At 67.8% G+C, this 112,459-nt stretch carries 100 protein-coding genes and 1 pseudogene (2 of these 101 cut by a window edge); 57 read left to right on the top strand and 44 right to left on the bottom strand.

From position 1 onward, the window contains the following. The 9 genes from B0W80_RS01870 to B0W80_RS01830 all read left to right on the top strand — a co-directional run. Positions 1–90, top strand: partial view of an amino acid ABC transporter permease gene (locus tag B0W80_RS01870; RefSeq protein WP_076997389.1) — the 3' portion only. 567 nt of this gene lie to the left of the window's left edge; 90 of the gene's 657 nt are visible here — the last part of the coding sequence; its start codon lies off the left edge, out of view; the stop codon is at positions 88–90. 14 nt (positions 91–104) lie between these two features. Further along, positions 105–758, top strand: a complete 654-nt coding sequence (locus B0W80_RS01865) for an amino acid ABC transporter permease (RefSeq protein WP_076997388.1) — start codon at positions 105–107, stop codon at positions 756–758. After that, positions 742–1,533, top strand: a complete 792-nt coding sequence (locus B0W80_RS01860; RefSeq protein ID WP_076997387.1) for an amino acid ABC transporter ATP-binding protein — start codon at positions 742–744, stop codon at positions 1,531–1,533. The genes B0W80_RS01865 and B0W80_RS01860 overlap by 17 nt, the downstream gene beginning before the upstream one ends. Before the next feature lie 87 nt (positions 1,534–1,620). After that, positions 1,621–2,160 carry a DUF1439 domain-containing protein gene (locus tag B0W80_RS01855; protein WP_256856443.1) on the top strand — a complete coding sequence of 180 codons (540 nt, stop codon included), beginning with the start codon at positions 1,621–1,623 and terminating at the stop codon, positions 2,158–2,160. Positions 2,161–2,165: 5 nt separating this feature from the next. After that, positions 2,166–3,176 (top strand): glycerophosphodiester phosphodiesterase, encoded by a 1,011-nt coding sequence (locus tag B0W80_RS01850; protein ID WP_076997436.1) that lies wholly within the window; start codon positions 2,166–2,168, stop codon positions 3,174–3,176. Positions 3,177–3,262: 86 nt separating this feature from the next. After that, on the top strand, positions 3,263–4,297 hold the full coding sequence (locus tag B0W80_RS01845; protein ID WP_076997385.1) for a P1 family peptidase: 1,035 nt from the start codon (positions 3,263–3,265) through the stop codon (positions 4,295–4,297). A gap of 210 nt (positions 4,298–4,507) precedes the next feature. Beyond that, the gene (locus B0W80_RS01840; RefSeq protein WP_076997384.1) at positions 4,508–4,969 is read left to right on the top strand and encodes a hypothetical protein; all 462 of its coding nucleotides are present in this window, start codon (positions 4,508–4,510) and stop codon (positions 4,967–4,969) included. Between the two features lie 14 nt (positions 4,970–4,983). Further along, positions 4,984–7,941 (top strand): hypothetical protein, encoded by a 2,958-nt coding sequence (locus tag B0W80_RS01835; RefSeq protein WP_143684435.1) that lies wholly within the window; start codon positions 4,984–4,986, stop codon positions 7,939–7,941. A gap of 134 nt (positions 7,942–8,075) precedes the next feature. Then, positions 8,076–9,419 (top strand): TAXI family TRAP transporter solute-binding subunit, encoded by a 1,344-nt coding sequence (locus B0W80_RS01830; protein ID WP_076997382.1) that lies wholly within the window; start codon positions 8,076–8,078, stop codon positions 9,417–9,419. A gap of 10 nt (positions 9,420–9,429) precedes the next feature. Here the strand turns inward: B0W80_RS01830 and B0W80_RS01825 are convergent, their stop codons facing one another. The 4 genes from B0W80_RS01825 to B0W80_RS35325 all read right to left on the bottom strand — a co-directional run bounded on the left by B0W80_RS01825 (position 9,430) and on the right by B0W80_RS35325 (position 13,198). Then, entirely contained in the window at positions 9,430–10,755 is a 1,326-nt protein-coding gene (locus B0W80_RS01825; RefSeq protein ID WP_256856442.1) for a PQQ-dependent sugar dehydrogenase, read from the bottom strand. 124 nt (positions 10,756–10,879) lie between these two features. Next, the gene (gene ettA / locus B0W80_RS01820; protein ID WP_076997381.1) at positions 10,880–12,541 is read right to left on the bottom strand and encodes an energy-dependent translational throttle protein EttA; all 1,662 of its coding nucleotides are present in this window, start codon (positions 12,539–12,541) and stop codon (positions 10,880–10,882) included. A 2-nt stretch (positions 12,542–12,543) separates the two neighbouring features. After that, on the bottom strand, positions 12,544–12,975 hold the full coding sequence (locus B0W80_RS01815) for a type II toxin-antitoxin system VapC family toxin (RefSeq protein ID WP_218668865.1): 432 nt from the start codon (positions 12,973–12,975) through the stop codon (positions 12,544–12,546). Next, entirely contained in the window at positions 12,962–13,198 is a 237-nt protein-coding gene (locus B0W80_RS35325) for an AbrB/MazE/SpoVT family DNA-binding domain-containing protein (RefSeq protein ID WP_076997380.1), read from the bottom strand. Before B0W80_RS35325 ends, B0W80_RS01815 begins: the two co-directional genes overlap by 14 nt. A gap of 188 nt (positions 13,199–13,386) precedes the next feature. Here B0W80_RS35325 and B0W80_RS01805 point away from each other — a divergent pair, with 188 nt between their 5' ends. The 3 genes from B0W80_RS01805 (at position 13,387) to B0W80_RS01795 (ending at position 18,584) form a co-directional block, all read left to right on the top strand. Next, positions 13,387–14,607 carry a tetratricopeptide repeat protein gene (locus B0W80_RS01805; protein ID WP_076997379.1) on the top strand — a complete coding sequence of 407 codons (1,221 nt, stop codon included), beginning with the start codon at positions 13,387–13,389 and terminating at the stop codon, positions 14,605–14,607. Positions 14,608–14,833: 226 nt separating this feature from the next. Then, complete coding sequence (locus tag B0W80_RS01800) at positions 14,834–16,609, top strand: DEAD/DEAH box helicase (protein WP_076997378.1); 1,776 nt, start codon at positions 14,834–14,836, stop codon at positions 16,607–16,609. Positions 16,610–16,739: 130 nt separating this feature from the next. Continuing rightward, complete coding sequence (locus B0W80_RS01795; RefSeq protein ID WP_076997377.1) at positions 16,740–18,584, top strand: bifunctional UDP-sugar hydrolase/5'-nucleotidase; 1,845 nt, start codon at positions 16,740–16,742, stop codon at positions 18,582–18,584. 21 nt (positions 18,585–18,605) lie between these two features. Here B0W80_RS01795 and B0W80_RS01790 read toward each other — a convergent pair whose 3' ends face one another. The 7 genes from B0W80_RS01790 to B0W80_RS01760 all read right to left on the bottom strand — a co-directional run bounded on the left by B0W80_RS01790 (position 18,606) and on the right by B0W80_RS01760 (position 25,612). Continuing rightward, positions 18,606–19,676 carry an ABC transporter ATP-binding protein gene (locus B0W80_RS01790; protein ID WP_076997376.1) on the bottom strand — a complete coding sequence of 357 codons (1,071 nt, stop codon included), beginning with the start codon at positions 19,674–19,676 and terminating at the stop codon, positions 18,606–18,608. Between the two features lie 11 nt (positions 19,677–19,687). Beyond that, entirely contained in the window at positions 19,688–20,530 is an 843-nt protein-coding gene (locus tag B0W80_RS01785; RefSeq protein WP_256856441.1) for a carbohydrate ABC transporter permease, read from the bottom strand. Positions 20,531–20,538: 8 nt separating this feature from the next. Next, positions 20,539–21,417 carry a carbohydrate ABC transporter permease gene (locus tag B0W80_RS01780; protein ID WP_076997374.1) on the bottom strand — a complete coding sequence of 293 codons (879 nt, stop codon included), beginning with the start codon at positions 21,415–21,417 and terminating at the stop codon, positions 20,539–20,541. Positions 21,418–21,439: 22 nt separating this feature from the next. Beyond that, positions 21,440–22,816 carry an ABC transporter substrate-binding protein gene (locus tag B0W80_RS01775; RefSeq protein WP_076997373.1) on the bottom strand — a complete coding sequence of 459 codons (1,377 nt, stop codon included), beginning with the start codon at positions 22,814–22,816 and terminating at the stop codon, positions 21,440–21,442. A gap of 77 nt (positions 22,817–22,893) precedes the next feature. Continuing rightward, positions 22,894–23,640: a FadR/GntR family transcriptional regulator gene (locus B0W80_RS01770; RefSeq protein ID WP_076997372.1), complete on the bottom strand. Its 747-nt coding sequence runs from the start codon at positions 23,638–23,640 to the stop codon at positions 22,894–22,896. Between the two features lie 15 nt (positions 23,641–23,655). Then, a complete protein-coding gene (locus B0W80_RS01765) occupies positions 23,656–24,606 on the bottom strand; it encodes a 2-hydroxyacid dehydrogenase (protein ID WP_076997371.1) in 951 nt (316 codons plus the stop codon). 31 nt (positions 24,607–24,637) lie between these two features. Next, on the bottom strand, positions 24,638–25,612 hold the full coding sequence (locus B0W80_RS01760; protein ID WP_076997370.1) for a tripartite tricarboxylate transporter substrate binding protein: 975 nt from the start codon (positions 25,610–25,612) through the stop codon (positions 24,638–24,640). A gap of 210 nt (positions 25,613–25,822) precedes the next feature. On the opposite strand from B0W80_RS01760, the gene B0W80_RS01755 reads away from it, so the two are divergent. The 5 genes from B0W80_RS01755 to B0W80_RS01735 all read left to right on the top strand — a co-directional run bounded on the left by B0W80_RS01755 (position 25,823) and on the right by B0W80_RS01735 (position 31,674). Further along, positions 25,823–27,559 (top strand): IlvD/Edd family dehydratase, encoded by a 1,737-nt coding sequence (locus B0W80_RS01755; protein WP_076997369.1) that lies wholly within the window; start codon positions 25,823–25,825, stop codon positions 27,557–27,559. A 34-nt stretch (positions 27,560–27,593) separates the two neighbouring features. Further along, positions 27,594–28,490: a 2-dehydro-3-deoxygalactonokinase gene (locus tag B0W80_RS01750; protein WP_076997368.1), complete on the top strand. Its 897-nt coding sequence runs from the start codon at positions 27,594–27,596 to the stop codon at positions 28,488–28,490. Then, positions 28,487–29,128 (top strand): 2-dehydro-3-deoxy-6-phosphogalactonate aldolase, encoded by a 642-nt coding sequence (locus tag B0W80_RS01745; protein WP_076997367.1) that lies wholly within the window; start codon positions 28,487–28,489, stop codon positions 29,126–29,128. Before B0W80_RS01750 ends, B0W80_RS01745 begins: the two co-directional genes overlap by 4 nt. A 12-nt stretch (positions 29,129–29,140) precedes the next feature. After that, positions 29,141–29,905, top strand: a complete 765-nt coding sequence (locus B0W80_RS01740; RefSeq protein ID WP_076997366.1) for an aldolase — start codon at positions 29,141–29,143, stop codon at positions 29,903–29,905. A gap of 209 nt (positions 29,906–30,114) precedes the next feature. Beyond that, positions 30,115–31,674: an NEL-type E3 ubiquitin ligase domain-containing protein gene (locus B0W80_RS01735; RefSeq protein WP_179106806.1), complete on the top strand. Its 1,560-nt coding sequence runs from the start codon at positions 30,115–30,117 to the stop codon at positions 31,672–31,674. A gap of 61 nt (positions 31,675–31,735) precedes the next feature. Here the strand turns inward: B0W80_RS01735 and B0W80_RS01730 are convergent, their stop codons facing one another. Genes B0W80_RS01730 through B0W80_RS01715 form a run of 4 tightly spaced genes read right to left on the bottom strand, consistent with a single transcriptional unit; the run spans position 31,736 to position 35,602 of the window. Then, positions 31,736–32,437 (bottom strand): SDR family oxidoreductase, encoded by a 702-nt coding sequence (locus tag B0W80_RS01730; RefSeq protein ID WP_076997364.1) that lies wholly within the window; start codon positions 32,435–32,437, stop codon positions 31,736–31,738. A gap of 31 nt (positions 32,438–32,468) precedes the next feature. Further along, complete coding sequence (locus B0W80_RS01725; protein WP_076997363.1) at positions 32,469–33,872, bottom strand: MATE family efflux transporter; 1,404 nt, start codon at positions 33,870–33,872, stop codon at positions 32,469–32,471. Between the two features lie 7 nt (positions 33,873–33,879). Then, entirely contained in the window at positions 33,880–35,145 is a 1,266-nt protein-coding gene (locus tag B0W80_RS01720; protein ID WP_076997362.1) for an MFS transporter, read from the bottom strand. Further along, positions 35,138–35,602 carry a MarR family winged helix-turn-helix transcriptional regulator gene (locus B0W80_RS01715; RefSeq protein ID WP_076997361.1) on the bottom strand — a complete coding sequence of 155 codons (465 nt, stop codon included), beginning with the start codon at positions 35,600–35,602 and terminating at the stop codon, positions 35,138–35,140. Before B0W80_RS01715 ends, B0W80_RS01720 begins: the two co-directional genes overlap by 8 nt. Before the next feature lie 75 nt (positions 35,603–35,677). On the opposite strand from B0W80_RS01715, the gene B0W80_RS01710 reads away from it, so the two are divergent. Continuing rightward, the gene (locus B0W80_RS01710; protein ID WP_076997360.1) at positions 35,678–36,220 is read left to right on the top strand and encodes a PaaI family thioesterase; all 543 of its coding nucleotides are present in this window, start codon (positions 35,678–35,680) and stop codon (positions 36,218–36,220) included. Between the two features lie 24 nt (positions 36,221–36,244). On the opposite strand, the gene B0W80_RS34615 is transcribed toward B0W80_RS01710, so the two are convergent. Beyond that, positions 36,245–37,477: a metallopeptidase TldD-related protein gene (locus B0W80_RS34615; protein ID WP_143684434.1), complete on the bottom strand. Its 1,233-nt coding sequence runs from the start codon at positions 37,475–37,477 to the stop codon at positions 36,245–36,247. Between the two features lie 178 nt (positions 37,478–37,655). Then, positions 37,656–38,858, bottom strand: a complete 1,203-nt coding sequence (locus B0W80_RS01700; protein WP_076997358.1) for an iron-containing alcohol dehydrogenase — start codon at positions 38,856–38,858, stop codon at positions 37,656–37,658. Positions 38,859–39,029: 171 nt separating this feature from the next. Here B0W80_RS01700 and B0W80_RS01695 point away from each other — a divergent pair, with 171 nt between their 5' ends. Next, positions 39,030–39,845, top strand: coding sequence for an IclR family transcriptional regulator (locus B0W80_RS01695; protein WP_076997357.1), 816 nt, complete (start codon positions 39,030–39,032; stop codon positions 39,843–39,845). Positions 39,846–39,881: 36 nt separating this feature from the next. Here the strand turns inward: B0W80_RS01695 and B0W80_RS01690 are convergent, their stop codons facing one another. The 5 genes from B0W80_RS01690 to B0W80_RS01670 all read right to left on the bottom strand — a co-directional run bounded on the left by B0W80_RS01690 (position 39,882) and on the right by B0W80_RS01670 (position 44,967). Continuing rightward, positions 39,882–40,865 (bottom strand): tripartite tricarboxylate transporter substrate binding protein, encoded by a 984-nt coding sequence (locus tag B0W80_RS01690; RefSeq protein ID WP_076997356.1) that lies wholly within the window; start codon positions 40,863–40,865, stop codon positions 39,882–39,884. Between the two features lie 39 nt (positions 40,866–40,904). Then, positions 40,905–41,885, bottom strand: a complete 981-nt coding sequence (locus B0W80_RS01685; RefSeq protein ID WP_076997355.1) for a tripartite tricarboxylate transporter substrate binding protein — start codon at positions 41,883–41,885, stop codon at positions 40,905–40,907. 28 nt (positions 41,886–41,913) lie between these two features. Then, complete coding sequence (locus tag B0W80_RS01680) at positions 41,914–42,531, bottom strand: 2-hydroxychromene-2-carboxylate isomerase (protein WP_076997354.1); 618 nt, start codon at positions 42,529–42,531, stop codon at positions 41,914–41,916. Between the two features lie 17 nt (positions 42,532–42,548). After that, positions 42,549–43,277 carry an SDR family oxidoreductase gene (locus B0W80_RS01675; RefSeq protein WP_076997353.1) on the bottom strand — a complete coding sequence of 243 codons (729 nt, stop codon included), beginning with the start codon at positions 43,275–43,277 and terminating at the stop codon, positions 42,549–42,551. Between the two features lie 118 nt (positions 43,278–43,395). Then, entirely contained in the window at positions 43,396–44,967 is a 1,572-nt protein-coding gene (locus B0W80_RS01670) for a class I adenylate-forming enzyme family protein (RefSeq protein ID WP_076997352.1), read from the bottom strand. Between the two features lie 256 nt (positions 44,968–45,223). Between B0W80_RS01670 and B0W80_RS01665 the strand changes: the two genes are divergently transcribed. From B0W80_RS01665 to gloA, 5 genes are all read left to right on the top strand, one after another. Then, positions 45,224–46,267 carry a Fe(3+) ABC transporter substrate-binding protein gene (locus B0W80_RS01665; RefSeq protein WP_083745124.1) on the top strand — a complete coding sequence of 348 codons (1,044 nt, stop codon included), beginning with the start codon at positions 45,224–45,226 and terminating at the stop codon, positions 46,265–46,267. 3 nt (positions 46,268–46,270) lie between these two features. Further along, positions 46,271–47,923: an iron ABC transporter permease gene (locus tag B0W80_RS01660; protein ID WP_256856440.1), complete on the top strand. Its 1,653-nt coding sequence runs from the start codon at positions 46,271–46,273 to the stop codon at positions 47,921–47,923. Then, positions 47,920–48,594: an ABC transporter ATP-binding protein gene (locus B0W80_RS01655; RefSeq protein ID WP_076997350.1), complete on the top strand. Its 675-nt coding sequence runs from the start codon at positions 47,920–47,922 to the stop codon at positions 48,592–48,594. The genes B0W80_RS01660 and B0W80_RS01655 overlap by 4 nt, the downstream gene beginning before the upstream one ends. Before the next feature lie 100 nt (positions 48,595–48,694). Beyond that, the gene (locus tag B0W80_RS01650) at positions 48,695–49,381 is read left to right on the top strand and encodes a glutathione S-transferase family protein (RefSeq protein WP_076997349.1); all 687 of its coding nucleotides are present in this window, start codon (positions 48,695–48,697) and stop codon (positions 49,379–49,381) included. A 43-nt stretch (positions 49,382–49,424) separates the two neighbouring features. Continuing rightward, positions 49,425–49,817, top strand: a complete 393-nt coding sequence (gene gloA / locus B0W80_RS01645) for a lactoylglutathione lyase (RefSeq protein ID WP_076997348.1) — start codon at positions 49,425–49,427, stop codon at positions 49,815–49,817. Positions 49,818–49,874: 57 nt separating this feature from the next. Here the strand turns inward: gloA and B0W80_RS01640 are convergent, their stop codons facing one another. Both B0W80_RS01640 and B0W80_RS01635 read right to left on the bottom strand, forming a co-directional pair. Then, positions 49,875–51,065: an FAD-dependent monooxygenase gene (locus B0W80_RS01640; protein WP_076997347.1), complete on the bottom strand. Its 1,191-nt coding sequence runs from the start codon at positions 51,063–51,065 to the stop codon at positions 49,875–49,877. Positions 51,066–51,198: 133 nt separating this feature from the next. Then, positions 51,199–52,146 (bottom strand): tripartite tricarboxylate transporter substrate binding protein, encoded by a 948-nt coding sequence (locus tag B0W80_RS01635; RefSeq protein WP_179106805.1) that lies wholly within the window; start codon positions 52,144–52,146, stop codon positions 51,199–51,201. 197 nt (positions 52,147–52,343) lie between these two features. Here B0W80_RS01635 and B0W80_RS01630 point away from each other — a divergent pair, with 197 nt between their 5' ends. Beyond that, a complete protein-coding gene (locus B0W80_RS01630; protein WP_076997345.1) occupies positions 52,344–53,246 on the top strand; it encodes a LysR family transcriptional regulator in 903 nt (300 codons plus the stop codon). Between the two features lie 21 nt (positions 53,247–53,267). On the opposite strand, the gene B0W80_RS01625 is transcribed toward B0W80_RS01630, so the two are convergent. After that, entirely contained in the window at positions 53,268–53,912 is a 645-nt protein-coding gene (locus B0W80_RS01625; RefSeq protein ID WP_076997433.1) for an IclR family transcriptional regulator, read from the bottom strand. A 104-nt stretch (positions 53,913–54,016) separates the two neighbouring features. Between B0W80_RS01625 and B0W80_RS01620 the strand changes: the two genes are divergently transcribed. Beyond that, the gene (locus tag B0W80_RS01620) at positions 54,017–56,065 is read left to right on the top strand and encodes a hydantoinase/oxoprolinase family protein (RefSeq protein ID WP_076997344.1); all 2,049 of its coding nucleotides are present in this window, start codon (positions 54,017–54,019) and stop codon (positions 56,063–56,065) included. Further along, positions 56,062–58,050, top strand: a complete 1,989-nt coding sequence (locus B0W80_RS01615; RefSeq protein WP_076997343.1) for a hydantoinase B/oxoprolinase family protein — start codon at positions 56,062–56,064, stop codon at positions 58,048–58,050. Before B0W80_RS01620 ends, B0W80_RS01615 begins: the two co-directional genes overlap by 4 nt. 74 nt (positions 58,051–58,124) lie before the next feature. On the opposite strand, the gene B0W80_RS01610 is transcribed toward B0W80_RS01615, so the two are convergent. The 4 genes from B0W80_RS01610 to B0W80_RS01595 all read right to left on the bottom strand — a co-directional run bounded on the left by B0W80_RS01610 (position 58,125) and on the right by B0W80_RS01595 (position 61,955). Continuing rightward, positions 58,125–58,847: a haloacid dehalogenase type II gene (locus B0W80_RS01610; protein ID WP_076997342.1), complete on the bottom strand. Its 723-nt coding sequence runs from the start codon at positions 58,845–58,847 to the stop codon at positions 58,125–58,127. Continuing rightward, positions 58,844–59,488, bottom strand: a complete 645-nt coding sequence (gene eda, locus B0W80_RS01605) for a bifunctional 4-hydroxy-2-oxoglutarate aldolase/2-dehydro-3-deoxy-phosphogluconate aldolase (protein ID WP_076997341.1) — start codon at positions 59,486–59,488, stop codon at positions 58,844–58,846. Before eda ends, B0W80_RS01610 begins: the two co-directional genes overlap by 4 nt. After that, entirely contained in the window at positions 59,479–61,317 is a 1,839-nt protein-coding gene (gene edd, locus B0W80_RS01600) for a phosphogluconate dehydratase (RefSeq protein ID WP_076997340.1), read from the bottom strand. The genes eda and edd overlap by 10 nt, the downstream gene beginning before the upstream one ends. 101 nt (positions 61,318–61,418) lie before the next feature. Next, positions 61,419–61,955 (bottom strand): OmpA family protein, encoded by a 537-nt coding sequence (locus B0W80_RS01595; protein ID WP_083745130.1) that lies wholly within the window; start codon positions 61,953–61,955, stop codon positions 61,419–61,421. A gap of 129 nt (positions 61,956–62,084) precedes the next feature. Between B0W80_RS01595 and B0W80_RS01590 the strand changes: the two genes are divergently transcribed. Together B0W80_RS01590 and B0W80_RS01585 are read left to right on the top strand one after the other, a co-directional pair. After that, positions 62,085–62,750 carry a gamma-glutamylcyclotransferase gene (locus B0W80_RS01590; RefSeq protein WP_076997338.1) on the top strand — a complete coding sequence of 222 codons (666 nt, stop codon included), beginning with the start codon at positions 62,085–62,087 and terminating at the stop codon, positions 62,748–62,750. Positions 62,751–62,752: 2 nt separating this feature from the next. Then, a complete protein-coding gene (locus B0W80_RS01585) occupies positions 62,753–63,292 on the top strand; it encodes a superoxide dismutase family protein (protein ID WP_076997337.1) in 540 nt (179 codons plus the stop codon). On the opposite strand, the gene B0W80_RS01580 is transcribed toward B0W80_RS01585, so the two are convergent. Next, a complete protein-coding gene (locus B0W80_RS01580; RefSeq protein ID WP_083745122.1) occupies positions 63,293–63,895 on the bottom strand; it encodes an NTP transferase domain-containing protein in 603 nt (200 codons plus the stop codon). It lies immediately after the preceding gene. 32 nt (positions 63,896–63,927) lie between these two features. On the opposite strand from B0W80_RS01580, the gene pdxH reads away from it, so the two are divergent. The 3 genes from pdxH to B0W80_RS01565 all read left to right on the top strand — a co-directional run bounded on the left by pdxH (position 63,928) and on the right by B0W80_RS01565 (position 65,403). Continuing rightward, on the top strand, positions 63,928–64,587 hold the full coding sequence (pdxH, locus tag B0W80_RS01575; protein ID WP_373038091.1) for a pyridoxamine 5'-phosphate oxidase: 660 nt from the start codon (positions 63,928–63,930) through the stop codon (positions 64,585–64,587). Positions 64,588–64,728: 141 nt separating this feature from the next. Continuing rightward, complete coding sequence (locus tag B0W80_RS01570; RefSeq protein ID WP_076997336.1) at positions 64,729–64,986, top strand: type II toxin-antitoxin system Phd/YefM family antitoxin; 258 nt, start codon at positions 64,729–64,731, stop codon at positions 64,984–64,986. Positions 64,987–64,989: 3 nt separating this feature from the next. Continuing rightward, on the top strand, positions 64,990–65,403 hold the full coding sequence (locus B0W80_RS01565) for a type II toxin-antitoxin system VapC family toxin (protein ID WP_076997335.1): 414 nt from the start codon (positions 64,990–64,992) through the stop codon (positions 65,401–65,403). Here the strand turns inward: B0W80_RS01565 and B0W80_RS01560 are convergent. Next, the gene (locus B0W80_RS01560; RefSeq protein ID WP_076997430.1) at positions 65,400–66,347 is read right to left on the bottom strand and encodes an AEC family transporter; all 948 of its coding nucleotides are present in this window, start codon (positions 66,345–66,347) and stop codon (positions 65,400–65,402) included. The two genes, B0W80_RS01565 and B0W80_RS01560, sit on opposite strands and share 4 nt — an antisense overlap. A gap of 149 nt (positions 66,348–66,496) precedes the next feature. On the opposite strand from B0W80_RS01560, the gene B0W80_RS01555 reads away from it, so the two are divergent. Continuing rightward, positions 66,497–67,507, top strand: a complete 1,011-nt coding sequence (locus B0W80_RS01555; RefSeq protein ID WP_076997334.1) for an aldo/keto reductase — start codon at positions 66,497–66,499, stop codon at positions 67,505–67,507. A 3-nt stretch (positions 67,508–67,510) separates the two neighbouring features. On the opposite strand, the gene B0W80_RS01550 is transcribed toward B0W80_RS01555, so the two are convergent. The 3 genes from B0W80_RS01550 to msrA form a co-directional block, all read right to left on the bottom strand. Beyond that, positions 67,511–69,613: a TonB-dependent receptor gene (locus B0W80_RS01550; protein ID WP_076997333.1), complete on the bottom strand. Its 2,103-nt coding sequence runs from the start codon at positions 69,611–69,613 to the stop codon at positions 67,511–67,513. A gap of 79 nt (positions 69,614–69,692) precedes the next feature. Further along, on the bottom strand, positions 69,693–70,082 hold the full coding sequence (locus tag B0W80_RS01545; RefSeq protein ID WP_076997332.1) for a hypothetical protein: 390 nt from the start codon (positions 70,080–70,082) through the stop codon (positions 69,693–69,695). Between the two features lie 33 nt (positions 70,083–70,115). Next, positions 70,116–70,661, bottom strand: a complete 546-nt coding sequence (gene msrA, locus B0W80_RS01540) for a peptide-methionine (S)-S-oxide reductase MsrA (RefSeq protein WP_076997331.1) — start codon at positions 70,659–70,661, stop codon at positions 70,116–70,118. Between the two features lie 101 nt (positions 70,662–70,762). Here msrA and B0W80_RS01535 point away from each other — a divergent pair, with 101 nt between their 5' ends. From B0W80_RS01535 to B0W80_RS01510, 6 genes are all read left to right on the top strand, one after another. Then, complete coding sequence (locus B0W80_RS01535; protein ID WP_076997330.1) at positions 70,763–71,440, top strand: TetR/AcrR family transcriptional regulator; 678 nt, start codon at positions 70,763–70,765, stop codon at positions 71,438–71,440. Next, positions 71,437–72,594: an efflux RND transporter periplasmic adaptor subunit gene (locus tag B0W80_RS01530; protein WP_306171826.1), complete on the top strand. Its 1,158-nt coding sequence runs from the start codon at positions 71,437–71,439 to the stop codon at positions 72,592–72,594. Before B0W80_RS01535 ends, B0W80_RS01530 begins: the two co-directional genes overlap by 4 nt. A gap of 13 nt (positions 72,595–72,607) precedes the next feature. Further along, positions 72,608–75,841, top strand: coding sequence for an efflux RND transporter permease subunit (locus tag B0W80_RS01525; RefSeq protein WP_076997329.1), 3,234 nt, complete (start codon positions 72,608–72,610; stop codon positions 75,839–75,841). A gap of 47 nt (positions 75,842–75,888) precedes the next feature. After that, positions 75,889–76,572, top strand: a complete 684-nt coding sequence (locus tag B0W80_RS01520) for a protein-L-isoaspartate O-methyltransferase (RefSeq protein ID WP_076997328.1) — start codon at positions 75,889–75,891, stop codon at positions 76,570–76,572. A gap of 10 nt (positions 76,573–76,582) precedes the next feature. Continuing rightward, a complete protein-coding gene (locus tag B0W80_RS01515) occupies positions 76,583–76,921 on the top strand; it encodes a rhodanese-like domain-containing protein (protein WP_076997327.1) in 339 nt (112 codons plus the stop codon). A gap of 80 nt (positions 76,922–77,001) precedes the next feature. Continuing rightward, positions 77,002–78,543: a TolC family outer membrane protein gene (locus B0W80_RS01510; protein WP_076997326.1), complete on the top strand. Its 1,542-nt coding sequence runs from the start codon at positions 77,002–77,004 to the stop codon at positions 78,541–78,543. 31 nt (positions 78,544–78,574) lie between these two features. On the opposite strand, the gene B0W80_RS01505 is transcribed toward B0W80_RS01510, so the two are convergent. Then, positions 78,575–79,945, bottom strand: a complete 1,371-nt coding sequence (locus B0W80_RS01505; protein WP_076997428.1) for a 3-deoxy-D-manno-octulosonic acid transferase — start codon at positions 79,943–79,945, stop codon at positions 78,575–78,577. Between the two features lie 20 nt (positions 79,946–79,965). Further along, positions 79,966–81,348 (bottom strand): phosphomannomutase/phosphoglucomutase, encoded by a 1,383-nt coding sequence (locus tag B0W80_RS01500; RefSeq protein ID WP_076997325.1) that lies wholly within the window; start codon positions 81,346–81,348, stop codon positions 79,966–79,968. 135 nt (positions 81,349–81,483) lie between these two features. On the opposite strand from B0W80_RS01500, the gene B0W80_RS01495 reads away from it, so the two are divergent. The 5 genes from B0W80_RS01495 to B0W80_RS01475 all read left to right on the top strand — a co-directional run bounded on the left by B0W80_RS01495 (position 81,484) and on the right by B0W80_RS01475 (position 88,296). Further along, positions 81,484–83,037, top strand: coding sequence for an AlkA N-terminal domain-containing protein (locus tag B0W80_RS01495; protein ID WP_076997427.1), 1,554 nt, complete (start codon positions 81,484–81,486; stop codon positions 83,035–83,037). Positions 83,038–83,047: 10 nt separating this feature from the next. Continuing rightward, positions 83,048–83,584 carry a methylated-DNA--[protein]-cysteine S-methyltransferase gene (locus B0W80_RS01490; RefSeq protein ID WP_076997324.1) on the top strand — a complete coding sequence of 179 codons (537 nt, stop codon included), beginning with the start codon at positions 83,048–83,050 and terminating at the stop codon, positions 83,582–83,584. Beyond that, positions 83,581–84,552, top strand: coding sequence for a DMT family transporter (locus tag B0W80_RS01485; RefSeq protein ID WP_076997323.1), 972 nt, complete (start codon positions 83,581–83,583; stop codon positions 84,550–84,552). Before B0W80_RS01490 ends, B0W80_RS01485 begins: the two co-directional genes overlap by 4 nt. Before the next feature lie 100 nt (positions 84,553–84,652). After that, the gene (locus tag B0W80_RS01480; RefSeq protein ID WP_076997322.1) at positions 84,653–87,676 is read left to right on the top strand and encodes a winged helix-turn-helix domain-containing protein; all 3,024 of its coding nucleotides are present in this window, start codon (positions 84,653–84,655) and stop codon (positions 87,674–87,676) included. Positions 87,677–87,708: 32 nt separating this feature from the next. Then, positions 87,709–88,296, top strand: coding sequence for a nitroreductase family protein (locus B0W80_RS01475; RefSeq protein WP_143684433.1), 588 nt, complete (start codon positions 87,709–87,711; stop codon positions 88,294–88,296). A gap of 136 nt (positions 88,297–88,432) precedes the next feature. Here B0W80_RS01475 and B0W80_RS01470 read toward each other — a convergent pair. Both B0W80_RS01470 and B0W80_RS35905 read right to left on the bottom strand, forming a co-directional pair. Next, positions 88,433–88,621, bottom strand: a pseudogene (locus B0W80_RS01470) (porin); the annotation flags it as partial. A 582-nt stretch (positions 88,622–89,203) separates the two neighbouring features. Beyond that, on the bottom strand, positions 89,204–89,470 hold the full coding sequence (locus B0W80_RS35905; RefSeq protein WP_143684432.1) for a hypothetical protein: 267 nt from the start codon (positions 89,468–89,470) through the stop codon (positions 89,204–89,206). On the opposite strand from B0W80_RS35905, the gene B0W80_RS01465 reads away from it, so the two are divergent. Next, on the top strand, positions 89,469–91,925 hold the full coding sequence (locus B0W80_RS01465) for a hypothetical protein (protein WP_143684431.1): 2,457 nt from the start codon (positions 89,469–89,471) through the stop codon (positions 91,923–91,925). The two genes, B0W80_RS35905 and B0W80_RS01465, sit on opposite strands and share 2 nt — an antisense overlap. Before the next feature lie 67 nt (positions 91,926–91,992). Here B0W80_RS01465 and B0W80_RS01460 read toward each other — a convergent pair whose 3' ends face one another. Next, the gene (locus B0W80_RS01460; protein ID WP_076997319.1) at positions 91,993–92,910 is read right to left on the bottom strand and encodes a DUF3616 domain-containing protein; all 918 of its coding nucleotides are present in this window, start codon (positions 92,908–92,910) and stop codon (positions 91,993–91,995) included. Positions 92,911–93,286: 376 nt separating this feature from the next. On the opposite strand from B0W80_RS01460, the gene B0W80_RS01450 reads away from it, so the two are divergent. From B0W80_RS01450 to B0W80_RS01440, 3 genes are all read left to right on the top strand, one after another. Further along, positions 93,287–95,005 (top strand): Na/Pi cotransporter family protein, encoded by a 1,719-nt coding sequence (locus tag B0W80_RS01450; protein WP_076997317.1) that lies wholly within the window; start codon positions 93,287–93,289, stop codon positions 95,003–95,005. Between the two features lie 10 nt (positions 95,006–95,015). Continuing rightward, entirely contained in the window at positions 95,016–96,122 is a 1,107-nt protein-coding gene (pstS, locus tag B0W80_RS01445; RefSeq protein WP_076997316.1) for a phosphate ABC transporter substrate-binding protein PstS, read from the top strand. Between the two features lie 197 nt (positions 96,123–96,319). After that, positions 96,320–96,676 (top strand): hypothetical protein, encoded by a 357-nt coding sequence (locus B0W80_RS01440; protein ID WP_076997315.1) that lies wholly within the window; start codon positions 96,320–96,322, stop codon positions 96,674–96,676. Here the strand turns inward: B0W80_RS01440 and B0W80_RS01435 are convergent. Then, positions 96,651–97,298 carry a DUF1345 domain-containing protein gene (locus tag B0W80_RS01435; RefSeq protein WP_076997314.1) on the bottom strand — a complete coding sequence of 216 codons (648 nt, stop codon included), beginning with the start codon at positions 97,296–97,298 and terminating at the stop codon, positions 96,651–96,653. The two genes, B0W80_RS01440 and B0W80_RS01435, sit on opposite strands and share 26 nt — an antisense overlap. A gap of 39 nt (positions 97,299–97,337) precedes the next feature. Between B0W80_RS01435 and B0W80_RS01430 the strand changes: the two genes are divergently transcribed. From B0W80_RS01430 to cueR, 4 genes are read left to right on the top strand one after another with little or no spacing between them, the layout of a single operon-like run. Further along, positions 97,338–98,060: a c-type cytochrome gene (locus tag B0W80_RS01430; protein WP_076997313.1), complete on the top strand. Its 723-nt coding sequence runs from the start codon at positions 97,338–97,340 to the stop codon at positions 98,058–98,060. A 5-nt stretch (positions 98,061–98,065) separates the two neighbouring features. Continuing rightward, the gene (locus B0W80_RS01425; protein WP_076997312.1) at positions 98,066–99,340 is read left to right on the top strand and encodes a cytochrome c; all 1,275 of its coding nucleotides are present in this window, start codon (positions 98,066–98,068) and stop codon (positions 99,338–99,340) included. Between the two features lie 48 nt (positions 99,341–99,388). After that, the gene (locus B0W80_RS01420) at positions 99,389–101,671 is read left to right on the top strand and encodes a heavy metal translocating P-type ATPase (RefSeq protein ID WP_083745121.1); all 2,283 of its coding nucleotides are present in this window, start codon (positions 99,389–99,391) and stop codon (positions 101,669–101,671) included. Further along, a complete protein-coding gene (gene cueR, locus B0W80_RS01415; protein ID WP_076997311.1) occupies positions 101,668–102,072 on the top strand; it encodes a Cu(I)-responsive transcriptional regulator in 405 nt (134 codons plus the stop codon). The genes B0W80_RS01420 and cueR overlap by 4 nt, the downstream gene beginning before the upstream one ends. A gap of 6 nt (positions 102,073–102,078) precedes the next feature. Here cueR and prpF read toward each other — a convergent pair whose 3' ends face one another. Together prpF and B0W80_RS01405 are read right to left on the bottom strand one after the other, a co-directional pair. Beyond that, positions 102,079–103,269, bottom strand: coding sequence for a 2-methylaconitate cis-trans isomerase PrpF (prpF, locus tag B0W80_RS01410; RefSeq protein WP_076997310.1), 1,191 nt, complete (start codon positions 103,267–103,269; stop codon positions 102,079–102,081). Next, positions 103,266–104,426 carry a lactonase family protein gene (locus tag B0W80_RS01405; protein ID WP_179106803.1) on the bottom strand — a complete coding sequence of 387 codons (1,161 nt, stop codon included), beginning with the start codon at positions 104,424–104,426 and terminating at the stop codon, positions 103,266–103,268. The genes prpF and B0W80_RS01405 overlap by 4 nt, the downstream gene beginning before the upstream one ends. 32 nt (positions 104,427–104,458) lie before the next feature. Here B0W80_RS01405 and B0W80_RS01400 point away from each other — a divergent pair, with 32 nt between their 5' ends. The 4 genes from B0W80_RS01400 to acnA all read left to right on the top strand — a co-directional run bounded on the left by B0W80_RS01400 (position 104,459) and on the right by acnA (position 110,386). After that, complete coding sequence (locus B0W80_RS01400) at positions 104,459–105,445, top strand: tripartite tricarboxylate transporter substrate binding protein (protein ID WP_083745119.1); 987 nt, start codon at positions 104,459–104,461, stop codon at positions 105,443–105,445. Between the two features lie 39 nt (positions 105,446–105,484). After that, positions 105,485–106,408, top strand: a complete 924-nt coding sequence (locus B0W80_RS01395) for a GntR family transcriptional regulator (protein WP_076997307.1) — start codon at positions 105,485–105,487, stop codon at positions 106,406–106,408. A gap of 214 nt (positions 106,409–106,622) precedes the next feature. Beyond that, positions 106,623–107,585: a tripartite tricarboxylate transporter substrate binding protein gene (locus B0W80_RS01390; protein WP_076997306.1), complete on the top strand. Its 963-nt coding sequence runs from the start codon at positions 106,623–106,625 to the stop codon at positions 107,583–107,585. A gap of 23 nt (positions 107,586–107,608) precedes the next feature. Further along, positions 107,609–110,386, top strand: a complete 2,778-nt coding sequence (gene acnA / locus B0W80_RS01385; protein ID WP_083745118.1) for an aconitate hydratase AcnA — start codon at positions 107,609–107,611, stop codon at positions 110,384–110,386. 15 nt (positions 110,387–110,401) lie between these two features. Here acnA and B0W80_RS34345 read toward each other — a convergent pair whose 3' ends face one another. Both B0W80_RS34345 and B0W80_RS01375 read right to left on the bottom strand, forming a co-directional pair. Beyond that, entirely contained in the window at positions 110,402–111,199 is a 798-nt protein-coding gene (locus B0W80_RS34345) for a CHAP domain-containing protein (protein WP_083745117.1), read from the bottom strand. A gap of 116 nt (positions 111,200–111,315) precedes the next feature. Beyond that, complete coding sequence (locus tag B0W80_RS01375) at positions 111,316–112,089, bottom strand: IclR family transcriptional regulator (RefSeq protein WP_083745116.1); 774 nt, start codon at positions 112,087–112,089, stop codon at positions 111,316–111,318. Positions 112,090–112,225: 136 nt separating this feature from the next. Between B0W80_RS01375 and B0W80_RS01370 the strand changes: the two genes are divergently transcribed. After that, positions 112,226–112,459 carry the 5' end (the start) of a tripartite tricarboxylate transporter substrate binding protein gene (locus B0W80_RS01370; protein WP_076997304.1) on the top strand. 777 nt of this gene lie beyond the right edge of the window, so only the first 234 of its 1,011 coding nucleotides appear in the window; its start codon is at positions 112,226–112,228; its stop codon lies beyond the right edge, outside the window.

Raw genomic sequence — 112,459 nt, 5'->3', positions numbered from 1 at the left:
ATCATCGCGACCGTCATCTACCTGGCGCTTTCGGTGGCTGCGCGGCGGCTGCTCAACTGGGCCGGGCCGAAGTTCTTCTTCGGCAAGTAGATCGAGGCGCCCTCATGGTCGAGTTCTCTCTCTGGGACATCCTGCGCAACCTTCTGCTGGCGCTGCGCTGGACCGTCGTGCTGTCGTTGATCGCCTTCGTCGGCGGCGGGCTCGTCGGCGGGCTTCTGCTCTTCCTGCGCCTGTCGGGCGGCGAGGTAGCTGAACGGCTCATCGGGCTCTACGTGCAGCTGTTCCAGGGCACGCCGCTGCTGATGCAGCTGTTCCTGGCCTACTTCGGCATCGCGCTGTTCGGCATCGAGGTCTCGGCATGGACCGCGGCCTCGTTGGCGTTGACGCTCTACACCAGCGCCTTCCTCACCGAGATCTGGCGCGGCTGCGTGGCCTCCATCCCCAAGGGCCAGTGGGAGGCCTCGGGCAGCCTCGCCCTGAACTTCGGCGAGCAGATGCGCCACGTGATCCTGCCCCAGGCGCTGCGCATCGCGGTGGCGCCGACGGTGGGCTTCCTGGTGCAGGTCATCAAGGGCACCGCGCTGGCGTCCGTCATCGGCTTCATCGAGCTGACCAAGGCCGGCAGCATGATCTCGAACGCCACCTTCAAACCCTTCGTGGTCTTCAGCTGCGTGGCCCTGCTCTATTTCGCGCTGTGCTTCCCCGTGAGCCTGTACGCCAAGACCCTCGAAAGGAAAATGCATGGCGCTCGTCGTTGAAGCCCCGGCCCCACGCCCCGCGCGCGTCTCGGAAGCCGCCGCGCCCATCGTGCGCATCACGGCGCTGCGCAAGTCCTACGGCACGAACGAAGTGCTCAAGGGCATCGACCTGGACGTACGGCGCGGCGAGGTGATCGCCATCATCGGCAAGAGCGGCTCGGGCAAGAGCACGCTGCTTCGCTGCATCAACGGGCTGGAGGTGTTCCAGGAAGGCTCGCTCACGGTCGACGGCAAGCCGCTGCTGCACGAGAGCGCCATGGCCATGCGCGAGCTGCGGCAGCACGTGGGCATGATCTTCCAGAGCTTCAACCTGTTCCCGCACCTGACGGTGGGCAAGAACGTGATGCTGGCGCCCACGCTGGTCAAGAAGCGCAGCGGTCTCGAAGCCGCCTCCCAGGCGCGCAAGCTGCTCGAGCGCGTGGGGCTGGAGCAGAAGTTCGACGCCATGCCCGACCAGCTGTCGGGCGGCCAGCAGCAGCGCGTGGCCATCGCCCGCGCGCTGGCCATGGAGCCGGCGGTGCTGCTGTGCGACGAGATCACCTCGGCGCTCGACCCCGAACTGGTCGGCGAGGTGCTGCGCGTGGTCGAATCGCTGGCCGAGGAAGGCATGACGCTCCTGATGGTGACGCACGAGATGAGCTTCGCGCGCAAGGTCAGCGACCGGGTGATCTTCATGCACCAGGGGCGCGTGCACGAGATGGGGCCGCCGGACCAGCTGTTCGGCAGCCCGCAGACGCCCGAGCTGAAACAGTTTCTTTCGTCGCTGCACGACTGAAGCGCCCCAAAAGAGGAACCCCGCGGGCTGTGGCAAGCTCGCAGCGGTATGCGACACCGCTTTTCTTCGCCACTCCCTCGCCGGCTCGTGCTGCGCAGCCTGCTGGGCGCGGCCGCGTCCACGCCCCTGGCCGCCCTGGCCGGCTTCAATTTCTTCACCAGCGAATACACCGCCAGCCGCGAAGAGCTGCAGGCCCAGATCGCCAAGCGCTTCCCGGTGCAGCAGCGCTATGCCGAACTCTTCACCGTGGGGCTGCGCGACCCGCAACTGGGCCTGGACGCCGCAAACAACCGTGCCGCCATCACGGCCGTGCTCAGCATCGCGAGCCCGCTGCTGCAGCCCGGCACCGTCGAGGGCGTGGTCGCCGTCAGCAGCGCGCTGCGGTACGACGCGCCGGCGCGTGCGTTGCGCCTCGACCAGCCGCGTGCCGAACGGCTGGAACTGCAGGGCGTGACGGGCCGCGATGCCGAGCGCCTGCAGCGCATCGGCGCGACGATCGCGCAGGAACTGCTGCGCGACCAGCCGCTGCGCACCTTTACCGCCGAAGAGCTGACGGTCGGGCGCAAGACCTACGAGATCGGTGACATCACGGTGCAACAAGGCGGCATCAAGGTCGAGCTGAAATGAAAAGCATGCCCAGATTCGCGCCCTTCGCGCCCTTCACGACCGTCACCGCCATTTGCGCGCTCGCCGCCACGCTCCTGGTCGCCGCCTGCTCGGCGGTCGCACCGGCTTCACCCAAAGGCTTCGACCTGCAGGCCCACCGCGGCGGCCGCGCGCTCGCACCCGAGAACACGCTGGCCGCCTTCGACCACGCGATGGACATGGGCGTGACCACGCTCGAACTCGACATCGGCCTCACCGCCGACGGCGTGGTGGTGATCTCGCACGACACCGTGCTGAACCCCGACCACACGCGCGATGCGTCGGGCGGATTCCTTCGCGCCAAAGGGCCGGCGATTCGCACGCTGACGCTCGCGGAGCTGCAGCGCTACGACGTCGGCCGCATCGACCCCGCCACCAGCTACGGCCGGCAGTTCGCGCGGCAGCAGGCGCGCGACGGCGAGCGCATTCCCACGCTGGCGGCGCTCTTCGACCGTGTTCGAGCGCGCGGCGCGACGCAGGTGCGCTTCAACATCGAGACCAAGCTGGACCCGGCCCTGCCCGGTGAAACCGCGTCGCCCGAAATCATGGTGCGGGCGTTGCTCGCCGAGATCGACAAATCCGGCATGGCCGATCGCGTGACGGTGCAGAGCTTCGACTGGCGCACCCTCGCGCTGGTCGGCCAGTGGGCACCGCAGCTTCAGCGCGCCTACCTGACGAGCAGCCGCACGCTGAAAGACCCGCGGTGGACCGCCGGCCTGCGCCTGGAAGACTTCGGCTCCGCACCCCAGCTGGTTCGCGCCGCAGCGGGCCCGACTCGACGGCCGGTGATCTGGTCGCCGGCGTTCAACGACCTCACGGCGGCGCAGGTCCGCGAAGCGCAGACGCTAGGCCTGCCCGTCCTCCCCTGGACCGTGAACCAGCGCGCCGACATGGCCCGGCTGATGGACTGGAAGGTGGACGGCATCATCACCGACGACCCCGTGCTGCTGCGCGAGCTGATGCGCGAGCGCGGCATGGCGCTGCCTGCCGGCCGCTGATCCGGCGCGCTGCGCAGGCGCACATGCGCGCCGGGCCTGAGCTGCAGCCGCAGCGACGGCCGCACGCGGTTTCATAATCGCCGGCAATGTCCCGACAAAGCCCCACTTCCGCCGCCCCGCACGCGGGCGCCATCACCGACGTCGCCGGCATCGAGGTCGGCCATTTCAGCGACCCGCGCCGGCCCACCGGCTGCACCGTGATCCTGGCGCGCGAAGGCGCGGTGGCGGGCGTGGACGTGCGCGGCGCCGCACCCGGCACGCGCGAGACCGACCTGCTCGCGCCGGGCAACCTCGTGCAGCAGGTCCACGCCGTGATGCTGGCCGGCGGCAGTGCGTGGGGCCTGGCCGCCGCCGAGGGCGCGATGCGCTGGCTCGAGGAACGCGACGTCGGCCTCGACGTGCGCTTCGGCACCTTGCCGATCGTGCCGGCAGCGGTGCTCTTCGACCTGCCGCTGGGCGACGCGCGCATCCGGCCCGATGCGGCTGCAGGCTATGCGGCATGCGACGCCGCATCGGCGGCTGCGCCACAAGAAGGCAACGTCGGTGCCGGCAGCGGTGCGCTGGTCGGCAAGCTGTTCGGCCTGCATCGCGCGATGAAGGGCGGCATCGGCACCGCATCGGTGACGGTCAAGGGCGTGACGGTCGGCGCGCTGATCGCCTGCAACGCGCTTGGCGATGTGATCGACCCCGACACCGGCCGCGTCGTCGCCGGGGCGCGCACCGAAGACGGCCTCGCGCTGCTCGACACCCGGCGCGCGCTGCTGCGCGGCGACCTGCCGCTGCCGCTGCTCGCCGGCACCAACACCACCATCGGCGTGATCGCGACCGATGCGCGGCTCACCAAGGTACAGGCCAACCGGCTTGCCGTCGTGGCGCATGACGGACTGGCTCGCGCCATCAACCCGGTCCACACGATGAGCGATGGCGACACGCTGTTCGCCTTGGCCACGGGCCGCGTGCCGTTGGAAGGCGACGCACCGGGCATGACGGTGCTGAGCACCATGGCCGCCGAAGTGGTGGCACGTGCGACGCTGCGTGCGGTGCTCGCCGCACGCACGGTGGACGTGGGCGAAAGCCGGTATCCGGACTCGACCACCCTGCGTCACGACACTCGAGACTGAAGAAGAACGCCCAGCCGGAAGATTTTGGAACCTTCCGCGCAGACGCTGCGACTAAGCCCGCAGTCAGCATCGCTGCGCAACGTCAACACCCTCCAGCAGGCCGCGCCTCCGCCGCCTGGCATTGGGCAAGCCGAGTCGCACGGCGATGTTCAATCAAGTGCCGTTCCCCGTTCCCCCGCGGGGGGCAGCGTCATACGAGCACACGCCTGGATGACGACGGACAACGACGACGAGCTGCACAACATCTTTCGCGAAGCCGTGGAAGACTATTGCCGGTACGAAGGCATCGATGACATCGACGCAGTTCTGGCCGGCGCCATCATCGTCCGAGACTCGCACTTCCTTCGCTTCGAGCTGCTGCACGAGTCGGCCCTGTGCCGAATCCTCATCACCATGCCGCGCCCGCCCGACGAGGTGGCGGCCGAGGCCTCGGCATGGATGCTGCGCGCCAACTTCGACGAGGCCAGCGACTACCTCCTCATGTTCAGCCTGCACCCGGACACCGGCGACCCCGTGTTGATGCTGCACGTGCCACCGCACAGGCTGATGGAAGCCGATTCGATCGGTGAAGCGGTCGACGCTGCACTCGAAGAGATCGATCGGTGGGAAGCACTGATCCAGAAGATGCGGCAGCAAACGTCTGCCGATCCGCACTTGTTTTTGTCACCCTGAGAACATGAGGCCCCATGACGTCTTCCAATGTGTCCCGCACGAACTTCCATGCTGGTCCGGATGCCCGAACACAGCGCGCGCAGCATCTCAAGAACGAAAAGAAGGCCCCCCCGACCGATGCCCAACGGAAACTCGAGATCGGCGGAAGCGACAAGCTTGCCAGGCAAGCCCTGAGCATCCTGGAGCCAAGCAACCGTACATGCGGAACGTGGACCGAAGACGGGGAACGACCCGAATCACTGGTCGACCCGGACGAGTCCGGACGATCTTGCGAGACGGACGACGAAAGCGGTATGTCGACGGCCTTCAGCAGCGAACCCTGTGAGTGGAACCACCATTCCCTGCAGACCGCCGAAGCCATTCACTGCGACAGCAAGACATACGAAGACACGCTCCGCCTGTTCGACAGGCTGTGGTCGAAGGAGTTGGCGTCAGGAAACCCCCGGCTCGAAGTCGTTCCCGGCAGCGGGCATCCAGAGCGTATTCCCCAGCTGCAAAAAAGACCGGAGTCTGAACTGCCCACGAGGTTCACGGCGCGGGCCAAGGCATTCACCGACGGTGCGAGCCGCAGTCTCAAGCGCGCCTACACCGCCGGCGTCACGAGCTTCAGGAACAACACGCACAAAAGACGCACCTCAGGGGCGCAGTTTGCACCCAAGCCCTTCGCGAACATCGTGTCCCCCGTGAGTCTCGATGTGCAAGCGCCCAGCAATGCAGTGTGGGCAGCCGCCTTCGGAACGCGCGGCGGCGGCGACGGCGTCTGCGTCGACGCCGGCATGGCCGCCGCCGCCGGCCCGATGGTGGTCGACATCGTTGCCACCATCCAAGGATCGATCGACTACCAAGAAAAAAAGTACCTGGCCAAACTCGTCTTTCTGGCAAACGCACACGGATGGCTGCAGTTCGTACACGGCAACCAGACGCCTGAGACTGCCCGGCAATACCTCGCTTGCGAGAATGCCAAGCAGTGGATTCCCGACGTCAGCAACAAGGTGGCCCGACAGCTCGAATTGCGCAATGACTATGCGACGGCACGCGACGCAGGCATGCAGCCGCTGGCTGTGGCCGTCAACACCGCGCATATCGCCGGCGGCGCAGTTCCGCTGGTGGGCAACGTGATCGGGCTGGTCAACGGCCCCATCGACGTGCGGCACGGGCAAGTGGAATTCGACGGCCAGCAAGCCCGCAAGAAGACACTCTCGAAGCGCCGTGAGGTCGCGGAGAAGCTCACCGAGCGTTGGCAGACGAGCGCGCCGGAGAGAGGCGAACGTGCCGTGATCTTGCGAGGCTACCAAAGAGCGCTGGAGAAAGGCATCAAGAAGACGCAATGGGAAAAGGGATTCGGGGCCATCAGAACGATCAAGGGAACGCTGAACACCGCCAACAACGCGGTTGCCCTGGGTGTCGGGATCGCAGCATTGGCAGGCGTTGCCGCCTTGGGACCGGCGGCCCTGGTCTTCCTCGGCATCGCTGCAGCGGTCGGGGGTATCTACTACGGCAGCGCGGCCGCCAAAATGAAGTTCCGCTCCGTTCAAGCCCACGCCATGAAGCGCGCCCAGCGCGACTTCAACGTCATTGCAGTGACGCACAAGCTCGATGGTCTCAAAGCGCTGATGAATGAGGCCGTCGACGAAGGCGCCGGGATTCACCCCGTCCACGTTCAGCGAGGCGAAGGCGACTTCAAGGCATCCGACCGAAAGGCCTTCGGCGGCACGCATCGCGGCAAGGTCGACCTGTTGCGCAGCCCCCAGGCTGCCGTCCATCTGATGGCCGCTCACCTCGACGGCTTTCTCGACAGTGATCTGGATTGGGACCAGCTCCAAAAGGACGAGCATGTTCAGTTCCTTCTGGAAATCGGCATGGAACCCTTGACCTTCAAGGCGATGATGATCGACGCGGCCAGCAAGAGCGACGTGCGGGAGCGAATGGCCGTGCTCAAGACCAGCATCGCCACGGCGATGCAGACAGAAGTCACCATCCGGGACGGCGTCGAACCCTGGCCGCATGTGTCGGTGTTCATGGCAAAGGTTCTCGACTGCGCACAGTTGGTTGGCGAATCGATCCTTGATTGGCGAGACGGCACCGACGAGGGGCCTCTTTCGGCTGAAATGAACGAAGCCGCAGGTGCACTCGAGGCACCCCTCGATGACCTGAAGCGAATAGCCGAGGATTTGCAGAGCGGCAAGTTCACATCCAAAGCGCAGCGACACGAAGCGCAGAGAGCATTCCTCAAAACGGCAGGCGACTACTTGGCGCGCCTGGAGACCGCCATCACCGTCGCGAAAGGCGCCGATGGCACGGTGTACGGCGAGGTCGCATTCATGGTCCGGAGCCAAACCGACGAAGCGCTGTTCATCACGGGCTTCAAGGAGACGATGAAGGAGCTGGTCGACTTCATCAAACCCGACTACGACCAGAACGTCGATCCGGTCACGCGCTTCTGCATCGGGCTGTACCGGGAGTTCGAAGACCCGGACGTCGGGCCAGGGCTGGGTGTGCTCGACGAGTCGAGCGCGCCGTCGGTAGACCTGACCGATGGGCCTGCCGTGATGCCCCCGCTTCCGTCCACGCCGATGCCCATGCCGATGTTGCCGCAGCTGCCACAGGCGATGCCGTCGCTTCCTCAGATGCCGCTTCCTCGGGTACCTCTCACGATGCCGACGCCGCCGCAGCAGCCACAGGCGATGCCATCGCTGTCGTTGATACCGCCAGTGCTCGTTCCGCCGCAGCGGCAGCTTCCCGCATTGCCGCCGCTGCCACTGCAAGTCCGGAACGATGGCGCCGCCCAGGCACGAAGGATGCCTGCGCTCGCGCTCAACGCCGTTGCTGCCGGCGCGCCGCAGGAGCGGACCGGCGCGCAGCAGCCACGCACGGCAGACACGCCCAGGCCTGGCGCAAGCATGCCCGAGCGCGGCGGTCGCACGATGCCGCGCAAAAGCCGCGACGTGCTGCCACCTCCCATTCGGCCATGACCACCGGCGCAGACCCGCGTCGAGCGCTACACCGTTCGTGCGCTTTGTAACGAAGCGACGGCCCGATGCCCAGCACAATGCGGCGCTCCAGCGCGACCGAGACAAGGCCTCGCGCTTCATCCCGCTTGTTCCGCATGCCCCGCACCATCCGCCTCATCCTCCTGTCCATCCGCGACCTGATTGCGTCCGCCGGCCCCATCGTCTTCATCGTCATCGGCCTACTGATCGCTGCCTACTGGTGGCTCGACCCGCAGCCGCCCCGCCGCGTGACGCTCGCGACCGGGCCCGCAGGCAGCGCGTATGCCGAGTTCGGCAAGCGCTACGCGGCGGCCTTGAAGGCCAACGGCATCGAGGTCGAGCTCAAGGCCACCGACGGCTCGCAAGACAACCTGCAGCTGCTGCGCAGCGGCGGCGCCGACGTGGGCTTCGTGCGCGGCGGCAGCGCCGACCCGGTGGCCGATGAAGAGGCCGGGCTGACGTCGCTGGGCAGCCTGTTCTACGAGCCGCTGTGGGTGTTCTACCGCGCCGACGCGGGCCGCGCGGTCGACCGCAAGACCGGGCGCCCGAGCTCGGTCGCGCAGTTCAAGGACCTGCGCGTCAACGTCGACAAACCCGGCAGCGGCGTACCCGAGATAATGGACCGGGTGTTCCGTGCCCACCACATGGAGCCGCAGACGCTGCAGTTGTCGAACCTCGAACAGACGCCCGCCACCGAAGCGCTCCAGGCCGGCCTGCTCGACGTGATCGTGCTGGCGTCGGCACCGCAGTCGCCGCTAGTGCAGCGGCTGCTGCGCGCGCCCGACATCCGGCTCATGGATTTCGACCAGGCCGACGCTTATTCACGGCGCTTCGCCTTTCTTCAGCCGGTGACATTGCCGCGCGGCGTGGTCGATCTCGCCATCGACCTGCCACCCGGCGACAAGACCATGCTGGCCGCCACGACCTCGCTGCTCGCGCGCGAGAAGACCCATCCCGCACTGCGCCAGCTGTTCGCGCAGAGCGCGCAGACTTTGCACAGCAGCGCCGGCTGGTTCAATCGTGCGCGGGACTTTCCGAACACGCGCACCAGCGAACTGCCGGTGAGCCCCGAAGGCGACCGCGCCATCAACGGCACGCCGCCCTTCTGGCAGCGCTACCTGCCCTTCTGGGCCAGCAACCTCGTCGAGCGCATGTGGCTGGTGCTGGGCGGCTTGCTGGTGCTGATGCTGCCGCTGTCGCGCGTGGTGCCGCCGCTCTACCAGTTTCGCGTGCGCCGCCGCGTGTTCCGCTGGTATGCCCGGCTGCGCGAGGTCGAGGCCAAGGTCGACGCGCGCGAGGGCGACCGCGACGAGTTGGTGAAGGAGCTCGACGACCTGGACCGCCGCGTCAACAAGGTGGCGGTGCCGCTGTCCTATGCGGAAGAGCTGTATGCGCTGCGGAACAACATCTATGCGGTGCGTAAGCGGTTGATGGCGACGTGGCCCCAGGCGGTGAAGTGAGGCGCAGCCATCACTGCTGCACCCGCAACAGCTTCCCGTTGGCACTGTCGGTCAACAGATAGAGCCATCCATCCGGCCCCTGCCGCACGTCGCGTATGCGCTCGCCTCGATCGGCCAGCAGGCGCTCGCGCGCGACCACCGTGTTGCCGTTGAGCGTGAGCCGCCACAGCGCGGTGCCAGCCAGCGCGCCGACGAACAGGCTGCCCTTCCAGTCAGGCAGCGCGTCGCCCGTGTAGAAGGCCATTCCGCTGGGTGCGATGGACGATTTCTGCGTGCCAGGCGTCCAGGCCGAGCCGTCACTTTTTTCCCAGTAGGTCAGCGGCTGTTCCATGCCGGCTTTGGCCGTGCCTTCGCCGATTTGCGTGAGCGTGCCGTATTCCTGGCCGTAGCTGATGACGGGCCAGCCGTAGTTCCGGCCGGGCAGCGCCAGGTTGACCTCGTCGCCGCCCTGCGGGCCGTGCTCGTCGACCCACAAATCGCCGGTCGTCGGATGCAGCGCTGCGCCCTGCACGTTGCGGTGGCCATAGCTCCATATCTGCGGCAACGCTCCCGCAACGCCGAAATTGGGATTGCCCGCGGCCGGTGCGCCGTCGGTCGTGATGCGCATCACCTTGCCGTGGCCGCGGGTCAGGTCCTGCGAAAAGCCGCGCTGGTCGTTGTTGAGGCGCTCGCCCAGCGTCACGAACAGGTTGCCGCCGCGGTCGAAGACCAGCCGCGAGCCGAAGTGCGAGGTGCTCTGCGCCCTCGGCAACTGCCGGAAGATCACGGTCACGTTGGCAAGCGTGCGTGCAGTCACGTCGAGTTCGGCGCGTGCGACCGCCGTACTGTTGAGGCTGGCATTGCCCCCATCGCGCTCGGCATAGCTGAAGTAGATGCGGCGATTGGTCGTGAAGCCTGGATCGACGGCCACATCGAGCAGGCCGCCCTGCCCCGCCGAGTCGACGGTGGGCAGGCCGTTGACCTGGTCGGCACCGCCGTTGACCGGCGAGCCGTCGGCATTGCGCAGGCGCAACTGACCACTGCGTTGGGTGATCAGCAGTTTGCCGTCGGGCAAGAAGGCCAAACTCCAGGGCGTGTTGAGGCCACTGGCCAACTCGACCACCTTGACCTGCATCGGGCCGGACGGCGGTGGCGCGCCGGCCACGGGTGGCGCTGCGGGGCCGGCCGCGGGGCCGGGCGCAGGCGCGGGTGCTGGAGAAGGTGCCGGGGCCGGCGTGGGCCCGGCCGCGCCGGTGACGCCGAAGCCACCGAGCGCGACGCTGCCGCCACCGCCTCCACCCCCGCAGCTTGCGAGAAGCACCATCGACGCTGCCATGCACCGGATCGCTGCCGCCATGTCCGCTCCTTGTTGGCGCCACGGGCGCCAGGACCGCCATGTGAGCGCAGACCGGCTGCGCCGGCAATAGGACGAAACCGCGTTGCTCGACGACTCGACCGCCTTACGGTTTACGGCTTAAGGCTTACTTGAGCGCCTTGAAGCGCATGCGGTGCGGCTTGGCGCCTTCTTCACCCAGGCGCTTCTTCTTGTCGGCTTCGTACTCCTGGTAGTTGCCGTTGAAGAAGGTCCACTGGCTGTCGCCTTCGGCCGCCAGGATGTGGGTGGCGATGCGGTCGAGGAACCAGCGGTCATGGCTGATGACGAGCACCGAGCCCGCGAATTCGAGCAGCGCGTCTTCGAGCGCGCGCAGCGTCTCGACGTCAAGGTCGTTCGAGGGTTCGTCGAGCATCAGCACGTTGCCGCCCGCGATCAGCGTCTTGGCCAGGTGCAGGCGGCCGCGCTCGCCACCGGACAGCGTGCCGACCTTCTTCTGCTGGTCGGAACCGTTGAAGTTGAAACGACCGGCATAGGCGCGGCTCGCCATCTGGAACTTGCCGACGTTGATGATGTCGAGGCCGTTCGAGATGTCTTCCCACACGGTCTTCTCGTTGCCGAGCGCGTCGCGGGTCTGGTCGACGAAGGCCATCTTGACGGTCGAGCCGATCACCACTTCGCCGGTGTCCGGCTTTTCCTTGCCCGCGATCAGCTTGAACAGCGTCGACTTGCCGGCACCGTTCGGGCCGATGATGCCGACGATGGCGCCCGCGGGAATCTCGAAGCTCAGGTTGTCGATGAGCACGCGGTCGCCGAAGGACTTGGTGACGTTCTTGAACTCGATCACCTGGTTGCCCAGGCGCTCGGCGACAGGAATGAAGATTTCCTGCGTCTCGTTGCGGCGCTGGTATTCGAAGTCGCTCAGTTCCTCGAAGCGGGCCAGGCGCGATTTGCTCTTGGCCTGGCGCGCCTTGGGGTTCTGGCGCGACCACTCGAGCTCCTTCTTCAGGGCCTTGGCGTGGGCTTCTTCGCTCTTCTGCTCCTGCGCCAGGCGTTCGCCCTTCTGCTCGAGCCAGGTGCTGTAGTTGCCCTTCCAAGGGATGCCGCGACCGCGGTCGAGTTCGAGAATCCACTCGGCCGCGTTGTCGAGGAAGTAGCGATCGTGGGTGATCGCGACCACGGTGCCCGGAAAGCGCTGCAAAAAGACTTCGAGCCACTCGACCGATTCGGCGTCCAGGTGATTGGTGGGTTCGTCGAGCAGCAGCATGTCGGGCTTCGACAGGAGCAACCGGCACAGCGCCACGCGGCGCTTTTCGCCGCCCGACAGCACGCCGATGTTGGCTTCCCACGGCGGCAGGCGCAGCGCGTCGGCGGCGATCTCGAGTTGGTGCTCCGAATCGGTGCCGGCGGTCGCGATGATGGCTTCGAGCTCGGCCTGCTCGGCCGCCAGCGCGTCGAAGTCGGCGTCTTCGGCACCATAGGCCACGTAGACCTCTTCGAGCCGCGCCTTGGCCGCATACACCGCGCCCATCGCCTCTTCGACCGACTCGCGGACCGTGTGCGCCGCGTTCAGCTTCGGCTCCTGTTCGAGGTAGCCGATGGTCAGGCCCGGCATGGGCAGCGCCTCGCCATCGATCTCCTTGTCGATGCCGGCCATGATCTTGAGCAGCGAGGACTTGCCCGAGCCGTTCAGGCCCAGCACGCCGATCTTGGCGCCCGGGAAAAAGGAAAGCGAAATGTCCTTCAAGATCTGCCGCTTGGGCGGCACGGTCTTGCTGACCTTGTTCATGGTGTAGACGTACTGGGCCATGGCTATCTTTGTTTGGGTGAAATCAGCTTGAGCTTGGGAAAATAGGTCTTGTAGCGCGCTCGGTCGCGCGACACGAGGGTGCACCCCAGATGTTGGGCATGGGCCCCGATGTAGAAATCCGGCAGTAGCGAAGTACGCGTGCCGCCGGCCTTGCGGTACTTGTGGAACGCCACCGCAGCGCCTCGCGCCGCAGAGTACGGGAGGTCCAACCTTTCGTACAACCTTGGAGGGAGCGCTGCGTCTGCGTCACGGTCCGAACTGAAGTACACCGAAACCTCGGCGTAAATCAGCGGATTGATCGCTAGCTTACCGCGGGTCAGGCAATCCGTGATGGCGGCGGCTGACCACTCCATCCAGTTACGGTCTTCGTGGATAACGTCGATCAGCACGTTGCTGTCGATGAGGAACAGTTCGCCGGCCTCACCGCTCGCCACGTGTCATCTCCAGCCATTCGTCGGCAGACAACTCAAGCTTGGACGTTCCACTGCCGCGCAGAAGTGCGATTGCTTCTTCGCCGGGAGTGGAGGCCCGCTTGACGGGCTTCACCACGATCTGCTTGTTGCGATACTCAAATTCGACCTCGTCATACGGCTTGAGGCCGGCGAGTTCGCGGATGTTCTGGGGGATTGTCACTTGCCCCTTCGATGTAAGTCGCATGTCGCGCCTGCAGTAATACTGTTCAAGTAAGAGTCTAACGCAGAACGAACCTGGCCAGGTCGGAAGGCGGGTCGCTTCAAATCCTGCCGCGGTCTGATGAAACACACTTGGAGCCGGGTCGGCCCGGGGCATGACCGTAGCGCTTGCAGCGCAGCTGACGCCCCCGCGCGCTGCTATTCTTCGCCCCCATGATTGCAGCCCCCGCCGGTAGTGCCTTCGAGCAGGCCAAGCAGCTCTTTCTCGACGGGCTCAAGGCCTTCAATGCCCAGCGATACGAAGAAGCGGAGTTCCACTTCCGCTCGTCGCTCGCGCTCCTGCCCGGAAGGGTCTCGACCCTCATCAACCTTGCGGCGACGCTGATCAAGCGTGTGAAGCCGCAGGAAGCATTGGAGGCGGCCGACCAGGTTCTGGCCGTCGAGCCCGACAACGCCGAGGCCTGGTTCCACAAGGCCAATGCGCTTTCTCAACTGGGCCAACACCAGGAAGCCCTGGCCGGATTCGAGAAGGTCTTGGCGGCGGGCACGCTGCCGGCCGCCGAGCCGTGGTTCTGCCATGGCCAGACGCTGCAGGCGCTCGACCAGCCACAGCAGGCGCTGGTGTCCTATCAACGCGCCTTGGCCGCCAACCCGAAGATGGCGCAAGCCTGGAGCAACCGCGGCGGCATCCTGCGGGAAATGCAGCGCAACGAGGAAGCCGCAGAAGCCTTCAGGCAAGCGCTGGCGCACGGGGCCGATGCCGATCTGCATCGCTTCTACCTGGCCTCGGTGTCGGCCCAGCCCCTGCCGCCTACCGCCCCGGCCAACTACGTCGAGACGCTGTTCGACGACTATGCAGACGACTTCGACGCGCATCTGGTGGACGTGCTCGGCTACCGGGCGCACAACACGCTGGTCGGGCACCTGGCGGCGATTCGCGGCGGGCCGTACCGCTCGACGCTGGACCTGGGCTGCGGCACGGGCCTGTGCGCGCCGCTGCTCAAGCCGATGACGCAGCGCCTCGTGGGTGTCGACCTGTCGAGCCTGATGCTCGAGAAGGCCCGCGCGCTCAACCTCTACGACGAACTCGTGCATGCCGACATCGTCGCGCACCTGCTGCAGACCCAGGAACGCCACGACCTGGTCGCATCCGCCGACGTCTTCATCTACGTCGGCGACCTCGATCCAGTGTTCGCGGCATTGGAGCGCGCGATGGAACCCGGCGGCATCTTCTGCTTCTCCGCCGAAAGCGCCTCCAGCGAGCGCCCCGATTTCGAGCTGCTGCCCAGCCTGCGCTACGCCCATTCGGAGCGCTACCTGCGCACGCTGGCCGAGCGCCGCGGCTTCGACGTTCTGCACCTGGTGCGTTCGCCGATTCGCGAAGACCAGCGCACGTCCATCCCGGGCATGTACGTTTACCTGAAACGCCGCTGAACCCGGGCCCCGGGAGGGCCCATTCGAACTCATGCGACAATTCAGGCCGTTGCCGGGTCCAGTTGCCCGCAACACCGGCTCCCTGCCGGGGACGAAGAAGGCCCACCCAAAGGCTTTCGGGCTCCACACCTTACCTTCATCTGCCCCTACTGGCCCCGCGTCGACAAGCACGACGCGCGGGTAGGCCGATACCACCGCGCCGTGCAAAGGCGCTTGTTTGACATCAATGAACTTTGACGATCTGAAGTTGGCCCCGGCCATCTTGAAAGCCGTGCACGAGCAAGGCTACGAAACGCCCACCCCGATCCAGGCCCAGGCGATTCCCGTGGTGCTCGATGGCCACGACCTGCTGGGCGGCGCCCAGACCGGCACCGGCAAGACCGCTGCCTTCACCCTCCCCCTGCTGCACAAGCTCACGATGAGCCGCAGCGCCACCAACAAGTTCGGCGGCACCGGCGTTCGCGCCCTCGTACTCACCCCCACCCGCGAACTCGCGGCGCAGGTCGAGGAATCGGTTCGCACCTACGGCAAGTACCTGCAGCAAAGCTCCACCGTGATCTTCGGTGGCGTGGGCATGAACCCGCAGATCGACCGCTTGAAGCGCGGCGTCGACATCCTGGTGGCCACCCCCGGCCGCCTGCTCGACCTGCAACAGCAGGGCATGCTGGACCTGTCGACCGTGCAGATCCTGGTGCTCGACGAAGCCGATCGCATGCTCGACATGGGCTTCATCCACGACGTGAAGAAGATCCTGGCGCTGATGCCGGAACAGAAGCAAAGCCTGCTGTTCTCCGCCACCTTCAGCGACGAGATCCGCGACCTGGCAGCCCGGCTGCTGCGCAACCCGCAAAGCGTTCAAGTTACGCCACGCAACACCACCGTGCAGCGCATCACGCAAGTGATCCACCCGGTGGGCCGCGGCAAGAAGAAGGCGCTGCTCGCGCACATCATCAGCGAGCACAACTGGAGCCAGGTGCTGGTGTTCACGCGCACCAAGTTCGGCGCCAACAGCGTCGCCGAATTCCTGACCAAGAACGGCATCGAGGCGATGGCGCTGCACGGCAACAAGAGCCAGAGCGCGCGCACCCAGGCGCTGGCCGGCTTCAAGAGCGGCGACATCCGCGCGCTGGTGGCCACCGACATCGCAGCGCGCGGCATCGACATCGACGAACTGCCGCACGTCGTGAACTACGAAGTCCCCAACATCAGCGAAGACTACGTGCACCGCATCGGCCGCACCGGCCGCGCCGGTGCCAGCGGCGAGGCGGTCAGCCTGGTGTGCCTGGACGAAGAAGGCTTCATGCAGGAGATCGAGCGCTTCACCAAGCAGCAGATCCCGGTGAAGGTGATCGAAGGCTTCGGCCCCGAAGAAGGCGAACGCGCCGAGCCCATCGCCATGGGCCGCCAGACCCTGTGGGGCGGCGCCGGCCGCCCGCCGAGCCGTGACGTGATGCAGGCCGCCGCCAAGGCTGCGCGCCAGGAAATGATGCAGCGCATCCGCGACAACAAGGCCACGCAGGGCGAACGCGGTGGCAACGGCGGCAATGGTGGCAACGGTGGCCAGCGCCGTGGCAACGGCGGCGGCCAGGGCGCCCAGGCGGGCCGCAACGGTGGCGGCCAGGGGCAAGGCCAAGGCCCGCGCGCCCAGTCGGGTCGCGGCGGCCAAGGCCCGGCACGCACGCCGCACCACGCCCCTCATCACGCGCCGCACCACGCACAGCACCATGTGCCGCACGAAGAGCGCCAGCCGCGCCATCACGGCAACAGCCACAGCCCCACGCAGGCCGATGCGCTGGCGCACCAACGCGCCGAGGCGATCGTCGGTGCCGCAGGCCAGCCTGATCCGTTGCGCACCAGCGTCGACAGCTTCGGCGGGCGCGGGCGTCGCGGCGGTGGTGGCGGCGGTGGCAATCGTTCGGGCGGCGGCGGTGGCGGCCGTTCGGGCGGCGGACGCTCCGGCGGTGGTGGCTACGGCGGCGGTGGCCGTTCCTACGGCCGCTGATCGGCCGAGAGTCTGGATACGAGGGCGCTGCGGCGCCCTTTTTTCATGCCTGCTCGGCCGGCGTTCGGGTCACGCGTACGTCACGCGCGCTTCATAGCATGCCCGCATCGACCCAGGAGCGGAGCAACCCATGCGCATCTCGTTGAAACATGCCGCACTCGCCGGCGCCGTCGCCGCAGCGCTGCTGTCGGCCTGCGGTGGTGGCGGTGGCGGCGGCTTTCCGTTCGTCCTGCCTAGCGTCGGGGGTGGCACGCCGAACACGCCGCCGCCCACGCCACCAACGCCCACGCCCCCTGAAAAGATGGACGTGAAGCTCATCAGCTTCAACGATCTGCATGGAAACCTGGAGCCGCCCAAGGTCTCGATCAGCGCACCCGCCACCGGGGGCGGCACGGTCTCCGTGCCCGCCGGTGGCGTGGCGTACATGGCCACCGCCGTTGCCGCGCTGAAGGCGCGAAACCCGAACAACGCCGTCGTATCGGCCGGCGACATGATCGGTGCTTCGCCGCTGGTGTCGTCCTTGTTCCTGGACGAGCCGACCATCGAGGCCGTCAACGAAATGAAGATCGACTTCAACGCGGTCGGCAATCATGAGTTCGACAAAGGCCAGACCGAACTGCTGCGCATGAAGAACGGCGGCTGCGCGAAGAACACGCCGCTCGAGCCTTGCCGCGTCAACAAGGCCTTCCCGGGCGCCAACTTCGGCTTTCTGGCGGCCAACACCGTCAAGGGGGACGGCAACACCCTTTTCCCCGCGACCGGCATCAAGAGCTTCACGCAGGACGGGGCGACGGTGAAGGTGGGCTTCATCGGCATGACGCTCAAGGGCACGCCGACCATCGTGACGCCGTCCGGCGTGGCCGGCCTGACGTTCAAGGACGAGGCGGACACCGCCAACGCCTTGATTCCGCAGCTCAAGTCGCAGGGCGCCGATGCGATCGTGGTCGTGGTTCACGAAGGCGCCACCACCACGGTGGGATACAACGACAAGAGCTGCGCGGGCTTGTCAGGCGACGTGCTGCCCATCCTCGACAGGCTCGATCCCGCAGTCGACGTCGTGATCTCGGGCCACACCCACCGCGCCTATGTGTGCGACTACGGGAAGATGAACGCCGCCAAGCCTTTCCTGCTGACCAGCGCGGGCCAGTACGGCACGCTGCTCACCGACATCGACCTGACCATCGACACCCGCACGCGCAAGGTCACGGCCAAGTCGGCCAACAACGTGATCGTGCAGAGCGAAGCCTTCACGAGCGGCGCCGCCACCGTGGCCACGACCGATCAATACCCGGTGTTCGCCAAGAACCAGACCGTCGCCGCGCTTATCGCGAATTACGCAGCCGTGGCCGCGCCGCTGGTGCAGCGCGTGGTGGGCCAGCTGACCGGCCCCGCCACCCGCACCTCGTCTCCTTCGCGCGAGAGCCCGCTGGGCAACCTGATCGCCGACGCGCAGTTGGCCGCCACCGCCGCGCCGTCGAAGGGCGGCGCTCAAATCGCTTTCATGAACCCCGGCGGCGTGCGCGCCGACCTCACGCCCGCGGCCAGCGGCGACGTGAGCTACGGCCAGATCTTCACGGTTCAGCCCTTCGGCAACAGCCTGGTGGTCAAGACCATGACCGGCGCGCAGATCCGCGCCGTGCTCGAACAGCAGTTCAACAGCGGCGCCAACACCGTGGCCCAGCCGCGCGTGCTGCTGCCTTCCAGGTCGCTCAGCTACAGCTACGACTTGTCGAAGGCGGCCGGCTCCCGCATCACGGCGATGGCGCTCAACGGCACCGCGATGAGCGACGCCACCACCTACCGCGTGACGATGAACAGCTTCCTGGCCACGGGCGGGGACAACTTCACCGTGTTCAACCAGGGCACGGACGCGCTCGGCGGCGACCAGGACGTCGACGCGCTGGAGGCCTACATCGCGGCCAACAGCCCGCTGGCGCCGCCAGCCACCACCCGCATCACCAACCTCACGCCGTGAGGCCCTGGCGGCGTTCGGCGCTCAGTTCAGGCGCCGCCCGCTCTGCCGATCGAACAGGTGCGCGCTGTCGGCGCGGATCGCTAGGCCGACCTGGTCGTCCGGCTTGGCGTTGACCCGCCCGTGCACCACCAGGCCGATGCGGGCATCGCCGACTTGCACGAGCAGTTCCGTTTCGTTGCCGGTCGGCTCGACCACGATCACCCGTGCCGGCACGCCGCTGCTCGCGTCACCCAGCACGATGTCGCCGGGCCGGATGCCGTAGTGCACCGGCTGGCCGTCGGACGCGCCGTCCGCCATGGGCGCCGGCCAGTGCGCGCCGTGGGCTTCGACCACATGGCCTGCGCCGTTGCGCCGCAGCGTGCCTTCGACCACGTTCATCGACGGCGAGCCGATGAACTGCGCGACGAACAGGTTGTCGGGCCGGTCGTAGAGCGCCAATGGCGTGCCGATCTGTTCGACGATGCCGTCGTGCATCACCACGATGCGGTCGGCCATGGTCATCGCTTCGATCTGGTCGTGCGTAACGTAGACGGTGGTTGTCTTGAGACGCTGGTGCAGCGCCTTGATCTCGGCGCGCATCGCCACGCGCAGTTTTGCGTCGAGGTTGGACAAGGGCTCGTCGAAGAGAAAGACCTTGGGGTCGCGCACGATCGCCCGGCCCATGGCCACGCGCTGCCGCTGCCCGCCCGAGAGTTCGCGCGGATAGCGTTGCAGCAGCGCATCGAGGTTCAGGATCTTCGCGGCGTCGGCCACGCGCTGGTCGGTGACGGACTTGTCGGCGTGGCGAAGGCGCAGGCTGAAGCCCATGTTCTCGCCCACCGTCATGTGCGGGTAGAGCGCATAGCTCTGGAACACCATTGCGATATCGCGGTCCTTGGATTCGAGATCGTTGACCACGCGGCCGTCGATCAGGATCTCGCCGTCGGTGATGTCTTCCAGGCCCGCCAGCATGCGCAGCAGGGTCGATTTGCCGCAGCCCGAGGGGCCGACCAGCACCACGAATTCGCCGTCGGCGATGTCGAAGCCCAGGCCCTGGATGATCTGGGTCTTGCCGAAGGACTTCTTGACGTTGCGGAAGGATACGGTCGCCATGGATTTCTTCCTCAGCTCTTCACGGCGCCGGCCGTGAGGCCGCCCACCATGTAGCGCTTGAATGCGTAGTAGATGGCCGCGGGCGGCAGCGCATAGATCAGGCCGGTGGCCATCAGCAACTCCCACGGCGAATCGTCGGCCGCGAGGAAGTTGCCTAGCGCTACGGCCAGCGTGACGCTGCGATCGTTCGACAGCAGCAGGAAAGCGTAGAGGTACTCGTTCCACGCCAGCAGCAGCGAATAGGTGCCCACCGCCACCAGCGACGGAACCATCAGCGGCAGGTACACCAGGCGGAACAGTTGCAGCGGCGACGCGCCGTCCATGCGTGCGGCCTCGTCGAGCTCGTAGGGCAGCTTGTCCGAGGCCTGCTTGAGCACCCAGATGCAGTACGGCGACGCGATCGTCACCATCGCCAGGATGAGCGACCACTGGCTGTTGAGCAGGCCGTAGTTGCCCATGGTCTTGTACATGGGCACGGCCAGAAAGGCCGCCGGAATGAAATAGGTGAACAGCGCCATGTTCATCACCGTGCGGCCGCCGCGCACCTTGAGCCGGCTGATCGCGAAGGCCGCGGTGGTGGCCACGAAGAGCGTCAGCACACCCACCGACAGCGCGATGATCAGCGAGTTGCCGAGCTGCACCCAGAAGTGGTCGAGGTAGAAATGCTTCTGCTCGAACACGATGCGGAAGTTGTTGAGCGTCGGCGAAGTGGGCCACAGCCGGCCCGATGTCGCCGAGTCGCGCGGCGAGATCGCGAACAGCACCATGTGGTAGACGGGGATCAACGTCCACAGCAGCACGGGAATGCCGATGAGCAGGAGCTTCGCCTCCGTTCCCACGGACTTGAGCGTCATGGGGCGGCTCATTTCGACAGCCTCTTCATCATGAAGTAGACGAGAGGCAACACCAGCGGCATCGCCACAACGATGGAAGCCATAGACAGGTCCACCTGATCGAGCCGCAGATAACGGATGCCCAACGTCGCCAGCACATGCGTCAGGTCGGCCGGCCCACCCCCGGTCAGCAGGTAGACGCTGTTGAAGTCGCCCAGCGTCCAGATCATCGAAAGAATGGTCGACGTCAGGTACAGCGTGCGCAGCGATGGCCAGCTGATGAAGCGGAACTTCTGCCACGACGTGGCGCCGTCGACCGAGGCCGCCTCGTACTGCTCGCTCGGGATCGCCAGCCGCCCGGCCACCAGGATGAGCGTCCAGAAAGGCAGCGACTTCCAGATGTGCATGAGCATCGCGAAGCTCAGCGCCAGCGTCGGGTCGTTGAGCCAGTTGGGCCCATCCGCGCCGGTCAGGCGGAAGATGGTGGTGTTGATCACGCCCCACTCCGGGTTGAGCATGAAGCGCACCGAGAGAATGGTCGGAATCGAGGGCATCGCCCAGGGCAGGATGAAGATGCCGGCCAAGATCTTGATCCACCAGCGCGACTGCACGAAGAAGCCCGAGAGCACCAGCGCCAGCAGCATCTTCACGTTGATGGCGACCACCAGGAACACGATGGTGTTGACCACCGACCGGAAGAAGATCGGATCGTCCACCAGGTGTACGTAGCTCTGCGGATGCCGGGCCAGCCACAGGCCGTAGCACACCGGGTAGAGCACGAACACCGCGAAGATCAGCAAGTAGGGCGCGACCATGAGCCGCCCCCAGAACTGCCAGCGGCCCGGGCGCGCGTCGGCTGGCGCGGCGCCGGCCGCGGCACCGGCCACGGCAGTCGTGGTGGAGCTCATGGAAGATTCCCCTCGCAGCGCCTCAGCGCGCGACCACCTTGATGCGCTCGATCATCTCGTCGACCGCCTTGTCCACCGGCACCTTGTCGTTGATGACGCGGTTCATCGCCTTGGCCCACACGTTCTCGTTGTTGAGCACGGTGAACTTGTAGTTCTTGGTGAATTCGAAGGGCACGGTGCCGTTCGCGTACTGGTTGAACACCGATTGGCGGTGCGGGTCGGCCTTCCAGAAATCACGCGCCTGGCCGGCCTTGGTCACCGGGAACCAGCGGCCCAGCGAGCCCTCGACGTACGGCGTGAGGTTTTCTTCCTGCATGAGGAAGGTCACGAACTCCTTGGCGCGCTTCTTGTTCTTGGCGTCCTTGAAGATCACGCCGGTCTTCACCGCCGTGCGGTAGATCATCTTGGTGCCGTCGGGCTTGCTCGGGAAGCCGGCCGTGCGAATGCGCTCGGTGAAGTTCTTCTTCGCTTCTTCGCGCTGCTCGGGCGTGAGCGATGCGTTGTTCATGTCGTCGAGCCACTTGGCGGCGATCGAGATGGTCGCGTTGTGCGTCATCACGGTCGTCTTGTTGTGGAAGGCGACGTTGTTGTCCGGGTCCTTCCAGCTGGTGGACGAAGGCGGCGTGCAGCCCTTGGTGTAGGGCGCGGTGTAGTCGGTGAGCGCGCCGATCAGGCCGGTGCGCACCTTCGGGTCGTCGACCAGCAGCTTGCCGCTGTCGTTGACCAGCTGCACGTTGTACGCGTCCATGAAGGTCAGGAAGGAATAGAAGGAGTCGCTCGCGTCCACGCCCATCGGCATGCCGATGCCGAAGGTGCGCTTGCCGCTCTTCTGGCGGCTGGCCGGCTGCACCTTGTCGCACCAGAACGACCAGTATTCCTTCCAGGTGGTCGGAATGTCCGATTCCTTGAAGCCCGCCTCCGTCAGCATGTCGATCCAGTACTCGATGTGCATCGTCTGCTGCTTGATCGGAAAGGCGTAATACGCCTTCGACTTGCTCTGGTCGTTGTAGAGGAAGGTGGTCTCGACCGTGTTCGTCGCGAAGCGGCTCGCCATCGGCGAGATGACGCTGCTGATGTCTTCGAGCTTGCCGTCGAAGGCCCACTTGCCGGTGACCTGGAAGTCGTAGACGTCGGCGTAGGCCACGTCGGGCGGGCTGCCGGAGTCGAGCGCCGAGACGGTCTTGGGAATCATGTCCTGCACCGGGTACTGCGAAAGCTCGACCTTCACGCCCTTGTGCTTGTCCTCGAACTTCTTGATGGCCGCGAACAGCGCATCGTCTTCCGCCTTGTAGAAGCCCTTGACCCACCAGACGGTGAGCTTCTCCTGCGCGGCGGCCTGGCCCGCGAAGGCCAGGCCTAGCGCGGCGACGACGGGGATCATGAGTGCCTTGAGTTTCATGCTGTGTCTCCTCTTCGGTTCGATGGAATGCTCGGTGGGCGAGCGGACTGGGAACGGGAAACGGTGCGGCCGCAGCCTCAGGCGGCGGCCTTGAGGCGCGGTGGCGCGCGGTTGACGCGCGGCAGGCGCCGGCGCGATTGCAGGACTTCCTCGATGTCCTCGCGCGCGCCGTCGATCAGCTTGATGATGGCGCGCTCGGCACGCGCCGGGTTGTGCGCGATCACTGCATCGAGCACCGCGCGGTGCAGCGGCAGCGACATCGCGGGGCCGTCCTTCTTGGCGGTCGACAGTTCGAAGCTCGTGCGCAGCAAGGCGCCTAGCGCCTTGCTCATCTGCGCGAGCATGCGGTTCTGCGCGGCCGCCAGCAGGCCGTGGTGGAAGCGCAGGTCGCTGCTCACGTAGTCCCCACCATGCTCGATCGCGGCCTTCATGCCGGCGTAGGCTTCCTCGATCTCGGCGATGTCGGCATCGGTGGCGCGCTCGGCCGCCAGCCGCACTGCCGCCGGCTCGACCACGCGCCGCAGGTCTTGCAGGTCGCGCAGGAACTCGGCCGTGAGCCCGGCGCGCGACTGCCAGGTGATCACGTCCGGGTCGAACCAGTTCCAGCGGTCTTCCGGCAGCACGCGCGTGCCGACCTTGGGGCCGGTGACGATGAGCCCCTTGGCCACGAGCGACTTGACCGCCTCGCGCACCACGGTGCGGCTGACGCCGAACTCCTCGCACAGCAAGGGCTCGGCGGGCATCGACGCGCCGACCGCATAGCGGCGCGAGACGATGGCCTCGCCCAGCAGGTCCAGCGTGCGGCCGTGGATGTTCTTGCTCACGAAGGCAATGCTCCTTCAGGCGTCGACGGGTGTCAGCAGCGGCTTGCCCGCGAAGTGCGCGCGCAGGTTGTCGAAGGTGAGCTGCGCCATCGCCTCGCGCGTCTGCCGAGTGCCGCTGGCCATGTGCGGCGTGAGCACCACGTTGGGCATGGCCCACAGCGCCTCGGGCACCTGCGGTTCGGCTGCGAAGACGTCGAGCGCCGCGCCGGCGATCGTGCCCTTCTGCAGTGCTTCGACCAGTGCCGGCTCGTCGACCACGCTGCCGCGCGCGACGTTGACCAAGTAGCCCTGCGGGCCCAGCGCCTCCAGCACACGCGCATCGATCAGCCCGCGCGTGCCGGCGCCGCCGGGCGTGATGACGACCAGGAAATCGACCGCTGCGGCGAGCGCCACGGGGTCGGCGTGATACGTGCCGTCGACGCCTTCACGCGGCGAGCGCGCGGTGTAGGCGATCGACATGCCGAAGGCACGCGCACGCTTCGCGATGGCCTGCCCGATGCGGCCGATGCCGACCAGGCCCAGGCGCGCGCCCGACACCTTGCGGTTCAGCGGAAACGGCCCCTGCGGCCATTGCCCGTCGCGCACGAAGCGGTCGGCCTGCGGAATGCGGCGCGCGATCGACAGCAGCAGGCCGATGGCGAGGTCGGCCACGTCGTCGTTGAGCACCTCGGGCGTGTTGGTCACGGGCACCTTTCGCTCGTGCGCCGCAGGAACGTCGACGCCGTCGTAGCCCACGCCGAAGACGGAGATCACTTCGAGCGCGGGCAGCTGGTCCATCAGCGCGAGCGGCACCTTGGCCTCGCCGTTGGCCACCACGCCACGGATGCGCGGCGCGATGGCGGCGAAGGCACTGGGGTCGTTGACATGCGTGCGGTCGTGGACGACGTACTCGCGCTGCAGCGCTTCCATCAGAAAGGGCATCAGCGGTGCAACGACCAGCACCTCGGGGCGAGCGGGCGTGTTCATGGGCTTGGCTTCGGAGTGGGCGAGCCGGGGCTCAGGGCTTGATGCCGACCTTCTGCACCAGTTGCTTGAAGTACTCGTGGTCGCGCTGCATCGCCTGGCCGAACGCGTCGGCATCGAGGTAGGCGAAGCCCAGGTTCAGCTTTTCCAGCTGCTCGCGCAGCATCGGCTCGTCCGCCGCCTTGCGCGTGGCCGTGCGCAGCACCGTCACGATGTCCGCCGGCGTGGCCTTGACCACCGCCAGGCCGCGCCAGGTGCCGATCGACAGGTCGATCTTGCGCTCCTTGAGCGTGGGCACCTTGTCGAAGGCCTTGAGGCGCTGGTCGGCCATGACCGCCAGCATCTTGAGCTTGCCGCCCTGAACATGCGCCGCCACCTCGCCGGGGCTCACGGCCACCGCGTCGATGTGCCCACCCAGCAGCGCCACCACGCCCGGTGCCGCGCCTTGGTAGGGCACATGGTTGAACTTGACGCCGGTCTTGTCTTCCAGGCCCGCGGCGGCCAGGTGCCAGATCGAGCCATTGCCCGAGTTGCCGACCTTCACTTCACCCGGCTTGGCCTTGGCGGCGGCCAGGAAATCTTCGATGGTGTTCCACGGCGAATCGGCCTGCACCGTGATCGCGGCCGGGTCGGCGTTGAGCCGCGCCACGGGCTGAAAGTCGGCGTAAGTGAATTTCGACAAGCCCAGGTGCGGCAGGATCACCAGCTCGGCGATCACCACGCTGACCTTGTAGCCGTCGGGCTTGGCATTGAGCACGTCGCTCATGCCGACCACGCCGCTCGCACCCGGCTTGTCGTTGACCACCGCGGGCTGCGGCAGGTGCTTCTTCACCGCCTCGGCGAAGGCACGCGCCAGCGCGTCGGTGCCGCCGCCTGCCGAGGCCGGGACGACCAGCTCGACCGGCTTGGCCGGGTAGGTGTCGGCCAACGCGGGCCAGGACAGAGGAAGTGCGGCGAGACCCAGGCCCTGCAGGATGCGGCGGCGCGTGGTGTCGTGGAAATCGGGCATGGCTTTATCTCCTGCAATGGGCGGGGCCAGGGCCGCCGTGTCTCTATGGGATCTCTTGGGAATCTCCGAGGAATCCCTGTGGAACTCACTCGAAAAACTTGCCTCTCTAGTCGAGCTGCGGCTTATCATATGATGATTGAAATGGCTGCCCGGCAGGACAAACCCTGAGTTGCCGAGGCGCCGATTTGGCACAAGCCGGAGACAAACACGATGAGCGATTCACGCCGCAAACCCGCCCACGAATTGCGCAGCCAGCAATGGTTCGGCCGCCACGACCGCGACGGCTTCATCTACCGCAGCTGGGTCAAGGGCAAGGGCGTGCCGCACGACCAATTCGACGGCCGGCCGGTCATCGGCATCTGCAACACCTTCAGCGAACTCACGCCCTGCAACTCGCACTTCCGAACACTGGCCGAGCAGGTCAAGATCGGCGTGTACGAGGCCGGCGGCTTTCCGCTCGAGTTCCCGGTGATGTCGCTGGGCGAGACGCTGCTGCGCCCCACCGCCATGCTCTACCGCAACCTGGCCAGCATGGACGTGGAAGAAAGCATCCGCGCCAACCCGATCGACGGCGTGGTGCTGCTGATGGGCTGCGACAAGACCACGCCTGCGCTGATGATGGGCGCGGCCAGCGTCGACCTGCCGACCATCGGCGTGTCGGGCGGCCCCATGCTGTCGGGCAAGTGGCGCGGCCAGGAGCTCGGCAGCGGCACCGGCGTATGGCAAATGAGCGAGCAGGTGCGTGCCGGCACGCTCAAGCTGCACGAGTTCTTCGAGGCCGAAAGCTGCATGCACCGCAGCCACGGCCACTGCATGACGATGGGCACCGCGAGCACCATGGCGAGCATGGTCGAGTCGCTGGGCATCGGGCTGCCCGGCAACGCCGCCTATCCCGCGGTGGACGGCCGGCGCAACGTGCTGGCACGCATGGCCGGTCGCCGCATCGTCGACATGGTGCACGAAGACCTGATCATGTCGAAGATCATGACGCGCCAGGCCATCGAGAACGCGATCAAGGTCAACGCCGCCATCGGCGGCTCCACCAACCTGGTGATCCATCTGCTGGCCATCGCCGGGCGCATCGGCGTCGAGCTGAACCTCGACGACTTCGACCGCCTGGCTTCGGAGCTGCCGTGCCTGCTCGATCTTCAACCTTCGGGCCAGTACCTGATGGAAGACTTCTGCTACGCGGGCGGCCTGCCGGTCGTCATCAAGGAGATCGCGCAGCACCTGCACAAGGACATCGTCACCTGCACCGGCCAGAGCGTTTGGGACAACGTCAAGGACGCCGAGAACTACAACCCGCAGGTCATCCGCCCGCTCGCCGCACCCTTCAAGGACAAGGCCGGCATCTGCGTGCTGCGCGGCAACCTGGCGCCCAACGGCGCCATCATCAAGCCCAGCGCGGCCACGGCCGAACTGCTGGTGCACAAGGGCCGCGCGGTGGTGTTCGAGAGCGCGGACGACCTGCACAGGCGCATCGACGACGAGTCGCTCGACATCGACGAGCACTGCATCATGGTGCTGAAGAACTGCGGCCCCAAGGGCTACCCCGGCATGGCCGAGGCCGGCAACATGCCGCTGCCGCCCAAGGTGCTGCGAAAGGGCATCACCGACATGGTCCGCATCAGCGATGCGCGCATGAGCGGCACGGCCTACGGCACCGTGGTGCTGCACACCGCGCCCGAAGCCGCCGCGGGCGGGCCACTGGCGCTGGTGCAGGACGGCGACATCGTCGAACTCGACGTGCCGAAGCGCTTGCTGCACCTGCACGTGAGCGACGAAGAGCTGGCCCGCCGCCGCGCGCTGTGGACCGCGCCGAAGCCGGCGCTCGACTCGGGCTACTGGAAGCTCTACGTCGACAACGTGCTGCAGGCCGACCAGGGTGCCGACCTGGGTTTCCTGCGCGGCAAGCGCGGCGCCTTCGTCCCCAGGGACAATCACTGATCCTTTCCACACCTTGGCCCATCGCGCATTCCCCATGCATCTGATCGCCATCGACTGGGGCACCAGCTCCTTGCGCGGCGCGCTGCTCGACGGCAAGGGCCACGTGCTCGAAGAGCGCAGCCATCCGCGCGGCATCCTCACCGTGCCGCCGGGCGGCTTTCCGGCGCTGTTCGAAGAGCTCTTCGGCGACTGGATGCGCCCCGTCGGCAGCTTCTGCCTGATCTCGGGCATGGCCGGCAGCAAGCAGGGCTGGGTCGAAGCGCCCTACTGCCCGTGCCCTTCCGGGCGGGTCGAGGTCGGCGAAGCCATCGTCGAGATCGAACCGGGCCGCATCGCGATCGTGCCGGGCCTGTCGGACATGCACGACGGCGTGCCCGACGTGATGCGCGGCGAAGAGGTGCAGATCCTCGGCGCCATGGCGCTGACCGGGTTGGCGGACGGCTTGTTCGTGCTGCCCGGCACCCACAACAAGTGGGTCACGGTCAAGCGCGGCCGCATCACGGGCTTTCGCACTTTCATGACGGGCGAGTTCTATGCGCTGCTGAGCCAGCACTCGATCCTCGCGCGCACGATGGACGCGCAGGCGCCGCTGGACGAAGTGGCGTTTCTCGAAGGCGTGACGCAAGCCGACAACGGCCAGGGCCTGCTGCACAACGCCTTCGGCGCGCGCACGCTGGCACTGTTCGACCGTATGCCGGCCGGCGAGCTGGCGAGCTACCTGTCGGGCCTGCTGATCGGCGAAGAGCTGCGCACCCAGTCCATCCATGCCGCCAGCGACCTGGTGCTGATCGGCACGCCGGCGCTCACGCAGCGCTACCTGCTGGCCTTGCAGGCGTCGGGCAACACGGCCCGCACGATGGGCGCCGAAGCCACCTGGGCCGGGCTGCATGCGCTGTCGGGATTTCTCAACGCGAAGAAGACGAAGCCATGAGCACCTTGTTCGAATCCTTCTCCGCCGCCATGGCGCAACTGCCGCTGGTGGCCATCTTGCGCGGCCTGAGTCCGGCCGAGGCGCCGGAGGTCGGCGACGCCATCGTCGGCGCCGGCTTCCGGCTGCTCGAAGTGCCGCTGAATTCGCCCGAGCCGTTGCGCAGCATCGCGCTGCTGCGCGAACGCTTTCCCGATGCGCTGGTGGGCGCGGGGACCGTGCTCGACGCGCAGCAGGTGCGCGAGGTGCATGCCGCGGGCGGCCAGTTGATCGTGGCGCCCAATTTCAACCCGGCGGTGCTGGCCGAAGCCACGCGGCTCGGCCTGCTCAGCCTGCCCGGCGTGATGACGCCGACCGAGGCCTTCGGCGCATTGGCCGCCGGCGCCACCGGCCTCAAGCTATTCCCGGCCGAACTGGCCTCGCCGGCAGTGGTGAAGGCGCTGCTCGCAGTGCTGCCCTCGGACACGCGGCTGCTGCCGGTGGGCGGCATCACACCGGCCGGCATGCAGGCCTGGCGCGACGCCGGCGCGGCCGGTTTCGGCATCGGCTCGGCGCTGTACAAGCCGGGCAAGAGCGCCGCCGCCGTGCGCGAGTCGGCCATGGATTTCGTGGCCGCCTTCCAGGGTCTTCTTCGCAGCTGAGGAGTTTTGCAGATGTCCTTCGACGCCGAGTACGCCAGCCCCGCCATCCGCCGCCTGCGCGACGACCTCGCGCTGGCCCTGCGCGCCGCCGCGCACCACGGCCTGTCCGAAGGCGTGTGCAACCATTTCAGCGTGGCATTGCCCGGCGCGCAGGACCGCTACCTCATCAACCCGCGCGGCCTGCACTGGAGCGAGGTCGGGCCCGACGACATCGTGCTGATCGACGTCCACGGCGAGGTGCTGGCCGGCCGCCACCGCGTCGAGCCGACCGCCCTCTTCATCCACGGCGCGGTGCACCGCATCACGGGCCGCGCGGTGGTGCTTCACTGCCACATGCCCTACGCGACGGCACTGACGTTGACGAGCGACCGCGCGCTCGACCCGACGCTGAGCCAGAACGCGATGCGCTTCATGAACCGCCTCGCGATCGACGCCCGATACAACGGCCTGGCGCTCGACGACACCGAGGGCGAGCGCATCGCCCGCGCGATGGAGGGCAAGGACATCGCCTTCCTCGCGAACCACGGCGTGATCGTGGCCGGCCCGACGATCGCGCATGCCTACGACGACCTCTACTACCTCGAACGCGCCTGCCTGCACCAGGTGATCGCGCAATCGACCGGCCGGCCGCTGGTGCCGGTCGACGCGAAGCTGGCCGCGCACGTGGCGGCGCAGATTCAGGGGGAAAGGGAGCAGTCGGATCTGTTCTTCGAGGCGCTGCGGCGGTTGTTGCCGGCGGCTCGCAGCGAGCCGCTCGCGCTTCGACGCACGGCTTAGATCAGGGATCGTCGGGCGCCTGGGGCGGCGCCATCGATCGACGAGAAGCGGACTCGCGCTTCGACAATGCGATTGCCGATGGAGCACGTGTGCCACTGCGGTGGGAACTGGAGTTTCCACAGCGTTACTCATGCCGGGTCATTCGACGTGCACCCGGCCGCGGCAGACACGCTGCGACGCCTGGAAAAAAATCAACCAGAGGCCTTCTCGTGTTTCAGACTCACTCCGTTCGTTTGCACCCGTCAAGTACGTCCCAGTTCCAGACCTTCAGGCCAACTCGCATCGAAGGCGAACCCGCCAAGCCAGGACAGCCATGCATTTTCCTGATCGCCATGGGAACCCCGACTGACAAGAGTGTCGAACTCTTGTCGCATTTGACGGCCAAGACCGTCGAGCGCGGCTATGGATGTCGAATCATTCACGTCGGCAACAGGCCGAAAGAAGCCCTCGCATTCCTCAACGATCTCCGTTCACTCATTTCGGACGTTGTCCTGATCAACACCGATCTGTCCCCCGTCGAGATCGAGCGCATTTGCGGTGGAATGATCTGCTGCGACGTCATCGCCGGCAGTCGAAGCCAACCGCTGGACCCGGAGGTCCGCGACGCCTGGAACGCGCTGGACGACCTTTCGGAGGCAAAACCAAAACAAAACTTTGCGCCGCTGGAAGACATGTCGATGCAGTTGCCAGCATCTGCCTACGGATCTCCAAGTCTCTCGATGTCGCACGGCATCTTCGGCCGCTGGAGTTCGTTCGATTTGACGTCATTCGGCTTGAGGGCCAACACGAGCTCTCGCATGAACCGTGAACTGGGCGGTTCGCTTATGTCAATCGTGCAGCGCTTTGACATCCAAAAGTCGCCGACTCCCCGGGCCACCGATCCCACCGCGATCTTGCTGGAGAAGCTGGCGCTTGCCCCTGAAGTGTGCGCGTCGCCGGCGTGGGAGAAGCTCAAGGGGAACCACGACCTGTCGCTGCTGGCCACATTGGTCGTCAGAGCGTTGGGACAGACGAAGAGCATCGGCCTTCAGCCCATGCTCCGGCGTCTCGTGGAGCAGATGGTCCTGGATCCTGCTTTTTCCCGCCGCGTCTTCGACCTGCTCCACGATGCCAATGCATCGTGCATCGATCGCGTGTCGCTCAGCTTGAATCGAGTCGGGATGGAGTTGCTTGCCCTGCCCGCCTTCCAAGGTGCCCTGAATGACGATCCGCACGCAGTCGTCGATATTGGGCGAAAGGTCTTCCGCCGCAATTGCATCGACCGGTTGGCAGACGCGAAGGTCAAGGCGATCAACGCCGAACGGGAGGCGCAAGGCTTGTCGAGCCATGGCGAGGAGATCGAGACGCACCTCGCCTATTTCGAAGGGCTTCACGAATCACTTGATTTGGGAGGCGAGAAGCCTGACGCGCAATTCGCCAAAAGCAACTTCTCCGGCGTCAACTCGGAAGACATTCAAGGCGCCAGGATCGCGGTTCTCCAGGAGGAAGAACAGGGCTTTGCAGGCTTCCTCGCGACATGGAGGCCCTGGCAGGATGCCCTGCGGAAACTGCTGCCCTATGAAGTGGCCGAGATCGAGAAACTGGCCGACCCCGAACATTGGGCGCCGTTCATACAAGAGGCTACCGAGCAGGTCAAGAAAGATGGCATTCCATTTGAGTTTCACCATGAAGCCATCACCCGAGCTCTCAATCAACGTGCACACGAAGAGCTGAACAGGCTTTGGCTGGCATTGACGCAACAAGCGTTGAGCAAGCTGGACGTGCATTGATCGTGCGTGCGCCCGGTGCCCTCACCCCAACCCTCTCCCAGAGGGAGAGGGAGCCAAGACCTCAACGCGCTGCGGCGTAAGCCGGCGGATCGGCCACGAAGCCCTGCTTCACCTGCCGCGTCACCGCATCGGCCAGCACCTCGGGCGCGCCCTGCTCCACTGCTGCCAGCGTCTGGCGGGCAACATCGTCCGGCGATGTCTTGTCGCCGGGCACGTGGCTGGCCATGTCGGTGTCCATGAAGGCCACGTGCACGCTGACCACCTGCGTGCCTTGCGCTCGCAGTTCGTTGCGCAGGCCGTTGCTGAGCGACCAGGCCGCCGACTTGGTGGCGCTGTAGGTGGCAGCGCCCGGCAGGCTGACCCAGCTCAAGGCCGACAGCACGTTGACGATGGCGCCGCCGCCGTTCTTCGCCAGCACCGGCGCGAACCCGCGGCTGAGCGTCAGCGGGCCGAAGAAGTTGGTTTCGAGTTCGGCGCGCGCCGCGTCGATCGCGCCCGGAGCGAGCAAGCCCGAGCCGCGCGAGATGCCGGCGTTGTTGATGAGCAGCGTGACGTCGCTGCAGGCTTGCGCGGCCGCTTCGGCCTGTGCGGGCTGCGTGACGTCGAGCGCGACCGGCACCACGCCGTCGAGCGTGATCGACTTCGGATCGCGCGCCGCCGCGTAGACCTTCTTCGCGCCGGCCGCGAGCGCGGCTTTCGCATAGGCCAGGCCGAGGCCGCGATTGGCGCCGGTGATGAAGACGACTGCGTCCTTGATCTGCATGGTGTTGACTCCAGGGTGGATGTGGATGAAATCAGGAAGCCTCGAGCCGGCGCATCAATCCTGCGGTGCTGCGCGGCCAGCTCACGGGCCCGAACCAGGCGCCACCCGCGATGGCACCGGCGATGACGACGGCATAGACCACGAGCGCGAGCGCCTGCGCGGCAAACACGTGCACGAGGGCACCACCCCACTGCAATGCCAGCCAGCCGCCCAACGCCGCGACGGCTAGGCGCGCCAGGTTGCCGAGCACCGGCCACAGCAGCCGGCCCGCGCCCTGCGAGGCGAAGTACAGGATCAGGCCCACGCCGAAGAAGCCATAGAAGGGCCCGACCGTGCGCAGGTACTGCGTGCCGGCCTCCAGCATGGCGGCGTCGCTTCCGAACAGCTGCAGCCACGGCCGAGGGAACAGCGCAGCGGCCAGCCCTACGACCTCGGCCATCGCGAAGGCCATGGCCACGCCGACCCAGGTGGCGCGCAACGCACGCTCGCGCTGCCCCGCGCCCATGCAGGTGCCGACCATCGCGAGCAGCGGCGCACCGAGGCCGAAGACCAGCGGCACCAGCAGGTATTCGAGGCGGGCGCCGGTGCCGTAGCCCGCGATGGCGCCCGACCCGAAATGGCCCGACAGCGCGGTTGCGACGCCGATCGACAGGTTCACGCAGACGGTGGCGATGGACGACACCAGCCCGATGCGCAGGATGTCGCGGAACAGCGGCCACTGCAGCCGCACGCCTTCGACGCGCAGCTTCAGCACGCTGTTCGTCGAGCGCAAGTAAGCCACCAGCGCCAGCGTGCCGACCAGGTAATACAGCAGCAGTGCGATCGCGCCACCGGCGATGCCGAGCGCCGGCACCGGGCCCCAGCCGAAGATGAGCAGCGGCGAGACCGGCACCAGGAAGAACACGCCACCCACCGTCACGCGTGCAGGCACCGCCATGTTGCCGGTGCCGCGGATCACGGCCGCCAGCGCGTTGAAGATCCACACCAGCACCGCGCCGGCGAACACCCAGTGCGAATAGCGCAGCGCTGCGGCCAGCGAAGCGCCCTCGCCGCCCATGCGCGCATACAGCCAAGGGCCGCCGACCAGCAACGCGACCGTGAAGGCCAGGCCGAAGCCGGTCGCCACCACCACCGCGTGCAGCGCGAGTGCGTCGGCATCGTCGCGCCGCTGCGCGCCGAGGGCCCGCGCGATCGACGACGCGATGCCGCCGCCCACCGCGCCGGCCGAGGTCATCTGCATCAGCATGACGACCGGAAACACCAGCGCCATGCCGGCCAGGGCATCGGTGCCGAGCTTGCCGATGAAGTAGGTTTCGATGAGCCCCACCGATGCCTGCGCCACCATCACCAGCACGTTGGGGAAGGCCAGCCGCAGAAGCGTCGGGGCGATCGGCGCCTCCAGCAAGAGGCGCGTGCGCGGGTCGAGGGTTGCCATGAAAGGATCAGGCCGCGGCCTTGGCGGTGCGCGACGGCAGTCGTGCCTCGCGAATCGGCAAGTTGACCAGCGCCGCACCGGCCGCCAGCACGATGTCGATGTACCAGACCCAGTCGTAGCTGCCCGTGGCCTCGAAGATGGTGCCGCCCAGGTAGGCGCCGAGGAAGCCGCCGAGCTGGTGCGCCAGCATCACGATGCCGAACAGCATCGCCATGTTGGAGGGGCCGAACATCTTGGCCACCAGGCCCGCGGTGGGTGGCACGGTGGACAGGAAGGTCACGCCCATCACGGCGGCGAAGATCAGCATCACGACCGTGGTCTTCGGCGACAGCAGGAAGATCAGCACCGCCAGACCACGCGCGGCGTAGAGCAGCGACAGCAGCGACTTCATGCGCCAGCGGCCCACGGCCCAGCCCATGGCCAGGCTGCCGACGATGTTGAACAGGCCGATCATCGCGAGCGACCAGCCGCCCACTTCGGGCGGCAGGCCGCAGGCGGCGATCACGCCCGGCAGATGGGTGGCGAGAAAAGCCACGTGGAAGCCGCAGACGAAGAAGCCCAGGCTCAGCAGCCGGTAGCTCGGCAGCGACAGCGCCTGGCGCACCGCCTCGCCCGCGCTGAGCGGCTTGGTGCCTGAAGCGGCGGCGAGCGCCTGCGAATTGCCCTTCAGCACGAACACAGCCGGCAGCGCCAGCAGGATCAGGAAGCCCAGCACCTGCATCGAGTTGGCCCAGCCGTAGGCCGCCGTGAGGCCGATGGCGATCGGCGCCATCGCGAACTGCCCGAAGGAGCCGCCGGCATTCACGATGCCGGTGGCCAGGCCGCGTTGCGCGGGCGACACCAGCCGCGCGGTCGCGCCCATCAGCACCGACGGCCCGGCCATGCCGGCGCCGCCGGCCGCGAGCACGCCGATCGCGAAGATCAGGCCGGCCGTGCTCGTCATGTACGGCGTGATGACCGTGCCCAGCGCCACCAGCAGCACACCGATGAACACGACGCGGCCGGTGCCGATGCGGTCGGCCACCGCGCCGGCGAAAGGCTGCGTGAGGCCCCACCAGAGCTGACCGAAGGCGAAGGCCAGGCTGATGCTCGCCACCCCCAGCCCGGTGGAGGTGTTCACGGCCGACAGGAACAGGCCCATCGTCTGTCGAACGCCCATGGTCAGCGCGAAGGTGCCGGCCGTGGCCAGCAGCACCAGCCACAGCGCATGTCGGGCGAAGGGTTGTGCCGCGCCGGCAGCGGGCGCGGCGGTCGTGGGCCTTGAATCACTCATCGTTGCTTTCCTCGTCCTTCAATCCGGCGCGCTGCAGCAGCGCGATGCTGTCGTCGATCAATTGATGCAGCGCCAGCACGCGTTCCACGCCCAGCATGGTGTTGAGTTCGGTCTGCGCACTGCGCCACAGGCGCTGTGCTTCGGCGCGCTTGACGCGGCCTTCGTCGGTGATGGCGATCAGGCGGCTGCGGGCATCGGGGCCTTCGCTCTGCGTGAGCCAGCCGGCCGCCACCATGGGCTTGAGATTGCGCGTGAGCGTGGATGCCTCGACGTTCATCGCTTTCGCCAGGTCCACCGGGCGCAAAGGACCCAGGCTCAGCACGTGCGAGAGCAGCGAGTACTGCGTGGTCTTGAGGCCCGCTGCCGCCACGTGCGCGTCGTAGTGCCGCGACACCATGCGCGTGAGCCGGCGCAAGCGGAAGTTGGTACAGCCCTGCGGCTTTGCGATAGCATCCATGGCCGAAGATTGTAGCTGCAATCGTTGCATATGCAACTTACACGAACGACCACCATCACGAAACGGAGAAAGAACTTGACGCAGACCCACGCACTCGACACCTGGATCGCCGAAGAGCGCGACGTCATCGCCCTCCTGGAGGCCGGCCCCGGCCCCGGTGTAGCGAGTCCCGCCCAGATCGAAGGCAAGACCGGCCTGGAGATGATGCAGGCCATGCTGCGCGGCGACATCCCCTATGCCGCGATCGCCAAGACGCTGGACTTCACCATCATCTCGGTCGCGCCTGGCGTCGCCATCTTCCAGGGCACACCGCTCGCGCAGCACCTGAACCCGCTCGGCACAATTCACGGCGGCTGGGTGGCCACGATGCTCGATTCGGCGCTGGGCTGCTCGATACACACGATGATGCCGCCCGGCCGCGCCTACACCACGGCGGAGCTGAGCGTGAACTACGTGAAAGCGGTGACGCCCAAGGTGCAGCGCGTGCGGGCCGAGGGCAAGGTGATCCACTGCGGCCGCCAGCTGGCGACGGCCGAGGCCAGGCTGGTGGGGCCGGATGGGACGCTGTTTGCGCATGCGACGACCACGTGCCTGGTGTTCGAGGCGTTCAAGCGTTAGCAGCAGAGGCTGGGACTCGCGGGCTTATTCCTTCGGATTGGCTTTGTCCGAAGAAGCAGGCTTGGCGGACTCAGCCAGCTGAATTGCAGCCTGAACGTTGCTGGGCGTTTTCCACATGCCCTCCGCGATCAGGCGGGAGAGCTCGAAGGGCACGCCGTATTGGCGCGTGTGGATATGCAGCCCCAGCGTTGTCCAATGACGATCGCGATCGCGATTCTGCTGCAGCATTTTTTCTATTTCGGGCGGATTATCGAGCTCATCGAGCCTCAAATGAGTAAGCGTGGAGTTATTTCGAAGAAGTTCGGCAGCATTTGTTTTTACAGCTGCGGGACAGGAAAACAACCAATTTGTCAGATCCAGCGTTCGCAGCGTCTTGTTGTTGTGCAAGGCCTTGAAAATAGCCTCGATATCCGTCGGGGCAAAATGGGAAAACCTCAGAGCCAAATGAACTGTATGGCTATTTTTTGCCAATAATTCTGCAATTACATGGCCTCTGGTTTTCATGACGCAGTTCGAGATATGAAGTGTCTCCCATTTTTTACTGGAACTGAACAAGTTTTTCACGCTCAAATCAGTAATGTTATTGTCTTCGACTGCCAGTTTTTTCAAGACGCCATCTTCACGAAGGTGCAATACGAAATTCTCCATTCCATCATCATCAATCCGATTGGATTTAAAGCATATCGCCTGCAATGTAGGATGTTGGCTTATGGCCAATCCAATGGAATTCATTGCCGACACGCCTAAACGCCCGGAGAAGATCGCCAGCTCCGAGACCGACGCATTGAGAGCAACGGCATCCACGAGGTGCTGTTGCAACTCACCGAAGCGGCACGATATTTTTAACCTGGCAATACTTTGATTAAGCGCAATGCCCTGCGAAATCGGCCTTGCATCCACCTGATCGGACAAGCTAATCGACAAAGTCGTTAGCGAACAGCCATCGGATGCAAGGAATTTACTGAATATTTCGAGGGATCCCGGCACCTCGGTTGCCTTGGACAAATCCAGGCTTGCCGGAAACTGATCATCGCGCACGAGCTGAAGTATCCCTATTTTTTCTTGCTCGTCGAGTATGGGGCATCCCAACACAACGGCGACGATGAAGTAAGAGCTGATCTCAATCGACTTGCCCGTTTGAATGGCATCGACGTAGCACCACTCGCCGGGTTCAGATTTCTTGACGTACTGGCAAAAACTTTCTGGCAGAGCCGTCGATCGATCCGAAGTGGGCTTCACCTCGTTGAAAAAATTCAATGGTGCACTATGGGGTGCTGTTGGACCTATTGAAAACAAGATAATGGCCTCGGAGGTGTATTGCTGGTTATCAAATAAAGGAAGTACGTGCGATCTTTACGCGCGCACCGGCACAGGTAACGAGCAAATTCGAATCGTTCCTCGCCCCGCTCCGAGTCGGTCAAAAGGTTTGAAAGGCTCAAGCCGCCAATCGAAGAATGTCCATCACATCGCCCGGCCCCGCAATGCGGCGCGCATTGCCGTGAATGAACAGCTCGCGCATGCTCGTGCGGGCGATCAAGTCGAACTGACTTTCGTCCACACCGACGTCGCGCAGGCTCGCAGGCAGCCCGAGCGTCTTCACCAGCTCAGCAAAGGCATCACCCGCCGCCATCTCCGGCCGCCCCAGCGCCTGCGCCAGGCTGCGCTGCCGCCCCGCAGTCGCCGGCTCCGACCAGCGCAGGATGGCCGGCATCATCACCGGCGTGCAGAAGTAATGCGGCACGCCGCAACTGCCGCCCAGCACGTGGCCGATGGCATGGCTTGGGCCCATCATCACGCCGCCTTGCGGTCCGCGGCTCGACAAGCCGTAGGAGCACAGCCAGCTCGCCACCTGGCAGTCGGCCCGCGCGGCCAGGCTCGACGGCTCGGCTCGCCAGGCGGGCAATGCGCGGACCATGCGCGCGATGCCGTCGAGCACCACGGCATCGGCGATCGGGGTGGGCGTGGTCGACAGCAGCGCCTCGATGGCGTGGTCGAGCGCGCGCGTCGCCGAGCCCAGCCAGAGCGACTCGGGCGTGTGCAGCGTGAGCGCCGGGTCGAGCACGATGGTGCGCGGCATCATCAGCGGGTGGAAGAAGGTCTGCTTGAGGTGGCGCCGCTCGTCGGTGACCAGGCAGCCGCCGTTGAACTCGCCGCCGTTCAAGGTGCTGGGCACCGCGATCATGCGCACCACGGGGCCGTCGAACTGCGGGCGCACCGGCTTGCCGTCGTCCCCCAGCTTCACTTCCATGCGGTCGAGCGCTTCGAGGTGCTCGTCGGTCATGCCATGGCGCATGCACAGCGTCACCATCTTCGACGCATCGATCACCGAGCCGCCGCCCACCGCCACCACCAGGTCGGCATCGGCCGCCAGTGCGGCGGCCGTGGCGCGGGCCACGCCGCTGCGCGTGGTGTGCTGCGGAATGCCGTCGAAGGTGGCGGCATGGCGCTCACCCAATTCGGCCTCGATGGCGCGGATGACGCCGGTCTGCGTGCGCAGCGTGCGGCTGGCGACGATGAAGACGCGCTTCGCGTTCTGACGTGCGGCCTCGGCGGCGATGACACCTGCGGCCCCCTGGCCGAAGACGACGCGCTCGATCGACGCGAAGTTGTGGGCGCCGGCGGCGACGGTTCTTTCCATGTCTCACTCCTGTGGTGTGCACCGCAACCCCGCCACATGTTGCATGCGCCGGTTTCGCAGTGCGGTTCATAATTCTGCAGTTCCGTGATTGTGTGAAGCTCTGCGCCGGGCTTCCAGTACCGGAACGCGACCGGCAGCAGGTCGATACCGCTGTGCAGAACAGGAAACGCGATGAAGAAGCCCGCATACGCCACCGATCCCGACAGCCTCGACGAGGGCCGGGAAGACCGCCATTTCGTGACCGCACTGGCCCGCGGCCTCGACGTGCTGCGCTGCTTCAGGTCCGGCGAGGAGCGGCTGGGCAACCAGGAACTGGCCGAACGCTGCCAGCTGCCGAAGTCCACGGTCACCCGGCTGACCTACACCCTCACGCGCCTGGGCTACCTGCATCACGTGGAGGAATCGGGCCGCTACCGGCTCGGCATGGCCACGTTGATGCTGGGCGGCACCACACTCGCCAGGCTGGACGTGAAAGAAGTCAGCCGACCGCTGATGCAGCAGCTCGCGATCGACACCGGCACGCAGATCTCGCTGGGCCTGCGTGACGAGATGTCGATGCTCTACGTCGAGATCTGCCGCGGCCATTCGATCGTGACGCTGCGCCTCGACATCGGCGCGCGCATTCCGCTGGCCACCACCGCGATGGGCCGCGCCTACCTGGCGGCCGCGCCGGAGAACGTGCGCCTGGCGCTCGAAGAGCGCATCCAGGCACTCGACCCCGCGGCCTGGCCGCGGATCGAGAAGGGCATTCGCAAGGCCTGCGAAGACTACGCGCGCATCGGCTGCGTCAGCTCCTTCGGCGAATGGCAGAAAGAGATCAACGGCATCGCCGTGCCCTTCACGCCCGGCGGCGGACTTCCGCTGATGGTGATCAACGCCGCAGGGCCTTCGCACAGCCTGTCGTCGCAGACGTTGCTCGACCAGGTTCGGCCGCGATTGATCGTGACGGTGCACGAGATCGAGCAGGCGCTCGGCGCGCGGCGCTGAGGCGCTGAGGCGCCAAGGCGCAGTTGCCTCGAGCCGCTACTTCTCGCGCACGAAGCCGATTGCGTCGAGCAGTTCCTTCTCGCGCTTCGTCGACTCGACGGCGAACTGCTGGTAGCGCTCCGAGCTCATGTACACCGGCTCCATGTAGTACTGCGCCAGCGCGTTGCGAAAGCCCGGCAGCTCCATCGCCTGCTTGAAGGCATCGTGCAGCTTGCGCACGATCGGCGCCGGCGTGTTCTTGGGCACCGCCAGGCCCCAGGCGGCCGACGGCGGCGGGATGTCGATGCCGGCCTCCTTCAGCGTGGGCACGTCGGGAAAGCGGCTCATGCGCTTGTCGCCGAAGGTGACGAGCAGGCGCAGCTTGCCGCTCTCGACGTAAGGCCCCCAGCCCGAGGTCTCCGCCGCCGACATGACGTGCGAGCCGACCACGGCCTGCAGCGATTCGGCCGTGCCCTTGTACGGCACGTGGCTCAGCTGGATGTTCTTGATGCGCGCCACCTGCTCCATCGCCAGGTGCTGCGCGAGGTAGGCACCGGGCGTGGCGTAGGTCAGCTCGCCGGGGTGCGCCTTCGCGTAGGCCACGTAATCGTTCATGCTCTGCAGCGGCGAACTCGCCGGCACCACGATGCCGTAGACAAAGGAAGTCAGGCCGATCACGTAGCGCAGGTCGGTCGCCGGATTCCATGCGATCGAGCCCGTGTAGGGCAGCCGGAACAGGTTGGCCGGGATCACGCCGACCGTGTAGCCGTCGGCCTGCGCGGCTTGCAGCAGCTGCGCCGGCATCAGGCCTGCGGCGCCGGGCTTGTTCTCGATCACCACGGGCTGCTTGAGGATCTTCGCGACGTCCTCGGCCAGCACGCGCATCGGCGAGTCGGTGGAGCCGCCGGGCGGGAAGCCGAGCATGACCTTGATCGGCCGCGTCGGGAAGTTGGCCGCGTCTTGCGCCCAGGCCGGGGCAGCAGCGCCAATGGTGCAAAGCGCGGCGGCCGCGGCCACGATGAATCGACGTGTGGTCTGCATGTCGTATGTCTCCTTCGTTTTTGCTGATCGAACTGCGCGCTACTTGCGGCTGAGGCCGAGCGTGTCGAGGATGTCCTTCTCGCGCTTCATCGAGGCGACCGCGAAGCGCTGGTACTGGGCCGGGTCGCGGTAGTCGGGCTCCATGTCGAAGCGCGCCAGCGAGGCCTTGAAGGCCGGCATTTCCATCGCCTGCCTGAAGGCATCGTGCAGCCGCGCCTGCACCTTCGGATGCGTGCCCTTGGGCGCGACAAGGCCCCAGGGCGAGGTCTGCACGATGTCGATGCCCAGCTCGCGCAGCGTGGGCACGTCGGGAAAGCGCGCCATGCGCTTGTCGCTCCACACCGCCAGCAGACGCAGCTTGCCGCTTTCCACGTGCGGCACGAAGGCCGAGGTCTCGGCGGCCGACTGCACGTGGCCGGCCAGCAGGGCCTGCAACGATTCGGCCGAGCCCTTGTAGGGCACGTGGTTGAGCTTCACGCCGGCCGCGCGCGAGAACTGCTCCATCGTCAGGTGGTTGGTGGTGCCCACGCCCGGGCTGCTGTAGGTCAGCATGTCGGGGTTGGCCTTGGCATAGGCGATGTACTCGGCCATGCTGCGGATCGGCGACGACGCCGGCACCACAGTGCCAAAGGCGTAGCCGCTCAGGCCGATCAAGTAGGCGAGATCGCTGGCCGGGCTCCACTTGATGTCGGTGGTGTACGGCAGCCGGTACACCCCCGCGGGTGCGACGGCCAGGGTGTAGCCGTCGGGCGACGCCGCCTGCAGCATCTGCGTGGGGATCACGCCGGCCGCGCCGGGCTTGTTCTCGATCACCACCGGCTGGCCCAGGATCTTCGACACCGCTTCGGCCAGCACGCGCATCGGCGCGTCGGTCGACCCGCCGGGCGCGAAGCCGATCATCACGCGGATGGGCCGCGTCGGGTAAGCGGCGGGGTCTTCCTGCGCCAGGGCGGCGGGCAGGCCCGCCAGGTTCGTCAGGGCGAGCGCACCCGCCGTGCGCATCAGCTCACGTCTTTGCATGAAAAACTCCGAAAAGGATGGGTGGGGGCTAGGCGGCTGCGCGCACGATTTCTTCTTCGACTTCGCGCAGGCGGTCCTTGCCGAAGAAGAGTTCCTTGCCGACGAGGAAGCTCGGCGAGCCGAAGGCGCCGCGCTCGTAAGCGGCCTGGGTGTTGGCCAACAGCAGGCGCTTGACTTCGGCGTCCTGCGTGCCTTCGTAGAGGCGCCGGCCGTCCAGGTCGGCCTCGTCGAGGGTGCGCACGATCACGTCGGGCTCTTCCATGTTGCGGCCCTGCTCCCACATCGCCACGTAGACCACCTCGACGTAGCGCTCGAAGCAGCCCTGCTTCTGCGCCGCCACCGCGCCGCGCATGATCTGCAGCGTGTTCACGGGCCAGTGCGCGTTGGGCCGATAGCGGTCGAGCCCGTGCTTCGCGACGAAGCGGTCGATCTCGAGCCGGTCATAGGCGCGCTTGTTCGGAATGCCCGCGAAGGCTTCTGCCGGCGAGCGATTGCCGGTGAGCTTGAACAGGCCGCCCAGCAGGATCGGCACGTACTCGAATCGCACGCCGGTGCGCGCTTCGATCTGCGGGATCACGCGGTGGCACATATAGGCATTGGGGCTGCCGAAGTCGAACAGGAACTGCACGGGGACGGATGCGGCCATGGTGCGTGCGCTTTCGTTCAGAAGGTTTCGAGCCAGGGGCGCAGCTCGGTCTCGTGCGTCCACGCGTTGCGCGGCTGCATGTGGATCTGCCAATAGGCATCGGCGATGCTGTCGGGCTGCAGGATGCCGTCCTGCTCCTTCAGCGCATAGCGCTCGGGGAAGGTGGTGCGGATGAACTCGGTGTCGATGGCGCCGTCGATCACCGGGTGCGCCACGTGAATGCCCTTGGGCCACAGCTCGCGCGCCATGCTCTGCGCCAGCGCACGCAGCGCATGCTTGGCACCGGCGAAGGCCGCATAGCCGTCGCGCCCGCGCAGGCTGGCGGTGGCGCCGGTGAAGATGATGGTGCCGCGGCCACGCGGCAGCATCACCTTGGCCGTCTCGCGGCCCATCAGGAAGCCGCCGAAGCAGGCCATTTCCCACACCTTTTGGTACACGCGCGCCGTGGTCTCGGTGATGCCGAAGCGCACGTTGGCGCCGATGTTGAACACCGCCACTTCGATCGGCGCGATCTCGCTTTCGATCTGCTGCACCAGGGAGACCATCTCTTCCTCCTTGCGCGCGTCGCTGCCGAAGCCGTGCGCCTGGCCGCCCTCGGCCTTGATCTGGTCGACCAGCGGCTGCAGCTTGTCGGCCTGGCGCCGCGTGACGCACGCAATGTAGCCCTCGCGCGCGAAGCGGCGTGCGATGGCGCCGCCGGTGGCATCGCCGGCGCCGATGACGAGGATGGCTTTCTTGTCAGTCATGGAAGTCTCCTGGGTGATGTCGAGTCGAGTCGAGTCGAGTCGTGTCGTGTCGTGTCGAGTTGGGTGTGGGGTTGCATGCTGCGCTCAGCGGACGAAGTTCGCCAGTACGCCGCGCGCTTCAACCGTGATGCGCATGGGCCGGCATCTCTTCGCCCTGCGCCAAGGTCTTCAAGACGTTCTTGAGGATCTTGCCGGTGGGCGCCGAAGGAAGCTGCGCGAGAAAGCGGATCTCGCTGGGCACCTTGTAGGGCGACAGCCGCTCGCGCAGGAAGGGGCGCATCGCCTCGTCGTCGAGCTGCGACCCGGCCACGCGCTCGACGAAGGCCACCACTTCCTCGTTGTGCCCGACGGTGCGGCCGACCACGGCCGACTGCACCACTTCCGGGTGGCTGTTGAGCACCTGCTCGACCTCGACCGGATAGACGTTGAAGCCCGAGCGGATGATCAGTTCCTTGCTGCGGCCCACGATGTGCAGCGCGCCGTCCGCATCGCGGCGCGCCATGTCGCCGGTGTTGAACCAGCCGTCGGCATCGATGGCCTCGCGCGTCAGTGCCTCGTTGCGGTAGTAGCCCTTCATGAGGTTCGGGCCGCGCACCCGCAGCTCGCCGACTTCGCCGGCGGCCAGGTCGAGGCCCGTGCACGCATCCACCACGCGCGTCTGCACGCCGGCGAGCGCGAAGCCGACGGTGCAGTCGTCGCGCGGTGACTCGATACGCGTCTGCGCGATCGTGGGCGCCGTCTCGGTCAGCCCGTAGCCGTTGTGCAGCGGCAGCCCGAGCGCGGCCTCCACGCCAGCCTTCAGTCCCGGCGTGAGCGGAGAGCCGACCACGCAGGCGAATCGCAGCGCCGGTGCCGTGAGCGGCAACGCGTTCTCGCGCGACCAGTCGAGCAGCTTGGCGAACATGGCCGGCACGCCGGTGAACGCGGTCACGCCCTCTTGCGACAGCGCTTGGGCCAGGCCGGCGGGCGTGTAGCGCGATTCCAGCACCAGCCCGGCACCGCTCGCCATGCAGCCCAGGAACTGGGTCGACAGGCCGACTACGTGCGCCATGGGCAGCACGCCGTAGATCAGGTCGCCGGGGCCCAGGCCGCGCACCTCGCGGGCGCTGCGGGCAGCGAACATCAGGTTGGCATGGGTCAGCATCACGCCCTTGGGCGCGCCGGAGGTGCCGGAGGTGTAGATCAAGGCGGCGACCTGCTCGTCGGCCGCTTCGGCGCAGGCCTCGGGCTGCACGTCGGCGGCCAGGGGGCCGACGTGCAGCGTCCCGAGTCCGTGCCAGCCCATCGCCTCGGCGCCCTGGCGCTGCGCGTGCCGCAGCGCGTCGCTCGAGACATGGCAGGTGTAGATCACGCGGCGGGCGCCCGAATGCGCGATGAAGGTGTCGATCTCGCGCTCGGACAAGCGCGCATTGACGACGATCGACCACGCGTCCAGCATGCTCGCGGCCAGCACCAGCGCGGCGATGGCGGCGCAGTTCTCGCCCACCACCAGGACGCGGTCGCCAGGCCGGACCTGGAGCTCGGCCAGTTGGCGGGCCGCCGCCTGCGCAGCTGCATCGAGCCCGGCATAGCCGAGCGTCACGTGGGCGTCCCGCACGGCGAGCGCCTGGGGCTGGCTGCTGACCCATTCGTCCAGCAGCTGGTGGATGCGCGAAATGGCCGATGTGGCGGGGGCTGGGGTGCTCGTCATGTCTCCGTCCTGCGTGGTTGCATGCTGCTCGAAGGTCCAAAAGGCGCAGCGTTCGCAGAATCTTATTCCGCATCGCAGTCTCTTGGCCCGAATCTGAGCCAAGATTTAGTGTTTAGAACTGCACAGCAGAACAGCCACGTCCATCGAAGGCCTAAGGACATCAGCAGTAGGACGCGAGCCGCCACTGATAATGATTCGTATCAAGCGCCGCAAGTGCGCCGACCGTTTGCCAACGACACACACCCTGGAGGACTTCATGAGCACTTTTTCGCGCCCCTACGCTTCGCGCGCCCTGGCAGGCCTCGCCCTGGCAGGCGGCCTGGCCGCACCGGCCCTGGCCAACGAGGTCACCGTCTACACGACGCGCGAACCCGGCCTGATCCAACCGCTGCTGACCGCGTTCAGCAACCAGAGCGGCGTGAAGGTGAACACGGTCTTCGTGAAGGACGGGCTCCTGGAACGCGTCAAGGCCGAAGGCGCGCGCTCCCCGGCCGACGTGCTCATGACGGTGGACATCGGCAACCTGGTCGACCTGGTGGAAGGCGGCGTGACGCAGCCCGTGAAGTCGGCGACGCTCGAATCCGCCATCCCCGCCAACCTGCGCGGCGCCGACGGCCAATGGTTCTCGCTGTCGATGCGCGCCCGCGTGCTCTACGCCGACAAGAGCCTGCCGCTCAACAGCTTCCGCTACGAAGACTTGGCCAACCCCAAGTACAAGGGCAAGGTCTGCATCCGCGCCGGGCAGCATCCGTACAACACCGCGCTGGTCGCCTCGCTGATCGCCCACGACGGCGAAGCCAAGGCCGAGCAGTGGCTGCGCGGCGTCAAGGCCAATCTGGCGCGCAAGGCCACGGGCGGCGATCGCGACGTGGCGCGTGACATCCTGGGCGGCATCTGCGACGTCGGGCTGGCCAACTCGTACTACGTCGGCCAGATGAAGAGTTCGAAGGAAGGCAGCGACGCGCGCAAGTGGGGCGATGCCATCAAGGTGATTCGCCCGACCTTCGCCAACTCGAAGAGCGGCGGCACGCACGTCAATGTGAGCGGCGCCGCGGTCGCCAAGAACGCGCCGCAGCGCGCCAACGCGGTCAAGCTGCTCGAGTTCCTGGTGTCCGACTCGGCCCAGGCGTTCTATGCAGAGGCCAACTACGAGTACCCGGTACGCAAGAACGTGCCGCTCGACTCCATCATCTCTTCCAGCATCGGCGAGTTGAAGGTCGACCCGCTGCCCATCGCCGAGATCGCCAAGTACCGCAAGCAGGCCAGTGCGCTCGTCGACAAGGTCGGCTTCGATCAATAAATCGTGGTTGCATTGAGGCCGGTCGGACCGCTCTGGCGGACCGCCTCGATCGCGATCGCGCTCGGCGTGCTCGCGCCGGTGGTCAGCCTCGCCTGGCTGGCCTTCGGGGCCGACTTCTCGCACTGGGCGCACCTGGCGCAGCACGTGCTGCCGCAGGCGGCGCTCAACACCGCGATCCTGCTGCTCGGCGTGGGCGCGCTGGTGCTGGTCATCGGCACGGGCTGCGCCTGGCTGGTGACCACCTGCGACTTTCCCGGTCGCGGCTTTCTGCACTGGGCGCTGCTGCTGCCGCTGGCCATGCCGACCTACATCGTGGCCTTCGCCTACCTCGACCTGCTGCATCCCATCGGCCCGGTGCAGGGCGCGATTCGCTGGATGCTGGGCTTCGACAGCCCGCGGCAGTTTCGCCTACCCGACCTGCGCTCGATGCCGGGCGCCATCCTCGTGCTCGGATTCGTGCTGTACCCCTACGTCTACATGACGGCGCGCGCCATGTTCATGACCCAGCCCGCCCACCTGATGGAAGCGGCGCGCACGCTGGGCGAGAGCGCGCGCGGTGCCTTTTTCCGTGTCGCGCTGCCGCTGGCGCGCCCTGCCCTTGCGGTGGGCCTGAGCTTGGCGCTGCTGGAAACGCTCAACGACATCGGCGCTTCCGAATTCCTCGGCATCCAGACGCTGACGGTGGCCGTCTACACCACCTGGATCACACGCTCCGACCTGGCCGGCGCCGCGCAGATCGCCTGCGCGATGCTGATCATGGTGGTGGCACTGGTGCTGCTCGAACGGCACGGCCGGCGCCACCAGCGCTTCGGCTCGGCCCAGCGCATGCGCGGCATCCAGCCGCGCAGGCTGCATGGCGCGGCCGCGTGGCTGGCCTGCGGCGCGGCCGCGCTGCCGGTCGTGCTCGGCTTCGCTGCACCCGCGCTCTACCTGGTGTGGGAAACGGTGAAGCGTCTGCGCCTGGGCGGCGGCATCTCCGATGGCCTGCTCGCGAGCCTCGGCAACACGCTGGCGCTGGCCTCCGGCGTGACGGCCGCCACCGTCGCCGCCGGCCTGGTGGTGGCCTGGGCGGTGCGCAGCCAGGGTTCGGGCATCGTGAACCGCGCGCGCTGGCAGGCGCGCGCCGCGACGCTGGGCTATGCGCTGCCCGGCACGGTGCTGGCGATCGGGCTGCTGACGCCTGCACTGGGGCTCGACGCGATGTTCGCCACGCTGTTCCGGCAGGAGGGCCTGCCGCTCATGAGCGCCGGCATCGTGCTGGTGGTGGCCTGCGCCATCCGCTTCCTGGCCATGCCGGTGGGCGGCATCGAGGCCGGGCTGGCGCGCATCCCGCCTGCGCTCGAGCAGGCGTCGCGCCTGCTCGGCGAAAGCGCGGCCGGCACGCTGCGCCGCGTGCATCTGCCCCTGTTGCGCCCAGCCATCGCGGCGGGCGCGCTGCTGGTCTTCGTCGATGCGATGAAGGAATTGCCCGCCACCCTGCTGCTGCGGCCCGCCAACTTCGACACGCTCGCGACCTGGCTCTATGCAGAGGCTGCGCGCGGCACCTACGAAGAAGGCGCGATCGCCGCGCTGGCGATCGTGGTGGCCGGCCTGCTGCCGGTGGTGCTGCTCGCGCGCAACGGGCTCGGCATTCACACGGAAGGAAGTGCCGAATGAGCGCGGCCCTGCAACTCGAAGACGTGCGCTTGGCCTACGACGGCGCGCGCGGCCTGCACACCGTCGTCGAAGGCTTCTCGCTGGCCCTGCTCGCGGGCCGCATCGGCTGCCTGCTCGGTCCGTCCGGCTGCGGCAAGACCACGGTGCTGCGCGCCATCGCCGGCTTCGAGCCCGTGCGCGCCGGCAGCGTGCGCCTCGGCGATCGGCTGCTGTCTTCCGCCGACGTGCATTTGCCGCCCGAGGAGCGCCGGGTCGGCATGATGTTTCAGGAGTACGCGCTGTTCCCGCACCTGACGGCGGCGCAGAACGTGGGCTTCGGTCTGCGCCGGCTCGCGCATGCAGAACGCCATGCGCGCGTGGCCGAGATGCTCGGGCTGGTGGGCTTGGCCGATGCGGGCGAGCGCTATCCGCACGAACTGTCCGGCGGCCAGCAGCAGCGCATCGCCCTGGCGCGCGCGCTCGCGCCCTCGCCGGCCCTGCTGCTGCTCGACGAGCCCTTCTCCAACCTCGATGCCGCAACGCGCGAGCGGCTGACCGTCGAAGTGCGCGACATCCTCAAGACGGCGGGCCAGACTGCCGTGCTCGTCACGCACAACGAGGCCGAGGCGCAGACCATGTCCGATCACGTGGGCCTGATGCACAACGGCCGTCTGGTGCGCTGGAGCGCATAGCAGAGTTCGTTTGCAGGGCGATGGGCTTTTTTAGCCAAGGTCTTCGTGCCTCGGAAGAATCGCGCTTCTCGACACATCCGCCCGGAAGAAGGAAGCCACGATGACCCGCCCCCTCACCCTCGTCAGCCACCTGCTGTGCCCCTACGTGCAGCGCGCCGCCATCGCCCTGCGCGAGAAGGACGTGCCCTTCGAGCGCGTCGTGATCGACCTCGCGGACAAGCCCGCTTGGTTCGTCGACATCTCGCCGCTCGGCAAGGTGCCGCTGCTGCGCGTGCCGCGCCCCGACGGCGGCGAGGCCATCCTCTTCGAAAGTAACGTGATCTGCGAGTACATCGAAGACACGCAGCCCGGCCCGCGGCTGCATCCCGAAGACCCGCTGACGCGTGCCGAGCACCGCGCCTGGATGGAGTTCGGCTCCGCCATCCTCGTCGACCTGTGGGGTTACGAGACCACGCGCGACGCCGAGGTCTTCGAGCAGAAGCGGCAGGCGCTGGCCGCCAAGTTCGAGCGTGTGGAAGCGGCGCTGGGCCGAGGCCCCTTCTTCGCCGGCGAGCACTTCAGCCTGGTCGATGCCGTGTTCGCGCCGGTGTTCCGCTACTTCGAGCTCTTCGACGAACTGCACGACTCGCACGTGTTCGACCGCACGCCGAAGGTCCGTGCCTGGCGGCAGGCGCTGCACGCACGGCCGAGCGTGCGCGATGCGGTCGTGCCGGAATATCGCGAGCACCTGCGCGCCTTCCTGCAGATGCACGAGACGCATCTGCTCTCGCTAGCCGTGGTCGACTGAGCCGACAATCGGTGTCCCCACCACACGCGAACGACACCCAGAGATGCGACTCCTCCACACCATGCTGCGCGTCGGCGACCTGCAGCGCTCCATCGACTTCTACACGAAGATCCTCGGCATGCAGCTGCTGCGCCGTTCCGAGAACCCCGAGTACAAGTACAGCCTGGCCTTCGTCGGCTACGAGGGCAACCCGGCGCAAGCCGAGATCGAACTCACCTACAACTGGGGCACCGACAGCTACGACATGGGCACCGCCTACGGCCACATCGCGCTGGGCGTGCCCGATGCCTACGAGGCCTGCGAGAAGATCAAGGCCGTCGGCGGCAATGTCACGCGCGAGGCCGGGCCGGTGAAGGGCGGCACCACGGTGATCGCCTTCGTCACCGACCCGGACGGCTATAAGATCGAATTGATCCAGGACAAGTCCAGGGCGTAGCGGGCCGATGCGGGACCGGCCGCGTGTTCGCCACGCACCGACCCGCTTCGGCCTCTTTCAAATCCCGCTGAACAGCCACGACAGATGCTGGCGCGCCTGCGCCGCAGTCGTGCGCGACAGCAGCGCGTTGCGCAGGTCGGCCTGCACGCCCTTCGCGTGGTAGAGCTCGCCGTACATGCGCGACGTGAGTTGGACCCGCGCGGTGCGCAGGTAGCGCGCCTGCTGGTAGGCCTTGAAGGCCTGCTCGTAGCTGTCGGCTTGCGTCACGCAGTCGGCCAGGCACACCGCGTCTTCGAGCGCCATGCAGGCACCCTGCGCCATGTAGTTGAAGGTCGGGTGCGCGGCGTCGCCGAGCAGGGTCACGTTGCCCTGTGACCAGTGCTTGATCGGCTCGCGGTCGTGCAATGTCCACATGCGATCGACGTCGATCTTGTCCAACAGCCGTGCGATGGCCGGACAGACCACGCCGAAACGCTCGCGCAATTCACGCGCGCCATCGGCCACGCCGAGGTTCGACACGCCCTGGTCCAGCGCCAGCGCACTCTTCACACTCGCGCCCAGCGCGAAATACGAGCCGCTGCGCATCGGATAGTGCGAGAAGTTCAGTTCCGGCCCGCCCCACATCACGACGGCGTTGGCGAATTCGAGTTCGGGCATCTGGTCGGCCGGCACGACGCCTCGGAAGATGATGTAGTTCTCGGTGCGCGGCCGGTCCGCACCGACGAGCTCGCGCCGCATCGTGGACCACAAGCCGTCAGATCCGACCAGTGCCGCGCCCTCGTGGTACGCGCCATCTTCCGTCCTCACCGTCACGCGGCCCCCTTCCTGCCTGAAGCCGGTGACCCTGCTCGATGTGCGAATGGCGATGCGGTCGGACTCGCGACATGCCTGCGCCAGCACTTCCAAGAGATCGCCGCGATGCATCAGCGCATACGGGTACTTGAAGTCCGCGAGGAATTCGTCGTCGACCGGGATGCGGATGATCTGCTCGCCACTCAGTGCATCCATGAACACGAGATCGTCCGGACACGCCGCCTTCTTCAGCATCGCAACGACGAGTCCGAGGCGATCGAACACCTTGAAGGCATTGGGTGGCATCTGGATGCCGATGCCAGCCTCGCGCAGTTCGCTCGCCTGCTCGAGGATCAAGACCTCGATCCCTGCCTGAGCCAATGCCACGGCCGTCGCCGTGCCGCCGATGCCGCCGCCGGCCACGATCACGGGGCCACCGAGCTTTTTCTTCTGCATGATGATTTTTCCTTGCGTGTAGGCCCTTCGCGAGGGCTGGGTTATGAGAGATTGGCTGGCGCCCGCGCACGCTCCCGCGCCGCATGGCGCTGCTGCGCTGCGGCCCTGGGAAGGGAGCGCGTGGGCGTCGCGACTATTTCGCGGAAAGGTGAAGCTCTTCGGCGAGCTTGCGTGAGTTCTCGAAGCCGGCCTTGATGCGGCTGCGCATGATGTCGGGCGCGTTGGCCTGCGACGGCGCGATGCCGGCCGAGACCCATTTGCTCTTGAGTTCCGGATCGGCCAGCGCCGTGCGCAGGGCGCCGTTGAGCTTCTCGACGATCTCCGGCGGCGTCTTCGCCGGTGCGACCAGCCCTTGCCACGCGGAGAAGGTGCCGACGTTGATGCCGAGTTCCGCGTAGGTGGGCACGTTCTGGAGCGGCTCGACATCGGTCTTCGCACTCAGCGCGATGGGGCGCACCGAGCCCGACTTGATGAGCCCGAGCGTCGCCGGCGACACCGCGTCACCCACCATCGTGATCTGGCCGGCCAGCAGGTCGGTGTTGGCCGCGCTGTTGCCGCGGTAGGGAATCGGCGCGATCTTCGCGTTCGCGGACTTGTTGATCAGCTCCAGCAGGAAGTGCATGTTGCTGCAGTTGCCCGGCACGCCCCAGGTGACGGGCTCGCGGTTCTGGCGGGACAGCTCCAGGACTTCCTTGAGCCCCGGGAGCGGCGACTCGCGCTTCACGAACAGCACGGTCGGCGTGCTCGAGATCATGCCGATCATCTGGAAGTCGTTGACCGGGTCGTAGGGCGTGTCCTTGTTGCACGCGGGCGTGAACTCGTGCGTCGATGCGGTGGCGAGCCCCAGCGTGTAGCCGTCGGGCCGCGCCTTGGCGACGGCATCGGTGCCGATCGCGCCGCCGGCACCCCCGCGGTTGTCGACCACCACCGATTGCTTGAGCGCCGCGCCCATCTTCTCGGCCAGCATGCGCGCCACCACGTCCGTCGGGCCGCCCGCGGCGAAGGGCACGATCATGCGGATGGGCTTGTCGGGGAAGTCGGCCAGCGCGGGCGAAGGCGCTGCGAGCCAGACCCACAGCATCGGAAGTGCGCATGTTTTCGGAAGGGCCGAAACAGTGCGAGCGAGTTTCATGGAGGACCTTTTGCGTTCGAGTTGAAGCCCCGTGGGGTGTGACTGGTCGCAAGCTTAGGAAACCGCTCGTGATAGTTCCAATACTATCGACTGGTGCTGGTGATATCTTCGACTGCTTCGTTGTGGAGAGCACGAGGAAGCAAGCGATGGACCTGCGGCAGATCCGGCAATTCGCCGTGCTGGCGGAAGAGCTCAATTTTCGAAAGGCGGCCGAGCGCCTTCACATTTCGCAGCCGCCGCTCAGCGCGACCATCCGCCGGCTCGAAGAAAGCCTGGGCGTGCAGCTGTTCGACCGCGACCGGCACAACGTGAAGCTCACGCTGGCGGGGCAGGTGTTCCACAACGAGGCGAGGCGCATCCTCGGCCAGGTTCACGAGGCGGTCGCTCTGACGCGAAACACCGCGCTCGGCATCAGCGGTGTGTTGCGCGTGTCCTGCGTGCCCAGCGCCTTCCTCGACCTGCTGCCCGCCGCGCTGCAACGCTTTCACGAGGCCTACCCCGAAGTGCGCGTGATCGTCACGCGCGAACTGAGCAGCAAGCAGCTCGACGACGTGAGCCGTGAGAAGGTGGACGTCGCGATCCTGATTCCCAACGACACGCTCGACGCCGGCCAGTTGAAGACCGACCCGCTGCGTCACGAGCGCTTCATCCTGGCGGTGCCATCGGCGCACCGCCTCGCCGCAGAAAAGTCGGTGCGCGTGGCGGACATCGTGTCCGATCCACTGCTGGCCTTCTTCTCCTTGTCGGATTCGCCGGGCTTCTCGGGCCCGCTGCTCCGGGCTTTCAAGGAGTCCGCGCTGAATCCGAACCTGATGTACGACCAGACGCAATGGGTGACCAACCTCGTCATGGTGGCGGGCGGCTTCGGCCTGGCGATCGTTCCGCGGCCGATGCGCACGTTTCAGCTGAGCGGCATCTCGTACATCGACCTCGTGCACGACGACGGATCGCCGATCACCTACCCCGTGGCGGCCGTGCGGAAGAAGAACAGCGGCAACGCGATCGCCGAGAACTTCGTGGCGATCGTCGCGGAGATCGGCAAGCCTTGAGCGCCTGCACCGCGGCGCGCGTCACGCGTTGAGCATCATCAGCTGCTCGATCTGCGAGCGCTCCTTGCGCAGCAGCGCCACCAGCTCGGTCTCGACCCGTTCCATCGGGTATTCCTCGCTGTCGACCGAGAGGCCGAGCGACAGCACGCGCGACGCGTTCAGGACCATCGGCATGGCGATGGTGACGTGGCGCAGCTCCGGATACTGCGCCACGCACCACTGGTCGGCCGGCAGGTCGACGGCGCGATAGAGGGCGCTTTCCTTCGGCAGATGGCTGCCCACGCGAAGGTTCACCACGAACATCTTCATGTGCTCGCCGACGCTGCTCACGCGCGCCAGTACGAGCACTTCGTCGTCGTGCCGTTCGCCGATGTTGACGGTGCCCTTGCAGGCATCCGCCAGGCGCTGCAGCGTGTCCTGCACCGATTCGGAGATGCCCATGCTCCGAAGCGCCGTGAAGCCGAGGTCGAGCATCTGCGGCCCCAGCGACCACAGCCCGCCTTCGATGCGCACGTAGCCCTCGCGCTCGAGCGTGTGCAGGAAGCGCAGCACGGTCGAGTGCGGCAGTTCGACGCCTTTCGAGAGCTCCGCCAGCGTTTGCCGAGGCTGTGTTTTGAACGCGCGCAGCAGCGCTAGACACCGCTGAACCGATCTGTTATCTTTCATTTCGATCACCTGATGAACTTAATGTTTACTAGGTGAACATTGTGGCACATCGAAGCCGAGATCGCAAGCGGTGTGCTCTCCTTGTTTCAACCCATGAGGTGTTCATGACTTACCGAGTCGGAGTAGACATCGGCGGATCGTTCGCAGACTTCGCCGTCTTCAACGAGAAGACGAGCGAAATCAATAGCCTGAAGGTTTTTTCGCGGCCTGACCAGCCGGGCGCAGAGGTCATCAAGGGCATCGAGCTTCTGCAGGAGCGCTACGGCATCCGCCCCGAAGAGATCAGCTATTTCACGCACGGCACCACGGTCGGCATCAACACCGTGATCCAGCGCAAGGGCTTGAAGCTGGCCCTCTTCACCACCGAGCACTTCAGCGACGTGCTCGAGATCGGTCGGCTGAAGACGACCGACATGTACAACCTGTTCTCGCGACGCCCGGCGCCTTTGATCCAGCGCAACCTGGTCTTCGGCATCGCCGAACGCATGGGCCCCGACGGTGTCGTGCGCAAGGCACTGGACGAGCAAAGCGTCGTCGCCGCCACCGAGCAGGCCTTGGCCGCCGAAGCCGAGGGCATCGTGATCTCGCTGCTTCACTCGTACCGCAACCCGGAGCACGAACAGCGCGTCAAGGCCATCGTCGAACGCGTGGCGCCGCGCCTTCCGGTGACGTGCTCCAGCGAAACCTGGCCGATCATTCGCGAATACGAACGGACCATCACCGCGGTCATCGGCGGCTACGTACAGCCGCGCGTGGCGTATTACCTCGGTGCACTCCAGTCCGCGCTGAAGAACGTGGGCGTGAGTCCGCAACTGCACCTGACCAAGTCGAACGGCGGCGTCATGACGGCCGAACAAGGCAAGCGCGACTGCGTGCAGATGATCCTGTCGGGCACGGCCGCCGGCGTGATCGGCGCCAGCCACGTGGCCGCGGCCGCCAACATCGACCGCTGCCTGGGCCTCGACATCGGCGGCACCAGCGCCGACATCTCGGTCATCGTCGACGGTCGCCCTCAGTACGGCAATGGCGAATTGATCGGCGACTTCCAGATCCACATTCCGTCGGTGTCCGTGTCGTCGGTCGGCGAAGGCGGCGGATCGATCGCGTGGCTCGATCCGCTGGGCGTGCTGAAGGTCGGGCCCGAGAGCGCTGGCTCCACCCCGGGCCCCGCGTGCTACGGCCGCGGCGGCACCCGGGCCACCATCACCGACGCCTTCGTCGCGTGCGGCCTCGTCGGCCATTCCGAACTGGGCTACAGCGCCGTGACCGTGGACCGCGCCGCCTCGACCGCCGCCATCGCCAAGCTCGCCAGCCCGCTGGAGCGCAGCGTGGCGCAGACCGCGCAGGCCATCATCGACATCGCGGTGTCGGGCATGTACTCGGAGGTGAGTGGCCTGGTCTCCCGCTTCGGCATCGACCTGCGCGAGTTCTCGATCCTGGCTTTCGGGGGTGCCGGCCCGATGATGGCCGGCTACCTGGCGCGCGAGCTGGGCGTGAAGGAAGTCGTCGTGCCGCCCAACCCGGGCACGCTGAGCGCGCTCGGCGGCTTGATCGCCGAACTGAAGAACGACTTCCTGAAGACGGTGTACGTGGACCTCACGCCCGAGAGCCTGCCGTCCCTGCGCGAAAACTACGGCGTGCTGCTCGAGCGCGCGCACCAATGGCTCGAGCGTGAACACGGCAAGGGCAGCGACCACGAGCTCGCGTACTCGGCAGAGATGCGCTACCGCGGCCAGTCCTTCGAACTCGACACGCCCATCGCCAGCGAAGACATCGACACTGGCAACCTGCAGGGCATGGCGCAAGCCTTCCACGATGCGCACCGCCGCATCTACGGCCACTCCGACCCGAACGCCGCGGTTCAAGTCGTCAGCGTGCGGCTGGTTGTCATCGCCAAGCGCGACAAGCCGCAACTGGCCCGCTACGACCTCGTGCCGGGCAAGCCGAGTACCGATCGGCACGTGGAAGCCTGGATCGACGACGCCCTGCGCGAAGTCGCGCTGTACCGGCGCGCGTCGCTCAAGCCCGGCGACAGCCTGGCGGGCCCCGCCATCGTTTCGCAGGACGACTGCACGACGGTCATCCTTCCCGGCTACCAATGCACGGTCGACGAATTCGCCAACTTGCGCATCTCTCGCGGAGAACCACTGTGAGCATCGACAACCTGACCCTTCAAATCCTGGCCAACCACTGCACCGCAGCGGCCGAAAGCATGGGCTACACGCTCATGCGCACCGCCTACTCGAGCTTCGTCAAGGAAACCGAGGACTTCTCGGCACAGCTGATGACGGTCGACGGCAAGACCTTCGCATCGCCGCAGACCTTCGGCGCCACGTGGTACACCAACCTCGACTACGGCCCCGTGATCCGCTTGTGCGACGACTATCGCGAAGGCGATGTCTACATGACGAACGACCCGTACAGCGGCCACGTGGCGACGCACACGCCCGACATGCACCTGTGGAAGCCCGTGTTCTGGCAAGGCCGGCTGGTCTGCTTCGTCGGCTGCCACATCCACATCACGGACATGGGCGGCGCGGTGCCCGCGTCGTTGTCGCGCACGCTCACCGAAGTGCAGCAGGAAGGCCTGCGCATTCCGCCGATGCTGCTGATCCGCGACGGCGTCATCGACGACAAGCTGCTGAAGATCCTGCGTGCCAACGTGCGCACGCCGGACCTGAACCGCGGCGACATGAATGCGCAGATCGCGGCACTCAACACCGGCGAACGTTCCGTGCACGAGATCATCGAGCGCTTCGGCGTCGACGATTTCGTGGAAGGCTCCGAGAAGATCCTCGAATACGGCGAGCGCCAGGCCCGCGCGTTGATCCGGGAGATTCCGGACGGCGAGTACTTCTTCTCCGAATACGCCGACGAAGACTCCGTGGGCGGCTACCCCTGCCGCATCGCGATCACCTTGCGCGTGAAGGGCGACGAACTGGAGCTGGACTTCACGGGCAGCGATGCGCAGGTGACTTCGTCGCTGAACATGCCGACCGGCGGCGACCCGCGCCATCCGATCATCATGCTCGGGCTGGTCTACATCCTGCACACGCTGAACCCGCGCAACGTGCTCAACTGCGGCACCATGCGCCCCTGCCGCGCGATCCTGCCCGAAGGCTCGGTGGTCAATCCGCAAGAGCCGGCCGCGGTCGGCATGCGCAGCCTCATGGTGGCCGTGGTGCAAGCCTGCGTGTTCGGCGTGTTCAGCCAGGCGCTGCCGCATCTGCTGCCCGCCTGCCCCGCCGGCGGTTCGACGCTGCTCAACGTCAAGACCACCACGCGCGACGGCCGGCGCGTGTTGGCGTCCATCGGCCCCTGCGGCGGTGGCGCGGGCGGTGGCCCCGAACTCGACGGCATCGAAGCGTGCGGCGCCAACGCCGCGTTCCTGAAAAACACCCCGATGGAAATCAACGAGGCCGAGGTTCCGATCGAGATCCTGCGCTACGGCCTGGTGCCCGATACCGGTGGCGCCGGGCGCAACCGTGGCGGCAACGCAGTGGCGATGGAGTTCAAGCTGCTGTCGCCCAACGCCACCGTCACCGCACGCAACCGCAATCGCACGGACCTGGCCGCCTGGGGCGTGCTGGGCGGCAAGGCCGGGGCGAACTCGCGCTTCACGAAGAACCCCGACACGCCCTCGGCCGTCGAGCTGCGCAACACCGACCTGGTGGCATGTGCGCCGGGCGACGTGATCCGCATCCAGGGGTCGGCAGGCGGTGGCTACGGCAGTCCTTTCGACCGCGACATCGAGAAGGTGCGCGACGACGTGCGCAGCGGGTTCGTGTCGATCGGCAGGGCGCGCGAGGCTTACGGTGTGGTCATCGACGCGATCGGAGCCATCGACGAACCCGCGACTCGGGCATTGCGCTCCGAACAGCCGCAGCCAAGGTCGCACTTCGACTTCGGCCCCGGCCGGGACCGCTTCGAAAGCGTGTGGACGCACGCCCGGTATGCGACGCTGACGCGCATCCTGGCCGAGATCCCGGTGTCGTGGCGCCACTTCGTCAAACACCACCTGTTCGCGACACTGGCCGACAGGCCGGCAGCGAAGGATGGCGGTGGCATCGATGTGGCGAGTGCGTACGCGGCGCTCGCCGCACAGCACGCGGACCTGCCCGAGTTGCGGCTGGCTTGATGGCTTGATGGCTTGTTGGCTTGAGAAAGCCGGAGCCGCGCCGGATCGATCGTCCGGCGCGCAGCGGCCCGCCTTCAGCAGCCCAGCAGGTCCGCCAGGGCCCCGATGTCGCGCGCGTGCAGCGTGTTGTCCGGTTGCGGCGACACGTCCTTGGGTTTGCCCGGGCCGAACTCCCAAGCCCGTTCGATGTAGCCCGTGCGCAGGCCGCAGGTTCGCGCTGCCGCCAGGTCGTCGTGGTGTGCCGCGGCCAGCATCACCTGGTGCGGCACCACGTCGAACACGGCCGCCACGCCGAGGTAGGTGCGCGGGTCGGGCTTGTAGGCCTTGAAGACCTCGGCCGAGAGCACGCAGTCCCAGGGCAGGCCCGCGTTCTTGGCCATTTCGGTCAAGAGGCCGATGTTGCCGTTGGACAGCGAACACACGATGTACTTGCGCTTGAGCCGTGCCAGCCCCTCGACCGAATCGGGCCAGGCCGGCAGACGGTGCCAGGCCTTGTTGAGCTCGCGCTTGCGGACGCCGTCGAGCTCTTCGATGCCGAAGTCGCGCAGCACGCCGCCCAGGATGCCCATGTGCAGTTCGTCGAGCAGCGTGAAGCCGCCCTCGCCTGCCGCGATACGTTCCATCACGCTCTTCATCGCGGGCTGGTAGCCGGCGCGCCAGGCCAGCGCGAAGGCGCCGCCGTCCACGCCCGGCAGCAGGCGTTCGGCCTCGGCGGCGATGCCGCTGTACCAGTCGACCACCGTGCCGAAGACGTCGAAGGCGATGACCTTCAGGTCGGCCGGATCGAACTCGCTCATCGAGCCAGTTGGCTGGCCTCGCGCGCCAGCGCCGTGATGCGGTCCCAGTCGCCGGCCGCGATGGCATCCGTGGGCACGATCCACGAGCCGCCCACGCAGGCCACGTTGGCGAGCGCCAGAAACTCGTGCGCGTTGGCCGCGGTGACGCCGCCGGTCGGGCAGAACTTCACTTCGCCGAATGGCCCCTGCCAGGCCTTCAGCATCGCGATGCCGCCGGCCTGCACGGCCGGGAAGAACTTGAGCTCGGTCAGGCCGTCTTCCTGCGCCATCATGATCTCGCTGCCCGTGGCCACGCCGGGCAAGAGCGGCAGTCCGAGGTCGTGGCAGGCCTTGCCGACCGCACGCGTGTAGCCCGGGCTCACGCCGAACTTGGCGCCGGCCAGCGCCGAGGCCTGCGCGTCGGCCGCGCTGCGGATGGTGCCGGCGCCGGCCACGGCATCGGGCACTTCTTTCGAGATGATCTCGATGCATTCGAGCGCCTCGCGCGTGCGCAGCGTCACCTCGAGCATGCGGATGCCGCCGGCCACCAGCGCGCGCGCCAGCGGCACGGCGTCCTTGACGTCGTGCAGCACGATCACCGGGATCACCGGCGCGTCGCGCATCACCTCGATGGCGGTGATCCCTTTGTTCTCTACAGCCATGTGCAGGCTCCTTCTTCGGCAGTCAAAGCATTGCGGCGCATGCCGGCGAACAGCTCGCGGCCCAGGCCGTGGCCGTTGTCCTTGCGTTGTTCGTCCTGCATGGTCGCGGTTTCTCGTTCGGCCCATTCGTCGGCCGGCAACAGCACTGCCAGGGTGCCGGCCACCGAGTCGAGGCGGATCAGGTCGCCGTCGCGCACCTTGGCCAGCGGCCCGCCGGCGGCGGCCTCGGGCGAGACGTGGATGGCCGCCGGCACCTTGCCCGATGCACCGCTCATGCGGCCGTCGGTCACCAGCGCCACGCGGAAGCCCTTGCCCTGCAGCACCGACAGCGGCGGCGTCAGCTTGTGCAGTTCGGGCATGCCATTGGCCTGCGGGCCCTGCCAGCGCACCACGCAGACCACATCGCGCTCCAGTTCGCCGGCGCTGAATGCCTTCTGCAGCGCGGCCTGCGAATCGAAAACGCGCGCCGGCGCCTCGATGACATGCCGGTCGTCGGGCACCGACGACACCTTGATCACGCTGCGGCCCAGGTTGCCCGCCAGCAGCTTGAGGCCACCCGTGGCGCTGAAGGGCGCCGACACCGGCCGCGCCACCGCCTCGTTCTTCGACGGCGCCGCCGGGTGCCACGTCAGCACGTGCTCCTGCGAGGGCTCGCCGGCCAGGCTCGGGATATTGGCGAATTCGCGCAGGCCACCAGCGCGCACCGTGAGCACGTCGCCATGCATGAGGCCGCCGTCGAGCAGTTCGCCGATCACGAAGCCCGGCCCGCCCGCGGCCTGGAACTCGTTCACGTCGGCCGTGCCGTTGGGATACACCCGGGTCAGCAGCGGCACCACTTCGGACAGCTCGGAGAAGTCGTTCCAGTCGATCAGGATGCCGGCCGCGCGCGCCACGGCCACCCAGTGGATCAGGTGGTTGGTCGATCCGCCCGTGGCCAGCAGTGCGGCCATGGCATTGACGATGCAGCGCTCGTCGACCATCGCGCCGATCGGCGGCACCGCGTAGGCACTGTCGGCCGCGCGCCCGAGCACCGTGCGCACCGCCTCGCGCGTGAGCGCTTCGCGCATCGAATCGCCAGGCTGGATGAACGCGGTGCCCGGCACGTGCAGGCCCATGGCCTCCAACAGCATCTGGTTGCTGTTGGCGGTGCCGTAGAAAGTGCAGGTGCCCTGGTCGTGATAGGCGGCCATTTCGGCATCGAGCAGACCCTGGCGCCCGACCAGGCCTTGCGCGGCCTGCTCGCGCACCTTGGCCTTGGCGCTGTTCGACAGGCCCGAGGGCATGGGACCGGCCGGCACGAACACGGTCGGCAGGTGGCCGAAATGCAGCGCACCGATCAGCAGGCCCGGCACGATCTTGTCGCACACGCCGAGCAGCAGCGCGGCATCGAACATGTCGTGCGTGAGTGCCACCGCAGTGCCCATGGCGATCACGTCGCGGCTGAAGAGACTCAGCTCCATGCCGGGCGTGCCCTGCGTCACGCCGTCGCACATGGCGGGCACGCCGCCCGCCACCTGGGCGGTGGCGCCGAGGCGGCGCGCCTCGTGCTTGACGATGTCGGGGTAGCCCTGGAACGGCGCATGGGCCGAGAGCATGTCGTTGTAGGCGGTGACGACGCCGATGTTCGGCGCCCGCTCGGCCACCACCTTGAACTTGTCGTTGGCCGGTATGCTCGCCACCGCATGCGCCACGTTGGCGCAGCCCATGCGGTCGGAGCCGCGGTCGCGGTTGCGGATGTCGGTGAGGCGTTGGAGGTAGGCGCTTCGCAGGTCACGGCTGCGCGCACGGATGCGCTCGGTGACCTCGTGGACTGTGGGGTGTGTGGTCATGTTGCTTCGCTGTGCAGTGGGGCCGCGCGGGCCGGCGCCAGCGCGCGGCCTGACATCGTACCAATAAGCTCTTCACCCCGGCTTCCCGGTCTGGCGTGGGGTCAGTCCAGCAGCTTGACCTCGACCCGCCGTGCCTGCGCGTCGCTGCCCGAGCCGGCGCTCACGGCCGGCTTCTGCAGGTCGACCTTGTCGGCGGGCACGCCCAGGCCGGTGAGCACGTCGCGCACGGTCTCGGCGCGCTTCTTGGCGAGCTGTTCGTTCTGGACCGGGTCGCCGGTGGTGTCGTGGAAACCTGAAACCACGGCCTTGCGGCCGCCCTCCACGCCCTTGATGACCAGGGCCAGGGCCTCGGCCGCACCCGGCGCCAGGTCGGCGCTGCCGGTGGCGAAGTAGAAGTTCACCACGCCGTTCTGCACGCGGATGCTCGCGCCTTCCGGGATCACCACCGTCACCGTCTCGGTGGTTTCCACCACGGCCACTGCCGCCGGTGCAGCGGTGGCGGCGACCGCGGGCGCGGCCGGCCTGGCCTTGTGGCCCTGCGAATACAGCGCGATGCCGATCACGAAGAAGATCACCAGAGCGATGAGCCCCAGCACGAAGGCAAGAATGAAGTTTTGCTGGGTGTCGTCGTCGGCGATGGCGGACATGGGTCGAACTCCGTCGGATAGGGGCAGGTAAATAATGGTGCGGTGAACCATGACAGCCAAATTCTAGGCGCCAGCCCATTGCAGCCCCAAGGCAACCCCGGGCCACCCGGCCTCGACCCCATGCCCCAGCCTCTGCGAGACCCCAAACCCATGCTCGACCGCGTGATCGAGGAATGGGGCGGCCACCAGGATTTGTGGATCTTCGGATACGGCTCGCTGATCTGGCGACCGGAGTTCGGCTTCATCGAACGGCACCCGGCCCGGGTGCACGGCTGGCACCGCGCGCTCAAGATGTGGAGCCGCGTCAACCGCGGCACGGTGGAGAACCCCGGCCTCGTGTTCGGCCTGCTTTCGGGCGGCAGCTGCCGCGGCATGGTGTTCCGCATTCCCGCGGCCGACGGCCTGGAGGCGCTGGGCCGCCTGTGGTTGCGCGAGATGCCCACTGGTGTCTACGACCCGCGCTGGCTGCAGTGCGACATGGCACACGGCTCGGTGCGCGCGCTGACCTTCACGCTGTCGCGGCGCAGCCCCAACTTCACGGGCCACCTCGACGACGAGCGCTATCGCCACATCTTCACCCACGCGGTCGGTCGCTACGGCAGCTCGCTCGACTATGCGCAGCAGACCCTGCTGGAACTGCAGCGCCACTCCATCCACGACGCGGCGCTGGCCCGGCTTGTCAGACTGGCCGAAAGGCAGCTGTCGGAGTCGCCCGATTGCGGCGATGCAGCCAAGCCGGTATACCCGGTGGCTGAATCCAAACCAACGTCATCTTCCAAGGAGTAGCCATGTCCCCTCGCCTCATCGCCCCCGCTCTCGCCATCGCCGCAGCAGCCAGCCTGCTTGCGGGCTGCGGCACCATGGGGGGCCAGGCGAGTGCCGTGGCCAACCTCGCACCCACCGGTGCCATCTCGCCCAACCCGACCACCGGCAACGTGACCTTCACCGCGCTCGACCATGGCGTGCGCGTGGCCGGAGAGGTACGCGGCCTGCCACCGGGCACCGAGCACGGCTTCCACGTCCACGAGAAGGGCGATTGCGGCGACAACGGCAACGCCTCGGGCGGCCACTTCAACCCGCAGGGCGGCACGCACGGCAAATTCGGCGCGCCCGGCAGCCATGCGGGCGAGCTGCCAAGCCTGGTGGCCGATGGCACTGGCACCGCGCGCTTCAGCGTCGACGTGCATTCGATCTCGCTGACCGACGGCGCGGCCAACAACGTGATCGGCCGCGCGCTCGTCGTGCACCGCGACCGCGACGACTTCACCTCGCAGCCGGCCGGCAACTCGGGGCCGCGCACGGCCTGCGCGCTGATCACGCGCCGCTGATCACCGGGCGCTGATGCCCCCGCCGAGACGAGTGCTCAGCAAGGCCTCGGCCCGGGCGAGCTGCTCGGGCGTATCGATGTCGGTGAGGATGCCGATGTCGTCCACGTCGACTTCTGCCACCTGCCCTGATTCACGCAGCGCACGCAGCACGGGCGCGGCGCCTTGCGCACCGGCCAGCGCGATCAGCTGCGGGCCGCTGGCCGCCGCGAAGCCCACAGGGTGGCCTCGTTCACCGCGGTGATGCGGCTGCGCGGCTGGCGCGCCGCCTTCGATGGCGCGCGCCACGGCTTGCAGGGTCGAAGGCAGCACCAGCGGCAGGTCGGCCGGCAGGATCAACCAACCCGAGGCGGTGGCCGTGGCGCGCACCGCGGCGGCGATCGAATCGCCCATGCCCGGGTGCCCCGCGTCTTCCAGGTGCCAGGGCAGCCCGCTGGCGCGCACCGCGGCCAGCGTGTGCTCGAGCACCGTGGCCTGCGCGAGCGCGGCCTGCAGCTTGGAGCCGGTGCCGCCCGCCGCGCGAAAGCGCTCGCCGCGTCCCGAGGCCAGCACGATCACGGTGGGAAGCGACATCGAAGGCAGCGCAGGCGTGGAGGGCATGGTCATGGCCCGCAGTATCCACACATCGCTTGGGCACAATGCAGCGCATGACGAGTTCCCCCAACGACAGCCTCGCCGCGTTGCGCAAGAGCTACGAGCGCGCCGAGCTCGACGAATCCAGCAGCGCGCCCGATCCGCTGCTGCAATTCGAACGCTGGCTCGCCGAGGCCATCGACGCCCAGCTGCCCGAGCCCAACGCGATGACACTGGCCACTGTGAGCGGTGACCTGCGGCCCTCCACACGTATCGTGCTGATCAAGGGCTACGACGCGCGCGGCATCGTCTGGTACACCAACTACAACAGCCGCAAGGGCCAGGAGCTGGCCGGCAACCCTTGGGCCGCCTTGCAGTTCCACTGGGTCGAGCTCGAGCGCGTGGTCCGCATCGAGGGCCGCGTCGGCAAGGTCGACGACGCAGAGAGCGACGCCTACTTCGCCAGCCGCCCCCTCGACTCCCGAATCGGCGCCTGGGCCAGCCCGCAGAGCGAGGTCATCACCGGCCGCGACGTGCTCGTGAAAAACGCCGCCGTGCAGGCCGCCAGGCACCTGCTTTCCCCACCCCGCCCCCCGCACTGGGGCGGCTTCCGCCTGGTGCCTGACCGCTGGGAGTTCTGGCAGGGCCGCAAGAGCCGGCTGCACGACCGGCTGCGGTATCGGCAGGAGGATGGGAGCTGGGTTCGGGAGCGGTTGGCGCCTTGAGCGAGAAATCGGGGAGAAATCGCGTTCGCGACCAGCCGGTACGTGACTCGCCCTCGACCAGCTTCCGGTTGCGTAGATTGGCGCACGTTCTCTGCAGGGACCATAGAATCTAGTCAGCAAACTAGTCAGAAAGAGGAAGCCATGAACACTTGGCCAATCCAGGACGCCAAGGCTCGCTTCAGCGAGTTTCTCGAGGCCTGCCTGTCCGAGGGGCCTCAGATGGTCACGAAGCGCGGCACGGAAGCGGCCGTCCTTGTTCCAGTGGAGGAATGGCGCCGCCTAAGCGCAACTGCGCGCCCGACTCTCAAGGAACTTCTGCTGGACAAGACCGCGCGAAGCGACCAGTTGGTTCCGCCGCGCGGCACGCACCGCAGACGACAGACGCCGAAACTCGACTAGCGCATGTACTTGCTCGATACCAATGTCGTTTCCGAGTTGCGAAGGCCGCGACCGCATGGCGCCGTGCTGGCATGGTTGCGATCGGTTTCCGACGCGGAGTTGCATCTGTCAGCGGTGACCCTCGGCGAGATTCAGGTGGGCATCGAAATGACACGCGACCAGGATGCGACCAAGGCAGCTGAGATCGAGGCCTGGGCAAGCCTGGTGGCATCCTCCTACAACGTGCTCCCGATGGATGCACAGACCTTCAGGGTGTGGGCGCGCTTGATGCACAGGCGGTCGGTCACCCTCCTTGAAGACGCCATGATCGCAGCCACCGCGGTCGTCCACCAACTGACCGTGGTAACCCGAAACATCGCCGACTTCAAGCAATTCGGCGTGCCCGTCCTGGACCCCTTCGCCAAGCCCGCACGCTAAAGCCGCCCCGCCAACGCCATCACGATCGACAGCGTCACCAGCGCCAACGCCGTCGACACCGCCATGCTCGCGGTCACCAGGTCTTCAGCCGTCTTGTAGCGCTGCGAGAAGAGGAATACGTTGGCGCCGATGGGCAGTGCGGCGGCCACCACCATCACCTGCAGCGGCAGGCCGCGCAGGCCCAGCAGCCATCCGAGCGCAGCGACCAGCAGGGGATGGACGAGGTTCTTGATCAACGCCTGCGCGAGCGCCGGGCGCCACAAAGGGCCGATGGGCGTCGCGGCCAGGGTGATGCCCACCATCACCAGCGCGATCGGGCCAAAGGCCTGGCCGAGCCAGGCGATGGGCTTGTCGATGGCTTCTGGCATCGTGAGGCCGGTCTGCGCGAACAGCAGGCCGCACACGATCGGCAAGGGCACCGGGTGCACGACCGCGTTGTAGAACGCCCTGCCCAGGGTGCGCAGGATGGGCGTGCGCTCGCCGCCGGGCTGGCGTGCCTGCTCGTGCGCCACGGCCAGTTCCAGCACCAGCGTGGCGCTGGTCAGCAGCACCAGCGAATGCAGCGAGATCAAGGTCAACAGCACCACCATGCCCTCGGGGCCGAAGGCCAGGCCGATGAGCGCGATGCCGATCATCACGGTGTTGCTGAAGGTGTTGGCCAACGCGACGACGGCCGAGGTGCGGCTGAAGCCGCGCACCATGAGCGTGACCGCGAAGATCAGGGCGGCCGCGAGGAAGTACGCCGCCACGGGGCCCAGCCGCAACTGCTCGACGTGCACCGTGCTCATGGTGCGGAACAGCAGCGCCGGCGCCAGCAGCAGGAAGATGAGGTTCGACAGGTCGCGGATCGCGCCGCCGGTGACCCAGCCGCGCCGCCCTGCCAGGAAGCCCGCGCCGATGAGAAGAAAAACGGGGAGCAGCGACGACAGGACCGATGAGTTCACTGCGCCGAGCATACAAGGCGCCCGCAGGAGCAATGCGGGGGGATGCGGGAGCGATGCGCCATCCATGCCCATGAGCACGCCCTGCACGATCCGACGTCCCTGTCTATGATGCCCCGACCCCTCCCCGCCAACGCCTGCAGGAATCCCACATGAGCATTCCCACCACCCGCCTCGGCCGCACCGGCCTCGTCGTCTCGCGCCTCGCCCTCGGCACCATGACTTTCGGGCTGCAGACCGACGAGACCGTGTCGTACCAGATCCTCGACAAGGCCACCGAGGCCGGCATCGACTTCCTCGACACCGCCGACGTCTATCCGCTCGGCGGCACGGTCGACATCACCGGCCGCACCGAAGAGATCATCGGCCGCTGGCTGCAGTCCAAGGGCGCCGGCGCGCGACGCCGCTTCATCGTCGCGACCAAGGCGGTGGGCAAGGTCGGACCCCATTCGTGGGACCAGGGCGCCTCGCGCAAGCACCTGCTCGATGCCATCGATGCCTCGCTCGAGCGATTGCAGACCGACTACGTCGACCTGTACCAACTGCACAGCGACGACCGCAACACGCCGCTCGACGAAAGCCTGGAAGCACTCGACACCATCGTGCGTTCGGGCCGTGCGCGCTACGTGGGCGTTTCGAACTTCCTGGCCTATCGCCTGGCGCGCGCCATCGGCCGCGCCGAGCTGCGGCGGCTCACCGGCATCGTGTGCGTGCAGCCGCGCTACAGCCTGCTGTTCCGCGAGATCGAGCGCGAGCTGCTGCCGCTGGCCGGCGAGGAAGGCCTGGGCGTCATCCCCTACAACCCGCTCGCGGGCGGCCTGCTGACCGGCAAGTACAAGCAGGACACCAAGCTCGAGGACAACACGCGCTTCACGCTCGGGACCGCCGGCTCGATGTACCAAGACCGCTACTGGAACGAGCGCAGCTTCGCCACGGTCGGCAAGCTGCACGCATTGGCCGACGAAGCCGGCGTGCCGCTGACGACGCTGGCGGTGGCGTGGGTGATGGCCAATCCGCTCGTCACCGCGCCGCTGCTGGGGGCGAGCCGGCCCGAGCAGCTGGACGCCACGCTCGCGGCCGCCGAGTACAAGCTCGACGCGTCGCTCAAGCAGCGGCTCGACGAGCTGACCGCCGAGTACCGCAAAGGCGACGCGCCGCGCTGAGCCTTAGAAGTTCACCCTCAGGCCGACCTTCACGCTGCGCCCCGGCAGCGGCGCGTTCGGGAACGCGGTGGTCGTGAGGATCGAGGTCGAGCTGTACGCCAGCTTGTTCGTCAGGTTGTCGAGCCGCGCATACCAGGTGAGGCTCGCGTTCTGCACTTTCATGCGGTAGGTGAGCGCCGCGTTCCACAGCGTGTAGGCCTCGGTCGGCCGTGCGCCCACCGAGGGCACGCGCTTCTGGGCCGCATAGTGGTCGAAGCCCAGGCGCGCCGACCAGGGCCCGCTGCCGTAGACCAGCGTGGCGCCCACGCGCGCCGGCGAGATGCGCGGCAGCGGCTCGCCGGTGTCGGTGTTCTTCGCGCGCACCAGGTCGCCACGCCACTGCAGGTCGAGCGTGGAGCCGTCCGCCGCGTTCGCGAAGCCGTCCAGCCCCAGCAAGCGCAGGTTGCCGCTGGCCTCGATGCCGGTGAAGCGCGCGCGCACGCCGCGGTAGGCGTACTCGTCCATCACGTCGGGGAATACCAGCAGGCCTTCTTCGGTTTCGATGGGCGCGGGGTTGACGCCGCCCTCCTCGTCCCGCACGTTGCCGGTGGCCATCAGCCCGATGTAGTTGCGAAAGCGCGTGGCGTAGGCGTTGACGCGCGCCGTGTTGGCGCCCGACTTCCACTGGGCGCCGAGGTCGAAGCCGACCGACTTCTCCTTCTGCAGGTTCGGGTCGCCCAGCTCCCATGCGCCGGTCGCGACGTGCGGGCCGTTGGCGAAGAGTTCGTAGTCCTTGGGTGCGCGCTCGGTGTAGGCCAGGTTGGAAGTCAGCTGCCATTGCGGGTTCAGGTCCACCAACGCGCCCAGCGCCGCGCTGCGCGGGTTGAAGCTGCGCTCGCCCACCGCGAAGCGCGCGACGTCGGGGTCGGGTGAGCCCAGCGAGCGCACCTTGACCTGCTCCGTTCGCGCGCCGAAGCTCAGCCGGCCCCAGGGCATGCCCAGCTCTTCATGCACGAACAGCGCGCTCGACCGCGTACGGCTGTGCGGCGCAAAGGCCTCTTCGCCGTCGGCCGAGAAGCGGCCGGTCTCGCTGCTGAAGCCGATCAGGCCTTCGAGGTTGCCGATCTTCCGGTGGCGCGCCTCGATGCGCAGGTCATGGGCCTTGTTGGAAAAGGTGGTGCCAGGCTCCTGGCCCTCGAACTCGGTGTGGCGGTAGTCGGTGTAGCCGAACTTGCCGTGGATGCTGGTGAAGAAGCCTCCCGGCCGCCACGCGCCCTCGAGCGCATAGCGGTCGGACTTCATGTCGATGCTGACGTCGTCCTCGGCCACCGTACCGTACTGGCTGCGGTAGCTGCTGGCCGACGCGCCGATCCAGCCGCGGTCGAAGAACAAGGTGCCGCCGATGGCGCCACCGTCGGCGCGGTTGGCCGAGTTGCAGATGCGGCGCGCCAGGCCGGGGCGGTAGGGGTTCTCGCAGCCCAGTTCGATCGGCACGCGCGTGTCGTCCGCGGTGCGGCTGAACGCGTCGACGTGCAGCGCGAAGCGATCGTTGCCGCCTTCGAGCACCGCGCCGCCGCTTTTTTCGCGGCTGCCGCTGGCATAGCCGGCATCGATGCGGCCGCCGAAGCCATTCAGCGGCTCCGTGGGAATGCGATTGTCGATGACGTTGACCACGCCGCCGACCGCGCTGCCGCCGTATTGCAGGGCCGAAGGCCCGCGCAGCACCTCGATGCGCTCGGTCACCAGCGCGTCGACCGGCACCGCGTGGTCGTAGCTCAGCGCCGACGCGTCGGGCGCGGCACCGCCGTTCTGCAGGATGCGGATGCGGTCGCCGTCCTGCCCGCGGATGGTGGGCCGGCTCGCGTTCGGGCCGAAGTAGGTGCTGCCGACGCCCGGCAGGTTGTTCAGCGTCTCGCCCAGCGTGGACTGGGACCGCAGCAGGAGCTGGTCGCCCGAGACGGAGGTCGTGGGTGCGATCAGCTCGGTGGCGCCCAGCGGGTTGCCGGTGACCGTGATTTCCTGCAGCGACGGGGTCGGCGCCGCGGCATCGGATTGCGCCCAGGCAGCGTACGAGACGAAAGACAGAACGGCAACGCCCACGGCGTTGCGCGCGAATGAAGAAGACATGAAGGAACACTCGTTGAATCGACAAGAAGCCGGCTGCGGCCCGCGAAGAGCGGGCGCAGCAGCGCGGTCCGGTGGGAATTCAGCGAGCGGAAGGCGGGCCGCGCGCGTCGAACAGCGCGACCCATCGGGCGAGTGCTTCGCCCTCGAGGAATAGGAACGTGGCGGCCGGCAGTTGCACCGGCAGCATCAGCACCGGCACGCAGAGCGCTGCGGGGCCATGGGACAACTGGTCGTAGAGCCGGCAGTCGGCATCGCTGCCGTGGCCGCCGAACAGCGCGGACAAGCCATGGCCGTGGCCATGGTCGACGTGGCCCGCGTCGCCCTGCACGGCTTCATGGGCGGCGCCCTGCGAGAACGCGTGCCCGTGCAAGGTGCGGTGCATCAAGCCCAGCGTGGTCGCCATCCACAACGCAAGCGCCAGCACGCACAGCAGCGCACGGGCATGGCTCGGGGGGCGGGCGACACGCATTCGATCGGGCTTTCTTGAATCGGGCTTTCTCGATCAGGCCTTCTTGAGGCGGGAGGCGAAGGTCTTCTGGAACTTCTCGACCTTGGGCCCGACCACGAACGAGCAGTAGCCCTGGTTCGGGTTGTTCAGGAAATAGTCTTGGTGGTAGGCCTCGGCGGCCGAGTAGTTTGCCAGGGCTTTCACCTCGGTCACGACCGGCGAGCGGTAGGTCTTGCTGGCCCCGATCTCAGCGATGACCTGCTCGGCCACCTGCTTCTGGGACTCGTCGAGGTAGTAGATGCCGCTGCGGTACTGCGTGCCCACGTCGTTGCCCTGCCGGTTCAGGGTGGTCGGATCGTGCGTGACGAAGAAGATCTCCAGGATCTCGCGCAGCGTGATCTGCGTCGGGTCGAAGACCAGCTTCACCACCTCGGCATGCCCGGTGCGGCCCGTGCAGACCTGCTCGTAGCTCGGATTGACGGTCTCGCCGTTGCAGTAGCCAGACTCCACGTCGACGACGCCCTGCACCCGGTCGAACACGGCCTCTGTGCACCAGAAGCAGCCGCCGCCGAGCACGATGGTTTCGTTGTGTGAAGACATGAGCAAATCCCGAAAAGATTAAACCTAACCGCCCATTGTGGCGTCTTGACGCATCCAAAAGCGTTCACTACATTACTAACCCGTCAGTCATTAAGGCATCGATGCCCCCCTCCCGCTTCATCAGCGACAAGCTGTTCCCCGAGCGCGCCAAGCGTGAACGCCGCAAGGAGGCGCGGCCGGGCGAGCTGCTGGAGGCGGCGCTGGACCTGTTCGTGGACAAGGGCTTCGCCGCCACGCGGTCCGAAGAGGTCGCGGCGCGCGCGGGCGTGTCCAAGGGCACGCTGTTCCTCTACTTCCCGAGCAAGGAAGAGCTGTTCAAGGCGGTGGTGATGGAAAACCTCGCCGGCCGCTTCACCGAGTGGAACGCCGAGTTCGAGGCCTTCGAGGGCAGCACCGAAGAGATGCTGCGCTACTGCATGAACGTGTGGTGGGAGCGCGTGGGCTCGACCAAGGCCTCGGGCCTGACCAAGCTGATGCTCAGCGAGGGCAACAACTTCCCCGAACTCGCCGAGTTCTACCGCGAACAGGTGGTGCGGCCCGGGCACTCGCTGCTTCGGAGGATCATCCAACGCGGCATCGACAGTGGCGAGTTCGCGCCGGTGGATATCGACCATGCCATCTACGCCGTGATCGCCCCGATGAACTTCCTCATGCTGTGGAAGCATTCGGCCATGGTCTGCGTGGACGGCCAGTCCGCGATCGACCCCGACAGATACCTCGCGATCCAGGCCGAGACCGTGCTGCACGGCCTGTGCAAGCCGCCGAAGGCGCAACCATGAAGCTCGGCATGAAGCGCGTCCTGGGCTGGTCCGTGGCCGTCTTGCTGCTGGTGCTGCTGGCCGCCGGCGCCATGCGCGCCATCGAGGCGCGCCGCGCCAAGCAGGCCGCGGCCGCGCCGCCCGCCGAGACGGTGGTGCAGCTGGCGCAGGGCGACGTGGTGCGCCCGGCGCGGCGCGAACTGGCGCAGACCCTGGCGGTGTCGGGCACGCTGCGCGCCATCGACTGGGCAGCGGTCAAGGCCCGCGTGCCCGGCGAACTCAGCGGGCTCACGGTGCGCGAAGGCGACACCGTCAAGGCCGGCCAGGTCATCGCGCGCATCGAGCCGGTCGACTACCAGTCCCGCGTGCGCCAGGCACAGGAGCAGGCCGACAGCGCCAATGCACAGGCCGACGTGGCGCAGCGCACCTACGAGAACAACAAGGCGCTGGTGGACCAGGGCTTCATCTCCCGCACCGCCCTGGACACGTCGCTGTCCAACCTCAACGCCGCACGATCGACACACCGGGCCGCGCTGGCGGCGGTGGACATGGCGCGCAAGTCACTGCAGGACACCCTGCTCACCAGCCCCATCGACGGCCAGGTGGCCCAGCGGCTCGCGCAGAACGGCGAGCGGGTCTCGGTCGACGCACGCGTGATCGAGGTGGTGGACCTGAGCCGGCTCGAAGTGGAGGCCACGCTTTCGGCCGCGGATTCGGTGGCGGTGCGCGTGGGCCAGCGCGCGGCGCTGCAGGTCGAAGGCAGCGGCCTGCTCGACCCGACGGCCGCGGCGCGGCAGGTCGATGCCACGGTGGTGCGCGTCAACCCGAGCGCACAGGCGGGCAGCCGCAGCGTGCTGGTCTACCTTCGGCTCGACCGCAGCACCGGCTTCCGGCAAGGCCTGTTCGCGCAAGGCACGCTGGCCGTGGGCCAGACCGAGGCGCTCGCGCTGCCGCTCTCGGCGGTGCGCATCGACAAGCCGGCGCCCTACGTGCAGGTGGTGATCGAGGGCCGCATCGTGCACCGGCCGGTACAGACCGGCTTGCGCGGGCAGGTCGGCGGCCAGACCTTGATCGCGGTGCAGGGCGTCGACGAGGGCGCGCCGGTGGTGGCCGGCAGCGTCGGCCAGCTGCGCGAAGGCACCGCGGTGCGGCTCGCGGCGCCCACCGCACCCTGACGCAAGCACGGCCATGTGGTTCACCCGCGTCAGCCTGAAAAACCCCGTCTTCGCAACCATGCTGATGCTGGCGCTGGTGGTGCTGGGCCTGTTCTCCTACCAGCGCCTCGCGGTCGACCAGTTCCCCAACATCGACTTCCCGGTGGTGGTGGTGATCACCGAATACCCCGGCGCCTCGCCCGAGATCGTCGAGAGCGAGGTGACCAAGAAGGTGGAGGAAGGCGTCAACTCCATCGCCGGCATCAATGCCCTCACCTCGCGCAGCTACGAGGGGCAGTCGGTGGTGATCATCGAGTTCCAGCTCTACGTGGACGGGCGCAAGGCGGCCGACGACGTGCGCGAGAAGGTCGCGGCCGTGCGGCCGCTGTTCCGCGACGAGGTGAAGGAGCCGCGCGTGCTGCGCTTCGATCCGGCCTCGCGGCCGGTGTGGTCGGTGGCCGTGCTGCCCGATGGCGCCAAGGGGGCTCAGCCCTCGGCGGTGGAGCTGACCAACTGGGCCGATCAAGTGCTGAAGAAGCGCCTCGAAAACGTGCGCGGCGTCGGCTCGGTCACGCTGGTCGGCGGCACCAAGCGCGAGATCAACATCTACCTGAACCCGCAGGCCATGGAAGCCTTCGGCGTCAGTGCGCAGCAGGTGGTCGAGGCGGTGCGCGCCGAGAACCAGGCGCTGCCCGTGGGTGCGGTGCGCTCGCTCGAACAGGAGCGCGTGGTGCAGATCGATGCGCGCATGGCGCGGCCTGAGGACTTCGGCCGCATCATCCTCGCGCGCAAGGGCGGCGCGCCGATCCGCATCGACCAGGTCGCGACCGTGCGCGACGGCGCGCAGGAGCTCGAAAGCCTGGCGCTCTACAACGGCCAGCGCACGCTGCTGCTGTCGGTGCAGAAGGCGCAGGACGAGAACACCATCCAGGTCGTCGACGGCCTGCGCAAGGCGCTCGCGGACATCGCGCCGCAGCTGCCGCCGGGCGTGAAGCTCGAGCCTATCGGCGATGCCTCGCGCCCCATCCGGGTGGCCGTGGACAACGTGCGCAAGACGCTCATCGAGGGAGCCTTGCTCACGGTGCTGATCGTGTTCCTGTTCCTCAACTCCTGGCGCTCGACCGTCATCACCGGCCTCACGCTGCCGATCGCGCTGATCGGAACCTTCTGGTTCATGGCGATGTTCGGCTTCACCATCAACATGGTGACGCTGATGGCGCTGTCGCTGTGCGTGGGCCTGCTGATCGACGACGCGATCGTGGTGCGCGAGAACATCGTGCGCCACGTGCAGATGGGCAAGGCGCCCTATGCGGCGTCGCTCGACGGCACGCAGGAGATCGGGCTCGCGGTGCTGGCCACCACGCTGTCGATCGTGGCGGTGTTCCTGCCCATCGGCTTCATGGAAGGCATCATCGGCAAGTTCTTCCACGAGTTCGGCATCACCATCGTGGCGGCGGTGCTGATCTCGATGTTCGTGAGCTTCACGCTCGACCCGATGCTGTCGAGCGTGTGGCACGACCCGTCGATCGACACCCACGGCCAGCGCAAGGCGCCGACCGGCCTTTACGACAAGACCATCGGCCGTGTCACCGGCTGGTTCGACCGCGCCACCGACCGCCTCGGCGACGGCTACCAATCCATCCTGCGCTGGTCGCTCGCACACAAGCTCGCCACCCTCTTCGCGGCCATCGGCATCTTCGCCGGCAGCATCGTGATGGTGCCGCTGCTGGGCACGGAGTTCGTGCCCAAGGCCGACTACTCCGAAACCAACATCAGCTTCTATACGCCGGTCGGGTCGTCGCTCGAGGTCACCGAGGCCAAGGCCCGCCAGGTCGAAGGCATCCTGCGCGAGATGCCCGAGGTGCGCTACACGCTCTCCACCATCAACACCGGCGATGCGCAGGGCAAGATCTACGCGAGCATCTACGTGCGCCTGGTCGACCGCCACCAGCGCGACCGCAGCGTCGACCGGATGTCGACCGTGCTGCGCGACCGGCTGCGCAGCGTGCCGGGCATCACCGTCACCCACGTCGGCCTGCGCGACGCGGTGGGCGGCAACAAGGCGATCGAGTTCTCGCTGCAGGGGCCCGACCTGCAGGAGCTGGAGCGGCTGACGTTGCGCGTGATGGAGGCGATCCGCCCCATCCCCGGCCTGGTCGATCTCGATTCGAGCCAGAAGCCCAACAAGCCGACCGTGAACGTGGTGGTGCGGCGCGACGCGGCGTCCGACCTGGGCCTGGGCGTGGCGCCCATCGCGACCGCGCTGCGCACGCTGGTGGCCGGCACCACCGTAGGCAACTGGCGCGCGCCCGACGACCAGACCTACGACGTCAACGTGCGCCTCGCGCCCGAGGTGCGCAACTCGCCGGCCGACCTGGCGCGCCTGCCCTTCGTGAGCACGACCATGGGCGCCAACGCCGACGGCTCCAGCCGCATCGTGCGGCTGCAGCAGGTGGCCGAGGTGCGCGAGAGCACGGGCCCCAACCAGATCAACCGGCGCGCCCTGGCGCGCGAGGTGAGCATCAACGCCAATGCGGCAGGCCGCTCGGCCGGCGAGGTGTCGGCCGACGTCCGCGCCGCGCTGGCCGGCATCGCCTTCCCGCCCGGCTACGGCTGGCAGTTCAGCGGCTCGACCAAGAACATGCAGGAAAGCTTCGGCTACGCGGTGTCGGCCCTGGCGCTGGCGATCATCTTCATCTACATGATCCTGGCCAGCCAGTTCAAGAGCTTCCTGCAGCCGCTGGCACTGATGACCGCGCTGCCGCTCACGCTGATCGGCGTGGTGCTCGCGCTCATGATGTTCGGCTCGACGCTGTCGATGTTCTCGATCATCGGCGTCGTGATGCTGATGGGGCTGGTGACCAAGAACGCGATCCTGCTGGTCGACTTCGCCATCCGCGCGCGCGAGCCCGTGCCGCAACCCGATGGCACCACCGTGCCCGGCCTGCCGCGCGCCGAGGCCCTGCTGCTCGCGGCCCGCGTGCGGCTGCGCCCCATCCTCATGACCACGCTGGCCATGATCTTCGGCATGGTGCCGCTCGCCTTCGCGCTCAGCGAGGGATCGGAGCAGCGCGCGCCCATGGGCCAGGCGGTGATCGGCGGCGTGATCACGTCGTCGCTGCTGACCCTGGTCGTCGTGCCGGTGGTCTATTGCTACATGGACGACCTGGCCGCCTGGGCCAAGCGACGCTGGCGCGGCGAGCGCAGGCCGCAGCCGCAGGGGGAAATCGCGTCACATGCGCCGCCTAAAATCGAGGGTTTGTCCTGAAGCCGACCTGCCTTCCTGCGCCACACACACCTACGAGGAATGACCCCATGACCGCCACCACCGACCTGGAGCGCCTGCGCTTCAACATGATCGAGCAGCAGATCCGACCCTGGGATGTGCTGGACTTCGACATCCTCGAGCTGCTTTCGCAGATCCGCCGCGAAGACTACGTGCCCCGCGCCCATCGCAGCCTGGCCTTCTTCGACATGGAAATCCCGCTCGAAGGCAGCAAGAACAAGGCGCCCGGCCAGGTCATGCTCTCGCCCAAGGTCGAGGCCCGCATGCTGCAAGACCTGCACATCCAGAAGCACGAGAGCGTGCTCGAGGTCGGCACCGGCTCCGGCTTCATGGCCGCGCTGCTGGCCTACCGCGCGGCCCAGGTGCTCACGCTCGAAATCGATGCCGGCCTGGCCACGCTCGCCGCCGAGAACCTGCGCCGCAACGGCGTGGGCAACGTCGAAGTGCGCCATGGCGACGGCTCGGTGCCGCTGCCCAGCGGACCCACCTTCGACGTGATCGTGCTCAGCGGCTCCGTCGCGCGCCTGCCCCAGGGCCTGATGGGCTCGCTCAAAATGGGCGGGCGCATGGCCGCCATCGTCGGCGACGAGCCCATGATGCGTGCCCACTTCGTGACCCGCGTGGCCGAGGGCAAGTGGGACACCCTGCAGCCCTGGGACACGGTCGCGCCGCGCCTGCTCAACTTCCCGGCGCCTTCGCGCTTCAATTTCTAGGCAGGCGCCAATGGTCGAACAAGTCTCTCCGGCCCGGCTGGCCGACTGGTACGCACTCGACGCCGCCGCGCAGCCCGTGCTGCTTGACGTGCGCGAGCCCTGGGAGCTGCAGACCGCCAGCGTGGCGCCGCAGGGCTTCATGCTCGTCGCGATTCCCATGAACGAAATTCCGGCGCGCATTGCCGAACTCGACCCGGCCCAGCGCGTCGCCTGCCTGTGCCATCACGGCGCGCGCAGCCAGCGTGTGGCCCTGTTCCTCGAACAGAACGGCTTTGCCGATGTGGCGAACGTCGCCGGCGGCATCGACGCCTGGTCCATCCAGCACGACGCCGCCGTGCCGCGCTACTGAGCGCGCCGCATTTCGCCAACGCTCCGCGCCACCGACCCGCGCCATCGACCGCTTTTTTTCAGAGAGACCCAAGGACGCTCATGCCCGTGCACCGGCTACTTCCCCTCACGGCGGCCATCGCCGCCGCGATCGCACTGCCGGCCCACGGCCAGAGCCTGATCGAGCTCTACGAAGCCGCGCGCGGCTACGACGCGACATACCAGGCCGCCCGCGCCCAGTACGACGCCACGCTGGCGCGTGCCGCGCAGGCCAAGGCCGGCATCCTGCCGTCGGTGGGGCTCTCGGCCGGCGCCTCGCGCACCGAGCTCGACGTGAACACGCCCGCGGGCGGCGCCTCGCGCGGCTTCAACACGCAGAGCGCGGGCATCAACGCCTCGCAGCCGCTGTACCGGCCCGCGAACTGGGCGACCTACGAGCAGAGCAAGTACCAGGCGGACATCGCGCAGGCCGTGCTGACCGTCGCCGACCAGGATCTCGTTGTGCGCACGAGCCAGGCCTACTTCGACGTGCTGGCGGCAACCGACACCCTGTCGCTGGTGCGCGCCCAGAAGGCAGCGGTGGCCGAGCAGCTCGCGGCGGCCAAGCGCAACTTCGAGGTCGGCACCTCCACCATCACCGACAGCCGCGAAGCGCAGGCGCGCTACGACCTCGTCATCTCGCAGGAGATCGCGGCCGAGAACGACCTGCAGGTCAAGAAGATCGCGCTCGACCAGCTGGTCGGCCGCACCGCCACCGCGCCGGTGCCGCTGGCCGCGCCGGTGCAGCTGCCCGAGGTCTTGCCGGCCGACATGAACGCCTGGGTCGCGCAGTCCGAAGACGTCAGCCCCTCGATCCGCCAGGCGCGGCTCGGCCTCGACGTGGCCGGCCTCGAAGTGCAAAAGGCCCGGGCCGGCCACAAGCCCGTCATCGACGCGAACCTGGGCTACAACGTCACCAACAACCCGCAGGGCACCAGCACCACCACGGGCCGCTCGCGCATCAATGCCGCCACGGTCGGCGTGACCTTCAGCATGCCGCTGTTCGCCGGCTTCGCCATCGAGAACCGCGTGAAGGAAACGCTGGCGCTCGAAGAGCAGTCGCGCTCGGTGCTCGAATCCACGCGACGCAGCGTGGCGCAGGCGACGCGCGCCGCCTACCTGGGCCTGGTGTCCGGCGCAGGCCAGGTGAAGGCCCTGGAAGCCGCGGAGTCATCGAGCCAGAGCGCACTGGACGCCAACCGCCTGGGCTACCAGGTCGGCGTGCGCATCAACATCGACGTGCTCAATTCGCAGAGCCAGCTCTACCAGACCAAGCGCGACCTGGCGGTGGCGCGCTACAACGTCTTGCTGGGCAACCTCAAGCTGCGCCAGGCCAACGGCACGCTGACGCCGGACGACCTGCGCTCGATCAACGGCACGCTGGCCACCGATGGCCGGCCGGCCGTCGACATGACTGCCACGCCACCGCAGCCGCAACAGCAACAGCAGCCCTTCGTGCAGCCCGGCAGCGGAGGCACCACCGCGCCCGGCGCGCCGGTCATCATCCCGCCCGTGCCGCCGGTGCAGACACCGCCGTTCGCGCCCACGCAGCCGACGATGCCCTCGCCGCCTCCGCCGCCGGTGATCCTGCCGCCCACGCGCTGACGCGTCGCCACCCGGAGGTGAGCCAGCAGACTCAGTCCAGGCTGGGCTCGGTGCGCTCTTCGGCCATGGCGACCGCGACGGGCTCGGGCGCCGATTCCGCGATGGCCAGCACGGCCGCGGCCGTGCGCTGCGCCGCGCCGCGGTTGGCGGCCGCGAAGGCTTGCGCCGCCTCGGCCATCGTTTCGCGAAGCGCGGGGTTCTCGACCAGCTTGAGCGCCGCGGTCACCGCATGCTCCATGTCGTTCACGCGCTGCGATGCGCCGGCTGCCAACGAGAGCTCTGCCGCTTCGGCGAAGTTGTAGGTCGACGGCCCCATGATCACCGGGCAGCCGCAGGCCGCGGCTTCGATCAGGTTCTGCCCGCCGAGCGCCTCGAAGCTGCCGCCCAGCAGCGCCGCATCGGCCAGGCCGTAGTACAGCGCCATCTCGCCGAGCGAATCGCCGAGCCAGATCTCGGACTCGGCCGGCGCGCCGGCCGCGCTGCGCCGTGCCACCGCGAAACCCTTGGATTCGATGAGCGCCGCCACCTCGTCGAAGCGCTGCGGATGGCGCGGCACGATCATCCATTGCACGTCGTGCACACGCTTGGAGATGGACTGCACCGCGTCCTGTGCCGGCGGCACCGGCGTGAGCGCGCCGAAGCGCTTGAGCACGTCGAGCAGCTGCGCCTCCTCGCCGTCGCGCGAGCTGGCCAGCATGACGATGGGGCGCGGCAACTGGCCGCGCAGGCGCGTCGCGGTCGCGAGCTGGCGTGCGTCGGGCGTGGCGTCGAACTTGAGGTTGCCGTAGACACCCTCGACCTTGGCACCCAGCGACACCAGGCGATGCGAGTCGGCCTCGGTCTGCGCCCATACGGCGGTGAGCGCCGAGTAGGCCGGCCGCGCCAGCCAGCTCAGGCGTTCGGCCGAAGCCAGCGAGTTCTCGTTGAGCCGCGCATTGGCCAGCACCAGCGGAATGCGGCGCTCGGCGCAGGCGGCCGTGAGCTCGGGCCAGACCTCGGTTTCCATCAGCACGCCGATGCGCGGCTGAAAGCGGTCGAGGAAGCTCGCCACCGCGGCCGGCGCGTCCCAGGGCTGCCAGACCTGCAGGTCGCCCTCTTGCAGCAGCTTGGCACCCTCCTCGCGGCCCGTGGCGGTGCCATGGGTCAGCAGGATCGGGATGTTGGGGTACTGCCGGCGCAGTTCCTCGATCAGGATGCCGGCCGCGCGCGCCTCGCCCAGCGAGACGGCATGCACCCAGCACCAGCCGGTGCCGGTGGTGGCTTCGTCATAGCTGCCGAAGCGCTCTTCGACCGCGTGGGCATAGCCCGGCTCGGCCACGGCGCGCCGGCGCAGCTTGCGCCGCACCAGTGGCTGCGCGAGGGTGGTGAAAGCGCCGTACAGGCGCAGGAGCAACGAACGCACGCTCAAGGGAAATCCACAGCTCAGTGCGCCGCCTCGGCCAGGGTCGCATCGGGCTTCACGGTCTTGAGCAGCGTCAGGAACTGATGCTGGATGCGCTCCAGTGCTTCCTGCGTCTGCCCTTCGAAGCGCAGCACCAGCACCGGCGTGGTGTTCGACGCGCGGATCAGGCCGAAGCCATCGGGCCAGTCCACGCGCAGGCCGTCGATGGTCGACACCGTGGCCGGCGCGTCGAACTTGGCCGTGCCGACCAGTTTCTCCACCAGCGCATGCGGCTCGCCTTCGGCGCACTTCACGTTCAGCTCGGGCGTCGAGAAGCTCGTGGGCAGGCTGTTGAGGGTGTCGCTCGCGTTGGCCGTCTTGCTCAGGATCTCGAGCAGGCGGCAACCCGCGTAGGTGCCGTCGTCGAAGCCGAACCAGCGCTCCTTGAAGAAGATGTGGCCGCTCATCTCGCCGCCCAGCGGCGAGTCGATTTCCTTCATCTTGGCCTTGATCAGCGAATGGCCGGTCTTGAAGATCATCGGCTTGCCGCCTGCGGCCTCGATGGCCGGGCCCAGGCGCTGCGAGCACTTCACGTCGTAGACGATGGTGCCGCCCGGCACGCGCGAAAGCACGTCCTGCGCGAACAGCACCATCTGGCGGTCGGGGAAGATGTTCTGGCCGTCCTTGGTGACGATGCCCAGGCGATCGCCGTCGCCGTCGAAGGCCAGGCCCAGCTCGGCATCGCCGGTGGCCAGGGCTGCGATCAGGTCCTTCAGGTTCTCGGGCTTGCTGGGGTCGGGGTGGTGGTTGGGGAAGTCGCCGTCGACTTCGCTGAACAGCTCGGTCACCTCGCAGCCGATGGCGCGCAGGATGGCCGGGGCCGAGGCGCCGGCGATGCCGTTGCCCGAGTCGACCACGATCTTGATGGGCCGCGCGAGCTTGATGTCGCCCACGATGCGCTGCGTGTAGGCCTCCAGCACGTCGACCTTGCGCACGCTGCCGCCGGGGGCGAGCGTGGCGCTGTCGGCTTCCATGACGCGGCGCAGGCCCTGGATCTCGTCGCCGTAGATGGCGCGGCCGGCCAGCACCATCTTGAAGCCGTTGTAGTCCTTGGGGTTGTGGCTGCCCGTGACCTGGATGCCGCTGGTGGCCAGCGTGTGGGCCGCGAAGTACAGCATGGGCGTGGTGACGGCGCCGACGTCGATGACCTCGACGCCCGTGGCCACCAGGCCGCGGATCAGCGCCTCGGAGAGCGCCGGGCCCGACAGGCGCCCGTCGCGCCCCACGGCCACCGCTTTTTCGCCGGCCGCGCGGGCCGCGCTGCCGAAGGCCTTGCCCAATGCCTCGGCAACGCCGGCATCGAGCGTGGAGGGCACGACGCCGCGGATGTCATAGGCCTTGAAGATGGTTGCGCTGAGCTGCATGGGCGTCCTTTGCAGTGGTTGGAGGATCTGCCGATCTGGGGGATCGGAAATGAACACGATTGTAGGCATGCGCCTTTCGTGCCAGATGTCCGGAAATGGCTACATCAGCCCGCCCCGGTTCGTATGATGGGCCGCATGTCTCCCGCTGCCGCCACCCCCGCCACGCTCGAGAGCGACGCCTGCTACCTGGCCATGAAGGCCCACGATGCGCGCTTCGACGGCTCCTTCTTCACTGGCGTGACTTCCACCGGTGTCTACTGCCGGCCGGTCTGCCGCGTCAAGCTGCCGCGGCGCGAGAACTGCCGCTTCTTCCAGCATGCGGCCCAGGCCGAGGCCGCGGGCTTTCGCCCCTGCCTGCGCTGCCGGCCCGAACTGGCGCCGCGCGCCGCCAGCTGGTCGACCGAAGACGCCTCCCGCATCCTCGCGCTGCAGGCCGCCCGCCTGATCGACGAGCCCGACGCGTGGGACGAGGATGGCCCCGGCGCGGCCCGCATCGCCGCACGCCTGGGCGTGAGCGACCGCCACCTGCGCCGCATCTTCGAGGCGCAGTTCGGCGTCTCGCCGTTGCAGTACCTGCAGACGCGGCGCCTGCTGGCCGCCAAGCAGCTGATCGCCGACACCCGCCTGCCGATGACGCAGGTGGCGCTGGCCAGCGGCTTCGCCAGCGTAAGGCGCTTCAACGCGGCCTTCGTGTCGCACTACGGCCTGAACCCGAGCGCGCTGCGGCGCGCCGGGCCGAGCGCGGGTGGCGATGCGGGCGGCGCCGGTGGCGCCGTCCACGTGCGGCTCGGATTCCGCCCGCCTTACGACGCGCAGGCGATGCTCGGCTTCTTCGCACGCCGCGCGCTGGCCGGCGTGGAAGTCGCCGACCCGGATGCCGGCGCGCCGCAGCTGGCCCGCACGCTGCGCGTGGTGCAGGGCGAGCAGGTCCATGCGGGCTGGCTGCGCCTGCGCTTCGACGTGGCACGCGAACAGTTGCTGCTGCAGGTGGGCGAATCGCTTGCCGCCGTGCTGCCGACGGTGATCAGCCGGGTGCGCGCGATGCTCGACCTCGACGCCGACCCGATGGCGATCAACGCCGCGCTGCACGCCAGCTTTCCGCAGGGCGACGGGCTGCGCGTACCGGGCACGGTCGACGGCTTCGAACTCGCGGTGCGCGCGGTGCTGGGCCAGCAGATCACCGTGGCCGCGGCCCGCACCCTGCGCTCGCGCCTGGTGCAGGCGCTGGGTGAGCCGATCTCGACGCCCATCCCCGGGCTCGACCGGCTGTTCCCCACGCCGGCCGCCATTGCCGGCGCCAGCGGCGACCTGCTGGGCAGCCTGGGCATCGTGCGCCAGCGGCAGGCCGCGCTCGCGTCGCTGGCCCGTGCGGCCATGGAGGGGCAACTCACCCTGCATGCCGGTGCCGACGTGCCCGCCACGCTGGCCGCGTTGCAGGCCCTGCCCGGCATCGGCGACTGGACCGCGCAATACATCGCGATGCGCGCGCTGCGCTGGCCCGATGCGTTTCCGGCCGGCGACGTGGCGCTGCAGAAGGCGCTGCGCGTGACCACGGCGCGCGCCGCGGCCGAGGCCTCGCAGGCCTGGCGACCCTGGCGCAGCTATGCGGTGCTGCGGGCGTGGCACAGTCCGCTTCCGGGCAGCGGATCCCCGGCCGCCGCGGCGGCCCCCGACAACGTTCCCGCCTGAGGCATCCAACATGAAATTCAAGAACACCCTCATCCGCAGCACCCGCATCGACAGCCGCCTCGGCGACATCGTGCTGGCCGCCACCGACCGCGGCCTTGCCGGCGCCTGGTTCGACCAACAGCGCCACTGGCCCGACATGGCCGGCTGGCAGAGCGACCCCGACCATCCCGCGCTGCGCGAGGCGGCCCTTCAGCTGGCCGACTACTTCGCTGGCCGCCGTCGCCACTTCGACCTGCCGCTCGACCTGTCGCACGGCACGGCCTTCCAGCAAGCCGTATGGCAGGCCCTGCTCGCCATTCCGATGGGACGCACGACGAGTTACGGCACGTTGAGCAGCGACATCGGCAGCCCCGCCGCCGTGCGCGCGGTCGGGGCCGCGGTGGGCCGCAACCCGATCAGCGTGATCGTGCCCTGCCACCGCGTCGTCGGCAGCAACGGCTCGCTGACGGGTTATGCAGGTGGCCTGGAACGCAAGAGCGCCCTGCTGACGCTCGAAGGCGCGCGCGCAGCACAAGAGACCGCCAGCCTGTGGGAGTCGGCTCGATGAGCGAAGGCGAGTGCAGCGCGGAAGGCAAGCCTTCGACCACCATTCCGGCACCGCTCCCCGCCCGCCGCCCCGGCAAGGCCTGGCTGCTCGACCTCGTGCTGCTGGGCGCCCTGTGGGGTGCGTCGTTCCTGTTCATGCGCATCTGCGCGCCCGAGTTCGGCGCGCTGCCGACGGCAGCGGTACGCGTCGGCATCGCCACGCTGCTGCTCGTGCCGCTGATGCTGGCGCGCGGGCACGGCCCGAGCCTGTACCGGTACTGGAAGCCGGCGCTGGGCATCGGCATCCTGAATTCGGGCCTGCCCTTCGCCTTGTTCTCCTTCGCGCTGATCAGCATCAACAGCGGCCTGGGCGCCGTGCTCAACGCCACCGTGCCGATGTTCGGTGCGCTGGTCGCATGGGGTTTCTTCGGCGAGCGGCCCGACCGCTCGCGCAGCCTGGGCCTGGTCATCGGCTTCGCCGGCGTCGCCATGCTGGCCGGCGGCAGCGCGGGCTTCCAGTCGGGCGCCGACGAAACGGCCGCGCGCTGGGCCATGGCCGCCTGCCTCGCCGCCTGCATTTGCTACGCCTTCGCGGCCAGCCTCACGCGCAAGCACCTGACCGGCGTACCGGCGCTGGCCACCGCGGCCGGCAGCCAGATCGGCGCCACGCTGGCGCTGGCGGTGCCGGCGCTCCTGCTGTGGCCGGCGCAAATGCCGAGCATGAAGGCCTGGCTCGCCCTGGTGGCGCTGGGCACGGCCTGCACGGCGCTGGCCTACATCCTGTTCTTCCGCATCATCGAAACCGCCGGCCCGGCGCGCGCGCTGACCGTCACCTTCCTGGTGCCGGTGTTCGCGGTGTTCTACGGCGTGATCTTCCTCGGCGAACACGTCACCCAGTGGATGCTGGTCTGCGCGGCCGTGATCGTCTGCGGCGTGGCGCTGTCGACGGGCCTGGTGCACCTGGGTCGCCGCCAGCGCGCCCAGGCCTGAGCATTCGCCGAAGAAGCCAAGTCCGTCGCATGGACGGCACCCCGTGCCGTCGCTATGCTGGCGCACGCGCTCCGGACGGCACCGTCCGCCGCGCGCTTCCATGACGACGGCCCGCTTGAACCATCGGCTGACGGCAGTGCTGGCTGCCGATGCAGAAGGCTATTCACGCCTGATGGCCGTCGACGAGCGGCGGACCCTCGCGATGCTCGACGCGGCCCGCGAGGTCTTCCGCCATGAAACCGAAGTCAACGACGGGCGCGTCGTCGACACCGCCGGCGATTCGGTGCTGGCCGTCTTCGGCACGGCACAGGGCGCGCTGGACGCGGCACTCGCCATCCAGCAGCAGCTCGCTGCCGCCCTCGCCGGTGCGCACGACGACCACCGCTTGCTGTTTCGCATCGGCATCCATCTCTGCGACCTGTTCGAGAAGCCGGACGGCACCGTCTACGGCAACGGCGTCAACGTCGCGGCCCGGCTGCAGAGCCTGGCGGACGCGGGCGGCATCGCGCTGTCGGAAGCGGCGCATGGCGCCATCGGCCACCGTGTCGACATCCACTTCGACGACCTGGGTCTGCACAGCGGAAAGAACCTGCCCGAGCCCATCCATGCCTTCGCGCTGCGGCGCGGCCACGCCGGCATGCAGATCGCCGGCTTCCACTTCGACAACGATCGCGGCGAGCTGCGCGATGCGGCACAACGGGTCGTCACGCTGAGCCGCGAGGCGCGCGCCGTGCTGACGGCCTTGGCCGGCAAGACCGGCCGGGTCGTCACCAAGGAAGCCCTGCTCGCCGCCGTGTGGCCCGATGGCGGTGCCGCGGACGATGCCGCGGCGCGTGCGGTCGGCGAAGTGCGCGCCGCACTGGGGGCCGCGGGCTTCGAGATGCTCAAGACCATTCCCGGCCAGGGCTACATGCTGTTCGCCGGCGTCGAACGCGGCCCCACCGGCCCGATGGCCGCACCTGTGCGCCTGCCCGTGGCGCCGGGCCAGGTCTTCGGCCGCGCGGCCGATCTGGCGGCGATCGAAGAACTGCTCGCGCAGCATCGCCTGGTGACGATCATCGGGGCGGGCGGTGTCGGCAAGACGATGGTCGCGCTGGCCACGGCCCACGCACGCGCCCTCGCCTCGCGCGATGGCGTGGCCTGGGTCGGCCTCGCGCCGCTCGACGACGCGGCACTGCTGCCCTCCACCATCGCCACGGCCCTCGGCCTGCCTTTCGGGGGGGCCGATCCGCTGCCGGGCCTGCTGTCTGCATTGGCGCCCTTGCAATGCACCATCGTCCTCGACAACGCCGAGCACCTGGTCGATTCCGTCGCGCGCCTGGCCGTGGCCGTGCTCGGTGCGGCCGCGCAGGTGCGCCTGCTCGTCACCAGCCAGGCGCCGTTGAAGGTCGAACAGGAGCGCGTGTACCGACTGGGTGGACTCGCCCTCCCCTTACCGGGCGACAGCGCGGCCAGCGCGAGGCAGGCGCCGGCCGTCGCCATGTTCCTCGATCACGCCAAGGCCGCGGACGAACGCTTTCAGCTCGCCGATGGCGACGTCGAAACGGCAGCCAGCATCTGTGCTCGCCTCGATGCCATGCCGCTCGCGATCCGGCTGGCCGCGTCGCGCGTGAGGCTGCTGGGCTTGAGAGGCCTCGAGTCGCGGCTGGCGCAGCGCCTGGCCATCCTGTCGGGCAGCGGCCGCGACACGCCGGACCGGCAGCGAACCCTGCGCGCCGCGCTGGACTGGAGCGTGGGCCTGCTGTCGGCACCCGAGGCCCGCGTCTTTCGATTGCTCGGCGTCTTCGTCGGCGGCTTCACGCTCGACTTGGCCCAGGCCCTCTGCGACGAACTGCCCGGCGATGGCGTCGCCGTGCTCGACGTCGTGCAATCGCTGGCCGACCGGTCGCTGCTCAACGGCGACAGTAGCGACCCGCCGCGCTGGCGCATGCCCGAAAGCGCGCGCGAGTATGCGATCGGCTTGCTTGGCGGCGACGGAACGCGAATCGAGGCTGCGCGCGCGCATGCCCATGCACTGGTGGCCGCATTCGAACGGGCAGAACCGATGCAGGCCGAAATGACCGATGCGGAATGGCTCGCGCTCTGGTCGCCCGAACTCGACAACCTGCGTGCGGCGCTCGACTGGGCACAAGCCAACGACATCGCGTTCGCCGTGCGGGCGATCGCGGCGTCGACCGCGCTCTTCAGCATGCTCGCGCTGTCGCAGGAATTGCGGCGCCGCGCGCGCGACCTCGACGCCGCCAGCGCGGAAGTCGACCCGCTGGTCGCCGGGCGCTACTGGTTCGCGCGTGCGCATCTGCAGATGAACTTCGGCGACGAGGTGATGCATTCGTGCGCAGCCCGTGCTGAGAGCTACTTCCGCGGGCTGAACGAGCCCATGTGGCTCTACCAGGCGCTCTGCCTGCGGGCCATGGCATCGTCCGACGCCGTGGACAGCGTGGATGCGATGGTTCGGGAGATCGATGCCATCGAGCAGCAGGACTGGCCCGCCCGATGGCGGCTGCCACGCTTCATGCTCGGCTTCGGTGTCGCGACCAAACGCCGTCGTCACGTCGACGCACTGGCATCCGCCGAGCGCGGACTGCAGCTGGCCAGATCTTGCGGGGCGATGGCCTGGGCAGGCCACTTCATGAACCAGATCGCGGTCGCCCAGCTCGGCCTGCACCGCTACGACGACGCATTGCGCACCTGCAGCGATGGCCTGTCGGAGGCCGATATCCAGAGCCCCGGCGCCATCGTCGTGCTCAGCGGCACCATGGCCAACTGCCTGCTGAAGCTCGACCGACTGCCCGAGGCCAGGCAGGCCCTGGCGCGGCTCTTCAAGTTCTGCCGCACCATCGAATGGCGCAGCTTCGAGTTCTTCAGCCACGTCTACTACACGCTGGCTTTCAAAGAGAGGCGCCTGCGCGCAGCGGCATTGCTGCTGGGCTACGCCACCGCCGCGCAGAACCGGAGCTGGAGAGGTTTCGACCTGGCGGCCTACCGCGAACGGCATTGCGCGCAGCTCGTGGAACGCCTCGGGGACGAGGCTTTGCAGACCTTGCTGGCGCAAGGCGCGAAGCTCGCCCCCGCCGAGGTGTGCGTGCTGACGCTGGAACATGAACTGCGCGTGCCCGCGTGCTGACCCGCTTTCCGGTCGACGACAAGGAGCAGCACATGGATGCACTCGAAGCGATTCATGGGCGGCGTTCGATCCGCGCGTACCAGAAAGCGCCACTGAGCCGCGCGCTGATCGAGGAACTGCTCTGGGCCGCCGTGCAGGCCCCCACCCCGCCGGTCAGCGGCACGGTGCCCTGGAAGCTGTGCATGCTCGAAGGCGCCGAGCGCCTGGCGGCCTATGGCCTGCGCGCCAAGGAATATGCGCGCACCCATCAGCCCGAGGGCGAGCACTGGGAGTGGCCTACGCGCCCCGGCTTCGAGGTTTTCTGGGGCGCACCGGTACTCGTGCTGATCTGCGCGCAGGCCGGCAATGCGGAGGCACGCTACGACTGTTGCCGCGCCGGCCAGAACCTGCTGATCGCGGCGCATGCCCTGGGCGTCGGCACCTGTTGGATCGGCGCGCCGATTCCTTGGCTGCGCAGCGAGGGCGTGGCGCGAGAGCTGGGGATGCCGGAGGGGTACGACGCGGAGGTGGCCGTGGTGATGGGGGTGGCGGCGCAGACGCCTGTGGGGCAGCCCCGGCCGAGGCCGGATGTCGCCTGGCTTGCACCTTCGGCGTCGGCAGCCGATACACCGACGGCCTGAGCCGTCGGCGCCTCGCGGCCCATCGCCTGCTCGTGAAGCCGCGCTGTCGGACAGCGCCGGGGCAGAAAAAAGCCCGCGCAACGGCGGGCATGAAAAAGGATCGCTTGAAGAGACCCTTGGAGAAATCAGACGCCGATCAGAAGCTGTGCCGAATGCCGAACTCGTAGCCCGTCGACGACTTGGGCACGAGCGCGCGGCCGCCGAGCGTGGCGACGTACGACGGACCGGCGCCCACCGTCAGGCCGGCACCGTTCTTGTTCGACACGCGTGCGAGCGTGCCGTAGAGCGCGGTGCGCTTCGACAGGTTGTGCACGTAGCCCAGCGAGTCTAGGCCGCGCGCATGACATTCTGATCGGCGACCGGCCGCCCCATCGCAACACCGCTGCGCACCCGGTTCTTGTGGCAAGTGTCAAGAGAAACCCTCGACTTCTCACCGTGTATTCGGCGCGCTAGATGCGGATTCGCACGCCGGGCGCCGTCCGAGGCGACGGTGATGGACGCGTGCCGGCCTTGTAGGAGACCGCCTACGTACGTCATTCGGATTACTGGTAATGAAGTTTCATTAGTTATGAAACTAAACCATGTCTGCCAAAAGATTAATCCAAATGGCTTCGTCAATCCAGGACTCAGCCGGAGCGCCGTCGCGCCGTGACTTTGTGCATGAAGTTGGGCTTTCATTTCGAAGCGCAAAAAAATCCGCTCAATGACAATACCTTCCATACAAGGAAGTAGCAGAGGCCAAATCGATCCGGTCGACGCAAAAAAGGTGAGCAATCAAACTCAATCGACCATCAACCGTATTTGACAAACCGATGACTACCCGGTTTGAAATCTGCAAATCGGCAGCCCGTGCGGCACCGTCTTTCAATTGCGCGCCAATGCGGCCCTAGCGCACTCTTCCAGCAATTTAATTCGTCGATTTCTTTTGCGCCCGAATCGGGGCGCGGGAATTCCTTTTTTCTTTTTTTTGAATTACCGGAGTTTTTGGTGTGAAAACCCTCGATAGATGCGCACTCATGCTGTTGGTGGCGACGGGCGCCCTCGCCGGTTGCGGTGGTGGCGGCAGTGGTTCCGGCGGCAGCTTCATGCTTTCCCAAGGCGCCGATGCGCCGTCACCGGCACCCGCTTCAGCCTCCACGACCGGCGAAGTCACCACGAAGGGGACGACCGTCATGGTGGTCGACGGATCCGCGGGCTTGGCCGCGAGCATCGACACCGCCGCCGGCAAGGCAGCGGCGGAACTCGGCAAACCCGACGCCAGCTGGGTGAAGGTGGCCGAGGAAGGCAAGTCCTTCAAGCTCTCGTCGTCGACGGCCGTGCAGTACGGCGCCAATTCGAGCTGGTTGACCAAGCAGTTGTCCGGCACCGTGGTCTGCAACAACGCCACCTTCGGGCGCGACCCCATCGAGTACGTGGCCAAGGCTTGCTACGCGCAGACGCCTTCTGCACCCTCCGCACCCCCGGCGCCCGCCGCGCCCGCTGCCCCCGTCGCGGGCAGCTCGCTCGCGCAGGAAGGCGGCTCCTTCACGGTGCCCGCGGCCACCTTGGTGAAGTACGGCGCCGACTCGCGCTGGATCACGCGCTCGGTGACCGGAACGGCCGCCTGCACGAATGCCTTCTTCGGCGGCGACCCGGCGTTCATGACGGCGAAGACCTGCGTGTCGGCCGGTGCCGCGCCAGTGTCCGGCGCGGCACCCGCGCCCGCACCCGTTGCCGGCGTCGCACCCACGCCGTCGCCTGCCCCCAGCTCCTCGCCCATCACCGGCGACGTGATCGACAGCAGCGGCGCCATCGTGGCCAGCGCCTACGACAGCATCGCCTACAGGTTCGGCCAAGCCGAAGGCGTGGCCTACCGCTTCGGCCCGGCGGCGACCAAGACCGGCGTGGAGACCTTGCCCCAGCGCGGCGACGTGGGCGCAATCAGCCACGGCGCGAACAACGACCTGTACTACCAGCTCGGCGCTGAAAACAACGCCGCGGCCAATCTCTACGTGAGCATCCACGGCGCGGCGATCGGTACGCCCGCGAGCGGCAGTTCGCTGTCGACCTCGCTGGGCTGGTTCCAGTCGCAGGCCACGGACCGCGTGACCTTCATGCAGCGTCCGCAGCTGCTGTGGCAGGACAAGCGCCTGCTTCCCACCGCCATCGACGACTACTACCGTGCGGGCGTGCTGTCGCCCAACGACCCGGCCGACCTGCCGATCGTCGAAGACCGCGGCGAGAACGCGGCGGACAGCCCCTCGACGCGCCTGTCGCTGGTCGCGACGCAGGGCAGTCCGACCAAGCCCGCCACGATCTTCACCGTGGGCACGTACACGGCGCAAAACCGCGCCAGCGTCAAGCTGGCCGTGGGCAAGGTGCCGACCGCGATCTCGGTGACGGGCGGCGGCGAATTCGCCTTCGTCACGGTGTGGGACACCGTCAACCGCAAGGGCCAGGTCGCGGTCGTCTCGCTGGGCGGCAGCTGCGAGCGTTGCACGCTCGACGGCGCCAAGTACGACTGGTGGCACGACTGGATGGACATGGTCCACCCCGGCTTCTTCAACCAGGGCAACTACATCTTCATGAAGGTGCTGGGCTATGTCGACCTGCCGTCCAACATGAAGGCGCCGACCTCGATCAAGGTGACGACCGGCATCCATCCCTATGCGGCCGTCGTCTATGCCCCCAACGGTGCGCTGTCCGGCATGGCGAAGGAAGCCTCGCCGATGGCCAACAATCGCGCCAGGCTGCTGCCGGGCGGCGACTACTTCGAGAAGTACGCCAAGGGCGGCATCGCGGTGATCGCGTCGAAGTCGGAGAAGACGGTGGCCTTCATGGACCTGGGCCCGCTCTTCAAGTACACGAACGACATGTACCTCGGCAGCGCCGCGAGCAACCTCGAGACGCAGAAGGTCGGCCTGGCGGCCAACCAATGGCCCTACCTGCTGGCGGACCGCCCGCAGGCCGCGCCGACGGTCATCAAGACCGTCACCCTGGCCGACAAGCCGACCAGCGTGCTGACGACCTCGACCTACAACCACTGGAGCAAGGACGACCGCCGTCGCATGGCGCCGCCGAACGACATGTACTGGGAGTCGAATCCGCACTACGCCCGCGCATGGGTGGCGACGGAAGGCGGCAAGCTGCACATCTTCTCGCTAGGTGCATACGTGCAGGGCGCCAAGCCGGCGGTGGGCACGCCGGCCGAGATCGCGGAAGTCGGCGCGGTGACGGGCCTGGGCAACAACATCACGCACCTGGCAGCGGCCAAGGACTACCCCGACGACGCCGATCCGATCAACACGATGCTGATCTTCACGGACCGGGCCAACCGCAAGTGGGGCTGGGTGAAGTTCGCGGCCGACGGCAACAGCGGCAAGGTCCTGCGCACGATGGAGGATTCACGCGTAGACCCGATCATGGTGACCATGTCCGACAACTACTCGACCAAGGGCAACATCGTCAGCGTGGCGAACTACAGTGGCCAGAGCATCGACAACTATCGCTTCGGCGACCTCGTGTACCCCGACCGAAACTTCTGCTGGCAGGTCGGTGTGTGCCCCACGATGACCCTGCGCGGCGAATACGCCGGCAAGCTGGCACTGCCCTTCAAGCCGTTCGCGGTGCATGCGTCGAACGTGCCCTGAGGCTGCACGCCGATCGTCGTCGAGGGCCCCGGCTTCGGCCGGGGCCTTTTTCTTTTTGGCCAGCGCGTCAGGCAGCGATCAGTTGGTCAGCGCCGAACGCCACATAGCTCGCGCATCGACCCGACTTCCTGTCTCCGTCGTCGCTCACGACGACGATCTGCTCGACGCCGTCGATCATTGCAGCGCACACGCCTTCTGCGCGTTCGAAGCTCGCCAATCCCTGAACCGTGACGCGGGTGGCCGGCGTGCCGCGCTGCCCATCCCAGCGCCACAGGCTGAAAGGGTCCGACGCGGGCGACATGGGCCCGCCGATCACCAGATACGCATCGATCGAAGGGATGAAAGACAGGCCACGAATCCCATGGCCACCCATGACGAGTTCAGCGAGGTCGGAGGCGATCCGCGGCGTCTCGCCAGCGTCGAAGACGCCTGCCGGATTCTCCAGGCGCGCGACGATCGCCCGGCCGTCGTGCAATGGACCGCGAAAGCCGATCAGCAGTTGCTTCCGATCGCGCGCGAACTCCAACCCTTCGATGTTGAGTCCACCACCCTCTTTGACATCGCGGATCTCGGCCGCGGCTGCCAGCATCGGATGCGCACCGACGATGGCCTGCTTCAAGTCGTCCGCGACGCAAGGGTCGACGACGCGGTCCCCTTCGACGCGGAACCGAACGAGCTTGTCGCGCGACCGCCTTTTCTTGCCGTCGTCGTCGCGCGAATGCGAGGTGATGGCGTAGATCAAACCCGAACGATCCAGCGCCATGCCCTCCAGGTCGTCGAGCTTCCAGAAGTCGCTGAAGGTCTGGAACAGCGTCGGCGTGAGTTCATGTGTCCTGACCGAACCGTCCGGGTCGATGGTCGCCAGGCTGAAGGGGTGTGCCGCTTCGTCCTCGACGACGATGAAACGTCCGTCGGGCAGTTGCCGTATCGCGGAGGGCTCGTAGAGCCCGCTCAACGGTTTGAAGGCGATGGGTGCTGGCGCCATGGCGCATTGTCCGCCCGTTGACGGCGCTCGGTATCCGCCATACGCACGGCAAAGCCAGAGACAGTCAGGGGCATCGAGGGAGACGGCCGCGAGGCCGGTGCCGAAGCGCCCTCTACCAGCGCCACCGGACTGTCTGCAGGCATCGTAGCCCGTCCGTCTGACAGTTGCGTGAATGCGCGTGGACCCACGCGACCACCAGTGGCATCGACGGCACGGCCTGCGCACCGAAGAGCGAGGCCCGCCGGTCGGCCTCGCGCTTCAAAAGTAACGGCAAGACGCCCGTCACCGATCTGTCATTGCCCCTCGGTAGCGTCAGCACCCTGTCGAGCCCATCCGGCGTTCGATGCTCCATTCGTCTCCTCGTCAAAGGTAAGTCATGGCCATCGACGTCTTCAAGGACATTGCCGTTCCCGTGATCGGGGGACTCGGCATCTTCATGCTCGGTCTCGAATTCATGTCCGACGGCATCCAGAACCTGGCCGTGCAGCGCATGCGGGCGATCCTGGCCCGCGTCGCCGGCACGCCCGTCAAGGGGCTGCTGTCCGGCACGCTGATCACGGGCGTGCTCCAGTCGAGTACCGCGATGACCGTCATGGTCGTCGGACTCGTGAACGCCGGCGTGGTGGGCCTGCGGCCGGCGATCAGCGTGATCATGGGGGCCAACATCGGCACCACGCTCGGCAACGGCCTGATCGCGCTGCCGCTCGGGCCGCTGGGGCTGATCGTCGCCGGCATCTTCGCGCTGGTGTACGTGTTCGCCAAAGACGAGAAGATGCGCAACATCGCGCTGGCCACCATCGGCTTCGCGCTGATCTTCTATGGCCTGAACCTGCTGACGGGCGGCCTCAAGCCGCTGCGCAACATGCCCGAGGTGATGAGCGCGATTTCCACGCTCAACGCCGGAACCTTCACCGGGCTCCTCTACTGCGTGCTGATCGCCGCCGGCATCACGGCGATGATCCACTCGTCCTCGGCGACGATCGGCATCGTCATGGGGCTCGGCGCCTCCGGCATCCTCGACTGGCAGACCGCCGTCGCGTTCTCGCTCGGTGCGGACCTGGGCACGACCATCACGTCGTGGATGGCGTCGCTCAACTTGTCGAAGAACGCCAAGCGAGCCGCCTACGCGCACATCTCGTTCAACATCATCGGCGTGCTGGTGATGCTGCCGCTCTTCTATCCGTCCATGGCGCTGCTGCAGTGGCTGATGGGCTTCTTCGGCGGCGACCCCGGCGCCGCCGTGGTGGTCGACGGCAAGGAGACCTTTCCCCTGGTGCCCGTCGCGGTCGGCCTCTATTCGGTCGCCTTCAACATCTTCAACACCGCCCTGCTCTTTCCGTTCATCGGCATCTTCGACCGCGTGCTCTCGCGCGTGGGGCACAGCTCCGACGAGGACGAAGAAGACTTCTCGTTGCCCCGCCACCTGAAGCCCGCGCTCGCGCAGCAGCTGGCGACCGGCGTGCCGGCCGTGCAGCAGGAGATGCAGCGCTACCGCGATGCGTCTCGCATGTTCCTGCGCGCCGCGCGGGACGACAGCTTCAAGATCGACGAGAAGGACCACAACCTGCGACTCGACACCCTCAATCGCGAGATCCGCCGCTTCACGGCGTCGATGCTCAAGCCCGACATGCCACCGCAGCAGGCCGACCTGCTGGGCAGCCTGATCGAGGAAGAAGACTTCACTGCCGCGCTGGTGGAGGCGCAGCACCAGATGCTGCGCCGCTTCGCGAGAACCGAGTTTTCCGAACCGGGCAGATTGCTCGCGACGGCGATCATCGAACGCTTGGAGCAGGACTTCGACGCCATGCTGGGCCACAAGGCGCTCAACGCGGCCGAGATGCACGCGTTGCGCGAGACGCAGCATGGCGCGATCCTGGCGCTGCGCCAGCAGGCCCTGGCTGCCGCGGCCGCGCTGTCGTGGGAAGAACGGGGCGCCGTCCTCGCGATGCTGGGCACGCTCGAACGCGCACTCGATTTCGCCGAGCGGATTCACGAAGAGCGCCAGTCGGTGTCGCGCGACCTGGGCGCCGTGGCCGGGGGCGCGGCCAACGACCCGGCGATGCCGGTCGGCGGTGCGGGTGCGGTCCCGGCTTGAGGCGCAGGCCATGAAGCAGCACCCTGAAGGCCGCACGTACTGGCGCCGCCGACAGCTGATGCAGCACGCGATGAGCGCCGCCGCACTGGCCGTGGCAGGCCCTGGCGCCACGGCCCTGGCGCAGGCCGACGAATACGGCGACGCCGCCTTGCGCGGCGCCGGATCGACCTTGGTCCAGCCCCTGGTCGAAGCGTGGATGCGCCGTTTCCGATCCGACCCCTTCGGCGTCGACGTGGCGAACGGTGGCCTGGCGGACGCGCTGAGCACCGACAGGCTCGACTACGAAGCCGTCGGCTCGCTGGCCGGCATCGAGCGCATCCGTGCCGCCCAGGTCGATTTCGCGGCAACCGAGATGCCGCTGGCCGAAGCCACGCTGCGCGCCGGCGGCCTGGCCCAGTTTCCATGGGCCTACGGCGGCGTCGCGGTGGCGCACCATCTGCCCGGCATCACGACGCTGCGGCTCGACGCGCGGGCGCTCGCAGGCATCTACCTCGGCCACATCACGCGCTGGTCGGACCCGGCCATCGCCGCGCAGAACCCGGACCTGCGCCTGCCGGACCAGCCGATCGTCGTCATCCACCGGCTCGACGGCTCGGGCACGAGCTTCACCTTCACACGCTTCCTGAGCCTCAGCCATCCCGAGTGGATGGCCCGCGTCGGCGCCGACCTGCTGCCGCGCTGGCCCACCGGCCGCGGCTTTCGGGGAACGAGCCAGGTGATAGCGGCGGTCAAGAGCACGCCGTTCTCCGTGAGTTACGTCAACGCGATCCAGGCGCGCCAGACAGGCTTGGCGATGGCGTCGCTGCGCAATGCAGGAGGGCGCTACCAGCCGCCGGACGCGAATGCGGTCCTGGCAGCCGTGAAGGCCAAGGGGGCATCGACCGGCGCCCTCGACAGCCTGCCCATCGACGCTTCAGGCGACGACAGCTATCCGCTGGTCGCCACCGTCTTCGGCATCGTCCGCTCGCCGGCACGATCGGCGCGCCAGCGCCGCGCGGCGGAGTTCGTCGTCTGGACGCTGAACCGCGGCGGCCCGGTCGCGCGGCAACTCGGGTATCTCGATTTGCCCGAGTCGATGGCCCGTGCGGTCGCCGATCAGTTGATCTCCCGGGGCTGAAAGAGCGGGCGAAGCCGAGTGCCGCGGCTGGACGCATCGCGCCGAACGTTGCTCATCGGCCACATGGCGCTTGCCGTTGCCGTCCGGCCGCCGGCATAGGGCATACGCAGGGTTGCGCCGCGCGTCGCCGAGGCCTACCCTCGCCATTGGCGAATCTTATTTTTCCAGCCGCCCAAGCCACTTAGAACAGGTTCCTCATGTGGGTCGCATTGCTGATCTTGTTGGCCGTACTCGTGTGGGTACTGCGCGATCAGGTCTGGCTGACGCGCAGCAACTGCATCAGCGCACGACGTTCCGGATTGATGGTCATCGAGGTTCGCCGGCGTGTCGGCATGCTCCGCCTGCCGCCGCACGTGTCCGAGTTTCCGGTTCCGCGCGAAGAGCGCTCCCTGGTGCACCGCTGTCTGGGCATCGTGCTCTGGCATCGCGACATCAGCGTCGCGCTGCCGCTCACCGCCTGCGCCCACCTTGCGGACATTCGACCTCAGGACTTCGATGGCCAGTTCCCGGTTTGGCTGCGGCAGTCCCTCAAATCGCCCCCGCCACCACGTTGATCGACAGCGCCAGCACCAGCATGTTGAACGCGAACGACAACACGCTGTGCACGAGGGTGATGCGCCGCATCTCGCGCGAACGCACCTGCACGTCGGACACCTGCGCGCACATGCCGATCACGAAGGCGTAGTACAGAAAGTCGAAGTAGTCGGGCGGCTCCTGCCCGGGAAACTCCAGGCCCGGATGACGGCGACCGTCGGCCTGGTAGTAGCGATGCGCGTAGTGGAATCCGTAGATGGTGTGGATGATCAGCCAGGCGCCCGCCAGCGCGAGCAGGCCGAGCGTGATGTGCCCCACGCGATGCGCACCTGTGAGCGACTGGCTCTTGCCGATCAGCACCGTGATCGCCACCATGCTCGCGGCGATCACGATGACCATCGTCGCCAGGATCAACGCGCTCGGCTGGTCGAGCGAACGGGCGCGGGCGCGCGTGCTGTCGGCGTTGGAATGCTCGGCCAACCACCAGGCCGGCAGCAGGTAGGTCGCCGCGCCGAAGCACCAGCCCAGCAGGCCGCGCGTGGTGCCGTCCAGCGGCCACGGCAGCAGGCTCACACCCACGCCGACCGCCGCCCCCAACAGCAGCCGCTGCCAGCCCATCCACTTGAAGAAATGCGTGCGCATGCGAGGCAATGTAGCTTGAGGCGACAATCCCGGCGCCCCATGACCAAGACGAGACAAATCCTCCGGCGCGCCCTGTCGGCCGCCGCGTTCGGCCTCTGCGCCCTGGCCCATGCCGCCTCGCCCGCGCCCGGGCAGGTGCCCGACACCATCGAACAGCGCGTGGCCGCCTGCATCGCCTGCCACGGGCGCGAGCGCTCCAGCGCCAATGCGGGGTACTTTCCGCGCTTGGCGGGCAAGCCCGAGCAATACCTCTACAACCAGCTGCTGAGCTTCCGCGACGGCCGCCGCTTCAACAGCGACATGGCCTACATGGTTCGGCACCTCTCCGACGACTACCTGCGCGAGATCGCACGCTACTTCGCCGAGCTCGACCTGATGTACCCGCCACCGCCCACGCGCACCGATGCCTCGGCGCAGACGCTGGCCCGCGGCAAGGCCTTGGCCTTCGAAGGCGATGCCGCACGCGGCATTCCGGCCTGCGCCACCTGCCATGGCCAGGCGCTGACAGGCATCGCGCCCGCCATTCCCTCGCTGCTGGGCCTGCCGCGGCTGTATCTCGCATCGCAGCTCGGCGACTGGCTCAACGACGGCCGCCACGCGCCGCCGCCCGACTGCATGGCCGAGGTGGGCCGCAAGCTCGACGCGGCCGATATCAATGCCGTGGCGAGCTGGCTGGCGATGCAGCCGGTGCCCGCCGATCCCAAGCCCGCCGCAGCGCCCGCGAAGCCGCTGCCGATGCGCTGCAGCGCGATGGGGAAGTGACGGCCATGCGACGTCTTCTCTACGCCCTGATCGCGCTGGCCGCACTGCTGGTGCTCGCCGCGCTCGGCATCGTGGCACTCAACCTGCGCGGCGAAGATGCACTGCCCGACGCGCCCGCCGCCTTCGCATCGACGCCCGCCCTGGTCGAGCGTGGCCGCTACCTGGCGCTCGCAGGCAACTGCGCCGGCTGCCACACGGCCCGCGGCGGCGCGGCCTATGCCGGCGGCGTGGGCATCGCCACGCCTTTCGGCACCGTCTTCGCGAGCAACCTCACGCCGCACGACGAAGCCGGCATCGGCCGCTGGAGCGCCGCGCATTTCTGGCGCGCGATGCACAACGGGCGCTCGAAGGACGGCCGGCTGCTGTACCCCGCCTTTCCATACCCGAGCTTCACCCACGTGACGCGCGAGGACTCCGACGCGATCTATGCCTACCTGCGCACCGTGCCGCCAGCGGCTGCGCCGAACGCCCCGCACCGCCTGCGCTTTCCCTACGACACGCAGGCCGCCCTGGGCGTGTGGCGCGCCCTCTTCTTCACGCCCGGCACCTTCGCACCCGACCCCACGAAGCCGGCCGAATGGAACCGCGGCGCCTACCTGGTCGAAGGCCTGGGCCACTGCATCGCCTGCCATGGCACGCGCAACGTGCTGGGTGCGACCGAGGAAAAGCTAGGCCTGACCGGCGGCCTGATCCCGATCGAGAACTGGTACGCGCCCTCGCTCAACGCCAGGCGCGAGGCTGGCGTGGCCGACTGGACCACGCAGGACGTGGTCGCGCTGCTGAAGACCGGCACCTCGCCGCGCGCCTCGGTCATGGGCCCGATGGCCGACGTGGTGTACGGCAGCACGCAGCATCTGAACGATGCCGACCTCCAGTCGATGGCCGTGTTCCTGAAGCAGCTGCCCGAACCCGCCGCCAGGCGCGATGCCGCATCGGAGCCGACGCGCCGCGATGCCGGCGTGATGACACGCGGCGCGAAGATCTACGACCAGCAATGCGCGTACTGCCACGGCGACGCCGGACAGGGTGCCCAGGGCGCCTACCCGCCGCTGGCCGGCAACCGCGCCGTGCTGATGGAGTCGCCGGCCAACCTGGTGCAGGTGCTGCGGCATGGCGGCTTCCTGCCGTCCACGGCCGGCAATCCGCGACCCTACGGCATGCCGCCCTTCGGCCATGTGCTGGACGACGACGGCATCGCCACCGTGCTCACCTACGTCCGTGGCGCCTGGGGCAACGATGCGCCGCCGGTGACCAGGGCGCAGATCCTGCGGCCTTCCTGAAACGACGGCATCAAGGCCTTGCGGCGTCGCAAGGCGCTTGACCTTCCCATGATGGTAGGGTCGAGACTTCCTGCCATGAGCGACGCCTTCACCCTTCGTACCGCCGATTCCGGCACCGCATCCACGCCGGGTGCACCCGCCGGCTTGCCGACCCGAACGCTGCAGATCGAAGGCATGACCTGCGCGTCGTGCGTGATGCGCGTCGAGAAGGCGTTGGCCAAGGTGCCGGGCGTGGCCACGGCCACCGTCAACCTGGCCACCGAGAAGGCCGAGGTACAGCTCGACGATCGCGCGCTCGACGTGCAGAGCCTGATCGCCGCCGTGCAGAAGGCCGGCTACGAAGCACATCGCGTCGCGGAGGACGAGGCCACCCCGGCTGCGCCCGCTGCGCAGCACGGGTCGGACGCCTGGCCCGTCGTGCTGTCCGCCCTGCTCTCGCTGCCGCTGATCCTGCCGATGCTGGGCCTGCTCGTCGGCAGCGACTGGATGCTCGACGGCTGGGTGCAACTCGCGCTCGCCACGCCCGTGCAGTTCTGGCTCGGTGCGCGCTTCTACCGCGCGGGCTGGAAGGCGCTGAAGGCCGGCGCCGGCAACATGGACTTGCTTGTCGCGCTCGGCACCTCGGCCGGCTATGGCCTGAGCCTTTATCTGCTGATCGACCATGCGGGCCACGGCATGCCACCGCACCTGTACTTCGAAGCCTCGGCCGTGGTGATCACGCTGGTGCTGCTGGGCAAGTGGCTCGAAGGCCGCGCCAAGCGCCAGACGACCGAAGCCATCCGCGCCCTCAACGCGCTGCGACCCGACCGCGCGCGCGTGCGCCGCGACGGCATCGACCACGACGTGGCACTCGCCGACGTGAAGCCTGGCGACCTGGTCGTGGTGCGGCCCGGCGAGCGCGTGCCGGTGGACGGCCGCGTGCTCGAAGGCGCGAGCGAGGTCGACGAATCGCTGATCACCGGCGAAAGCCTGCCGGTTGCCAAGCAGGTGGACGACCGCGTGACCGGCGGCGCCGTCAACGGCCAGGGTCTGCTGCTGGTTCGCACCACGGCCGTCGGCGCCGAGACCACGCTGGCGCGCATCGTGCGCCTGGTCGAGTCGGCCCAGGCGAAGAAGGCGCCGATCCAGCGCCTGGTCGACCAGGTCAGCAGCGTCTTCGTGCCGGTGGTGATCGGCATCGCGCTGGTCACGCTGCTGGGCTGGGGCATCGGCACCGGCGACTGGGAACGCGCCATCCTCAACGCGGTGGCCGTGCTGGTCATCGCCTGCCCATGCGCGCTGGGCCTGGCCACGCCGACCGCGATCATGGCCGGAACCGGCGTGGCCGCGCGGCACGGCGTGCTGATCAAGGACGCCGAGGCGCTCGAAATCGCGCATGCGATCGACGTGGTGGCGTTCGACAAGACCGGCACGCTGACGGAGGGCCGGCCGCAACTGGTGGCGATGGAGGCCACGAATGGCGACACCGATGCTTTGCTGCGCGCCGCCGCCGCACTGCAGGCCGGCAGCGAGCACCCGCTGGCCCATGCCGTGCTCGAACGTGCGCAGCAGGCCGGCACCGAGTTGCCGCGTGCGACCGAACTGCGCGCGGTGGCCGGCCGCGGCGTGGCGGCGGTCGTCCAAGGGCGCGCGTTGCGCCTGGGCAGCACGCGCTTCATGCGCGAGCTCCACGTGCCACTGGGCCGCTTCGACGCACAGGCCACCCAACTGCAGGCCGAGGGCCGCACGCTGTCGTGGCTGGCCGACGTGACCGATGGGCCTGTTCTGCTCGGCCTGCTGGCCTTCGGCGACGCGCCCAAGCCGCAAGCCGCCGCGGCCATCGCGCAGCTGCACGCCAAGGGCATTCGCACCGCCTTGGTCAGCGGCGACAACCGCGGCAGCGCCGAGGCCGTGGCGCAGCTGCTCAAGATCGACACCGTGCGCGCCGAGGTGCTGCCCGAAGACAAGGCCGAGGTCGTCGCCGCACTCAAGGCCGATGGCCAGCGCGTCGCGATGGTGGGCGACGGCATCAACGACGCCCCCGCGCTGGCCGCGGCCGACGTGGGCATCGCCATGTCCACCGGCACCGACGTCGCGATGCACGCGGCGGGCATCACGCTGATGCGCGGCGACCCCTCGCTGGTGGTCGATGCGATCGACATCTCGCGCCGCACCTACGCGAAGATCCGGCAGAACCTGTTCTGGGCCTTCGTCTACAACGTGGTCGGCATTCCGCTGGCCGCACTCGGCCTGCTGAGCCCGGTGATCGCGGGCGCGGCCATGGCCTTCAGCAGCGTCAGCGTGGTGGCCAATGCGCTGCTGCTGCGGCGCTGGACCGGGAGCGCACGATGAGCACCGAACCATTCAACATCGGCGAAGCCGCGGCCCGCTCGGGCGTGTCGGCCAAGATGGTGCGGCATTACGAGTCGCTGGGCCTGGTGCCCAAGGTGCATCGCACCGATGCAGGCTACCGTCAGTACACGTCGAACGACGTCCACACGCTGCGCTTCATCCGCCGCGCGCGCGACCTGGGCTTCAGCATGGCCGAAATCGCCGAGCTGCTGAAGCTGTGGCAGAACAAGCGCCGCGCCAGCGCTGACGTGAAGCGCATCGCCCTTGCACACGCGGAAGACCTGCGGCGGCGCATCGATGAGATGGAGGCGATGAAGCGCACGCTCGAAAGGCTGGCCGATTGCTGCCATGGCGATCATCGGCCGGATTGCCCGATCCTCGACGAGCTGGCCGAAAGCTGAGCGCGTTCAGCGGTTCCAGTCTGCCGGCACGAACACCTGCCCATCCATGAGCCGTCGCGCACTGCGGCTCATCACCGCCTTGTCCACCGTCCACGTGCCGTCTTGTTCGGACGCTTCGGCACCCACCGCCAGCGCGCCGGAAGGATGGCCGAAGCAGACCTCGCCGTGGCGACCCTGCCCGAGCAGGCGCGACACCAGCGTACCGGGGATCGCCGCAGCCACTGCGATGGCGACCGCGCCGGTGCCGGTCATGGCATGGTGCAGCTTGCCCATCGACACGATGCGGGCGCAGATGTCGATGCTGCCCTCGCGCACCGGTTTGCCGCTCGATGCGGTGTAGCTACGCGGCGCCGCGACGAACGCGAGCTTGGGCGTGTGCGGGCGCTTCGCCGTCGCTTCGCTGGCCGATTCGGCGAGTCCCATGGCCACGGTCGCGTTCGCACGGATGGCCTCGCAGCGCGCCAGCAGCGCCGCGTCGCCGTTGAACTCGGGCTGCAGCTCCGCGCCGGTCAGCCCCAGCGTGGCCGCGTCGACGAAGATCGTCGGGTTGCCGGCGTTGATCAGCGTGGCTTCGACGGCACCGATGCCGGGCACCTCGATGACGTCGACCTTGCGTCCCGTCGGGAACATTGCACCGCCTTCGCCGTCTTCGTCCGCGCCCGGTGCCAGGAACTCGAGCCTGATCTCCGCCGCGGGAAAGGTGACGCCGTCGAGTTCGAAGTCACCGGTCTCCTGGACCTCACCGCCCTGCATGGGCACGTGCGCGACGATCTTCTTCTGGATGTTGGCCTGCCAGATCCGCACCGCGGCCATGCCGTCGAGCGGTGCGGACACGAGGCCGCGCGCAATCGCGAAGGGACCGACGGCAGCCGTGAGGTTGCCGCAGTTGCCGCTCCAGTCGACCACGGGCGATTCGATCGCCACGGCGCCGAACAGGTAGTCCACGTCGCAATCCGCGCGCGTGCTCGCGCCGACGATCACGACCTTGCTGGTGCTGGAGGTGGCGCCGCCCATGCCGTCGATGTGCTTGCCGTAGGGGTCGGGGCTGCCGGTCACGCGCAGCATCAGGGCATCGCGTGCCGCGCCGGACCGGCGCGCTTCCTCGGGCAGGTCGGCGGGCGTGAAGAACACCCCCTTGCTGGTGCCGCCTCGCATGTGCGTGGCGCGGATGGCGATCTGTGGCGATCTGGTGGTCATGGAGTTCCTCGGGTGAATGCGATGCAGACCGGACTGCCCGTCTGCGCGATGGCCTGCGCCAGCGCGTGCGCTTCGCGGCAATGCAGGGCGACGATGGTGTCGGCGTCTTCGTTGGCGGCCAGCAGCATCGACGAACCCGGCAATGCCGCGATGAACCGCGGCACCCGGCCGTGCGTGGCGGTCCATGACGGCGCGCTCAGCGTGCCGTGCCGCCCATCGATGGCCAGGCGAAGCACGCTGCCGTGACCCCGGTTGGAGATGAACAGCAGGTTCCGTTGCGCGAGATGCACGATGCCGGCGGCGGTGTTCTCTTCGGTGAAGTCCTCGGGCACCGTCGGGACGTGCTGGAACGGGGCGAGCCGACCGGTCACGGCGTCGAAACCTGCAGCGAGAACCTGGCTCGACAGCTCCAACACGATCCACGCATGCCGGCCTTCAGGCGACAAGACCAGATGTCGCGGTCCGCTGCCCGGCGCGACGTCGAGCGACACGACCAGCGACAGCGAGCCGGATGCCTCGTCGAAGGCAAGGGTGTGCACGGCGTCGGCGCCCTTGTCCGGCACGAGCAGCCATCGACCCGAGGGATCGAACACGAGCTGGTGCGGATGCGACCCGCGCTGCTGGCTGCGATGCGGCCCCATGCGTTCCGGTAAGGCGAGGCAGTGGGCCACCTCGCCAAGGGAGCCGTCGTCCAGCACCGGGAGCGATACGACGCTGCCGGTCGCGTAGTTGACCACCAGCACCCAGTGGCCATCGGGGCTGAAGACCAGGTGGACGGGGTTGCGTCCCTGCGTGCCGCGACTGCCGATCGGCCGAAGGCCGCCGTCCGGTGAGATCGCGAAGCTGCTGATCGTGCTCCCGTCGCCATGCACCGCATGCAGGCAGCGCCCGCCGCTGTCGATGGCGAGATAGGACGGGTTGTCCCCTGCCACGACCGTGCGCGCATGGGTCCACCGGCCATCGCCGTCGATCTCGTAGACCTCGATGCCTCGCCCGCGAGCATTGCGCTCGCACGTCGTGCGGCAGCCGACGTACGCCCTCGAAGGGCGACCGGGCGGTTGAAGGCGGGCGTTTGAAACCATGGCTTGACGTTGCGATTGAATGAATTTTATGATCACTTTCGACATTCTGCAATACATGCAATGCATCAAATCCATTCGATTCATTCAGCCCCCACGGAGACAAGCCCATGACACCGATCCGACGCAGGACGCTCCTGCAAGCAACCACCGCCACTCTCCCCTTGATGCTCGCCCTGCGCCCGAGCGCCGCCCAGGACAAGTTCCCGGGCAAGCCCGTCACGCTCATCGTTCCGCAACCGGCCGGCGGCGATGCCGACGTGGTCTGCCGCAGCCTGCAGACGAAGATGCAGGAAGTGCTGGGGCAGCCGGTGGTCATCGACAACCGCGGCGGCGCCGGCGGCAACATCGGCACCGCGCTCGGCGCCAAGGCGGCACCCGACGGCTACACCGTCACCTTCGTCAACCAGGGCACGATGGCGCTCAACCCGACGCTGTACCCCAGCCCCGGCTACAAGGTCGAGGCGCTCGCGCCCGTCACCTGGCTCACGTCGATCGACCTGGTCATCGCGGCGCACCCCTCGGTGCCGGCAGCCAACCTCAAGGAGTTCCTGGAGCTTGCGCGCAAGGCGCCCGGCAAGTACACGTACGGCACGGCCGGCAACGGCAGCGCCAACCACCTGGCCGGCGAGATGCTCAAGTCCATGGCGAAGGTCGACATCACGCACGTGCCGTACAAGGGCGGCGGGCCGGCGATCATCGCGGCGCTCGGCGGCGAGATCAGCACGGTGGTCGCCTTTCCGCTGGCCGCGCTGCCGCACATCCGTTCCGGCAAGCTCAAGGCTCTGGCCGTCACCGGCAAGCAGCGATCCAAGGCGCTGCCCGACGTGCCGACGGTCGCCGAAAGCGGCGTGAGCGGCTACGAGTTCGCCTCGTGGATGGGCTTGGTGGTGCCAAAAGGAACACCCGACGCTGCCGTCCAGGCGATCCATGCAGCAGCCGCCGCAGCGTTGAAGGACAAGGACGTGGCGGATCGCCTCTCCGCCGGCATGACCGAGCCGGTCGGTGCCGGACCGAAGGAGTTCGGCGCACTGATCGCCCGCGAGGGCCAACGCTGGTCGGCGCTGATCCGGCAATACGGCATGAAGATCGATTGAGCAGGGAAGCGTGGGACACCGTGGGCCTAGACTAACGGGATGCCCCAGGCCAACGACACCGCCCGCCCCGAACTGACCACGCTGCAGCAGCGCGTGGTGCGCGAAATCGTCGCGCTGGTGCGGCGCGACAACCGCCTGGCCGGCGACCATCTGCCCGAAGTGCACATCGCCCAGCGCATCGGCACCTCGCGTTCGCCCGTCCAGTCGGCGTTGCGGCACCTCGCGCAACTGGGCGTGCTGCAGCAGGACGTGAACCGCGGCTTCTTCCTGAGCGTCGACGCCAAGGACTGGGACGGCCCGGTCGCCGGCCTGCTTTCCACCGACGACCCGCTCTACCTGCGCATCGCCGACGACCGCCAGGCCGGCACGCTGCCCGACGAACTGAGCGAGGCCGAGCTGATGCGCCGTTACGACGTGGCGCGCAGCACGCTGCGCAAGGTGCTGTCGCGCATTTCCGAGGAAGGCTGGATCGAGCAGAGCATGGGCCACGGCTGGCGCTTTCTGTCGATGATCGATTCGCCGGATGCCTACGAGGAGAGCTATCTGTTTCGGCAGTCGATCGAGCCGGGCGCCCTGCTCGGTCCGTCCTTCGTGGCCGTGGCGGCGCAGTTGCGGCAGTTGCGCCGCGAACAGCAGCGCATCGTCGACGGCGGCTTCGAAACCATGACGCCCATCGAGCTTTTCGAGTCGAACAGCCACTTCCACGAGACGCTGGCCGAATGGGGGCACAACCGCTTCGTGCTGCAGTCGGTGCGCCGCATCAACCAGCTGCGGCGCCTGGTCGAATACCGGCAGGCGGCGCAACGCCGCGCGCGCCACACCCAGGCTGCCGAGCACCTGGCAATCCTCGACGCCATCGAGCAGCAGGACCTGGTGCAGGCCGCCAGCCTGATGCGCGCCCACCTCGACGGCGCACGCCGCGCCAAGTTGCGCGATCCGCAGGTCTTCTCGCACGCCGCCTGATCGCCGGCGGCCCCGCCGCTGCACCCTTGCTCCACCCAGCGTCCGCGTTCGAGCGCTGACAGCGCCAGCTGTCCGGAACGCATTCGCACGCAGCCTCGGGAAAACCCTCGACCCACTTTGATGATATTGATCACAAAATACAATCAACCGAAGCGCAAAGGCTTCGATCCGTGGTCCCGCGAGGCCACCCCAGAACACCCACCAGGAGATCCCCATGTGCGTTTCGTTTCAACGTCTCATCAGCATCGCCGCCACCGCCGGCTTCCTTGCCGCAGCCCCTGCCGCACACGCACTGGACATGGTTCGCTTCATGGCGCCGGGGTCGCCTGGCGGCGGCTACGACCAGACGGCGCGAACGCTGGGCAAGGCCCTCGTCGAGGCCGGTGCGGCCAAGAGCGCCATGTACGACAACAAGAACGGCGCCGGCGGCACGCTCGGGCTGGCGCAGTTCAGCAACAGCGCCAAGGGCGACGTGAACGCGCTGTGCGTGATGGGCGCGATCATGGTCACCGGCATCGTGCAGAACAAGCCGCAGATCACGCTGGCGAACGTCACGCCCATCGCGCGCCTCTTCACCGAATACAACGTGATCGCCGTGCGCAAGGACTCGCCCTATCGCAGCTTCGACGAGCTCATGGCGGACTTCAAGAAGAACCCTTCCGGCGTGAAGTGGGCCGGCGGCTCCAAGGGCTCGGTCGACCACATCGGCACGGCGGAGCTGGCCGGCGCGGCAGGCGTGCCCGTTGCAAAGGTCAACTACATCCCCTTCGGCGGTGGCGGCGAGGTGATCTCGGCCACCCTGGGCGGCCATATCTCCGCCGTCACGGGTGGCTACGCGGAACTCGCCAAGTACATCGAGGCGGGGCAGTTCCGCGTACTGGCCGTCGGTTCGCCCACGCGCATGCCGGGCGTGGATGCGCCGACGCTCAAGGAGGCCGGCTACGACATCGAGATCGGCAACTGGCGCGGCGTCTACGGCGCCGCCAACCTCACGCCCGCGCAGCGCAAGGAGCTCACCGATGCCGTGCTCGCCGCCACGAAGACCAAGGTGTGGCAGGAGGCGCTGAAGACCAATGCGTGGTCGTCCAGCGTCATCAGTGGCGACGAGTTCGGCAAGTTCGTCGACCAGGAGCACGACCGCCTCCGTGCGGTGATGACCAAGGTCGGGCTGATCTGAAGCGCCCCGTGGAAAGAAACACGATGAAAACCCCACCCGTCATCCAGCACCTGGCCCTGCCCGGCCGGTCGGTGCGTTACGTTTCCATCGCCCAGGTGCCGGGCATCGACGCATTGCCGTTCTCGCTTCGCATCCTGCTCGAGAACCTGCTGCGTCAGGCGAGCCGCGGCGTCGACACCCAGGCCGAGATCGACGCGCTGCTGGCGCGCCGCATCGGCAGCGGGCTGAGCTTCTATCCGGTTCGGGTCTATGGGCAGGACATCCTGGGCCAGGTGATGCTGGTCGACATGGCGGGCCTGCGCGATGCGGTGGCCGAAGCCGGCGGCGATGCTTCCGCGGTACGGCCCAAGGTGCCGGTGGACGTGATCATCGATCACTCGCTGCAGGTCGACCGCTGGGCCAGCCCCGATGCCCGTCGGATCAACCTCGAGCGGGAGTACGAGCGCAACGGCGAGCGCTTCGCCTTCCTGCGCTGGTGCAGCAGCAGCTTCGAGGGCGTGCGCATCGTGCCGCCGGGCAAGGGCATCATGCATCAGATCCACATCGAGCACATCGGCAAGGTGGTGTGGACCGAGACGGACGAAGAAGGCGAATTCGCCGTGCCCGACACCTGCGTCGGTACCGACAGCCACACACCCATGATCAACGGCCTGGGCGTGCTGGGCTGGGGGGTCGGGGGCATCGAGGCCGAAGCCGTGATGGTCGGCAAGGCGGTCGCCATGGCATTGCCCGAGGTGCTGGGCATCGAGGTGAAGGGCCGGCTGCGCGAAGGCGTGCTGCCCACCGACCTGGTGCTGGCCATCACCGAGAAGATGCGCAGCCTCGGCGTGGTCGGCAAGTTCGTCGAGTTCTTCGGCAACGGCCTCGAGGCCTTGTCGCTCGGCGACCGCGGCATGATCGCCAACATGGCGCCCGAGTACGGCGCGACGGCGGTCTACTTCCCGATCGACGGGCGCACCATGGACTACCTGCGCATGACGGGCCGCGAAGACGCCCAGTTGGCCCTGGTCGAGGCCTATGCCCGCGCACAGAAGCTCTGGCGCGACGAGACGACGCCGGCCCCCACCTTCGAGGACGTGGTCACGCTCGACCTCGACACCATCCGCCCCTGCCTCGCCGGCCCGCGCAACCCCGAGGACCGGCTCGACCTCGACACGGTGCCAACGGCCTTCCTGGGGCACCACCAGGAGATCGCCGGCCGGCCGGTCGACCGCGCCCGCGCCGTCCCCGTCGCAGGCGAAGACTTCAGCCTGCGCGACGGCGCCGTGGTCATCGCTGCCATCACCAGCTGCACCAACACCGCCAACCCGGTGAACATGATGGCTGCCGGCTTGGTGGCGAAGAAGGCGGTCGCACTCGGCCTGCGCACGCAGCCCTGGGTCAAGACCTCGCTGGTGCCGGGCAGCCACGTGACGGCGGCCGTGCTCGAAAAGGCGGGCCTCCAGCAGGCGCTCGACACGCTCGGCTTTCACGTCGCCGGCTTCGGCTGCACCACCTGCAACGGTGGCTCCGGTCCCCTGCCGGAAGCGCTGGCCGAGGCGATCGAACGCGAGAAGCTGGTGGCGACCGCCGTGCTGTCCGGCAACCGCAACTTCGAAGGGCGCATCCACCCCAACGTGCGCGCCGCCTACCTGGGCTCGCCGGCCCTGGTGGTGGCGTATGCGCTGGCCGGCTCGATCACCATCGACGTCACCCGCGAGCCCCTGGGCACCGGTGCCGACGGGCAACCTGTGTACCTGCGCGACGTGTGGCCCACCTCGCAGGAAATCGCGGCGGCCGTCGACGGCGCCTACGAGCCCGAGCTGTTCCGCGCCAAGTATGCCGACCTGTTCGAAGGCGGTGCGCCCTGGGACGCGCTGGCCGGCGAGCGCGGCGAACGCTTCGCCTGGCAGGAGAGCAGCACCTACGTGCGCCGCCCGCCCTACTTCGAGCAGCTCACGCGCCAGCCCGCAGCCGTGCAGGACATCGTGGGCATGCGGCCCCTGGCGATCCTCGGCGACTCGGTGACCACCGACCACATCTCGCCCTCGGGCGCCATCAGCCTGGGCACGCCCGCGGCGGACTTCCTGCTCCAAAAGGGCATCGAGAAGCGCGACTTCAACAACTACACGACCCGCCGCGGCAACCACGAGGTCGCGGTGCGCGCCACCTTCGCCAACATCCGCCTGCGCAACCGCATCGTGCCCGGCATCGAAGGCGGCATGACGAAGCTGATGCCCGAAGGCAGCACCAGGCGCATCTACGAGGCCGCCAACGAGTACCTGCGCCGCGGCGTGCCGCTCACCGTGATCGCTGGCCGCAACTACGGCTGCGGCTCCTCGCGCGACTGGGCGGCCAAGGGGGTGGCGCTGCTCGGCGTGAAGACGGTGATCGCCGAAAGCTTCGAGCGCATCCACCGGACCAACCTGGTGGGCATGGGCGTGCTGCCCCTGCAGTTCGAGACCGGCACCACGGCCGAGTCGCTGGGGCTGGACGGCAGCGAGACCCTCGACGTCACCGGACTCGGAGACGGACTCGACGTCGGCGCCCGGGTGCAGGCCCTGATCCGGCGCACCGACGGCAGCGTGCAGACGGTGCCGCTGACCGTGCGCCTGGACACCGCCGAAGACGTCGAGTACTGGCGCCACGGCGGCATCCTGCCGCGCGTGTGGCGCGACTACGTGGGCATCGCCTCGGGCGACCACACCTCGCACGCAGCATTGCCGCTTCAGCCTGAAGCGGGCGGTCCGCTACATGAGCTGCCCGACGCCATGCCCGGGAGCGAGGTGCCGAGCGCGACGCAGGGCGTGACGCTCGCCTAGGGCTGCGAAGGCGTTTCAGCCCACCGGCCCATAGTCGATGAAGCCCTTGTTGATCTCCCCCACCTTGCGCGCCAGCCGATAGACGCCACCACCTTCGCGTGTCTTGCTCGCATCGGTGTTGCCTTCGATCGTGGCGAGGATGCCCGCAGACACCGATTCGATGAGGCCCGTGTGGCCGGTACCTTTGCCGTGGTCCATGATGAAGATCATCCCGGGCCGTAACAGCGTGGGGTCGGCCGTGGCGCGTGCCGCCGGGATGCGCGTCGCGCCCTTGGCGACGGCGCGGTTCCAGTGGTCGAGGCAGCCCGCGGTGCGCACCATCGGGTTGGCGCGGCCCAGTTGCTTGGCGGCTTCGTCGAAGCAGTAATAGACGAAGGCGCAGCACCAGGGCAGGCCGGCGGGCACGCCGACGCGGGCCAGGTACTTCTCGACGTCCGGGCCGCGGTTCGAGTTCATCGGCACCTCGCGGACCTTCTTCGCTTCTTCGGCGCTCGCGATGTCCAGCACGGCCGTCAGTAGGTCGCTGCCGGCGTTGGCCTCGGCCGCGACGGTGTCGACGCCGAAGAGCGCGCCCCAGGTCAGGCTGCCGATCTCGCCGTCCTGCTTGAGCGGCCGGCCTTCCGAATCGACATGCCGCGCCTGGAACAGCTTGACCACGCGCTTCATGTCGGCGTCGAACACCGCGTCGTCCGCGTCGAGCGCAGTCGCCGGATCGGTGTTGCCCGCCATCATGCGACGCAGCTGCGCGCGCACCGCCTTGACGACCGAGGCATCGGCTTCGCCGGGCTTGATGATTCGACCGGGGTAGTCCATGGCGGCTCCTTGCGCTGCGTGCGCGCCCAGCTTAGGGGGCGGCCCGCACGCACGCATCTGGCAAACGGCGTAGCCCGAGGCGTAGCTCGATCGCCGATGCGCCTCGCTACGGCGACTCAGCGCAAGGCGTCGATGCTACGGTCGCGCGCGCCCAGTTCGCGCTCGATCTGCTCGCGCAGCGCCAGCAGTGGCGGCGCGAGTTCGAGCGCCACCTCGCCCGGTGGCTCGGTGGTGGAGACGCTCGCGTTCATCACGTGCAGGCGTTCGCCGTCCAGCATCAGGGGCGTGGCGACGGCGACGATCTCGGGCTGCCACGAGGCGGCGCACCAGCCGCGCCGATGCACGCCGTCGATGGCCTTGTCGATGTCCTTGCGCAGCCGCGGCCAGTCGGCGCGTCGCGCTTCGAACGCGGCGAACAGCGCGTCGCGCTGCTCCTGCGGCGCCACCGCGAGCCACGCGCGGCCCAGCGAGGTGAGCTCGATGGGCACGCGCTGCCCGCTGACCACCTTGCGCAGCGAGGCCTTGCGGTTGTAGCGGATCGACTCGAGGTACAGCATCTCCGCGCGGTCGGCCACCGCGAGCCCCACGTTGATGCGCAGCTTCTCGGCCACGGCGCGCATGCGCGGCGCAGCGACCTGCAGCACGGTCGAGCCGGTGCGCATGGCATGCGCGAAGCTCAGCACCGGCGCGGCCAGCCGATAGGCGCGCGCGGGACGGTCGTGCTCCAGCAGGCCGGCGCCGACCAGCGTCTGCGTGAGCCGGCTCACCGTGGCCGGCGACAGGCCGGTGCGCGCGGCGAGCTCGCCGTTGCCCAGCAGCGTGGAGCCGGGGCGGAAGGCGCGCAGGATTTCGACGCCGCGTTCCAGGGAGCGATTGGAGGGGCTGGCCATGGGCGGAAGTGTTCGAGAGGCGAGTGCGGCCAATTCCATTCAGTGGAATTGGAGGGCTGCGTGGCCGGAGTATGCGTCCTAAGCTCTTCCCATGCCCAACGCCACCTCCGGTCTGGGCGAAGAAAGAGAGACACCCATGCGCCTACCCCCTCGCCTGCCCGCCCTGCCCCTGCATCGCCGCGGCTTCCATCTGCTCGCCGCTTCAGCCGCACTCGTCGCGCTGGCCGCCGCCAGCCCGTTCGCGCACGCGGCCTTCCCCGACAAGCCGCTGCGCATCATCGTGCCCTTCGCGCCCGGCGGCGGCACGGATGCGATCACGCGCGCCCTCGGCATCGGCATGTCGCAGGCGCTGGGCCAGCCGGTGATCGTC

The sequence above is a fragment of the Variovorax sp. KK3 genome, assembly GCF_001984055.1.
Classification (GTDB): Bacteria; Pseudomonadota; Gammaproteobacteria; order Burkholderiales; family Burkholderiaceae_C; genus Variovorax.
Note: the sequence above shows the minus strand (reverse complement) of the source record. Positions and strands in the feature narration are given on the sequence as shown.

What these genes read in the sequence shown, in the direction of transcription:
- B0W80_RS01865 (WP_076997388.1), top strand. Translation starts at nt 105, where the DNA reads ATGGTCGAGTTCTCTCTCTGGGACATCCTGCGCAACCTTCTGCTGGCG.
- B0W80_RS01860 (WP_076997387.1), top strand. Translation starts at nt 742, where the DNA reads ATGGCGCTCGTCGTTGAAGCCCCGGCCCCACGCCCCGCGCGCGTCTCG.
- B0W80_RS01850 (WP_076997436.1), top strand. Translation starts at nt 2,166, where the DNA reads ATGCCCAGATTCGCGCCCTTCGCGCCCTTCACGACCGTCACCGCCATT.
- B0W80_RS01845 (WP_076997385.1), top strand. Translation starts at nt 3,263, where the DNA reads ATGTCCCGACAAAGCCCCACTTCCGCCGCCCCGCACGCGGGCGCCATC.
- B0W80_RS01840 (WP_076997384.1), top strand. Translation starts at nt 4,508, where the DNA reads ATGACGACGGACAACGACGACGAGCTGCACAACATCTTTCGCGAAGCC.
- B0W80_RS01835 (WP_143684435.1), top strand. Translation starts at nt 4,984, where the DNA reads ATGACGTCTTCCAATGTGTCCCGCACGAACTTCCATGCTGGTCCGGAT.
- B0W80_RS01830 (WP_076997382.1), top strand. Translation starts at nt 8,076, where the DNA reads ATGCCCCGCACCATCCGCCTCATCCTCCTGTCCATCCGCGACCTGATT.
- B0W80_RS01825 (WP_256856442.1), bottom strand. Translation starts at nt 10,755, where the DNA reads ATGGCGGCAGCGATCCGGTGCATGGCAGCGTCGATGGTGCTTCTCGCA.
- ettA (WP_076997381.1), bottom strand. Translation starts at nt 12,541, where the DNA reads ATGGCCCAGTACGTCTACACCATGAACAAGGTCAGCAAGACCGTGCCG.
- B0W80_RS35325 (WP_076997380.1), bottom strand. Translation starts at nt 13,198, where the DNA reads ATGCGACTTACATCGAAGGGGCAAGTGACAATCCCCCAGAACATCCGC.
- B0W80_RS01805 (WP_076997379.1), top strand. Translation starts at nt 13,387, where the DNA reads ATGATTGCAGCCCCCGCCGGTAGTGCCTTCGAGCAGGCCAAGCAGCTC.
- B0W80_RS01800 (WP_076997378.1), top strand. Translation starts at nt 14,834, where the DNA reads ATGAACTTTGACGATCTGAAGTTGGCCCCGGCCATCTTGAAAGCCGTG.
- B0W80_RS01795 (WP_076997377.1), top strand. Translation starts at nt 16,740, where the DNA reads ATGCGCATCTCGTTGAAACATGCCGCACTCGCCGGCGCCGTCGCCGCA.
- B0W80_RS01790 (WP_076997376.1), bottom strand. Translation starts at nt 19,676, where the DNA reads ATGGCGACCGTATCCTTCCGCAACGTCAAGAAGTCCTTCGGCAAGACC.
- B0W80_RS01785 (WP_256856441.1), bottom strand. Translation starts at nt 20,530, where the DNA reads ATGACGCTCAAGTCCGTGGGAACGGAGGCGAAGCTCCTGCTCATCGGC.
- B0W80_RS01780 (WP_076997374.1), bottom strand. Translation starts at nt 21,417, where the DNA reads ATGAGCTCCACCACGACTGCCGTGGCCGGTGCCGCGGCCGGCGCCGCG.
- B0W80_RS01775 (WP_076997373.1), bottom strand. Translation starts at nt 22,816, where the DNA reads ATGAAACTCAAGGCACTCATGATCCCCGTCGTCGCCGCGCTAGGCCTG.
- B0W80_RS01765 (WP_076997371.1), bottom strand. Translation starts at nt 24,606, where the DNA reads ATGAACACGCCCGCTCGCCCCGAGGTGCTGGTCGTTGCACCGCTGATG.
- B0W80_RS01760 (WP_076997370.1), bottom strand. Translation starts at nt 25,612, where the DNA reads ATGCCCGATTTCCACGACACCACGCGCCGCCGCATCCTGCAGGGCCTG.
- B0W80_RS01755 (WP_076997369.1), top strand. Translation starts at nt 25,823, where the DNA reads ATGAGCGATTCACGCCGCAAACCCGCCCACGAATTGCGCAGCCAGCAA.
- B0W80_RS01750 (WP_076997368.1), top strand. Translation starts at nt 27,594, where the DNA reads ATGCATCTGATCGCCATCGACTGGGGCACCAGCTCCTTGCGCGGCGCG.
- B0W80_RS01745 (WP_076997367.1), top strand. Translation starts at nt 28,487, where the DNA reads ATGAGCACCTTGTTCGAATCCTTCTCCGCCGCCATGGCGCAACTGCCG.
- B0W80_RS01740 (WP_076997366.1), top strand. Translation starts at nt 29,141, where the DNA reads ATGTCCTTCGACGCCGAGTACGCCAGCCCCGCCATCCGCCGCCTGCGC.
- B0W80_RS01730 (WP_076997364.1), bottom strand. Translation starts at nt 32,437, where the DNA reads ATGCAGATCAAGGACGCAGTCGTCTTCATCACCGGCGCCAATCGCGGC.
- B0W80_RS01725 (WP_076997363.1), bottom strand. Translation starts at nt 33,872, where the DNA reads ATGGCAACCCTCGACCCGCGCACGCGCCTCTTGCTGGAGGCGCCGATC.
- B0W80_RS01720 (WP_076997362.1), bottom strand. Translation starts at nt 35,145, where the DNA reads ATGAGTGATTCAAGGCCCACGACCGCCGCGCCCGCTGCCGGCGCGGCA.
- B0W80_RS01715 (WP_076997361.1), bottom strand. Translation starts at nt 35,602, where the DNA reads ATGGATGCTATCGCAAAGCCGCAGGGCTGTACCAACTTCCGCTTGCGC.
- B0W80_RS01700 (WP_076997358.1), bottom strand. Translation starts at nt 38,858, where the DNA reads ATGGAAAGAACCGTCGCCGCCGGCGCCCACAACTTCGCGTCGATCGAG.
- B0W80_RS01695 (WP_076997357.1), top strand. Translation starts at nt 39,030, where the DNA reads ATGAAGAAGCCCGCATACGCCACCGATCCCGACAGCCTCGACGAGGGC.
- B0W80_RS01690 (WP_076997356.1), bottom strand. Translation starts at nt 40,865, where the DNA reads ATGCAGACCACACGTCGATTCATCGTGGCCGCGGCCGCCGCGCTTTGC.
- B0W80_RS01685 (WP_076997355.1), bottom strand. Translation starts at nt 41,885, where the DNA reads ATGCAAAGACGTGAGCTGATGCGCACGGCGGGTGCGCTCGCCCTGACG.
- B0W80_RS01680 (WP_076997354.1), bottom strand. Translation starts at nt 42,531, where the DNA reads ATGGCCGCATCCGTCCCCGTGCAGTTCCTGTTCGACTTCGGCAGCCCC.
- B0W80_RS01675 (WP_076997353.1), bottom strand. Translation starts at nt 43,277, where the DNA reads ATGACTGACAAGAAAGCCATCCTCGTCATCGGCGCCGGCGATGCCACC.
- B0W80_RS01670 (WP_076997352.1), bottom strand. Translation starts at nt 44,967, where the DNA reads ATGACGAGCACCCCAGCCCCCGCCACATCGGCCATTTCGCGCATCCAC.
- B0W80_RS01665 (WP_083745124.1), top strand. Translation starts at nt 45,224, where the DNA reads ATGAGCACTTTTTCGCGCCCCTACGCTTCGCGCGCCCTGGCAGGCCTC.
- B0W80_RS01655 (WP_076997350.1), top strand. Translation starts at nt 47,920, where the DNA reads ATGAGCGCGGCCCTGCAACTCGAAGACGTGCGCTTGGCCTACGACGGC.
- B0W80_RS01650 (WP_076997349.1), top strand. Translation starts at nt 48,695, where the DNA reads ATGACCCGCCCCCTCACCCTCGTCAGCCACCTGCTGTGCCCCTACGTG.
- gloA (WP_076997348.1), top strand. Translation starts at nt 49,425, where the DNA reads ATGCGACTCCTCCACACCATGCTGCGCGTCGGCGACCTGCAGCGCTCC.
- B0W80_RS01640 (WP_076997347.1), bottom strand. Translation starts at nt 51,065, where the DNA reads ATGCAGAAGAAAAAGCTCGGTGGCCCCGTGATCGTGGCCGGCGGCGGC.
- B0W80_RS01635 (WP_179106805.1), bottom strand. Translation starts at nt 52,146, where the DNA reads ATGCTGTGGGTCTGGCTCGCAGCGCCTTCGCCCGCGCTGGCCGACTTC.
- B0W80_RS01630 (WP_076997345.1), top strand. Translation starts at nt 52,344, where the DNA reads ATGGACCTGCGGCAGATCCGGCAATTCGCCGTGCTGGCGGAAGAGCTC.
- B0W80_RS01625 (WP_076997433.1), bottom strand. Translation starts at nt 53,912, where the DNA reads ATGAAAGATAACAGATCGGTTCAGCGGTGTCTAGCGCTGCTGCGCGCG.
- B0W80_RS01620 (WP_076997344.1), top strand. Translation starts at nt 54,017, where the DNA reads ATGACTTACCGAGTCGGAGTAGACATCGGCGGATCGTTCGCAGACTTC.
- B0W80_RS01610 (WP_076997342.1), bottom strand. Translation starts at nt 58,847, where the DNA reads ATGAGCGAGTTCGATCCGGCCGACCTGAAGGTCATCGCCTTCGACGTC.
- eda (WP_076997341.1), bottom strand. Translation starts at nt 59,488, where the DNA reads ATGGCTGTAGAGAACAAAGGGATCACCGCCATCGAGGTGATGCGCGAC.
- edd (WP_076997340.1), bottom strand. Translation starts at nt 61,317, where the DNA reads ATGACCACACACCCCACAGTCCACGAGGTCACCGAGCGCATCCGTGCG.
- B0W80_RS01590 (WP_076997338.1), top strand. Translation starts at nt 62,085, where the DNA reads ATGCCCCAGCCTCTGCGAGACCCCAAACCCATGCTCGACCGCGTGATC.
- B0W80_RS01585 (WP_076997337.1), top strand. Translation starts at nt 62,753, where the DNA reads ATGTCCCCTCGCCTCATCGCCCCCGCTCTCGCCATCGCCGCAGCAGCC.
- B0W80_RS01580 (WP_083745122.1), bottom strand. Translation starts at nt 63,895, where the DNA reads ATGACCATGCCCTCCACGCCTGCGCTGCCTTCGATGTCGCTTCCCACC.
- pdxH (WP_373038091.1), top strand. Translation starts at nt 63,928, where the DNA reads ATGCAGCGCATGACGAGTTCCCCCAACGACAGCCTCGCCGCGTTGCGC.
- B0W80_RS01570 (WP_076997336.1), top strand. Translation starts at nt 64,729, where the DNA reads ATGAACACTTGGCCAATCCAGGACGCCAAGGCTCGCTTCAGCGAGTTT.
- B0W80_RS01565 (WP_076997335.1), top strand. Translation starts at nt 64,990, where the DNA reads ATGTACTTGCTCGATACCAATGTCGTTTCCGAGTTGCGAAGGCCGCGA.
- B0W80_RS01555 (WP_076997334.1), top strand. Translation starts at nt 66,497, where the DNA reads ATGAGCATTCCCACCACCCGCCTCGGCCGCACCGGCCTCGTCGTCTCG.
- B0W80_RS01550 (WP_076997333.1), bottom strand. Translation starts at nt 69,613, where the DNA reads ATGTCTTCTTCATTCGCGCGCAACGCCGTGGGCGTTGCCGTTCTGTCT.
- B0W80_RS01545 (WP_076997332.1), bottom strand. Translation starts at nt 70,082, where the DNA reads ATGCGTGTCGCCCGCCCCCCGAGCCATGCCCGTGCGCTGCTGTGCGTG.
- msrA (WP_076997331.1), bottom strand. Translation starts at nt 70,661, where the DNA reads ATGTCTTCACACAACGAAACCATCGTGCTCGGCGGCGGCTGCTTCTGG.
- B0W80_RS01535 (WP_076997330.1), top strand. Translation starts at nt 70,763, where the DNA reads ATGCCCCCCTCCCGCTTCATCAGCGACAAGCTGTTCCCCGAGCGCGCC.
- B0W80_RS01530 (WP_306171826.1), top strand. Translation starts at nt 71,437, where the DNA reads ATGAAGCTCGGCATGAAGCGCGTCCTGGGCTGGTCCGTGGCCGTCTTG.
- B0W80_RS01525 (WP_076997329.1), top strand. Translation starts at nt 72,608, where the DNA reads ATGTGGTTCACCCGCGTCAGCCTGAAAAACCCCGTCTTCGCAACCATG.
- B0W80_RS01520 (WP_076997328.1), top strand. Translation starts at nt 75,889, where the DNA reads ATGACCGCCACCACCGACCTGGAGCGCCTGCGCTTCAACATGATCGAG.
- B0W80_RS01515 (WP_076997327.1), top strand. Translation starts at nt 76,583, where the DNA reads ATGGTCGAACAAGTCTCTCCGGCCCGGCTGGCCGACTGGTACGCACTC.
- B0W80_RS01510 (WP_076997326.1), top strand. Translation starts at nt 77,002, where the DNA reads ATGCCCGTGCACCGGCTACTTCCCCTCACGGCGGCCATCGCCGCCGCG.
- B0W80_RS01500 (WP_076997325.1), bottom strand. Translation starts at nt 81,348, where the DNA reads ATGCAGCTCAGCGCAACCATCTTCAAGGCCTATGACATCCGCGGCGTC.
- B0W80_RS01495 (WP_076997427.1), top strand. Translation starts at nt 81,484, where the DNA reads ATGTCTCCCGCTGCCGCCACCCCCGCCACGCTCGAGAGCGACGCCTGC.
- B0W80_RS01490 (WP_076997324.1), top strand. Translation starts at nt 83,048, where the DNA reads ATGAAATTCAAGAACACCCTCATCCGCAGCACCCGCATCGACAGCCGC.
- B0W80_RS01485 (WP_076997323.1), top strand. Translation starts at nt 83,581, where the DNA reads ATGAGCGAAGGCGAGTGCAGCGCGGAAGGCAAGCCTTCGACCACCATT.
- B0W80_RS01480 (WP_076997322.1), top strand. Translation starts at nt 84,653, where the DNA reads ATGACGACGGCCCGCTTGAACCATCGGCTGACGGCAGTGCTGGCTGCC.
- B0W80_RS01475 (WP_143684433.1), top strand. Translation starts at nt 87,709, where the DNA reads ATGGATGCACTCGAAGCGATTCATGGGCGGCGTTCGATCCGCGCGTAC.
- B0W80_RS01465 (WP_143684431.1), top strand. Translation starts at nt 89,469, where the DNA reads ATGGTGGTCGACGGATCCGCGGGCTTGGCCGCGAGCATCGACACCGCC.
- B0W80_RS35905 (WP_143684432.1), bottom strand. Translation starts at nt 89,470, where the DNA reads ATGACGGTCGTCCCCTTCGTGGTGACTTCGCCGGTCGTGGAGGCTGAA.
- B0W80_RS01460 (WP_076997319.1), bottom strand. Translation starts at nt 92,910, where the DNA reads ATGGCGCCAGCACCCATCGCCTTCAAACCGTTGAGCGGGCTCTACGAG.
- B0W80_RS01450 (WP_076997317.1), top strand. Translation starts at nt 93,287, where the DNA reads ATGGCCATCGACGTCTTCAAGGACATTGCCGTTCCCGTGATCGGGGGA.
- pstS (WP_076997316.1), top strand. Translation starts at nt 95,016, where the DNA reads ATGAAGCAGCACCCTGAAGGCCGCACGTACTGGCGCCGCCGACAGCTG.
- B0W80_RS01440 (WP_076997315.1), top strand. Translation starts at nt 96,320, where the DNA reads ATGTGGGTCGCATTGCTGATCTTGTTGGCCGTACTCGTGTGGGTACTG.
- B0W80_RS01435 (WP_076997314.1), bottom strand. Translation starts at nt 97,298, where the DNA reads ATGCGCACGCATTTCTTCAAGTGGATGGGCTGGCAGCGGCTGCTGTTG.
- B0W80_RS01430 (WP_076997313.1), top strand. Translation starts at nt 97,338, where the DNA reads ATGACCAAGACGAGACAAATCCTCCGGCGCGCCCTGTCGGCCGCCGCG.
- B0W80_RS01425 (WP_076997312.1), top strand. Translation starts at nt 98,066, where the DNA reads ATGCGACGTCTTCTCTACGCCCTGATCGCGCTGGCCGCACTGCTGGTG.
- B0W80_RS01420 (WP_083745121.1), top strand. Translation starts at nt 99,389, where the DNA reads ATGATGGTAGGGTCGAGACTTCCTGCCATGAGCGACGCCTTCACCCTT.
- cueR (WP_076997311.1), top strand. Translation starts at nt 101,668, where the DNA reads ATGAGCACCGAACCATTCAACATCGGCGAAGCCGCGGCCCGCTCGGGC.
- prpF (WP_076997310.1), bottom strand. Translation starts at nt 103,269, where the DNA reads ATGACCACCAGATCGCCACAGATCGCCATCCGCGCCACGCACATGCGA.
- B0W80_RS01405 (WP_179106803.1), bottom strand. Translation starts at nt 104,426, where the DNA reads ATGGATTTGATGCATTGCATGTATTGCAGAATGTCGAAAGTGATCATA.
- B0W80_RS01400 (WP_083745119.1), top strand. Translation starts at nt 104,459, where the DNA reads ATGACACCGATCCGACGCAGGACGCTCCTGCAAGCAACCACCGCCACT.
- B0W80_RS01395 (WP_076997307.1), top strand. Translation starts at nt 105,485, where the DNA reads ATGCCCCAGGCCAACGACACCGCCCGCCCCGAACTGACCACGCTGCAG.
- B0W80_RS01390 (WP_076997306.1), top strand. Translation starts at nt 106,623, where the DNA reads ATGTGCGTTTCGTTTCAACGTCTCATCAGCATCGCCGCCACCGCCGGC.
- acnA (WP_083745118.1), top strand. Translation starts at nt 107,609, where the DNA reads ATGAAAACCCCACCCGTCATCCAGCACCTGGCCCTGCCCGGCCGGTCG.
- B0W80_RS34345 (WP_083745117.1), bottom strand. Translation starts at nt 111,199, where the DNA reads ATGGACTACCCCGGTCGAATCATCAAGCCCGGCGAAGCCGATGCCTCG.
- B0W80_RS01375 (WP_083745116.1), bottom strand. Translation starts at nt 112,089, where the DNA reads ATGGCCAGCCCCTCCAATCGCTCCCTGGAACGCGGCGTCGAAATCCTG.